At 67.3% G+C, this 115,343-nt stretch carries 96 protein-coding genes, 1 tRNA gene and 2 pseudogenes (2 of these 99 only partly in view); 45 read left to right on the plus strand and 54 right to left on the minus strand.

The features are described from left to right. Both ACQCVD_RS02580 and ACQCVD_RS02585 read right to left on the minus strand, forming a co-directional pair. On the minus strand, positions 1-445 hold the 5' portion of the coding sequence (locus ACQCVD_RS02580; protein WP_426822383.1) for a MerR family transcriptional regulator. It extends 344 nt beyond the left edge of the window; 445 of the gene's 789 nt are visible here — the first part of the coding sequence; it begins with the start codon at positions 443-445; its stop codon lies beyond the left edge, outside the window. 64 nt (positions 446-509) lie between these two features. After that, complete coding sequence (locus tag ACQCVD_RS02585) at positions 510-2,249, minus strand: pyruvate dehydrogenase (protein WP_426822139.1); 1,740 nt, start codon at positions 2,247-2,249, stop codon at positions 510-512. A 272-nt stretch (positions 2,250-2,521) separates the two neighbouring features. Between ACQCVD_RS02585 and ACQCVD_RS02590 the strand changes: the two genes are divergently transcribed. After that, the gene (locus ACQCVD_RS02590) at positions 2,522-3,874 is read left to right on the plus strand and encodes an MFS transporter (RefSeq protein WP_426822384.1); all 1,353 of its coding nucleotides are present in this window, start codon (positions 2,522-2,524) and stop codon (positions 3,872-3,874) included. A gap of 121 nt (positions 3,875-3,995) precedes the next feature. Here ACQCVD_RS02590 and ACQCVD_RS02595 read toward each other — a convergent pair whose 3' ends face one another. Together ACQCVD_RS02595 and ACQCVD_RS02600 are read right to left on the minus strand one after the other, a co-directional pair. Beyond that, a complete protein-coding gene (locus tag ACQCVD_RS02595) occupies positions 3,996-4,958 on the minus strand; it encodes a diaminopimelate dehydrogenase (protein WP_426822140.1) in 963 nt (320 codons plus the stop codon). Between the two features lie 365 nt (positions 4,959-5,323). Next, a tRNA-Thr gene (locus tag ACQCVD_RS02600) sits at positions 5,324-5,396 on the minus strand. A 357-nt stretch (positions 5,397-5,753) separates the two neighbouring features. Between ACQCVD_RS02600 and thrE the strand changes: the two genes are divergently transcribed. From thrE to otsB, 5 genes and pseudogenes are all read left to right on the plus strand, one after another. After that, positions 5,754-7,556, plus strand: a complete 1,803-nt coding sequence (gene thrE, locus ACQCVD_RS02605) for a threonine/serine exporter ThrE (RefSeq protein WP_426822141.1) — start codon at positions 5,754-5,756, stop codon at positions 7,554-7,556. Positions 7,557-7,634: 78 nt separating this feature from the next. After that, on the plus strand, positions 7,635-7,979 hold the full coding sequence (locus tag ACQCVD_RS02610) for a hypothetical protein (protein WP_426822142.1): 345 nt from the start codon (positions 7,635-7,637) through the stop codon (positions 7,977-7,979). 5 nt (positions 7,980-7,984) lie between these two features. Next, positions 7,985-9,463, plus strand: a complete 1,479-nt coding sequence (locus ACQCVD_RS02615; protein WP_426822143.1) for an alpha,alpha-trehalose-phosphate synthase (UDP-forming) — start codon at positions 7,985-7,987, stop codon at positions 9,461-9,463. Continuing rightward, on the plus strand, positions 9,460-9,978 hold the full coding sequence (locus ACQCVD_RS02620; RefSeq protein WP_426822144.1) for a hypothetical protein: 519 nt from the start codon (positions 9,460-9,462) through the stop codon (positions 9,976-9,978). The genes ACQCVD_RS02615 and ACQCVD_RS02620 overlap by 4 nt, the downstream gene beginning before the upstream one ends. 25 nt (positions 9,979-10,003) lie before the next feature. Next, positions 10,004-10,738, plus strand: a pseudogene (gene otsB / locus ACQCVD_RS02625) (trehalose-phosphatase); the annotation flags it as partial. Between the two features lie 637 nt (positions 10,739-11,375). Here the strand turns inward: otsB and ACQCVD_RS02630 are convergent. Beyond that, the gene (locus ACQCVD_RS02630; RefSeq protein WP_426822145.1) at positions 11,376-12,497 is read right to left on the minus strand and encodes a LacI family DNA-binding transcriptional regulator; all 1,122 of its coding nucleotides are present in this window, start codon (positions 12,495-12,497) and stop codon (positions 11,376-11,378) included. A gap of 139 nt (positions 12,498-12,636) precedes the next feature. Between ACQCVD_RS02630 and ACQCVD_RS02635 the strand changes: the two genes are divergently transcribed. The 6 genes from ACQCVD_RS02635 to ACQCVD_RS02660 are packed head-to-tail and all read left to right on the plus strand — an operon-like array spanning position 12,637 to position 17,947. Then, the gene (locus ACQCVD_RS02635) at positions 12,637-13,677 is read left to right on the plus strand and encodes a metal ABC transporter solute-binding protein, Zn/Mn family (protein WP_426822146.1); all 1,041 of its coding nucleotides are present in this window, start codon (positions 12,637-12,639) and stop codon (positions 13,675-13,677) included. Between the two features lie 47 nt (positions 13,678-13,724). Further along, complete coding sequence (locus ACQCVD_RS02640; protein ID WP_426822385.1) at positions 13,725-14,426, plus strand: metal ABC transporter ATP-binding protein; 702 nt, start codon at positions 13,725-13,727, stop codon at positions 14,424-14,426. Continuing rightward, a complete protein-coding gene (locus tag ACQCVD_RS02645) occupies positions 14,426-15,499 on the plus strand; it encodes a metal ABC transporter permease (protein ID WP_426822147.1) in 1,074 nt (357 codons plus the stop codon). The genes ACQCVD_RS02640 and ACQCVD_RS02645 overlap by 1 nt, the downstream gene beginning before the upstream one ends. 21 nt (positions 15,500-15,520) lie before the next feature. Continuing rightward, positions 15,521-16,366, plus strand: a complete 846-nt coding sequence (locus tag ACQCVD_RS02650; protein ID WP_426822148.1) for an alpha/beta hydrolase family esterase — start codon at positions 15,521-15,523, stop codon at positions 16,364-16,366. A gap of 10 nt (positions 16,367-16,376) precedes the next feature. Further along, complete coding sequence (locus ACQCVD_RS02655; RefSeq protein WP_426822149.1) at positions 16,377-16,781, plus strand: RidA family protein; 405 nt, start codon at positions 16,377-16,379, stop codon at positions 16,779-16,781. 5 nt (positions 16,782-16,786) lie between these two features. Next, on the plus strand, positions 16,787-17,947 hold the full coding sequence (locus ACQCVD_RS02660) for an SLC13 family permease (RefSeq protein WP_426822150.1): 1,161 nt from the start codon (positions 16,787-16,789) through the stop codon (positions 17,945-17,947). A 75-nt stretch (positions 17,948-18,022) separates the two neighbouring features. Here ACQCVD_RS02660 and rlmB read toward each other — a convergent pair whose 3' ends face one another. The 3 genes from rlmB to ACQCVD_RS02675 form a co-directional block, all read right to left on the minus strand. Further along, entirely contained in the window at positions 18,023-18,973 is a 951-nt protein-coding gene (gene rlmB, locus ACQCVD_RS02665; RefSeq protein ID WP_426822151.1) for a 23S rRNA (guanosine(2251)-2'-O)-methyltransferase RlmB, read from the minus strand. Between the two features lie 12 nt (positions 18,974-18,985). Then, positions 18,986-20,365 (minus strand): cysteine--tRNA ligase, encoded by a 1,380-nt coding sequence (gene cysS / locus ACQCVD_RS02670; RefSeq protein WP_426822152.1) that lies wholly within the window; start codon positions 20,363-20,365, stop codon positions 18,986-18,988. Positions 20,366-20,441: 76 nt separating this feature from the next. Continuing rightward, on the minus strand, positions 20,442-21,296 hold the full coding sequence (locus ACQCVD_RS02675; protein WP_426822153.1) for a sulfurtransferase: 855 nt from the start codon (positions 21,294-21,296) through the stop codon (positions 20,442-20,444). A 165-nt stretch (positions 21,297-21,461) separates the two neighbouring features. Between ACQCVD_RS02675 and ACQCVD_RS02680 the strand changes: the two genes are divergently transcribed. Further along, entirely contained in the window at positions 21,462-22,124 is a 663-nt protein-coding gene (locus ACQCVD_RS02680; RefSeq protein ID WP_426822154.1) for a DUF1707 SHOCT-like domain-containing protein, read from the plus strand. 31 nt (positions 22,125-22,155) lie between these two features. Here ACQCVD_RS02680 and ispF read toward each other — a convergent pair whose 3' ends face one another. From ispF to ACQCVD_RS02695, 3 genes are read right to left on the minus strand one after another with little or no spacing between them, the layout of a single operon-like run. Further along, positions 22,156-22,641 carry a 2-C-methyl-D-erythritol 2,4-cyclodiphosphate synthase gene (ispF, locus tag ACQCVD_RS02685; protein WP_426822155.1) on the minus strand — a complete coding sequence of 162 codons (486 nt, stop codon included), beginning with the start codon at positions 22,639-22,641 and terminating at the stop codon, positions 22,156-22,158. Next, the gene (ispD, locus tag ACQCVD_RS02690) at positions 22,634-23,392 is read right to left on the minus strand and encodes a 2-C-methyl-D-erythritol 4-phosphate cytidylyltransferase (RefSeq protein WP_426822156.1); all 759 of its coding nucleotides are present in this window, start codon (positions 23,390-23,392) and stop codon (positions 22,634-22,636) included. The genes ispF and ispD overlap by 8 nt, the downstream gene beginning before the upstream one ends. Positions 23,393-23,410: 18 nt before the next feature. Continuing rightward, positions 23,411-24,001 (minus strand): CarD family transcriptional regulator, encoded by a 591-nt coding sequence (locus ACQCVD_RS02695; protein ID WP_426822157.1) that lies wholly within the window; start codon positions 23,999-24,001, stop codon positions 23,411-23,413. A 344-nt stretch (positions 24,002-24,345) separates the two neighbouring features. Here ACQCVD_RS02695 and ACQCVD_RS02700 point away from each other — a divergent pair, with 344 nt between their 5' ends. From ACQCVD_RS02700 to disA, 3 genes are all read left to right on the plus strand, one after another. Beyond that, positions 24,346-24,951, plus strand: coding sequence for a hypothetical protein (locus ACQCVD_RS02700; protein WP_426822386.1), 606 nt, complete (start codon positions 24,346-24,348; stop codon positions 24,949-24,951). A gap of 130 nt (positions 24,952-25,081) precedes the next feature. Then, entirely contained in the window at positions 25,082-26,488 is a 1,407-nt protein-coding gene (gene radA / locus ACQCVD_RS02705; RefSeq protein ID WP_426822158.1) for a DNA repair protein RadA, read from the plus strand. Between the two features lie 6 nt (positions 26,489-26,494). Then, positions 26,495-27,559, plus strand: coding sequence for a DNA integrity scanning diadenylate cyclase DisA (gene disA, locus ACQCVD_RS02710; RefSeq protein WP_426822159.1), 1,065 nt, complete (start codon positions 26,495-26,497; stop codon positions 27,557-27,559). Between the two features lie 45 nt (positions 27,560-27,604). On the opposite strand, the gene ACQCVD_RS02715 is transcribed toward disA, so the two are convergent. Continuing rightward, positions 27,605-28,354 carry a hypothetical protein gene (locus tag ACQCVD_RS02715; RefSeq protein WP_426822160.1) on the minus strand — a complete coding sequence of 250 codons (750 nt, stop codon included), beginning with the start codon at positions 28,352-28,354 and terminating at the stop codon, positions 27,605-27,607. A gap of 153 nt (positions 28,355-28,507) precedes the next feature. After that, entirely contained in the window at positions 28,508-29,131 is a 624-nt protein-coding gene (locus ACQCVD_RS02720) for a carbonic anhydrase (RefSeq protein ID WP_426822161.1), read from the minus strand. Between the two features lie 67 nt (positions 29,132-29,198). Here ACQCVD_RS02720 and ACQCVD_RS02725 point away from each other — a divergent pair, with 67 nt between their 5' ends. Then, positions 29,199-30,080 (plus strand): A/G-specific adenine glycosylase, encoded by an 882-nt coding sequence (locus ACQCVD_RS02725; protein ID WP_426822162.1) that lies wholly within the window; start codon positions 29,199-29,201, stop codon positions 30,078-30,080. A gap of 34 nt (positions 30,081-30,114) precedes the next feature. Here ACQCVD_RS02725 and ACQCVD_RS02730 read toward each other — a convergent pair whose 3' ends face one another. Together ACQCVD_RS02730 and ACQCVD_RS02735 are read right to left on the minus strand one after the other, a co-directional pair. Continuing rightward, positions 30,115-30,285 (minus strand): DUF4236 domain-containing protein, encoded by a 171-nt coding sequence (locus ACQCVD_RS02730; protein ID WP_426822163.1) that lies wholly within the window; start codon positions 30,283-30,285, stop codon positions 30,115-30,117. Between the two features lie 216 nt (positions 30,286-30,501). Next, positions 30,502-33,294, minus strand: a complete 2,793-nt coding sequence (locus ACQCVD_RS02735) for an ATP-dependent Clp protease ATP-binding subunit (RefSeq protein ID WP_426822164.1) — start codon at positions 33,292-33,294, stop codon at positions 30,502-30,504. Between the two features lie 1,165 nt (positions 33,295-34,459). On the opposite strand from ACQCVD_RS02735, the gene cspB reads away from it, so the two are divergent. Next, a complete protein-coding gene (gene cspB / locus ACQCVD_RS02740; protein ID WP_426822165.1) occupies positions 34,460-35,896 on the plus strand; it encodes an S-layer protein PS2 in 1,437 nt (478 codons plus the stop codon). A gap of 366 nt (positions 35,897-36,262) precedes the next feature. Here cspB and ACQCVD_RS02745 read toward each other — a convergent pair whose 3' ends face one another. After that, positions 36,263-36,535 carry a helix-turn-helix transcriptional regulator gene (locus ACQCVD_RS02745; RefSeq protein ID WP_426822166.1) on the minus strand — a complete coding sequence of 91 codons (273 nt, stop codon included), beginning with the start codon at positions 36,533-36,535 and terminating at the stop codon, positions 36,263-36,265. 363 nt (positions 36,536-36,898) lie between these two features. Between ACQCVD_RS02745 and ACQCVD_RS02750 the strand changes: the two genes are divergently transcribed. The 3 genes from ACQCVD_RS02750 to ACQCVD_RS02760 all read left to right on the plus strand — a co-directional run bounded on the left by ACQCVD_RS02750 (position 36,899) and on the right by ACQCVD_RS02760 (position 40,542). Then, positions 36,899-38,332 carry a GuaB1 family IMP dehydrogenase-related protein gene (locus tag ACQCVD_RS02750; RefSeq protein ID WP_426822167.1) on the plus strand — a complete coding sequence of 478 codons (1,434 nt, stop codon included), beginning with the start codon at positions 36,899-36,901 and terminating at the stop codon, positions 38,330-38,332. A 312-nt stretch (positions 38,333-38,644) separates the two neighbouring features. Further along, entirely contained in the window at positions 38,645-40,105 is a 1,461-nt protein-coding gene (locus tag ACQCVD_RS02755) for an alkaline phosphatase (RefSeq protein WP_426822168.1), read from the plus strand. Positions 40,106-40,191: 86 nt separating this feature from the next. Next, on the plus strand, positions 40,192-40,542 hold the full coding sequence (locus tag ACQCVD_RS02760; protein ID WP_426822169.1) for a hypothetical protein: 351 nt from the start codon (positions 40,192-40,194) through the stop codon (positions 40,540-40,542). Here ACQCVD_RS02760 and ACQCVD_RS02765 read toward each other — a convergent pair. Continuing rightward, positions 40,527-41,630: a VanZ family protein gene (locus ACQCVD_RS02765; RefSeq protein WP_426822170.1), complete on the minus strand. Its 1,104-nt coding sequence runs from the start codon at positions 41,628-41,630 to the stop codon at positions 40,527-40,529. The two genes, ACQCVD_RS02760 and ACQCVD_RS02765, sit on opposite strands and share 16 nt — an antisense overlap. A 70-nt stretch (positions 41,631-41,700) precedes the next feature. Here ACQCVD_RS02765 and ACQCVD_RS02770 point away from each other — a divergent pair, with 70 nt between their 5' ends. After that, positions 41,701-43,455 carry a hypothetical protein gene (locus ACQCVD_RS02770; protein ID WP_426822171.1) on the plus strand — a complete coding sequence of 585 codons (1,755 nt, stop codon included), beginning with the start codon at positions 41,701-41,703 and terminating at the stop codon, positions 43,453-43,455. A gap of 151 nt (positions 43,456-43,606) precedes the next feature. After that, positions 43,607-44,248: a hypothetical protein gene (locus ACQCVD_RS02775; protein ID WP_426822172.1), complete on the plus strand. Its 642-nt coding sequence runs from the start codon at positions 43,607-43,609 to the stop codon at positions 44,246-44,248. 142 nt (positions 44,249-44,390) lie between these two features. Here the strand turns inward: ACQCVD_RS02775 and ACQCVD_RS02780 are convergent, their stop codons facing one another. Together ACQCVD_RS02780 and lysS are read right to left on the minus strand one after the other, a co-directional pair. Continuing rightward, complete coding sequence (locus ACQCVD_RS02780) at positions 44,391-45,068, minus strand: LppP/LprE family lipoprotein (protein ID WP_426822173.1); 678 nt, start codon at positions 45,066-45,068, stop codon at positions 44,391-44,393. Positions 45,069-45,232: 164 nt separating this feature from the next. Next, positions 45,233-46,813, minus strand: coding sequence for a lysine--tRNA ligase (gene lysS / locus ACQCVD_RS02785; protein WP_426822174.1), 1,581 nt, complete (start codon positions 46,811-46,813; stop codon positions 45,233-45,235). Between the two features lie 630 nt (positions 46,814-47,443). Here lysS and ACQCVD_RS02790 point away from each other — a divergent pair. The 3 genes and pseudogenes from ACQCVD_RS02790 to ACQCVD_RS02800 all read left to right on the plus strand — a co-directional run. Continuing rightward, positions 47,444-48,145, plus strand: a pseudogene (locus ACQCVD_RS02790) (SPFH domain-containing protein); the annotation flags it as partial. A 5-nt stretch (positions 48,146-48,150) separates the two neighbouring features. Continuing rightward, a complete protein-coding gene (locus tag ACQCVD_RS02795) occupies positions 48,151-48,411 on the plus strand; it encodes an Arc family DNA-binding protein (protein ID WP_426822175.1) in 261 nt (86 codons plus the stop codon). Positions 48,412-48,421: 10 nt separating this feature from the next. Continuing rightward, on the plus strand, positions 48,422-49,006 hold the full coding sequence (locus tag ACQCVD_RS02800; RefSeq protein WP_426822176.1) for an HD domain-containing protein: 585 nt from the start codon (positions 48,422-48,424) through the stop codon (positions 49,004-49,006). 10 nt (positions 49,007-49,016) lie between these two features. On the opposite strand, the gene ACQCVD_RS02805 is transcribed toward ACQCVD_RS02800, so the two are convergent. Continuing rightward, positions 49,017-50,195 carry a globin domain-containing protein gene (locus tag ACQCVD_RS02805; protein WP_426822177.1) on the minus strand — a complete coding sequence of 393 codons (1,179 nt, stop codon included), beginning with the start codon at positions 50,193-50,195 and terminating at the stop codon, positions 49,017-49,019. A 325-nt stretch (positions 50,196-50,520) separates the two neighbouring features. Here ACQCVD_RS02805 and ACQCVD_RS02810 point away from each other — a divergent pair, with 325 nt between their 5' ends. From ACQCVD_RS02810 to ACQCVD_RS02855, 10 genes are all read left to right on the plus strand, one after another. After that, entirely contained in the window at positions 50,521-52,623 is a 2,103-nt protein-coding gene (locus ACQCVD_RS02810) for a PhoX family protein (RefSeq protein WP_426822178.1), read from the plus strand. Between the two features lie 309 nt (positions 52,624-52,932). Then, positions 52,933-53,361, plus strand: a complete 429-nt coding sequence (locus tag ACQCVD_RS02815) for a VOC family protein (RefSeq protein ID WP_426822179.1) — start codon at positions 52,933-52,935, stop codon at positions 53,359-53,361. A 147-nt stretch (positions 53,362-53,508) separates the two neighbouring features. Continuing rightward, positions 53,509-53,814, plus strand: a complete 306-nt coding sequence (locus ACQCVD_RS02820; RefSeq protein WP_426822180.1) for a hypothetical protein — start codon at positions 53,509-53,511, stop codon at positions 53,812-53,814. A gap of 216 nt (positions 53,815-54,030) precedes the next feature. Continuing rightward, positions 54,031-55,911, plus strand: coding sequence for a BCCT family transporter (locus ACQCVD_RS02825; protein WP_426822181.1), 1,881 nt, complete (start codon positions 54,031-54,033; stop codon positions 55,909-55,911). A gap of 190 nt (positions 55,912-56,101) precedes the next feature. Further along, a complete protein-coding gene (locus ACQCVD_RS02830) occupies positions 56,102-56,551 on the plus strand; it encodes a transporter substrate-binding domain-containing protein (RefSeq protein WP_426822387.1) in 450 nt (149 codons plus the stop codon). Beyond that, positions 56,552-57,544: a cation diffusion facilitator family transporter gene (locus ACQCVD_RS02835; RefSeq protein WP_426822183.1), complete on the plus strand. Its 993-nt coding sequence runs from the start codon at positions 56,552-56,554 to the stop codon at positions 57,542-57,544. A 53-nt stretch (positions 57,545-57,597) separates the two neighbouring features. Beyond that, positions 57,598-58,359, plus strand: coding sequence for a PIG-L deacetylase family protein (locus ACQCVD_RS02840; protein ID WP_426822184.1), 762 nt, complete (start codon positions 57,598-57,600; stop codon positions 58,357-58,359). A gap of 209 nt (positions 58,360-58,568) precedes the next feature. Continuing rightward, on the plus strand, positions 58,569-60,332 hold the full coding sequence (locus tag ACQCVD_RS02845) for a carbon starvation CstA family protein (RefSeq protein ID WP_426822185.1): 1,764 nt from the start codon (positions 58,569-58,571) through the stop codon (positions 60,330-60,332). Next, positions 60,333-60,596: a cory-CC-star protein gene (locus ACQCVD_RS02850; RefSeq protein ID WP_426822186.1), complete on the plus strand. Its 264-nt coding sequence runs from the start codon at positions 60,333-60,335 to the stop codon at positions 60,594-60,596. Continuing rightward, positions 60,587-61,555 carry an ArsA family ATPase gene (locus tag ACQCVD_RS02855; RefSeq protein ID WP_426822187.1) on the plus strand — a complete coding sequence of 323 codons (969 nt, stop codon included), beginning with the start codon at positions 60,587-60,589 and terminating at the stop codon, positions 61,553-61,555. Before ACQCVD_RS02850 ends, ACQCVD_RS02855 begins: the two co-directional genes overlap by 10 nt. On the opposite strand, the gene ACQCVD_RS02860 is transcribed toward ACQCVD_RS02855, so the two are convergent. From ACQCVD_RS02860 to dacB, 13 genes are all read right to left on the minus strand, one after another. Further along, positions 61,556-62,485: a DUF559 domain-containing protein gene (locus ACQCVD_RS02860; RefSeq protein WP_426822188.1), complete on the minus strand. Its 930-nt coding sequence runs from the start codon at positions 62,483-62,485 to the stop codon at positions 61,556-61,558. It abuts the gene before it with no gap. Positions 62,486-62,814: 329 nt separating this feature from the next. Continuing rightward, positions 62,815-63,630, minus strand: coding sequence for a pantoate--beta-alanine ligase (locus tag ACQCVD_RS02865; protein WP_426822189.1), 816 nt, complete (start codon positions 63,628-63,630; stop codon positions 62,815-62,817). Beyond that, positions 63,627-64,325, minus strand: a complete 699-nt coding sequence (locus ACQCVD_RS02870; RefSeq protein WP_426822190.1) for a hypothetical protein — start codon at positions 64,323-64,325, stop codon at positions 63,627-63,629. Before ACQCVD_RS02870 ends, ACQCVD_RS02865 begins: the two co-directional genes overlap by 4 nt. Continuing rightward, positions 64,322-65,359, minus strand: a complete 1,038-nt coding sequence (locus tag ACQCVD_RS02875; RefSeq protein WP_426822191.1) for a DUF6779 domain-containing protein — start codon at positions 65,357-65,359, stop codon at positions 64,322-64,324. The genes ACQCVD_RS02870 and ACQCVD_RS02875 overlap by 4 nt, the downstream gene beginning before the upstream one ends. 10 nt (positions 65,360-65,369) lie before the next feature. Further along, positions 65,370-65,837, minus strand: a complete 468-nt coding sequence (locus ACQCVD_RS02880) for a DUF3180 domain-containing protein (protein WP_426822192.1) — start codon at positions 65,835-65,837, stop codon at positions 65,370-65,372. Continuing rightward, a complete protein-coding gene (gene folK / locus ACQCVD_RS02885) occupies positions 65,834-66,337 on the minus strand; it encodes a 2-amino-4-hydroxy-6-hydroxymethyldihydropteridine diphosphokinase (RefSeq protein WP_426822193.1) in 504 nt (167 codons plus the stop codon). The genes ACQCVD_RS02880 and folK overlap by 4 nt, the downstream gene beginning before the upstream one ends. Beyond that, positions 66,337-66,720, minus strand: a complete 384-nt coding sequence (folB, locus tag ACQCVD_RS02890; protein WP_426822194.1) for a dihydroneopterin aldolase — start codon at positions 66,718-66,720, stop codon at positions 66,337-66,339. Before folB ends, folK begins: the two co-directional genes overlap by 1 nt. After that, positions 66,713-67,576 carry a dihydropteroate synthase gene (gene folP / locus ACQCVD_RS02895; protein WP_426822195.1) on the minus strand — a complete coding sequence of 288 codons (864 nt, stop codon included), beginning with the start codon at positions 67,574-67,576 and terminating at the stop codon, positions 66,713-66,715. Before folP ends, folB begins: the two co-directional genes overlap by 8 nt. Positions 67,577-67,579: 3 nt before the next feature. Further along, positions 67,580-68,194 (minus strand): GTP cyclohydrolase I FolE, encoded by a 615-nt coding sequence (gene folE, locus ACQCVD_RS02900; RefSeq protein WP_426822196.1) that lies wholly within the window; start codon positions 68,192-68,194, stop codon positions 67,580-67,582. Beyond that, positions 68,191-70,773, minus strand: a complete 2,583-nt coding sequence (gene ftsH, locus ACQCVD_RS02905; RefSeq protein WP_426822197.1) for an ATP-dependent zinc metalloprotease FtsH — start codon at positions 70,771-70,773, stop codon at positions 68,191-68,193. Before ftsH ends, folE begins: the two co-directional genes overlap by 4 nt. A 201-nt stretch (positions 70,774-70,974) precedes the next feature. After that, positions 70,975-71,562 (minus strand): hypoxanthine phosphoribosyltransferase, encoded by a 588-nt coding sequence (hpt, locus tag ACQCVD_RS02910; RefSeq protein WP_426822198.1) that lies wholly within the window; start codon positions 71,560-71,562, stop codon positions 70,975-70,977. Positions 71,563-71,642: 80 nt separating this feature from the next. After that, positions 71,643-72,581, minus strand: coding sequence for a tRNA lysidine(34) synthetase TilS (tilS, locus tag ACQCVD_RS02915; protein ID WP_426822199.1), 939 nt, complete (start codon positions 72,579-72,581; stop codon positions 71,643-71,645). Beyond that, positions 72,581-73,855, minus strand: a complete 1,275-nt coding sequence (gene dacB, locus ACQCVD_RS02920) for a D-alanyl-D-alanine carboxypeptidase/D-alanyl-D-alanine endopeptidase (protein WP_426822200.1) — start codon at positions 73,853-73,855, stop codon at positions 72,581-72,583. Before dacB ends, tilS begins: the two co-directional genes overlap by 1 nt. Positions 73,856-73,933: 78 nt before the next feature. Here dacB and ACQCVD_RS02925 point away from each other — a divergent pair, with 78 nt between their 5' ends. Then, entirely contained in the window at positions 73,934-74,410 is a 477-nt protein-coding gene (locus ACQCVD_RS02925; protein ID WP_426822201.1) for an inorganic diphosphatase, read from the plus strand. A 142-nt stretch (positions 74,411-74,552) separates the two neighbouring features. Here ACQCVD_RS02925 and ACQCVD_RS02930 read toward each other — a convergent pair whose 3' ends face one another. The 7 genes from ACQCVD_RS02930 to ACQCVD_RS02960 form a co-directional block, all read right to left on the minus strand. Continuing rightward, complete coding sequence (locus ACQCVD_RS02930; RefSeq protein WP_426822202.1) at positions 74,553-76,133, minus strand: polyamine aminopropyltransferase; 1,581 nt, start codon at positions 76,131-76,133, stop codon at positions 74,553-74,555. Continuing rightward, on the minus strand, positions 76,121-76,546 hold the full coding sequence (locus ACQCVD_RS02935; RefSeq protein WP_426822203.1) for a DUF350 domain-containing protein: 426 nt from the start codon (positions 76,544-76,546) through the stop codon (positions 76,121-76,123). The genes ACQCVD_RS02930 and ACQCVD_RS02935 overlap by 13 nt, the downstream gene beginning before the upstream one ends. Before the next feature lie 21 nt (positions 76,547-76,567). Then, a complete protein-coding gene (locus tag ACQCVD_RS02940) occupies positions 76,568-76,981 on the minus strand; it encodes a DUF4247 domain-containing protein (RefSeq protein ID WP_426822204.1) in 414 nt (137 codons plus the stop codon). Continuing rightward, a complete protein-coding gene (locus ACQCVD_RS02945; RefSeq protein ID WP_426822205.1) occupies positions 76,978-77,469 on the minus strand; it encodes a DUF2617 family protein in 492 nt (163 codons plus the stop codon). The genes ACQCVD_RS02940 and ACQCVD_RS02945 overlap by 4 nt, the downstream gene beginning before the upstream one ends. Next, on the minus strand, positions 77,470-78,087 hold the full coding sequence (locus ACQCVD_RS02950; protein WP_426822206.1) for a DUF4178 domain-containing protein: 618 nt from the start codon (positions 78,085-78,087) through the stop codon (positions 77,470-77,472). It abuts the gene before it with no gap. Positions 78,088-78,192: 105 nt separating this feature from the next. Further along, positions 78,193-78,948 (minus strand): DUF4178 domain-containing protein, encoded by a 756-nt coding sequence (locus tag ACQCVD_RS02955; RefSeq protein ID WP_426822207.1) that lies wholly within the window; start codon positions 78,946-78,948, stop codon positions 78,193-78,195. A 201-nt stretch (positions 78,949-79,149) separates the two neighbouring features. Continuing rightward, complete coding sequence (locus tag ACQCVD_RS02960) at positions 79,150-79,521, minus strand: hypothetical protein (protein ID WP_426822208.1); 372 nt, start codon at positions 79,519-79,521, stop codon at positions 79,150-79,152. Positions 79,522-79,615: 94 nt separating this feature from the next. Between ACQCVD_RS02960 and ACQCVD_RS02965 the strand changes: the two genes are divergently transcribed. The 3 genes from ACQCVD_RS02965 (at position 79,616) to ACQCVD_RS02975 (ending at position 84,419) form a co-directional block, all read left to right on the plus strand. After that, positions 79,616-79,906 carry a rhodanese-like domain-containing protein gene (locus ACQCVD_RS02965; protein WP_426822209.1) on the plus strand — a complete coding sequence of 97 codons (291 nt, stop codon included), beginning with the start codon at positions 79,616-79,618 and terminating at the stop codon, positions 79,904-79,906. A 162-nt stretch (positions 79,907-80,068) separates the two neighbouring features. Further along, the gene (locus tag ACQCVD_RS02970) at positions 80,069-80,515 is read left to right on the plus strand and encodes a MarR family winged helix-turn-helix transcriptional regulator (RefSeq protein WP_426822210.1); all 447 of its coding nucleotides are present in this window, start codon (positions 80,069-80,071) and stop codon (positions 80,513-80,515) included. Between the two features lie 7 nt (positions 80,516-80,522). Further along, complete coding sequence (locus tag ACQCVD_RS02975) at positions 80,523-84,419, plus strand: Pls/PosA family non-ribosomal peptide synthetase (RefSeq protein ID WP_426822211.1); 3,897 nt, start codon at positions 80,523-80,525, stop codon at positions 84,417-84,419. 12 nt (positions 84,420-84,431) lie between these two features. Here ACQCVD_RS02975 and ACQCVD_RS02980 read toward each other — a convergent pair whose 3' ends face one another. Together ACQCVD_RS02980 and ACQCVD_RS02985 are read right to left on the minus strand one after the other, a co-directional pair. Continuing rightward, complete coding sequence (locus tag ACQCVD_RS02980) at positions 84,432-85,367, minus strand: LLM class flavin-dependent oxidoreductase (protein WP_426822212.1); 936 nt, start codon at positions 85,365-85,367, stop codon at positions 84,432-84,434. A gap of 694 nt (positions 85,368-86,061) precedes the next feature. Further along, on the minus strand, positions 86,062-86,949 hold the full coding sequence (locus tag ACQCVD_RS02985) for an SGNH/GDSL hydrolase family protein (protein ID WP_426822213.1): 888 nt from the start codon (positions 86,947-86,949) through the stop codon (positions 86,062-86,064). A 287-nt stretch (positions 86,950-87,236) separates the two neighbouring features. Between ACQCVD_RS02985 and ACQCVD_RS02990 the strand changes: the two genes are divergently transcribed. Continuing rightward, positions 87,237-88,475 (plus strand): hypothetical protein, encoded by a 1,239-nt coding sequence (locus ACQCVD_RS02990; RefSeq protein ID WP_426822215.1) that lies wholly within the window; start codon positions 87,237-87,239, stop codon positions 88,473-88,475. 81 nt (positions 88,476-88,556) lie between these two features. Here the strand turns inward: ACQCVD_RS02990 and ppk2 are convergent, their stop codons facing one another. From ppk2 to ACQCVD_RS03050, 12 genes are all read right to left on the minus strand, one after another. Further along, the gene (gene ppk2, locus ACQCVD_RS02995; protein ID WP_426822216.1) at positions 88,557-89,456 is read right to left on the minus strand and encodes a polyphosphate kinase 2; all 900 of its coding nucleotides are present in this window, start codon (positions 89,454-89,456) and stop codon (positions 88,557-88,559) included. 346 nt (positions 89,457-89,802) lie between these two features. Then, positions 89,803-90,099, minus strand: a complete 297-nt coding sequence (locus ACQCVD_RS03000) for a hypothetical protein (RefSeq protein WP_426822217.1) — start codon at positions 90,097-90,099, stop codon at positions 89,803-89,805. Positions 90,100-90,840: 741 nt separating this feature from the next. Continuing rightward, positions 90,841-92,481, minus strand: a complete 1,641-nt coding sequence (gene groL / locus ACQCVD_RS03005) for a chaperonin GroEL (protein WP_426822218.1) — start codon at positions 92,479-92,481, stop codon at positions 90,841-90,843. A 254-nt stretch (positions 92,482-92,735) separates the two neighbouring features. Then, entirely contained in the window at positions 92,736-93,035 is a 300-nt protein-coding gene (locus ACQCVD_RS03010) for a hypothetical protein (RefSeq protein ID WP_426822219.1), read from the minus strand. Positions 93,036-93,078: 43 nt separating this feature from the next. After that, positions 93,079-94,191 carry a TRAFAC clade GTPase domain-containing protein gene (locus tag ACQCVD_RS03015; RefSeq protein ID WP_426822220.1) on the minus strand — a complete coding sequence of 371 codons (1,113 nt, stop codon included), beginning with the start codon at positions 94,189-94,191 and terminating at the stop codon, positions 93,079-93,081. 1 nt (position 94,192) lies between these two features. Beyond that, positions 94,193-95,140: a hypothetical protein gene (locus ACQCVD_RS03020; protein ID WP_426822221.1), complete on the minus strand. Its 948-nt coding sequence runs from the start codon at positions 95,138-95,140 to the stop codon at positions 94,193-94,195. Next, positions 95,137-97,083, minus strand: coding sequence for a hypothetical protein (locus tag ACQCVD_RS03025; protein ID WP_426822222.1), 1,947 nt, complete (start codon positions 97,081-97,083; stop codon positions 95,137-95,139). Before ACQCVD_RS03025 ends, ACQCVD_RS03020 begins: the two co-directional genes overlap by 4 nt. After that, positions 97,080-99,473: a hypothetical protein gene (locus ACQCVD_RS03030; RefSeq protein WP_426822223.1), complete on the minus strand. Its 2,394-nt coding sequence runs from the start codon at positions 99,471-99,473 to the stop codon at positions 97,080-97,082. The genes ACQCVD_RS03025 and ACQCVD_RS03030 overlap by 4 nt, the downstream gene beginning before the upstream one ends. Beyond that, positions 99,474-102,275, minus strand: a complete 2,802-nt coding sequence (locus tag ACQCVD_RS03035; protein WP_426822224.1) for a hypothetical protein — start codon at positions 102,273-102,275, stop codon at positions 99,474-99,476. Continuing rightward, positions 102,275-105,880 (minus strand): tubulin-like doman-containing protein, encoded by a 3,606-nt coding sequence (locus ACQCVD_RS03040; RefSeq protein ID WP_426822225.1) that lies wholly within the window; start codon positions 105,878-105,880, stop codon positions 102,275-102,277. Before ACQCVD_RS03040 ends, ACQCVD_RS03035 begins: the two co-directional genes overlap by 1 nt. A gap of 95 nt (positions 105,881-105,975) precedes the next feature. After that, on the minus strand, positions 105,976-108,717 hold the full coding sequence (locus ACQCVD_RS03045; RefSeq protein ID WP_426822226.1) for a vWA domain-containing protein: 2,742 nt from the start codon (positions 108,715-108,717) through the stop codon (positions 105,976-105,978). A gap of 5 nt (positions 108,718-108,722) precedes the next feature. Then, positions 108,723-109,220 carry a hypothetical protein gene (locus ACQCVD_RS03050; RefSeq protein WP_426822227.1) on the minus strand — a complete coding sequence of 166 codons (498 nt, stop codon included), beginning with the start codon at positions 109,218-109,220 and terminating at the stop codon, positions 108,723-108,725. Positions 109,221-109,433: 213 nt separating this feature from the next. Between ACQCVD_RS03050 and ACQCVD_RS03055 the strand changes: the two genes are divergently transcribed. From ACQCVD_RS03055 to ACQCVD_RS03070, 4 genes are all read left to right on the plus strand, one after another. Then, entirely contained in the window at positions 109,434-110,816 is a 1,383-nt protein-coding gene (locus ACQCVD_RS03055) for a dipeptidase (RefSeq protein WP_426822228.1), read from the plus strand. A gap of 196 nt (positions 110,817-111,012) precedes the next feature. Next, entirely contained in the window at positions 111,013-111,549 is a 537-nt protein-coding gene (locus tag ACQCVD_RS03060) for an acetyl-CoA acetyltransferase (protein WP_426822229.1), read from the plus strand. Between the two features lie 386 nt (positions 111,550-111,935). Beyond that, complete coding sequence (locus ACQCVD_RS03065) at positions 111,936-114,971, plus strand: Na+/H+ antiporter subunit A (protein ID WP_426822230.1); 3,036 nt, start codon at positions 111,936-111,938, stop codon at positions 114,969-114,971. Between the two features lies 1 nt (position 114,972). Further along, on the plus strand, positions 114,973-115,343 hold the 5' portion of the coding sequence (locus tag ACQCVD_RS03070) for a Na(+)/H(+) antiporter subunit C (RefSeq protein WP_426822231.1). Its footprint extends 121 nt past the window's final position; 371 of the gene's 492 nt are visible here — the first part of the coding sequence; the start codon lies at positions 114,973-114,975; the stop codon falls past the right edge of the window.

Here is a 115,343-nt window from a genome sequence, read left to right on the forward strand (position 1 = left end):
GGGTGTCGCCCCAGCGCTGCTCTGCCTCTTCCTGGTAGCCGGGCAGGTCCTGGCCGAACAGCTCGACCTTTTCCGCCATGCTCATCTCGTCGCTCATCTCGTCCTCCTGTGCAAGCAACTCATCCACTGCCCGGACCATCCGGTGCAGATGACCGATCTTGTCCACCAGCAGCTCCCGCTGCCGCCGCAGGTGCTCGCCGGCTGCGGCCGGGGCAGCCAGCAGCTCCGCGATCTCCTTCAGCGGCACCCCGGCCGAGCGGTACACCAGGATCTGCAGGGCGCGTTCGACGTCGGCACCGGTGTAGAGGCGGTAATCGCCCCAGGTCCGGTAGCCGGGTTGCAGCAGCCCGATCTGGTCCCAGTGCCGCAGCGTCCGGGTGGTCACGCCGAGTAGTTCGGCGGCCTCCCCGATCGTGCGGTCGGGTTCGGTGCGGCGGTGGTTCATCTGCTCGATCACAGTGCTGAGTCTGAGCCATGACGCAGCGTCAAGGTCAATAGCTTCCGGGTAATTAGGGCTTCGGGATATTGCGCAGGTTGGACCGGGCCATGTCCAGCATCTTGCCCACGCCGCCGCCGAAGACGGTGCGGGCGGCCGCGGTGGAGAATCCCATCAGCTGGTCCCAGGTGATGCTCGGGGGAATGGACAGGGCGTTCGGGTCGGTGACGATGTCGATGAGCACCGGGCCGGATTCGTTCAGCGCCTTCTGCAGGTCCTTGCGCAGCCGTTTCGGGTCAGTGATGCGCACCGTCTTGATGCCGGCGCCGCGGGCGATCTCGGAGAAGTCCACCTCATCGTGGTCCGTCTGGAACTCCGGGATGCCCTCCACCAGCATCTCCAGCTTGACCATGCCCAGGGAGCTGTTGTTGAACACCACCATCTTCACCGGCAGCTCGTGCAGCTTGGCGGTGAGCAGCTCGCCCAGCAGCATGCTCAGGCCGCCGTCACCGCACATGGCGACGACCTGCCGGTCCCGGTCCGCGGCCTGCGCGCCGAGGGCATGGGGCAGGGCGTTGGCCATGCTGCCGTGCCGGAACGAGCCGATGAAGTCCCGCTTGCCGGAGATGTTGTTGATGTAGCGGGCGTGCCAGACGTTGCACATGCCGGTGTCCATCGTGAACACGGCGTCCTCATCGGCCAGGTCATCCAGGATGTCCGCGGCGAACTCCGGGTGGATCGGCGTGTGCTTCTCCACGTTCTTGGTGTACACGTCCACCACCCCGGACAGCTTGCGCTCGTGCTCGCGCAGCATCTTGTCCAGGAAGGAGCGGTCCTTCTTCTCCGCCACGTGCGGCAGGATGTTCTGGATCGTGGCGGCGACATCGCCCGTGACGGGGTGGCTGATGGTGGTGCGTCGGCCGATGTGGGCACCGTTGATGTCCACCTGTGCCACGTTCTCGCTCGGCAGGAAGTCGGTGTAGGGGAAGTCGGTGCCCAGCAGGATCAGCAGGTCCGCGTCCAGGGTCGCGTCATGGCAGGCGCCGTAGCCGAGCAGGCCGGACATGCCGACGTCGAAGGGGTTGTCGTGCTGGATGTACTGCTTGCCGCCCAGCGCGTGCCCGATCGGGGACTTGATCTTCTCCGCGAGGGCCAGGACCTCCTCCCGGGCGTTCTGCACCCCGACGCCGCAGAAGAGGGTGACGGTCTCGGCGTCGTTGATCGCCTGGACCAGAGCGGCGGCCTCCGCCGCATCCGGGAAGACGATCTGCTTGCCCGTCGAGATCGTCGAGTTCACGAACTTCCCGTCGGAGGCCTCCTCCTGGGCGATGTCACCCGGGATCACCGCCACGGAGACGCCGTTGCCGGCCATGGTGGACTGGATGGCGTGGTGGATCACGCGGTCACCCTGCTGGGCGGAGTTGACCATCTCGCAGTAGCCGGAGGCCTCCTTGAACAGGATCTCCGGGTGCGTCTCCTGGAAGAACTGTGAGCCGATCTGCAGGGAGGGGATGTGGCTGGCGATGGCGAGCACCTTCGCGCCATTGCGGTGCGCATCATAGAGTCCCTGAATCAGGTGGGTGTTGCCGGGTCCACAGGACGCCGCGCACACCGCCAGCTGGCCGGTGACAAGCGATTCGGCGCCGGCGGCGAAGGCTGCGGCCTCCTCGTTGTGCACGTGCACCCACTCGATCTCGGAGCGGCGCACCGCGTCCACGACCGGGTTCAGGCTGTCACCCACCAGGCCGTAAATCCGCTTCACCCCCTGCCGTTCCAGGGTCGCAACGAGCTGTTCCGCAAAATTCTGGGCCATGATGATTTCTCCTCGGTAGGGGGTTCTCGGAGCACAATATGACTGCCACCTCGATTGTCCTCGTGTCCGGCGGATCCCGCCACAGTCCCCGACAGCCCGGGTCGCGTGCCGACGCCGCGGTCCCTGCGCCCCCGGTGGGGTGCGGCGTCGGTGAGCCGGGCGGAACGGTTCCCCGGACAGCGCGGCACGGGTGTCTTAAGGTCAACGGCATGACTGCTCCGATCTCCCGCCCCGGTGCCGCCGGGGACCCGGCGTCCCCTCCCGATCAGGCGATGCGCACCGACCGCGGCACGGTGTTCTCCTGGGGGCTGTGGGACTGGGGTTCCGCGGCGCTCAACGCGGTGCTGATCACCTTCATCTTCTCCGTCTACCTCACTGATTCCGTGGGGCAGAACATCGAGGGGACGGTGCAGGTCCTGGGAATGACGTTCGCCGGATCGCCCGCGCAGTGGTACGGCTGGGCGATGGGAGCGGCGGGCGTGTGCGTGGCGGTGCTCGCCCCGGTCATGGGGCAGCGTTCGGACATCCGCGGCACCCGGCGCCGGTCCGTCGGTGTCTGGACCATGACCACCGTGGTGCTGATGGCGGTGCTGGTGTTCATCCGCGACGACGACGCCGCCTACTTCTGGTTCGGCATCGCGGTCCTGGCGATCGCCTCGGTGACCTTCGAGTTCGCCGAGGTCAACTACTTCGCCATGCTCAAGCAGATCTCCACGCGGGACAATGTGGGCAAGGTCTCCGGTTTCGGCTGGTCGATGGGCTATGTCGGCGGCATCGTCCTGCTGCTGGTCTGTTATTTCGGGTTCGTCGCCGGTGCCGGTGACAACCGCGGCCTGCTGGGCATTCCCGCGGAAGGCGGACTGAACATCCGGCTGGTGGCGATGTTCGCCGCAGCGTGGTTCTTCGTCTTCGCCCTGCCGGTGCTCTTCCGCGTCCCGGAGATCACCCCGACGGGTGAGAGACAGCTCGGCTTCTTCGCGTCCTACCGCAAGCTCTTCCGCGACCTGGGCGAGCTCTGGCGGGCCGACCGCCACGCGGTGTACTTCCTGGTCTCCTCCGCGGTCTTCCGCGACGGCCTGGCGGGGGTGTTCACCTTCGGTGCAATCCTGGCGGTGTCCGTCTACGGGCTCTCCCCCGCCGACGTGCTGCTCTTCGGCGTGGCCGCCAACGTGGTCAGCGCGATCGGCGCCGTGCTCGGCGGCTGGCTGGATGACCGCACCGGACCGAAGCCGGTGATCCTGGCCTCCCTCAGCCTGATGATCGTGGCCGCGGCCGTGCTCTTCTTCGTCGAGGGGCCCGCCATGTTCTGGATCTTCGGCCTGATGCTCTGTGTGTTCGTCGGTCCCGCCCAGTCCGCCTCCCGCTCCTATCTCAGCCGGCTGGCGCCCGCGGGCCGCGACGGCCAGATGTTCGGTCTCTACGCCACGACGGGACGTTCCGTCAGCTGGCTGACCCCGCTGGTCTTCGGCTGGTTCGTCGCCCAGTTCGGCGATGACCGCGCCGGCATCATCGGCATCGGTGTGGTGCTGCTCGTCGGCGCGCTCCTCCTGCTCGGCGTGCGCAGGCCGACGGGCCCGCAGGCGTTGCTTGTCGACGCCGCGGGGAACGGGGCCGTGACCAGGTGACCCCGGTGCGGTGGGCCCCGGCGGTCCGGATTTCTCCCGGTCGCGGGGAATGACGGCGGCCCCCCGGCCATCAGGGTTGGCCGGGGTGCCGGTGTGATTCTCCGCGGAGAGTAATGGGCGTTTAGACGTCCCGCGCGATCAGCTCGTCCAGCGGGGTGGGCGAGATCAGGTAGGGGGCGACCTCCAGCACGGTGAAGGCACCGGTCTGGCCGGCCTCCTTCAGCCGGTGCGCGGCGCGGCCGTAGGCGACCTGGACGGCGGCGGTGAAGTCCGGGTTGCGGTCCAGCTTCAGGATGTACTCGATGGTGTGGTGGAAGCCGCCGGTGTCGCCGGTGGTGACCACGTGGCCGCCGTGCGGCATACCGGCGTGCTCCCGGTCGAAGGTCTCCTCGTCGATGAAGTGGACCTCGGTCTCGTAGCCGACGAAGTAGTCCGGCATGGTGCGGATGTCGTTCTCGATGCGCTCGTGGTCGGCCTCGTCCGCGACGATCCAGCACTGCCGGACGTGGGCCTGCTTGCCGCTGAGGTCACCGGCCTCACCCTTGCGTGCCTGATCCAGGGCGTCCTCGGAGGGCAGGGTGTACTGCACGCCCTTCTTGACGCCGTCGACGCGGCGCACCGCGTCGGAGTGGCCCTGCGACAGACCCGGGCCCCAGAAGCTGTGCTGCTGCGCATTCGGCAGCACGGCCTCGGCCAGGGTGCGGTTCAGGGAGAACATGCCCGGATCCCAGCCGGTGGAGACCAGCGCCACGGTGCCGGCCTCCTTCGCGGCCTCGTCCATGACCTGGCGGTGGCGGGGGACGTCACGGTGGTTGTCGTAGGTGTCCACGGTGTTGGCGAACTTCGCGTACTGCGGGGCCAGCTCCGGGATGTCGGTGGCGCTGCCCAGGCAGAGGTAGAGCACGTCCACACGGTCGGCGTAGTCACCGATCTCATCGACCGGGAAAACCGGGGTGTCGGTGTCCAGCTCGGAGCGGCGGGAGAAGATGCCCACCAGGTCGATGTCGGGCTGCAGGCCGATCAGCTTCTCCACGGACTTGCCGAGGTTGCCGTAGCCGACGATGGCGGCGCGGATATTGCTCATGAGTGGTTGCTCCTACTTCGTTGAACTGAGCTCTGGTTGCCTAGCCCGAGATTACCCATCCCCGTTCCCGCTCCGGGAGTGGAAGCAGCGAACAGGTGTCCCGGCTGCAGATACCGCCCCTCCCGGGCGCTCCGGGTGGAGGGGATTCCCGTCCGGAAACGTGCCCGGTGACTACCCTTTTTTGGTCACGCGACAGGTAAAGGCGGGTGGGCGCAGGTTTTCCCGGCAGGGGTGCTGTTCGGGGGTGGCCGCCCAGCACGCCGGCGGAGCCCCCCGCCAGTGGCCGGCACCTCGCACCCCCTCACTCGGATCCACGACAGTCCCGGGAACAGAAAAATCCCCGGTTCCGGGAACCGGGGATACGGAGCTGGAGACGAGACTTGAACTCGCAACCTACGGTTTACAAGACCGTTGCGCTACCAATTGCGCCACTCCAGCACGGTCCCGGGATAGTCGGGTACCGTTGCAAGATGTTACCCGAGTACGTGAATGATCCGTCAAACCACCTGCGGCCAGGCGGCAGCCGCGGCGTTTCCCCGTCACCCCTCCCCTGCCCGGGGAAGCGGCGAACCCGCAGCGCACGGCGTCGATAAGCGGGGGCGGCACACCCGCCCACCACCGCCGGCTGCGAACACCGGCCGGGAGCATTAAAGTACCCTCCCGTCGTTGCTGTTCCGGCCGGGTTTTCGTCAGGGCCCCGTGTCGCGCGAGCGACGGAACCGCCAGCGGTTTCCCCTTGGTGCCCACGCCACCACCTCATGCCGATATCCACCTTCGTCCAGAAAGCCCGTCGAAGTGACCACGTTCCTCAGCCGTCTCGGAGCGAAGATCGTCCGGGGGCACGGCCGCCTGTCCACGGTCGATGCCGCCAAGGCCGCTCCCCCGCCCTCCCCACTGGCCCCGGTCGATCTGACCGATCCCGCGCAGGTGACCGCGGCGCTGGAGTTGGCTGCCCGGATCGGTGAGATCCTGTTGTCCTCCGGCACGTCCAACAGTGACACAAAGACACAGATCCACGCGGTGACCTCCGCCTATGGTCTGCACTACACGCACGTGGACATCACGTTGAACACCATCACGCTGCACACGGCGATCGGAGAGCAACGACGCACCCCGGTCAACGTGTTCCGGGTGGTGCGCAACATGACCACCGATTTCTCCAGGCTCAGCGAGGTCGACCGTCTGATCCGTTCGATCCAGGCCGGTGCCACCCCGCCGGAGGTCGCGGAGAAGATCCTCGATCAGGTGGCCTCCACGCCGGCGTCCTACGGGCTCGCCACCTCGATCCTCGGTTGGGGGATCATGGGTGGCGCCATTTCCATCATGCTCGGCGGTGGCTGGCTGGTCGGTCTCACCTCGTTCCTGACCTCCGTGCTGATCATGGGGGTCAACGCGGTGCTCTCACGCTACCGGCTGCCGATGTTCTTCCAGAACGTCTTCGGTGGTTTCATCGCCACCATCCCGGCCGCCGTCAGCTTTGAGGTGGCGGCCCAGCAGGGGGTGGCCATCTCCCCCAGCCAGATCATCGCCTCCGGCATCATCGTGCTGCTCGCGGGGTTGACCCTGGTGCAGTCCCTGCAGGACGGGATCACCGGCGCCCCGGTCACCGCCAGCGCCAGGTTCTTCCAGACCCTGCTGTACACGGGGGCAATCGTCGCGGGCGTCGCCATCGGCATCCAGGTCTCGGGGGCGCTCGGCATCTCCCTGCCGCCGATGTCGACCCTGGCCGCCCCGAATGCGCAGACCGTCGCCGCACAGGTGATCTGCGGCGGGGTGGCTTCGGCGGGCTTCGCCATCGCGTGTTACGCCGAGTGGTCGTCGGTCTGGCTCTCCGGGGTCACCGGGCTGGCGGGGGCGTTCTTCTACCACCTGGTGTTCCTCCCGTTCGGGGTGGGCGCGGTGTTCTCCGCGGCGCTGGCCGCGGGGGTGATCGGCCTGGCCGGTGGCCTGCTGGCCCGTCGTTTCCTGATTCCGCCGCTGATCACCGGTATCGCGGGCATCACCCCGATGCTGCCCGGCCTCTCGGTCTACCGCAGTATGTACGCCGCCCTGAACGAGCAGATGCTGGTCGGTTTCACGAACATGGCGGTGGCGCTGGCCACCGCCTGTGCACTGGCCGCCGGCGTGGTGCTCGGTGAGTGGATCGCCCGACGCATCCGCCGTCCGCGCCGGTTCAACCCCTACCGGGCCTTCCGCGCCGCGGGCCGAGTCTCCTTCCAGCGCCTGGCGCGGGCCGCCGCCCAGACGCGGCGACGCTCGCGGCGGGCCAGGTCCCTGCAACCGGGCACGCTGGGCGGGGTGAGCACCTCGGCCGCCGTGGACAACTACACCCCGGCCGACGGTGTCGGCCCGGTGCCGGAGACCGACTACCGCTCCGGGGACAGCTTCCGTTCCAGCAGCGGCTATCCCCCGGCGGAGTTCTACCCCTCCTTCGAGTCCGTTCCGGCGGGCCGGACCGCCCGGACGGACAACCCGGAGACAGCTGGGCCGGGAGCGGCCGGCGCGGATGCGGAGGATTTCCCGGCGGCCCCCTACCCGTCCGGGGAGGGCTCCACAACCGGAGGTCCGCAGTCACCGGACGCTGATCCGGGCCGATAGCGTAAGATGGAGTGCCCAGACTCTGTTGTGAGTAGCCTGTTGCACCCGTAGAGATTCGTTGAGATTCCAGGAGGATCCTTGCCGCCCAAGGTCACCGAAAACCGTCCGTCGCCCGAGGCCCTGCATGCCGTGGAGGAACAGACGGCCGCCGACGCCCGCCGCATCGTCGCCACCTACGCCAAGGATTTCATGGACGGCGTGACGCTGATGTGCATGCTCGGCGTGGAGCCGGAGGGGCTGGTCTACAAGAAGGTCGCCGCCGAGCACGAGGACACGGCGGAGCCGAAGAAGGCGACCAAGCGCACGCGGAAGTCGACGAAGAAGACCACCAAGAAGACCACCGCGAAAAAGACCACGAAGAAGACGACCAAGAAGACCACCGCCAAGAAGGCGCCGGCAAAGAAGACCACCAAGAAGAGCTGAGGCCTGTGAGCGGCACGAACAACTTCGTGGTAGTCGCCAACCGACTGCCCGTGGACCTGACCACCCGACCGGACGGCACGGAGGAGTGGACCCCCTCGCCCGGCGGCCTGGTGGCCGCGCTGTGGCCGGTGCTCCAGGAGCACCAGGGCTGCTGGGTGGGTTGGCCCGGTGTCTCTGACATCGCCCCGGCCTCCTTCCGCACCTCAGAGGGGGTGCTGCTCCACCCGGTCAAACTGACCCAGGCTGATTTTGAGGGCTTCTACGAGGGGTTCTCCAATGCCACGCTGTGGCCGCTCTACCATGACCTGATCGTCCAGCCGACCTATGACAGCGACTGGTGGGAGGTCTACCGCGAGGTCAACCTCAAGTTCGCGGACGAGGTCGCCGAGGTCGCCGCCGAGGGCGCGACCGTGTGGGTGCAGGACTACCAGCTGCAGCTGCTGCCGGGCATTCTCCGCCAGCTGCGCCCGGACCTGAAGATCGGGTTCTTCCTGCACATCCCCTTCCCCGGTGCGGACCTGTACCGGCAGCTGCCATGGCGCGAGGAGATCGTGCGCGGGCTGCTCGGTGCTGATGTCCTCGGTTTCCACCTGCCCAGCTACGTGTCCAACTTCCTGGAGCTGACGCGCCAGGTCAGTGGCGAGACCGGTTCGCACACCGGCCAGCCGGATGAACTGCTGGTCGAGGGGGAGGCGAAGATACGGGAGATCGGTGCGACCGTGACCACGGCGGACGGCCGGAAGGTCGGCGTGGCCGCGTTCCCGATCTCCATCGACCTGAACGCCATGCAGCCCCCGGCGGACGAGGACGTCGCGCAGCTGCGCGGTGTCCTCGGCAACCCGGAGACGGTGCTGCTCGGCGTGGACCGCCTGGACTACACCAAGGGCATTCTGCAGCGGCTGCTGACCTTCGAGGAACTGCTGGAGTCCGGAGCGCTGGATCCGGCCAAGGTGGTGCTCATGCAGGTGGCCACACCGTCGCGGGAGCGCATCGAGCAGTACCGGGTGGCCCGTTCCCAGGTCGAGGAGGCCGTGGGCCGGATCAACGGACGTTTCGCCCAGATGGGCCGGCCGGTGGTGCACTATCTGCACCGCTCGATCCCCAAGAACGAGTTGCGCACCCTCTACGCCGCCGCCGACGTCATGCTGGTCACCGCCTTCAAGGACGGCATGAACCTGGTGGCCAAGGAGTACGTGGCGCTGCACGGCGACGGCTCCGGTTCGCTCGTGCTCAGCGAGTTCGCCGGCGCCGCCGTCGAGTTGGAGCAGGCCTACCTGTGCAACCCGCACGACCTGGAATCCATCAAGCGCGCCGTGGTCACCGCGGTCGATGCCCTGGAGCACTACCCCGACTCCGCCCGGGAACGGATGCTCGCCATGCACGACCAAGTCCGGGAGCACGACGTCCACCTGTGGGCCAGCAGCTTCGAGTCCTCCACCGCCTCCTTCTCCGGACAGGAGACCGCCGGGGAGTCCCCGCGGTGAGCCCACGGACCCTGGGGCGGGTGGGCGGCGCCCTGCTCGCCGTGACCGCCGCCGCCCCGATCCTGACCGCGTGCGGCGGGCCGGATCCCCAGTCACAGATCACGGGCACCAGCTGGCAGATCACCGAACTCTACCTGGAACCGGGAACCCCCAGTACCCTGCCGGATCTGGTGGCGGGCCGGGCGTCGCTGATCTTCGGCGAACACTCCGTGGCCGGTTCCACCGGTTGCGCCCCGATCCAGGGGCAGGTCACCTTCACCGCGGACGGTGAGGTTTCCGCCGCGCGGGACGCCGACCGGGTGAGCTTCGACCGCACCGAGATCGAGGTTCCCGCCGATGGCTGTGTCGGGCAGGCGATGTTCACCCACGAGCGGATCTCCGGGCTCCTGACCGGAGAATTCGAGATCGCCCGGCTCTCCGACTATGAGTTGGCGCTGACCCAGGTCTCGGACGAGATCGACCCTCCGGCGATCCACCTGTCCTCTGACCGGGTGCCGGAGCAGCCGGAGGACTAGAGTCCGCCCCGGTAGGTTGGGGGACATGACTGTCTCCCTCCTCGACCTAGCCACCACCCGCCATCTGCTGGTGGTCTCCGATTTCGACGGCACCCTGGCCGGCATGAGCCCCGACCCCTATGACGTCCCGGTGGATGCCGAGGCCCTGGCGGCACTGACCCGGCTGTCGGGCCTGCCCGACACCACCGTCGCGGTACTGTCCGGCCGCCACCTCGCCGGCCTGGCGCAGGTGTGCCGGCTGGCTCCCCCGGTGGTCACCGCCGGGTCCCACGGTGCGGAAACCAGTGAACAGGGCGTGACCCTGACCGCGGAACAGGAGGCGGCGCTGACCGGCGTCGAGAAGCAGCTGCGGGCCCTCACGGCCGCGTATCCACCGGCTTATGTGGAGGTCAAGCCGCTGCAGCGCGTGGCACACGTGGCCCCACTCGCGGAAACCGACCCCGTGTCCGCGGAGCGGGTGCTGGCAGCCGCCGCGGCCATCTCGCATCCTGGGGCGAGCATGAAGCCGGGCAAGAACATCGTGGAGTTCTCCGTCTCCACCGTCACCAAGGGTGATTGGATCGCCGCGGAGACGAAGCGCCGGGGTGCCAGTGCGACGGTGTTCCTCGGCGACGACACCACCGACGAGGACGGTTTCCGCGCCCTCCGCGACGGTGACCTGGGCGTCAAGGTCGGTAACGGCGAGACGGCCGCGGGGCACCGGGTGGCGGACCGGGCCGGGGTGGCCGCGCTGCTGGGCCGGCTGGCCGACGCCCGCGCCCGCCACGTCGGCCTCCCCCGCGAGCTGCCCGCCAAGTTCCGCGCCATCGCCACCGGCATGAGTGCGGAGGTTCTGCGCGTGCGGGACTGGGACGCGCAAACGCCCTGTGAGCAGTGGGTGGCCCGGGACATCATCTCCCACCTGTGCGACTGGTACCCACGCAACCTGCGGCTGGCCGGCATCGACCTCGGGCTGACGCAGGACGCGGCGAGCGAGCCGGGCGCCGCCTGGCAGGAACTGGTCACCGCCGTGGACTCGCTGCTGGCGGATCCGGAGCGCTCGGCGACGACCTTCGCCGACGGCCCCGACAGCGGCAGCACGGTGGCTGCAGCCACCAACGGTTTCTTCCTGCCCGACGTGTTCATGCACACCTGGGATCTGGCACGCTCCCAGGGACACGACATCGAGCTGGACGCCGACTACGCCCGCCGCAACCTCAGCGGACTGGAGTCACTCGGCGAGGCGCTGCGCGACGGCGGACAGTTCGGGGCTCCATGGCCGACCCCGTCCGGCGCTTCCGCGGGGCTGCGCCTGATGGCCTACGTCGGGCGGGACCCGGGGTTCGGGCTCTGAATTCCGTGGGGCGGTAGCCGGTGCCGGCCAAGCCCCGCACTGCACCGGCCCGGGGACTCCCCTCTCAGGTTCCCGGCGGCGGGGCCACCGTCTCACCCTCGTGGAAGTGCGTGGGCAGGATCGTGCGTGGGGCGGTAGCCGCTGCCGGCCGGTCATTGATGTGGTCGTCAACCAGTTCCAGCAGCAGGCGTCCCGCGGCCGCCCCCTTGGCCTTGTTCGGCTGGACCACGGTGGACAACCCCTGTGCGAGGGCGACGTGCACGCCATCGAATCCGGTGACGGACAGGTCCGCGGGAACGCTCAGGCCCCGGCCGCGGGCGTAGTCGAGCACCCCGAAGGCCATGGAGTCCGTGGTGCACAGTACGGCGGTGAGATCAGGGTGCCGGCTGAGCAGTTCCCGGGCGGCTTCGATGCTGTTCACGCGGTCATTGATGTGGCGGGTGACCACCGGAATCCCATCGGGATCCAGGCCCGCTTCCCCGAAGACCGCCAGCGCCCCCAGGACGCGGGAGCGCTGGACGTGCAGGGAGGCGTCGCGGATATTGTCGTGGCTGACGTGGCCATCCGCACGCACGCGGTGCATGCGGATGGAGAGGATGCCGATGCGGCGGTGGCCCACCGCCACCAGGGCGCGGGCGGCGGGCTGGATGGCGGCGTAGTCGTCGATCCCCACGAAGGGCAGCTCAGTGATGTCGGCGGGCTGGTCACAGATGACCACCGGCAGCCGCCGGCCCCGCACGGCCGCCAGGTGCGGATCGCCCTCCGCCACGGAGTAGACCACGAAGCCGTCCACCGGGGTCTGGTTGACCTGCCGCAGGGCGTCGCGCTCCTCGTCGCCCGGGCTCGCGCCGGGACCGGCCGGGATCAGGGTGAGGGCGGTGCCGGAGCCGGACGACGCCTCCGCCATGCCAGCCAGGAAATCCACGGAGGCCAGGTCCTCGAAGGCGTAGGAGAGGTGTTCGGTCAGCAGTACGCCGAGCGAGCCCACCCGGCGCGTGCGTAGGCTGCGGGCGGTCGGGTTCGGCCCCGGATACCCCATGCGGTCCGCGGCGACCAGGATCTTCTCCCGCAGCGCGGCGGAAAGCTGTTCGGGACGGTTATAGGCATTGGACACCGTGGTCCGGGAAACGCCGAGTTCCGCGGCTACTGACGCGAGCGTGCCCCGATGTTGTCGACGTTTGACCATGTCCCAAACCTAGCAGTCGCCCGGGATGACCAGCCGGAAGGCCACGGTGGGCACAGTTGTGCCGGGCGGTTCGGACATTTTCAATACGTTCCCAGTTGACAATTCTTTTCAATAAGGGTTTTCTGGTCACATGACATCCATGACCCGAAAGCCCGTTCTCGCCCTGCTAGCCACGGGGTCCCTTCTGCTCACCACCGCGTGCGGCACCGGCACCGCCGGGGAGGACACCGATGGCGACGACACGATCTCCATCGTCGCCTCCACCGCGATCTGGGCCGACGTGGCGGAAGCCGTGGTGGACAGCGAACGGGTCGAGGTGCAAGCCGTCGTGGAGGGCAATGACGCTGACCCGCACAGCTTCGAACCCGCCGCCGCGGACATGGCCCGCGCCGCCGAGGCCGACATCATCGTGGTGGGCGGCGGCGGTTATGACGCCTGGCTCTACGACAGCCAGGACGAGTCCAAGATCATCCACGCCCTGCCGCTGACCGCCCACGACCACTCCCACGACGAGGAGGGCGCCCACGATCACGGCGAGGAGGGCCACAGCCATGACCACGACCACAGCGAAGAGGGGGAGCACGACCACGGTGCCGAGGGACTGAGCGGCCTCGAGTCCAACGAGCACATCTGGTACGACACCTCGGCGGTCACCCAGGTGGCCGAGGACATCGCGGACCGGGTGGCCGAGCTGGACCCGGAGGCCACCGCGGACACCGCGGCCTTCACCGAGGATCTCGCCGGTCTCCACGAGCGGATCCACGACCTTCCCGCGGTCCGGGTGGCGCAGACCGAGCCGATCGCGGACTACATCCTGTCCCACTCCGACATCTCCGAGGTGACCCCGGAGGGCTACCGCGCCTCCTCCCTCAGCCATTCCGAGCCCACCGCCGCGGATCTCGCGCAGTTCCTCGAGCTGATCGAAGCCGGGGACCTGGATCTGCTGGTCTACAACCCGCAGACCAGCACGGACCTGACCGACCGGATCCGCACCGCCGCGACGGACGCCGGGATCCCGGTCGTGGAGATCTTCGAGACCCCGCAGCAGGGCGAGAACTACCTGGACTTCTTCCACGGCGCCGTCGACCGCCTGGAGGCCGCCGCCAACGAAACCGACACCGGATCCGCCGGCGACGCCGCAGCAGCCGGTGCGGAAACCAGCGTCGAGCAGGCGGGTTAGGGAACACTCGCAGGCGAGAATCACCATGAAATTCTATGATTGACAGAATGCTGGTTACCTTCCACGACGCCGCGGTGGATCCCCTCTGGTCGGGCCTGGACCTTCAGGTCGAGGCCGGCGAGTTCATCGCGGTGCTCGGCCCCAACGGCGTCGGCAAGTCCACCCTGCTGGGCACCATCCTGGGCACCCGGCAGCTGACCGAGGGATCCGTCGACGTTCCGGCCCGCGTCGGATTCATCCCGCAGCAGCGGATGTTCCCCCAGGACCTGCCGCTGCGGGCCCGCGACCTGGTCAGCCTCTCGCTGGCGCACGGCGCCGTCCGGCGTCGTTCCCCGAAACGCCGGGAGGTCGATGAGCTCCTGGAGCAGGTCGGGGCCACCGGTCTAGCAGAGCGCCGCGTGGGTCGGTTGTCCGGCGGCCAGCAGCAGTTGATCCGGCAGGCGCAGGCGCTGGCCAATGATCCGCAGCTGCTCCTGGCCGATGAGCCGTTGCTCAGTCTCGACCTGGCCCGCCAGCAGGCGGCGGTGGCGATGCTGGATCAGCGCCGCCGCGAGCACGGCACCGCCGTCCTGTTTGTCACCCACGGCATCAATCCGGTGATGTCCGTCGTGGACCGCGTGCTCTACCTGGCACCCAATGGCCACGTGCTGGGCCCCGTGTCCGAGGTCATGCGTTCCGAGACCCTGTCCGAGCTCTATGACACCCGTGTCGACGTCGTCGAGGTCGACGGCAGAATGATTGTGATCTGATGGATTTCGCCACCTTCCTCACCGACACCCAGTACCTGCTGAGTGTGGATTTCGTGCAGCAGTCGCTGCTCGCCGCCGCCATCCTGGGCGTGCTCTCCGGGGTGATGACCCCGCTGATCGTACTGCGGCAGATGTCCTTCTCCGTGCACGCCACCTCCGAACTGGCGCTGATGGGCGGGGCCGCCGCCCTGCTCTTCGGTCTGAACATCGGCTTCGGCGCGGTGGTCGGCGCCATTGTCGCGGCCATCGTGCTCGCCGTGCTGGGGCTGCGGCAGCAGCAGGACAGCTCCATCGGCGTGGTCATGAGCTTCGGACTGGGCCTGTCGGTGCTGTTCATCCACCTCTACCCGGGCAACTCCTCCACCGCCTTCTCCCTGCTGACGGGCCAGATCGTGGCGGTGTCCTCGGCCTCGACCTGGCTGCTGGCCATCGTCGCGGTGATCGTGATCGCGGTGGTGGTCCTGTACTGGCGGCCGATGCTCTTCGCCAGCGCGGATCCGGTGATGGCGCAGGCCAGCGGGGTACCGGTGCGCTGGATCTCCCTCGGCTTCGCGGTGCTGGTGGGGCTGACCGCCGCCCAGTCCGTCCAGATCGTCGGCGCGCTGCTGGTGATGGCGCTGCTGATCACCCCGGGAGCTGCGGCGGTGCAGATCACCTCCTCACCGCTCAAGGCGGTCCTGTGGTCCGTGGTCTTCGCGGAGGTCGCCGCCGTGGGCGGTGTGATCATCTCCCTGGCCCCGGGGCTGCCGGTCTCGGTGTTCGTGACCACCATCAGTTTCATCATCTACCTGGTCTGCCGGATGATCGGCTGGGCCAGCGGCCGGCGGGCCACCCGTGATGAGGATGCGGTGCGGCGCCGCGGGGCCCGCGGTGCGCTGTCCCCGGGCGGTGCACTGTCCCCGGGCGGGACTGCCGCGCCGGGTGGGACTGCGGCGCCGGTCAGCGGCCCGGCGGCGGAACTCGCCGCGGAGCCAGCCGGGAAACGGCAGCGCACGGAGGCCGGGGACCAGGAGAACCCCGCTGAACACCACCATCAGGCGGAAGAACCGGTGCGGCCCCCGGAGCGCTACTGACACCGATTAGACTCACGCTCCGTGAGTTCTTCCGTGGCCAAAAAGACCCTGCGTTATCAGGGACGCGAGCGCAGTTACACCGTCGTCTCCCCCGCCGATCCGGCAGGCGCGCCCGTACTGCTGTACTTCCACGGCTCGAAGCAGTCCGCGGCGGTGTCCCGGCGCTTCACCGCCGGCACCTTTGACGCCCTGGCTGAGAACCAGGGGGTGATCGTAGTGTACCCGGAGGGCGTGCAGCGCCACTTCAACGACTCCCGCGCGGAGATGCCGGAGACCGCCCGCACGCTGGGCATCGACGACGTCGGCTTCACCCGTCGCCTGATCGACCAGCTGGTCACCGACTACCGCGCGGACCGCGGGCGCGTCCACGCCGTCGGCTACTCCAATGGCGGCCAGATGGTCATCCGTCTGCTGCACGACGCCCCGGAGCTGCTCGCCGGCGCCGCCACCATCGCCGCGCCCGTCCCGGTCGACGACAACCTCATCGACCGTTCGCGCCGCGCGGAGGTGTTCCCGCGGCCCGTGCTGCTCATGCACGGCACCGGCGATCCGATTGTCCCCTACCGCGGCGGCGTCGCCGGCACCCCGACCACGGGAGTGCGCGGCAAGGTCCGGTCCGCACCGGACTCCGCGGAGTACTTCGCCCGCCGCAACGGGATCCACTCCGCCCCGGAGACGCGGGTGTACGCCCCCGGTGTGGAGGTGGCCACCTGGTCCGCGCCGCACCGTCAGCCGGTGCAGCTGTGGACCCTGGCGGGGGTGGGCCATGTGGTCCCGGCCCCGAAGGAGCTGCCCGCCGGCCTGGGTGCCACCACCACAGGGGTGGTGGCGGCAGAGGTCATCGCCGAGTTCCTCGGCCTCGGCTAACCTCGGCGCCATGTCGAAGAAGATCCAGTCCATCATGCCCGCCGCCCTGCCGAAGGGGCCGGCCGAGAAGACCGTCTACTCCTACGGGGTCCGTGCGGGGGACACCCTGCACATCTCCGGCCTGGTCGCCTTCAACGCTGACGCGGAGATCGTCGGCGAGGGAGACATCGCTGCCCAGACCGAGCAGGTGTTCCAGAACCTCAAGGCCGTGGTGGAGGAGGCCGGCGGCACCCTGGCGGACATCGTGTCCACCACCACCTACCTGGTCGACGTCGCCGACGCCCCCGTGGTCAACGCCGGACGCGCGAAGTACTTCACCGGCGACGTCCTGCCCACCCACACCGTGCTGGGCGTGGCCGCGCTGGCCCGCCCGCAGTTCCTGCTGGAGATCGCCGCCGTGGCCCACCTGGGCTGACCGCCGTGCGCCTGTCCCCGTTCCAGGCGGCGCTCCTGCTGGCCGCGGTCGCCGCCTTCGGCTATCTGCTGGTGGCGGCCCCCGGCGACGCCGCGGACCTGGCGCTGCGACTGGCCCCGGTCATGGCGTTCGTCGCGCTGATCTCCGTGGTGGTCAACCTCGCCGCGCCGGTGGGGGCCTTCCGGGCGGTGATCGCGGCTGTCGGCCCGCGGACCGGGCATCCCTGGCGCACGTGGCTGACCGTGGCGGTGCTCAGCCTGGTGGCCACGACCTTTCTCTCCCTGGACACCACCGCGATCCTGTTGACCCCGGTGGCGGTGGCGCTGGCCAAGCGAGACGGACTGCCCGCCGTCGGCCTGGGGCTGACGGTGGTGTGGGTGGCCAATATCGGTTCCCTGCTGCTGCCGGTGTCCAACCTGACCAACCTCCTGGCGGTGGCGTCCCCGCACTTTGCCGGCATTCTGGACTTCCTGTCCCACTCCGCGGTCCCCGCGGTGACGGCGACCGCGGTGGTGCTGCTGGCCGCCGGGCTGCGTTTCCGCTCCGGTCAGGGTGGCGCGGCACAGGAGGGAGTGGCTCTCGACCGTCCGGTGCCGGGACCACTGCTGCGGCTCTCGCTGGTGGTGCTGGGCGTGATGCTCCCCCTGCTGGCCAGCCCCGTCCCCTACTGGCTCACCGCCGGGGTGGGCGCGGCGGTCATGCTCACCGCATGTGCGCTGCGCGCCCCGCGGCACATCGGCCTGGGACTGGTGCCGTGGTCGTCGATCCTGTTGGCGGTCAGCGTCTCCGCCGTGGCGGCCGCCCTCCACACCGGCGGGGTGACCAGTTTTCTCACCGGTGCCTTCAGCGGCTGGGAGCAGTCCCTGCCCGGGCTGCTGGGCATCGCCTTCGCGGGGGCGGGGCTGTCGAATGTCATCAACAACATCCCCGCCTTCCTCGCGCTGGAGACCGCCGTGGACGGCCCCGTGGGCATGCTGGCGTTGCTGATCGGCACGAACGCCGGGCCGCTGATCACGCCCTGGGCGTCGCTGGCCGCCCTGCTGTGGTGGGATCAGCTCCGGCGGAACGGGATCCACGCCCGGTGGTCCGCTTTTGTGCTCCCCGGTCTGGTGCTGGCCCCGGTCGCGGTGGCGGTGCCGACGGTGGCGCTGTGGCTGACGAGCTGACGCCGCGTCCGGAACCGCCGACGCCCCGGGGAGCCGTGCGGCATGGCTCCCCGGGGCGTCGTCAGACGGGCAGGGTCAGCCCTGCGCGCGGCGCTGGCGCGCGAACTCGGAGAGCACCACGGAGGCCGCGACGGAGGCGTTGAGCGACTCCACCCAGTCCGTGGTCGGGATGGACATGAGGTAGTCGCAGTTCTCCTTGACCAGGCGGGAAATTCCCTTGCCCTCGGAGCCCAGGACGATGGCCACCGGCTCGGTGCCACCCCGGTAGGTGTCCAGGCTGACGTCGCCGCCACCGTCCAGGCCGATGACCTGGTAGCCGTTCTCCTGGAACTCCTTGACGGTGCGGGTCAGGTTGGTGGCCTTGGCCACGGGCAGCCGGGCGGCGGTGCCGGCGGAGGTGCGCCAGGCCACCGCGGTGACCGAGGCGGAACGACGCTCCGGGATGACCACGCCGTGGCCGCCGAAGCCGGCCACCGAGCGGATCACGGCACCCAGGTTGCGGGGATCGGTGATGTTGTCGAGGATCACGACCATGCCCGGTTCGCCGCTGCCCTTGACATCGGAGATCAGGGTGTGGACGTCGGTGTACTCGAAGGGCGGTATGAGCAGGCCGATGCCCTGGTGCATGCCGTTGCCGGTCATCCGATCCAGTTCGACGCGCGGAACCTCCACGATGGGGAGGCTGCGCGAGCTGGCCATGCCGAGGGCCTGGGACAGCCGCTCATCCTTGCCGGTGCCCTCGGCCAGGTACAGCGTCACGGCCGGCACCCGTGCCTGCAGGCACTCGATCACCGGGTTGCGGCCCACGACCAGCTCGTTGGTGTCGTCACGGCGGTCGTGCCGGCCGCTGGCCTTGCGCTCCTGTGTCCGCTTGCGTTTGTGGGCGGCGTGGTACGGGCGGTCCTCCGCCTTCGGGGTCGGTCCCTTGCCACGCAGACCGCGGCGGGCCTGCCCGCCGGAGCCCTTCACGGCCCCCTTCTTGTTGGACGTGCGGACAGCGCCGCGACGCCGGTCATTTCCTGCCATGTGTCATTTCCTCTAGTTCTGCAGCGACCACTGGGGGCCGTCGGCGGTGTCGGTGACGATGATGCCCGCGGCCTTGAGCCGGTCACGGACCTCGTCTGCGGTGGCCCAGTCCTTCTCGGCCCGGGCGGTGGTACGTCTTTCGAGTTCAGCCTGGACCAGGACATCGAGCGCTGTGAGAGCGGCGTCGTCGCCGGCGCCACCACGCTCCGCCCAGGTCGCGGACTGCGGGTCCACCCCCAGGATGCCGGTCATGGCCCGCACCTGGCCAGCCAGGTGACGTGCCTTGGCCGCGTCACCGGAGCTGAGAGCCGAGTTTCCGGCGCGCACCGCATTGTGGATCTCGGCCAGTGCCTTGGGTACGCCCAGGTCCTCGTCCATCGCCTCCTCGAAGGCGGTGGTCCACTCCCCCGCCTCGACGTCCCCGACGCGGTCGAGGAAATCCTCGATGCGGCGGTAACCGGCGGCGGCTTCCTTGAGGGCCTCCTCGGAGTACTCCAGCATGGAACGGTAGTGAGCCGAACCCAAATAGTAGCGCAGCTCCACCGGGCGGACGATTTCCAGGAGTCTCGGAACGCTGAGCACATTGCCCAGGGACTTCGACATCTTCTCCCCGGACATGGTCACCCAGCCGTTGTGCATCCAGTAGTTGGCGAACTCGTCACCCGCGGCATGCGCCTGTGCCCGCTCATTCTCGTGGTGCGGGAACTTCAGGTCCATGCCACCGCAGTGGATGTCGAAATTGGCCCCCAGGTACTTGGTGGCCATGGCGGAGCACTCGATGTGCCAGCCGGGCCGGCCGTCGCCCCACGGGGTGGGCCAGCTCGGCTCGCCCGACTTGGCGGCCTTCCACATCGTGAAGTCCCGCGGATCCTTCTTGCCGGTGCCCGCGGACTCGCCCTGGTCCAGCTCGTCGAGCTTCTGGCCGGAGAGCTGCCCGTAGTCCTCGAGGGTCCCCGGTTGGCAGTAGACGTTGCCGTCGGCTGCGTAGCCGTGGCCGTTGTCGATGATGCGCTGGATGTACTGGACCATCTCGGTGACGTGGCCGGTGGCCCGGGGCTCCACGCTCGGCGGGCGCACGCCCAGCTGATCATAGGCCCAGGTGAAGGCGCGCTCATGCGTGGCGGCCCACTCCCACCAGGGACGGTCATGCTCCGCGGACTTGGTGAGGATCTTGTCATCGATGTCCGTGACATTGCGCACGAAGGCCACGTCCAACCCCTTGGCCTCCAGCCAGTTGCGCAGGATCTCGAAGGCGACGCCGGAACGGACATGGCCGATGTGCGGGGCCGACTGCACGGTCGCACCACACAGATACACCGAGGCGTGTCCCGGACGGACGGGGACGAACTCACGGAGCGATCTGGTGCCGGTGTCAAAGATGCGTAAAGTCACAGCCACCAGTGTAGATCAGGCCCCGGACAAACTTCACCGCCCCGCACCCCGGGGCGCTGCACGACGTCCCGGCCGCTCAGCCGCGACCGGTCTCGACCGGGGCCGCCGGGTCGGCCGACCACTGTGACCAGGAGCCGGGGAACAGGGCGATGTCCCGGTCGATGGAATAGGCCGCGGCGATGACCACGCAGGCGGTGACACCGGAACCGCAGTAGGCGCCGGCCCGGGTGTCCGGGGTGGCACCGGCCCGGTCGAAGATCTCCGACAGCTGTTCGGCGGGCCGGAAGAACCCGTCGTCATCCAGCAGACTCACCCCGGCCAGGCTGGCCGCACCCGGGATGTGGCCGGGCTTTTCCCCCTCGGGGTTGTCCTCCCCCGCGTAGCGGGCGGGGTCACGGGCGTCGAGCAGCACGCCGGCGCGGGCGATGTTGGCGGCCTGGTTGGCGTCGAGCACCGGGCGCAGGGCGGACAGGTAGAGATCCGGGACATCGACGGGGCGGTCCAGGAGGGAGTCCTCCGGGGTGGTGGTCTCGACCTCGCCGCCGGCGGCGACCCAGGCGGAGTAGCCGCCGTCCAGGATGCGGACGTCCTCCATGCCGGAGGCGGTGAGCACCCACCAGGCGCGCGCCGAGCCGGAACGGTTCCAGTCGTCGTAGACCACGACCTCGTCGGAGTTGCCCACGCCGAGCCGTTGCAGGAGTTCGTCGACCGTTTCCGGACTGGGTAAGGGATGTCTGCCCAGGCCCTGTTTGGCGGTGTCGGACAGTTCTTCGTCCAGGCTGACGTAGACCGCGCCCGGGATGTGACCGGCCTCGTAGTCCTCCCGCCCCTCCGGCTTATCCAGTCGCCAGCGGATGTCCAGGATCTTGGGCGGGGTGTCCGAGTTCAGCTGGTCCTGCAGTTCCTGCGGGGAGATGAGGTTATTCGGCATTGTCGATCACGTACTTTCCATCAGCTTTCAGTTGTTTCCCGGTGGCTGCCCCGGGAGATCACACCACCCATTGTGGAGGAACGTGCAGTACCGTGCACTCCGGGAGTGCCGGGATCCGCGCGAATACCCGACGCGGCTTCCCTGTCACCACGTAAACTGCAGGTCATGAGCGAGGATGTCGAGCCCGGGATCCGGGCCAGTGATGATGACCGTCGCCGGGTGGTCGCGGCGCTGAGCGAGGCGTTTTCCCGCGGCCAGCTCGATTACGCGGAACTGGACGAACGGACCGCTCGGGTCTGGGCGACCACCCACCGGGCGGAGCTGCTCACTCCGCTCCAGGATCTGATGCCGGATCCCGCGGGCGTTCTGTCCGGCCCACCGCAGGCTCCGGCGGATGTTCCGGTGCCACGGGCAGGCGCGGACACCGCGCGCCAGCAGGTCACCGGGGAGCCGGGCGGCCAGTCCTTCAGTTTCTCCCTGCTCGGGGTCTCCCAGAAGCGCGGGCAGTGGCTCAGCGCCCGCACCCACGCCTCCCTGGCCCTGCTCGGTGCCACGACACTCGATCTGCGCCGGGCGCGGCTGTCCTCCCACGAGACCACTGTCTGGGCCTTCGGGGTGCTCGGTGCCGTGGAGCTACTGGTGCCGGAGGACGTGATCGTGCACGGGGACGGGATCGGGGTGCTGGGTGCCTTCGAGGTGACCAGGGACGGTCAGGTCTCGGTGAACCAGCAGGATCTGCCCGCCGACGCCCCGGTGATCCGGGTGCGGGGTCTGGGGCTGCTGGGGGCGATCACGGTGCGCCGGGTGCCCCGCGGCTCCCCGGAGTAGCGGGGCGGGAGGTGTTCCGGTGACGGTGGTTTCAGTTCCGCTGCCACACGACCGCGGTGCCCACGGCGGCGCGGCCTTCCCCGCGGCCGGTGAACCCCATGTGGTCGGTGGTCGTCGCGGAGACGGAGACCGGTGCCCCGACAAGCTCGCCCAGCACCTGCTCGGCCTCCTGCCGGCGGGGTGCGAACTTCGGGGTCTGTCCGATCAGCTGGGCGGCGGCGTTACCGATCACGAAGCCCTCGTCCGCCAGCTTCGCCCGGCACTCCCGCAAGAGCTGCGCCCCGGAGACGCCGTCATACTCCTTCCTGCCCACCCCGACGAACGAGCCGAGGTCGCCGAGCCCCGCGGCGGAGAGCAGGGCGTCGACCAGGACATGGGCGACCACGTCGCCGTCGGAGTGTCCCTCGCAGCCATCGACGTCCTCGAAGAGCAGGCCGGCGAGCCAGCAGGGCTTGCCCGCCTCGATCTGGTGGGCGTCGGTGGCGATGCCGACGCGGGGGATGATCAGGTCAGTCACTGGGTACCTCGAAAATGGTCGGTTCGGCCTCGTCGGTGATGGTCGTGGCCAGCATCAGGTCAATCGGGGTGGTCACCTTGAAGGCCATCGGGTCACCCTGCACGCAGGTGACCTCCGCCCCGGCCCACTCCATGAGGCTGGCGTCGTCGGTGGCTGTGAACCCGGGCTCCTCGGCGCTGAAGTAGGCCTGGTTGGCGCGGCGCAGTACCGCCAGATCGAAGCCCTGCGGGGTCTGCACCGCGCGCAGGTCGGCCCGGGCCGGGGTGGCGACGACCCGGCCCTCCGCCACCCGTTTGATCGTGTCGGTCACCGGTAGCACCGGGATCACGGCCGCCGCGCCGCCGAGGACGGCGCCGGCGACCCGGGCGATCATGCCGGGCGGGGTCAGGGCGCGGGCGGAATCGTGGATGAGCACCACGGCGTCGTCGTACCCGATGGCCTGCAGGCCCGCCCACACGGAATCGACGCGCTCTCCCCCGCCGTGCACGAAACGGACCGGCACCTCGCCGTTGTCCAGCAGCCCCCGGCTGCGGAGCAGTTTCTCGGCAAAGTCGGCCATGTCGGCGCTGACCAGCACGATGATCTCGTCGACCACCTCGGCGGTGATCATCGCCTGGACGGAGCGTTCCAGCAGACTACGGCCGCGCAGTTCGACGAAGGCCTTCGGCAACTCGGCCCCCAGGCGGGTACCGCGGCCGGCGGCGGCCACCAGTGCGATGACCCGCCGGGAATCGGAAGGCAGGGAAGCCATGGACGTTACCGCGGAGGTTTAGACTTCGTCTTCGTCGTCGAAGCTCAGGTCATCGAGGTCGATGTCCGAGTCATCCGGTTCGATCTTCTTGTCCGGATCATCCGAGGTGCCGGCGCGGTGGCGCTCGATGGTCGCGTCCACCTGGCCCAGGAAGTCATCCGCCTTCTTGTCATCCACCGTCTCCGCCAGGGCCAGCTCGCCCACCAGGATCTGGCGGGCCTTGCCCAGCATGCGCTTCTCGCCGGCGGACAGACCGCGGTCCTGATCGCGCCGCCACAGGTCCCGCACGACCTCGGAGACCTTGTTCACGTCGCCGGAGGCCAGCCGCTCCTGGTTCGCCTTGTAACGGCGGGACCAGTTGCCGGCCTCCTCCACGTCCTCCTCGCGCAGCACACCGAAGACCTTCTGCAGGCCCTCTTCACCGACGACGTCTCGGACGCCGACCAGCTCGGCGTTCTTCGACGGCACGCGGACCACAAGATCGGACTGCAGGATCTGGAGCACCAGGAACTCCAGCTGCTCCTCGCCCATCTGCCGCTGCTCGATGCCCTCAATGACTGCGGCGCCGTGATGCGGATAGACGACCGTGTCCCCGACCTTGAATTCCATTCCCACTCCTTGGGTCACCCTCGAATGTCACGCTAACTTTCAGATTCTACCATGTCCGCCACCAGCCGTTTCAGGCGACCGCGCCAGCGGAGCCCGGCACAACCCCCGCCCCGTCCGGGGTGCCGACGCGACGCGGTCACCCGCCCCGCCGTCGCACGCTGCCCCTGACAGCCCGACTGTGCTCGTCCATCCCGGCCGCTGCCCCTGACAGCGGAGTTTCCGGAATTCCCACCAGAAATCCGGCCGCGCCGGATGAGACTTCCCCCCCACGTTCAGCAGTGAACTGTGTAATTGCGCCTTAAAGATACTAAGCTAAGCCGATAACACCTGTGTTTACCTTACTGATGGAGGACGAATCCGTGATGTCCCTGAAGTCGGCCGCCCGCCGCGGCGGCATTGCCTCGCTCGCTGCACTTTCTGCCCTGGCGCTGGCATCCTGCTCGTCAGGCCAGATCACCCAGACCTCTTCGAAGGTTTCAGCGGTCGACGGTGCCTCAGCCGACTCTGAGGACGGCGCAGTCGCAGTCCGCGACGTTTATGTCGTCATGGATGAACAGGGCGACGCCGCCCTGAAGTTCACCGCCGTCAACCAGGACGCGTCGATGACCGACCACACCCTGGAAAGCGTCGAGGTGGACGGCCAGGAGCTCCAGTCCGACGCCCTGCCGGCCACCCTGCAGACCAACTGCTCACTGGTCGTCGATTCCCAGTCGGGACTGGACACCATCCCGCAGTTCGACGAAGGTTGCATCACCTACGGCACCTCCTCCCTGGAGAACGAGGACTACGCCTTCGGCGGCAACCTGCCGGTCACGTTCACCTTCGACAACGGCACCGTAGAGGTCATCGCCACCGTCTCCGAATACCACCAGGAGGCCGGCGAGCTGCACCGTGGGGACCTCACCGACTCCGAGAGCGACAACGAGCCGTCGCTCGGCGAGGGCCACTAGTACCCCGGCTGTTCCTCCAGCGCTCACGAGCCCGGGCGGGTTGTTCCCGCCCGGGCTTTCGCCTGCCGCATGCCGGTGTTGAAGCCCCTGCTCAGCGGTCATGTCCACCCCACTGGCTACGATCTAGGCCATGGCGAAAAAGGCACGCAGCATCCACACCTGTACCGAATGCGGTTACTCCAGCCCGAAGTGGCTGGGCCGCTGCCCCGACTGCGGGGCCTGGGGCTCCATGGTGGAATCCGCTGCGGTCCCCACCGGTGGCCCGGCCCCCGGCATCGGCGCCGGGGCCACCGCCACCCACAAGGGTCTGACTCCCACCTCACCGGCGGTGCCCATCACTCGGATCGACGCTGCCGCCTCCAGCTCCAAAACTACCGGCATCGGGGAACTGGACCGCGTGCTGGGCCGCGGCATCGTCCCCGGCTCAGTGGTGCTGATGGCGGGAGAACCGGGCGTGGGTAAATCCACCCTGCTGCTGGAGGTGGCCAACCGCTGGGCCGCGCAGCAGGAGGACGGCAGGAACCGAACGGCGCTCTATGTCACCGCCGAGGAGTCCGCCGGGCAGGTGCGCGTCCGCGCCGAACGCACCGGGGCACTGCGGGACACCCTCTACCTGGCGGCCGAGTCCAACCTGGACGTGGTCTTCGGCCACGTCGAGCAGCTCAAGCCCTCCCTGCTCATCGTGGACTCGGTGCAGACCATGCAGGCCGCCGGCGTGGAGGGCGTGGCCGGCGGCGTGGCCCAGTCCCGGGCCGTCACCGCCGCTCTGACCACCCTGGCCAAGACCACCGGCATCCCCATCCTGCTGGTCGGGCACGTGACCAAGGACGGCAACGTCGCCGGTCCGCGGGTGCTGGAGCACCTGGTGGATGTGGTGCTCAACTTCGAGGGTGACCGGCACTCCAGTCTCCGCATGTTGCGCGGGATCAAGAACCGTTTCGGCGCGACCGATGAGGTCGGCTGCTTCGAGCAGCAGTCGGACGGCATCCGGGAGGTGCCCGATCCTTCCGGGCTCTTCCTCTCGCAGCACGGCCGCACCCCGGACGGTTCCGCCGTGACCGTGGCCATGGACGGCGTGCGCCCCATCCTCGCAGAGGTGCAGTCCCTGGTGGTGGAGACCGAGGCCAAGACACCACGGCGCGTGGTCACCGGGCTGGACGGCAACCGCGTGCCGATGGTCCTGGCGGTACTGACCAAACGCACCCGCATCAAGACCCAGCGCCATGAGGTCTACGTGGCCACCGTCGGCGGGGTGCGCATCAACGAGCCCGCCACGGACCTGGCCGTGGCGCTGGCCACCGCCAGCACGTTCCGGACCAAGCCCCTGCCGGACAAAACCATCGTGATCGGTGAAATCGGGTTGTCCGGGGAGATCCGGCGGGTGCCCAACCTGGAACGCCGGCTCCAGGAGGCCGCCCGGCTGGGCTACCACCGGGCAATCGTGCCTGCCGGGGAGAGGCTGCAGGTGGGTAAGTTGCACATTCATCAGGTGCACACGGTGGACGAGGCCCTGGCGGTGGTCGAGGAACTAAGCTGATAGCTCATGACCGAGAACACGCCACCGCGTATCACCCTGCCCGAGACCCTGAAACTGCTGGCGCCCGGCACCCCACTGCGGGACGGCCTGGACCGCATCGTCCGGGGACGCACGGGCGCGCTCATCGTCATCGGTGATGACGAGCTGGTGGCGGCCATCTGTGACGGCGGTTTCGAATTTGACGTCCCCATGCTGCCCACCAAACTGCGGGAGCTGTCCAAGATGGACGGCGCGGTGATCCTGTCCTCGGACGGCAGCCGGATCCACCGGGCGAACGTGCAGCTGATGCCGGACGCCGGCTACCACACCGATGAGTCGGGCACCCGGCACCGTTCGGCGGAGCGGACCGCCCTGATGACGGGGCATCCGGTGATCGCGGTCAGTCAGTCGATGAACATCATCACCGTCTACGTGGACAGCCAGCGGCACGTGCTGCAGGAACCTGCGGAGATCCTCAACCGGGCCAACCAGGCGATCGCCACCCTGGAGCGTTATCGCGAACGGCTGGACCAGGTCAATGACCGGCTCTTCGACGCCGAACTCCACAACTACGCCACGGTGGCGGACGTGGTCACGGTCCTGCAGCGTGAGATTATGCTGCTCGAGGTCAGCCGCAGCATCGACCGGGACGTGCTGGAACTGGGGGTGGACGGCAAACAGCTGTCCATCCAGCTGGCGGAACTGCGGGGTGACTCCGACCGGGAACTGGATCTGCTGATCCGGGACTACCTGGTCGCCCCCGGGCTGCCCTCCGACGAGGACGTGTCCGCGGTGTTCGCCCAGATCGCCGCGCTCAGCGAGGCGGAACTGCTGAAGAGTACCAACCTGTCCCAGATCCTGCGGCTGCCAACCACGGAGGAGTCCCTGACGCAGGGGATCCAGCCGCGTGGCTACCGCGTCCTCGCCCGGGTGCCGCGGGTGCAGGTCTTTCTCATGGACAAGATCATCTCCGCACTCGGCGGAGTCCGCGAACTCCTGGCCGCCGGCGAGGAGGAACTGGCGGACGTCGATAACGTCGGCGCGTTATGGGCCCGCCACATCCACGAGGGACTCGCCCGGTTGCGCAGCTGAGAAGGCTCCGAGTGGGGCGGACGGGGGCCCGGCCGACGGAAGCCGTTAGCCCAGGTTGAAGGTGTGGGAGTTGGAGGCATTACCGCCGATTACGCCGTGCACGAAGTAGGCTCCGGCGGGAACCGACTGTCGGTTGCTGCAGGTGTCCGGGCTGGAGGTAGTGCGCGACCACACGGCCTGGAAGTTTCGTTCGCTGCCGGCCTCGAAGGTCTCGTCCCCGTCCCCGACCGGCGCGTTGCAGTCCACATCCGACCAGACCCGCTGGTTGGTGGCCAGGTCGTAGACCTCGAAGCGCATGACGTTCTCGCTCAGGTCGACCTCGCAGTCCACGGCCGTGGGGTTTTCCACCGTCAGGTAGAAGGTCGGTTCCGCGGAGGAGCCGTAGTTGGGACGGTCACTGTCCACCCGGACCTGCAGATCCGACAAAGCACAGCTCTGCTTCGCCCCCTCAGTGCTGGAGGTGGTGGACTCCGTGGGATCCGCAGACTCGGTGGCAGTGGTGGTCTCGGTGGACTCCTTCGCCTCGGTGGACTCCTTCGCCTCGGTGGTCTCGGTCGTCTCCGTGGCCGACGTGCTTTCTTCCGCAGCGGATTCGGTCTCCTCCGTCGAGGTCTGGGTGTCCGCGGCCTGCGTGCTCTGGGTATCGGGTTCGGTTTCGTCCTCCCCATTGCCGCCCGCCAGGGCCACCAGCCCCCAAATCAGCAAGACGACCACCACGATGATGACCACGAGGGCCGCGATCCGGCGGCGGACGTAGATCTCTTCTGGCAGTCGATTATTGTTCGGCGTTCCCACACTTCCCGAGTTTATTCAGAAGACGCGGCGGCGGTGCCACAACGGGGGCGTGTCTTCCGTCGACTTTCCCCGCCCGTGGCTCGGTGACGCCGATTCAGGGGGCATCAGCTCCGGCGCGTTGCGCCCCCGGGAGCTGATGGAACCCCGGTCGGACTACTCGACGCGCCGGGTGGTCACCGTCTCAGTGCAGGTGTCGGAGAGCCGGTAGCGCAGTCCGACGATGCCCACGTCGCCGGAGGCCATTCGGGCCTGCATGACCGGGGAACGGTCGATGACCTGGTCCACCGTCTCCACGACATGCTCACGCTCGAAATCCGCGATGTCGGTCTTGCCCTTGGACTTGGCGACCAGGATGGACGGGCTGACCTTCTCCACCATCACCCGCTGCAGACCACCGGGGATTTCCCCGCCGGCGAGCGCCTCCGCGGTGGCCTTGACCGCACCACAGGATTCATGCCCCATCACGACCACCAGCGGCACCTGCAGGGTCTCAATGGCGAACTCCAGGGAGCTGAGCACCGCCAGGTCCAGGATCTCCCCGGCCGTGCGGACCACGAAGAGATCGCCCAGACCGACGTCGAAGATCATCTCCACCGGAACCCGGGAGTCCGAGCAGGACAGCACCAGAGCGCGGGGGGATTGTCCCGTCCGCAGCTCATAGCGACGGGAGGAGTCCTGGTTGGGGTGCATCGTCTGGTAGTTGACGAATCGCTGGTTACCCTCCTGGAGTGCGTTCCACACTGCCTGGGGCGTTCTTTCCACATCTCGCATCGGCATAGCAGTTATTCTTCCACCGCACCCGGTCGCATGGTTGATTGGCCCACCAAATTAGACTGAATCAGACATGAACAGTACTCTGCAGCGCCGTCTGACCTCCTGGTACGATGCCAACGCCCGTGAGCTCGCGTGGCGGGAACCGGGCACCTCTGCGTGGGGTGTGCTCCTCAGCGAGGTGATGAGCCAACAGACCCCGGTGGCCCGGGTGGAACCGATCTGGCGGGAGTGGATCAGCCGGTGGCCCACCCCGGCTGACTTCGCCGTGGCCTCCCGGGACGAGGTGCTGCGGGCCTGGGGCAAGCTCGGCTACCCGCGCCGGGCACTGCGGCTGCACGAATGCGCCCAGGTGATCGTGGCGCAGCACGGCGGGCGCGTGCCTTCCGACGTCCCAGAGCTGCTGGCCCTGCCCGGTATCGGCGACTACACGGCCCGGGCGGTGGCCTGCTTCCACTTCGGCCAGAATGTCCCGGTGGTGGACACCAATGTGCGTCGGGTCTATCACCGGCTGATCGACGCCCGTTTCCTGCCGGGCAACGCCTCGAAGAAGGAGCTGGGACTGGTGGCGGACCTGTTGCCGCAGGACGGCTCCGGTCCGAAGTTCTCGGTGGCCATGATGGAGCTGGGTGCGCTGGTGTGCACCGCGACCCGTCCGACGTGCGAGGTCTGCCCGGTGCGTGACCTGTGCGCCTGGCAGCAGGCCGGTTGCCCGGCACCGAGCGAGGAGGAAAAGGCGGCGGCGAAACGGCGGGTGCAGAAGTTCGCCGGCACCGACCGGCAGGTGCGGGGCCTCATCATGGACGTCCTACGCAAGGCGGAGCACCCGGTGCCCCAGTCCGCCATCGACGTGGTGTGGCCCGACGCCCCGCAGCGTTCGCGGGCCCTGTATTCCCTGCTGGAGGACGGCCTGGCGGAACAGGACGAGGCGGGGCTTTTTCACCTGCCCCGCTAGCTGGGACCTTCCCGGGCTGCTACTTCCCCAGCTGCTACTTCCAGCGGCCGCGGTAGTTCAGTCCGCCGGGCAGGTTCACCCAGAATCCACCCCGGCTGTTGAGCGTGACCGGGCCGATCTTCGTCGAGCCGGAGGCACCCGAGCCGGAGAAATTCAGCCAGCTGTTCTTGCCGATCTTCTTGCGCTTCCGGAAAAAGATGCTCATGCGGCGGTCTCCTCAGGTGGTGACGGGACGAGTGGGTATCAGTACCTGACAATGGTGCCTGATCCTACCGGTACCCGCCGCCGGACCGGCTCACCGGGCTGCTGCTCCAGCTTCCGGGGCTGTGGCTGTGCACCGTCCGGGGCAGACATGACGGCAGGGCGGCCGCTGGTGATTCCAGCGACCGCCCTGTCAGTTGATCAGCGACTGCTTGAAGGACTACTCCTTCTGCGGCTGACCGCCCGGGGTGGGACCGTCGGTGTCGTTGTCACCGCCGGGGCCTTCCGTGCCGTAGTTGCCGTAGTGCGGCTCGTTGTTGGAGCTGACCCGCCGGCCCTCATCAATGATGCGGTCCAGATCCTCGTCGGTGACGCGGTCGGTTTCCGGCACGTCATCGTCGGAGGCGGAGTCGACCTCCTTGACTGCCTCCGCTGCTTCGACGGACATCTCGGAGAACTCGCCGTCCGGCAGCGGCTTCGGACGCGGGGAGAAGGTGAACTTCGCGCTGTCCGTCTCCTTGGACTCGCCGTCCCAGCCCTCGACGTCGACGGAGACGATCTCGCCGGCCCCCAGCTCGCCGTAGAGCATCTTCTCCGACAGCTGGTCCTCGATCTCGCGCTGGATGGTGCGGCGCAGCGGACGGGCACCGAGCACCGGGTCGAAGCCGCGCTGTGCCAGCAGGTTCTTCGCCTTGTCGGTCAGCTCGATTTCCATGTCCTTCTGAGCCAGCGCGTTCTGGACGCGGCTGATCAGCAGCTCCACCATCTCGACGATCTGATCCTGGGTGAGCTGGTGGAAGACCACGATCTCGTCGATACGGTTGAGGAACTCCGGACGGAAGTGCTTCTTCAGCTCATCGTTGACCTTGTTCTTCATCCGCTCGTACTGCGCATCGGAATCGGTCTCGTTGGAGCCGGAGAAGCCGAGGCCGACGGCCTTGGAGATGTCCGAGGTACCCAGGTTCGAGGTGAAGATCAGGACGGTGTTCTTGAAGTCGACCACCCGTCCCTGGCCATCGGTGAGACGACCTTCTTCCAGCACCTGCAGGAGGGTGTTGTAGATCTCCTTGTGCGCCTTCTCGATCTCGTCGAAGAGGACCACGGAGAAGGGCTTGCGGCGGACCTTCTCGGTCAGCTGGCCGCCCTCCTCGTAGCCGACGTATCCGGGAGGAGCACCGAAGAGCCGCGACGCGGTGAAGCGATCGTGGAACTCACCCATGTCGATCTGGATCAGGGCATCGTCCTCGCCGAACAGGAACTGTGCCAGTGCCTTCGACAGCTCGGTCTTACCGACGCCGGACGGGCCGGCGAAGATGAAGGAACCGGAGGGACGCTTCGGGTCCTTCAGGCCGGCGCGGGTACGACGGATCGCCCGGGAGACGGCCTTGACGGCCTCGTCCTGACCGATGATGCGCTTGTGGAGCTCTTCTTCCATGCGCAGCAGGCGGGAGGACTCTTCCTCGGTCAGCTTGAAGGTCGGGATGCCGGTCCAGGCGCCGAGCACCTCAGCGATCTGCTCCTCGCCGACCTCGGCGATGTCCTCAAGGTCACCGGAGCGCCACTGCTTCTCCTTCTCCGAGCGCTCCTCGCCGAGCTTGCGCTCCTTGTCGCGCAGGCCGGCGGCCTTCTCGAAGTCCTGGGCGTCAATCGCCGCTTCCTTCTCGCGGCGGACGTCGGCGATACGCTCGTCGACCTCGCGCAGCCCGTCCGGGGCGGTCATGCGCTTGATGCGCATGCGGGCTCCGGCCTCATCGAGGAGGTCCACGGCCTTGTCCGGCAGGAAACGGTCGTTGATGTAACGGTCCGCCAGGTTGGCTGCGGCAGCCAACGCGCCGTCGGTGATCGAGACACGGTGGTGTGCCTCGTAGCGGTCACGCAGGCCCTTGAGGATCTCGATGGATTCCTCCACCGAAGGCTCCGGCACCTGGACCGGCTGGAAACGACGCTCGAGGGCGGCGTCCTTCTCGATGTGCTTGCGGTACTCGTCGAGCGTGGTGGCACCGATGGTCTGCAGCTCACCACGGGCCAGCTTCGGCTTGAGCAGGCTGGCGGCGTCGATCGCACCCTCCGCGGCACCTGCACCCACCAGGGTGTGGATCTCGTCGATGAACAGGATGATATCACCGCGCTGGTTGATCTCCTTGAGGACCTTCTTCAGTCGCTCCTCGAAGTCACCGCGGTAACGGGAACCGGCGACCAGGGAACCCAGGTCGAGGGAGTAGACCTGCTTGTCCTTCAGGGTCTCCGGCACCTTACCGTTGACGATGTCCAGGGCGAGGCCCTCGACCACGGCGGTCTTACCGACGCCGGGCTCACCGATGAGCACCGGGTTGTTCTTGGTACGGCGCGAGAGCACCTGCATGATGCGCTCGATCTCCTTGGCACGGCCGACCACCGGATCAAGCTTGCCGTCCTTGGCGGCCTGGGTGAGGTTCTGACCGAACTGGTCCAGCACCAGTGAGTTGGAGCGGTCGCCGGACTGTCCACCACGACCCCCTCCGGTACCTCCCGGGGAGGAACCCGCCCCCACGGGACCGGAGCCCTGCTGGCCGCTCGAGTCGTCGTTCTGGCCTCCCTCGTAACCGGAGAGCAGCTGGATAACCTGCTGGCGGACCCGCGGCAGATCAGCGCCCAGCTTGACCAGCACCTGCGCAGCCACGCCCTCGCCCTCGCGGATCAGGCCGAGCAGCAGGAATTCGGTGCCGATGTATTTGTGGCCCATCTGCAGTCCCTCACGCAGGGAAAGCTCCAGGACCTTCTTGGCACGCGGGGTAAAGGGGATGTGGCCGGTGTGGGGCTGGGACCCCTGACCGATAATCTCCTCCACCTCCTGGCGCACGGCGTCCAGGGAGATCCCCATGGATTCCAGCGCCTTAGCGGCAACGCCCTCACCCTCATGGATCAGGCCCAGGAGGATGTGTTCGGTGCCGATGTAGTTGTGGTTAAGCATCCGCGCCTCTTCCTGGGCGAGGACGATGACGCGTCGTGCGCGGTCGGTGAATCTCTCGAACATCTTTTACCCCTAACCTTCACGGCATATTCAGTGTCACCTACCTTAACGCCCGGGGTCGACAATTCCTTGCACCCTTGATTCCCGACAGCCCGGAAAGCACTGAAATTTCCAATAAGAGTCCAGGTAAAAGGCAACTTTTCGAGGTGTACGCCGGTAGCGAACACCGGTCAATTACGGAGAAATTGCACCTTCAGTCACCTCGGGAAATGTCGTCATCCCGGTACCGGTGGGCCACCCTCCGGGCGACGATCGGACCTGCAATTGCAGTGGGCCTTCGCGCATGCAGCTCCCGCCCCGGGTTCAGGCGCCCCCTACGGCACGCAGTGCCTTGAGCCGAAGCAGGCCCCTTCGCCCCTCTCCCAGCCCCGTCAATTGGTGGGCCATCACCACAGATCTGATGAGACCCACCAGGCAACACTCGGGAACAGGCACAGAAACTACCTTCCCGCCCCTCAACGCACGCCCCAAAGTTTAGGGGCTCTCTTCCTTATATATTAGGCCCAGTTTCGGGCTCGACACTTGAATCAGACTGCGAATAGGGCCATCGCCTCACCTCGCCTGCCCCACCACCGACCTCGACACACCTGGAGGACGAACGCCCGGAGTGGCCATCGCATCCGGGATTAGCCCGAAAGGATGACAAACGACCGTAATGAGGTCCTGAAATCGCGCATAATTGGCGATTTACGAGTTAATGTAGCCCGTTCAAGTTACATAAGTAAATATTAAGTTAACGGGACTTCCATCTTTGAAAACACATCAACAACCTGGCGCCTTCACCCGGTGGGATGACGTTTTTCTGAGAAGGTAATAATTTACCCCCTCAATTGGTCACCCGTTCGGATTTACTTGGAGACGATTGAAAGTGCGCCGCCAGCAGCATCTATACAGCCCTCTCTCCCGGTAATCGCAGGTGAATACCGCTTTTCCGTTACGTCAGCGTTACTCATCGAGACTTTAAGTAACCCAAAGGTATGACTAGTGGAAGGCGAAAATTAGCCGCCGATTCCCTAAGGTTATTTTCAGCGACTGAGTCGCCAGGCATTGCGAAAAACGATTTCCGGAGTAATTCCCGAGATTTTCGCGGTGGACTTTCCATGCTGGCCCACAGGCTCGGCCTAGGGTCTTCCAACCCATAAAGATCGAATTCAGGAGTAAAACCCTCATGTTCAAGAACCGCGTTCGTACCGCCGCTCTCGCCGGCGCCATCGCAGTTGCCACCGGCGTCTCCGGCCTGGCTGTCCCCGCATACGCTCAGGAAGGCTTCGCCGTCGTTGACGGTACCGCCGCAACCGCAGTTGCTCCGGCCAACGTCACCGAAACTGAGCTGCAGGAACTGACTGACGCCACTGCTGACTACCTCGAAGGCTTCCAGGAGGGCGGCAGCCTCCAGGCACTCGTCGACACGTACATCGACCTCGGCGCCGACGGCTACGATCCGTCTGAGGAAGAGGCGCGCAATGCCTTCGACGGTGCCAAGGCCAATGCCTCCGCACAGCTCGCCACCTCCGTTGAGAATGTCAACAAGGCACGCGCTTCCGTCGGATTCGCCGTGGATCAGGACGAGCAGGCTGACGCCGACTGGGAAATCTTGGTTGAAGCCCTGAACGCTGCAGCTACCGAGCTCAACCCGCTGATCGACGCTGTTAACGAAGCCAAGACCATCGAGGACGCACCGTTCACCGAGCTGCCGAACCTGGCTTCCAACTTGGAGCGCGAGGATGACATCGTCGAGGCCTACCGTGCTCTGCAGACCCTGCAGGACACCGTTGACGAGCAGTTCGAGACCGCTGGTGACTGGAACATCGACGAGACCGATGGCCAGTTCATCAACCGCGATCACATGCTCGCCCTGGAAACCCTGAAGGACGCCGTCGACGGCCAGGTTGAGACCGTCGAGGATGCTTACGACACCGCCGTGGCTTCCAACCGCGAGGCTCAGAAGACTGACGTCCTGGTTCGCCAGCTCTTCCTGGAGCGCGCAACCGCTCAGCGCGATTCCCTGCGCATTGTCGAGGGTATCTTCCAGTCTGCAGCCCGCTACGTCGAGCTGACCGTCAACGATGTCCTCACCGACGATAACGGTGTTCTTTCCACCGAGTACCGTGAGGTCCAGGGCAACCTGTGGACCGGCCTCGGCGATAACCTGGAGTGGCTCCAGCTGGCCGATGACGCCACCGCCGAGTACTTCCTGGCATGGGGGACCGACGAGAGCAACCCGGAGGAAGGCGACGACTACGCTGCCGAGAAGCTGCGCCTCGCCACCGAAACCTACGGGAAGATCTTCGAAAACGGTGCCACCTGGCGCGAAGCTCTGAACCGCGTCCAGCTCATTGATGCCAATCTGGAGGCTGAGAAGGCTCAGCTCGAGGCAGACCGTGAGGCCGCCCGCGAGGCAGCCGAGCGCGAGCAGGCTATCGCTGATGCCCTGGAGGAGCTCGCTAAGGGTAGCGGCAGCGAGGAGCCGGGCGACATCGAGGAGCCGGGCATGTCCTCCGGTTCCTCCGAGAAGGGCGGCCTGATCGGCCTGGTCGCTGCCATCGGCGGCGTCGTGGCCCTGATCGCTGCAGCGTTCCCCTTCATCAGCAACTTCATGCGCTAAATGGTTCCTCTGATCTAGAGGGCCAGCCAGACATGGAAAGTCGCTGAAGGCGACGAGCCCCTTCTGCCGAAAGAACTCGGCAGAAGGGGCTCTTTCCACTTTTACGCTGACGTCTCCGTTCATTCCGGTAATTGGTAGCTAATTAATAGTAGTTAAGAAACTGAATCCATATATCTAATACGTGGGCCGAAATCTACTCGCCTACGCAATATAAGGGCCACCAATTTTGGGGGCAGATAAACATGAACAAGCGGGTTGTCCCGCAATGAGGGATACAAAAACCCGATCATGTTCCATCACGGAAATCTCCGTGGCACATGATCGGGATCTTCAACTTATGGTCGCCCGCGCGACCGCCGGGGCCCCTCAGGCCTGCCCTGGCGTATAGAGACCATCCTGGATGAGACGGATCATCAGATCAGACTTGGTGCTGGCAGGCCTGCCGACGCTCATGTACTTTCCGCGCACTCGAGCGATGTGGGTTCGGATCGTATCCTCAGATACTCCAAGGATCGTGGCCGCCTGCCGCTTGGAGATGCACGCAAACCAGGTCACTACGACCTCGAGCTCCCGCTTGCTCAGTCGCGGAGCGAACAACCCCGTGTTTTTCGTGGACAAAGTAACCTCCGTATCACCCAACGATATCGCACCTAAGAATACTATACTTTCCTTTTAGAATAGGCTTAGTGTTGCTCAGGGTACGCCTCGATTTTACCCCCGTTCTTCCCTAATGAATGAATGCGGGCAAACCTGGAAATCACACCGCATTTGCAGCGGTAAGCAAACATTCATCATCCCAATCAATAGGGCAGGGACATTGCGTTGTCGTCCCTCCGCGTCACAGGCATCACCACTGCCTTTCCAGCACACCTGCTTTCCGCGCCTCCCCCATCGAACTATGGGCCCAGGAGTCGAAGAAGTTCGCTCTCGGCGCCATGCTGAGCGGTACTCTCGGCTTAGAGAGCCAGAGACTGAACCCGACGCGAAAGATCTGAAACGACAATGCGTTTTCTCAATGATTCCGTCCCCCCGTATGAGCTCACCTACGCTGATGTGTTCATGGTTCCCAACCGTTCTGAGGTTGGCTCCCGCATGGCGGTGGATCTGGGCACCCTCGACGGCACCGGCACCACCATCCCACTGGTCGTGGCCAACATGACCGCGGTGACGGGGCGTCGCATGGCAGAGACCATCGCCCGCCGTGGCGGTCTGGGGATCCTCCCACAGGATGTACCGGCGGAGGTCGCCGCAGCGACCATCACCGAGGTGAAGGCTGCGGACCTGGTCTTCGACACCCCGATCACCATCAAGCCCCACCACACGGTCGGCTACGCCCGCAACCTGCTGCACAAGCGCGCTCACGGCGCGGCAATCGTGGTCGACGAGAATAAACCGGTCGGGCTCATCACGGACAAGGACCTCCGCGACGCGGACAACTTCACCCAGGTCGGCGCATTGATGAGTACGAATCTGCTCACCCTGCCGGAGGACATCGCTCCCCGGGAGGCGTTCAAGCAGCTGGAGGAAGCCAGCCGCAAGCTGGCGCCGGTCGTCGACAAGCAGTTCCAGCTGCGCGGCATCCTCACCCGGGCAGCGGCGCTGCGCGCCACGCTGTATGAACCGGCAGCCGATGACAGCAAGCGGCTCCGGGTGGGCGCGGCGATCGGCATCAACGGCGATGTCGCGGGACGGGCCCGGACATTGCTCGACGCCGGGGCTGACGTGCTGGTGGTCGACACCGCCCACGGGCACCAGACCGGAATGACTCGGGCTCTACATAAGATCCGGGAGCTGGACGTGCAGGTACCCATCGTGGCGGGCAATGTCGTCACCGCGCAGGGCGTGCGTGATCTGGTGTCCGCCGGCGCGGACATCGTGAAGGTGGGCGTGGGTCCTGGGGCCATGTGCACCACCCGGATGCAGACGGGCGTGGGTAGACCGCAGTTCTCCGCGGTCCTCGAGTGTGCTGCAGCCGCGAAGGAGGTGGGCGCGCACGTGTGGGCGGACGGCGGGGTTCGTGACCCCCGCGACGTAGCCCTGGCACTGGCGGCTGGAGCGTCCAACGTGATGGTCGGCTCCTGGTTCGCCGGGACGTTCGAGTCTCCGGGGGATCTGCACATTGACGCGGACGGCGGAATGTACAAGGAGTCCTTCGGCATGGCCTCGCGGCGGGCGGTGGAGAGCCGGAATTCCGGGATTGATTCCTTCGAGTTGGCCCGGCGCGCGATGTTCGAGGAGGGTATCTCCACCGCCAAGATCTATCTGGATCCCCAGCACGGGGGTGTTGAGGACCTGGTGGACAAGATCATCTCCGGCGTACGTTCCGCTTTCACGTACGCCGGCGCTGACTCGATCCCCGACTACCAGGACAGGGCCCTGGTGGGAGTGCAGTCCACGGAGGGTTACGCGGAGGGCAAGCCCCGCGCCTCCCGGTAGCCTCTGGCCACCGGCGAAAGGACAAGGAAGCGGCAGCGCACTGATTGCACTGCCGCTTCCTTGTGTTATTCCAGAGGCAGTCTGCGAGAGTCGGGACCATGGGCGTTCCCGAGCCCCGAGGCGGGATCGCCCAGTACGCCCGTCCGTTACGCGGCAACTATGAGAATTTACTTTGAAGTTTTCATTATTCATTCACCTGCAATTTTGGGTTAACACATCATCGGTAGCGTTCAGAACGTCTGGTCGGGCATGTCTGACTCATGCCTCCCGGACTCCTGTCATTTCGATCCAGTACCACTCAAAAGGATGTACATGTCTGTCAACCGTCGCTTCTTCCGGAGCGCCCTGACCGTTGCCGTGAGCTCCATCGCCATCACCGGCCTGTTGATCCCGGCCGCCGGCGCCCAGGCCTTCGGCTCCTCGGGCTCCTCGCTCAGCTCCTCTCTGCCGGGTTCCAGTGCCCCGGGAACGGAGAACGGCAACGAGGCCCCTGAGAACACCGACGGACCGGAGAACATCATCTACCTGGTCGGTGACGGCATGGGCTACAACCACGTCTCCGCAACCAATCTGTATGAGTCCGGCCAGACCCGCTACCAGGTCGAGGGTGAGGCCGGCTCCGACCTTGCTGAAGCCCCGGGCGAGGCCGTGCAGGTCTTTGAGGGCGATGCGTGGAATCAGCTGGGCATGACCACTTTCCAGGAGGGAAACTCCTATGAGCCGGACCGGGCATGGGCCGACCATGATTACGTGATGGAGGACTTCACCGATTCCGCGGCCTCCGGTACCGCGATGGCCACCGGTTCGAAGACCGACAACGGCAGCATCGGCGTGGATTCCGCCGACACCGAACTGGAGAACACCTCCCAGCGCGCCAAGGACGAGGACAAGGCAGCGGGCGTGGTCTCCAGCGTGCCCTTCAGCCACGCCACCCCGGCAGCCTGGGCCGCCCACAACACGGACCGCAATGACTACCACGCCATCACCGAGGAAATGATCACCGGTGATCTGGATGTCATCATGGGTGCGGGCCACCCCTTCTTCAACTCGGACAATGAGCCGGTCACCGAGGCTAACGAGGGCTACATGACCGCCGACCAGTACGAGCGTCTGGTAAATGGTGAGACCGACTTCGAGCTCGTCGAGGACAACGCCGACTTCGAGGCCCTGGCCAATGGCGACGTCGAGGAAGACACCGACTACTTCGGCCTGGCGCAGGTCAGCTCCACCCTGCAGCACGACCGCTCCGGCCAGGACACCGCGCCGTACCAGACCCCGCAGAACGACGTCGTCGATCTGGCCACCATGACCGAGGGCGCGCTGAACGTCCTGGGTCAGGATGATGACGGCTTCCACCTCATGGTCGAGGGCGGTGCGATTGACTGGGCCGGCCACGCCAATGACATTGCCCGCGACATCGAGGAGGTCCAGGCCTTCAACGCCGCCGTGGAGACCGTCGTCGACTGGGTCGAGACCAATTCCTCCTGGGAGGAGACTCTGGTCATCGTCACCGCCGACCACGAGACCGGCTACCTGATGGGCGAGGACGAGGAGCCGGATTTCAAGGCCCTAACCGGTGAGGCGGGCGAGGTTCCGGCCCACAGCTGGTACTCCGGCAACCACACCAACCAGGTCGTGCCCTTCTTCTTCCGCGGTGCCGGCAGCGAGGACATCGTCAACGCCACCACCGGCACTGATCCGGTCCGCGGCGACTTCATCGACAACACCACCGTCGCTGACCTGACGATCAACGAGTGGTGGACCCGCGACTAGCCACCTCCTGATCCCGCCCCGGTGCGGCCTGCCGATACTGTCAACGGCAGGTCGCACCGGGCTTTGTAATTCCCCAGCGTTGCGCCGTGGGCCGTCGCGAAGCGGACGACCGAATCACTCTCACGGACGTCGGCACGGATAATGTCGCGTATCTGGCACTCCGGATCGGCGCACACTATCTGGTATGGACTGCCCGCACCGAGATGTACTTCGACGACGACCTGCACCTGACCACGGGTGGCGAGTTACCGGCGCTGGCCGTTCCGGAGGGCGCCAGCGCACAGGTGCTTGCCGCCGCCGATGGACAGGTCACGGTGTTGCTTCGGTCCCTCGGCTATGGCGGACTCCGCCCGCTCGCGGTCTCCCGGCTCATCGATGGCACCTGGGACACCACCTCGCTCGCGGAGGCCCCGACCGAGCTCTACTCCACCGACTGAACCTTCTCCTCCGGCTCCACCGGCTGGTTCATCTCCCGGCTGTCACTCAGCCGTTGCCCGGAGAGCAGCCCCGGCAGGCCGCGGCCATGGGCGGTGAAGATCCAGACGGCCAGGCTCAGCAGGGTGAAGAGACTCGCGATCCCGTCCCAGCCGAGCAGCTGCAGCAGGGCGTAGCCGCCGATGCCGGCGATAAAGCGCAGCGGGCGAGCGACAAGCCTGGGCACGGGGCCACCGTGGTAGCGCAGCTCCACGGCGAAGTCGCCCGGAGTGCGGCCGGTCGCCAGCACGATGACCAGGTAGAGGGCGAAGACCACCGCAGTGGTGATCTGGGTGGCGATGTCCGTGTCCAGCGCCAGGTCGCGTTCATCCAGCACAAAGATCATCACCAGACGGATCAGCCCGGCGAGCACGAACGTGACCAGGGTGTAGGTCAGCAGGTCACAGATCATCGCGATCAGGCGACGGGTCCGGGTGACCGGCTGCGGTCGGGCGGCCACCTCCTCCGGCACACGGCGGCTGCGCGCCCCCGGAATCATCAGCGCCAGGATCGAGCCGAGCAGCGCCCCCAGGGTGTTGACCAGAAGGTCGTCCACGTCGAAGACGCGGTAGGCGCAGGAGTACAGCCCCCACACACCGGTCAACTGGGTGACCTCCACGAACAGCGAAGTAGCCAGCCCGGTGAGCGTGGCGATCACCACCCCGCGGTTGGCCAGCACACGGAGGAAGAAGCCGAGTGGCAGGAACAGCACGACGTTGAGCACGAGCTGGAGGATCGCGACGTCGGAAAGCAGTCCGAGGTTGATGCCCTGGTTCCGGTCGATGGCCGCGGTGATGTCCTGGCGCATCTGCAGCAGCTGCAGGTTGGTGCCGGCGCACTGGAACTCACCCGGGGTGGGCAGCGGCAGGAGGGTGAAGGTCCAGATCGCCCAGAAGTAGACCAGGGCCGCGGCCCACAGCAGCGTGCGGCCGAGCTCGAGGCGACCGCGCCTGCGGTAGCTCAGCGCCACGAACGGTACGAAGAGGAGGACGCCCGCGAGGAATCCGATACCAAGGGCGATGCCGGCGAGGAAGAGCTGATTCTCTAACACCCCACGTATTGTGCCAGCCGTTTCCCGGCTCGGGAGAGGGGTCCCACCAACCGCATTACACTCGGCGGACATGACCGCTGCTCCGCCCCGGGATTTCTCGGCACTCCTGCAACTGCTGCGCCGCGGTACTGATACCCCAGTCACCCTCGACCTCACCCGGACGGGCCGGGCCCGCGGTTATGTTGTCGGCATACTCAGCGACATCGATCCGGAAGGGCTGCGCATCTCCCGCCACGGCGTGGATCTGCTCGTCCAGCGCGATGGGCGCGATGTGATGCGCCGTACCGGGGCCGGCATGTGGCACTTCGACGATTCCGGCCGCCCGGTCTTCCGCCCGGTGCCCCGGATCGATCTGTTGGGACCGTTGGACTGGTTTGCCTGTGCCAACCTCAACCTGGCCGCATTGGCCGGACTGGAGCTGGCGGACGTCACCACGGACATGGTGGCTGGCCGCCGGGTCCTGGTCCTTCCTCTCCCCGACGTCACCCTGCGTATCGACGCCGAGCACGGTACCGTCCTCGGCCTCACTGCGGAAGGCATCGCGGTGAGGGCCACCAGGGTGCGCTTCCCGACGACACTCCCCTCACCCGCCTGGGAGGGAGCTGTCCGGGAGCCGGAGCCCACCGCCGTCCCTGACGACGCCCCGGCGCGCCCCACCGTGCACTTGCCGCCGGCGCCCGAGGGCCGCCGGGAGCTGCGGATCCTGTGCGATGCGCTCTACTTCGAGGGCAACCTTCCGGACTGGCGACCCGGGGACTCCGTCCGGCTGGAGTTGTCCTTCCTCCTGAGGAAGGCATCCCTGCCGGGATTGCGTACCGTACGACGCGGTCGGCTCTATCCTTTCGACACGGAATCCCGCAAATGGCAGTACGCCTTCCGTGCCGAGGGCTGGGCAGCTCACGTGCATTCCCCGGAGCCCTGCTTTCCCGAGCAGGAGTTGGCAGGCTATTTCGCCGCCCGGAGCAGCTACGGCTTCGGTTTCCCGGAGAGCACCGATGTTCGTATCACCCACGTGCACCGCGCTGGCCGGGACCTGGTCATCGACACCACTCTGGACAGTGCCCTCCCCCCTGCCCTGCCGGAATACGGCGACGGCATCGCCGACTCCGACGGGCAGACCCTCTGGGTCACCGATCGGGGCCGACCGCGGGTGCGCGGCTACCGGGTGGACACCGGCAGGCACACCCACACCATCGACGTCCCCACCTACGCACCTCTGCAGCTGGACGGTGGTGCCACGGTCTCCACCGGGAACCGCTCCTGGCGGCTGCCCTTACTCGAGGAGATCCCGCCCCGCACCGGGAATGAGGTGGATGTCGGCGATGACTGGCTGCTCCACCGGCATCTCTTCGAGGACCTGTACGTGCTCCGCCGGAAGGGGAACAGAGATCAGGCCGTGGCACTCACCGGAGCCGGGTCCCTCACCGAGGTGAACCTGGGCGGCGAGGCCATCAACGACGGCTACCGGCTGGCTGACCAGATCATCGTCCGTGGCTTCCAGACCGAAGTGGTGCTGGATCGGCAACTGAACATCACCGCGGTGCGACGCCAGGGGCGGGTACAGGGGAAGGCGCTGGGACCTTATGCGGTATTTTCCGATGAGTACGCGGAGGAGGACCCCGGCGAGCTGGTCTTCCGCGGCATGGATACCGGCGCGGTGGTGGCCCGCTACGCGGATACGGCGGACACGGTGGCGCAGGCCGTCTTCGCCGGACCGGATCGGATCGTGGTGGCGGAGTGGTTGCCCCACACCAGGCGGATCAGCCGTGTGGCGGTCTGGAGTCCCGGCACCGGCTGGCGGGTAAATGAGCTGGGACGTGGCTGACCGGGACAGGAAAATGCATTGGGACCCCATACTTTCTGGGACCACGAACGGGGTGAGGAAATGGACTGGACGGCTCCCAAATTCAGCGGAGCCTGCAGGTCCGCGGTAACGTGACACCATTATCCTGCCCCACCCGGAGAAAGGCCCCACCATGAAAAGTCTCCACACCCGCATCATCACCGCCGCAGTCCTGGCATCTTCCCTGCTCCTGGGTGCCTGCTCCAGCGGTGAGGGCGAGGAGGCCGACTCCACCACGGAAACCTCCTCCTCCACCGTGACCTCCGCCGAGGAGTCCAGCTCCGAGGAGACGACCACCGAGGAGACCTCGGAGGAAGAGGAATCGGAGTCCGACGCCCAGGCGACGGAAGACGACGCCGCGGAGCCGGACGCGGAGGGTGATCAGGCCGAGGACCCCGCGCAGGCCCCGGCTCCGGCAGCCCGGGCGAATGAGAACGGGGCACCGGCCCCGCAGCAGGGCCAGGAACAGGACGCTGCCGCCCAGCAGCAGGCGCAGGGTCAGCAGGAGGCACCCCAGAACCAGGGCCCGGCAGACCGGCAGTCCGTGATCAACGGCATGAATGGCGTAGCCGCCGCGTCTGGCGAAGATCTCAGCGCCTTCCCGCAGGAAGCCCTGGATATGGTGTACGGCTGCATGGCCGACTCCCTGATCGGACAGGGTGCGAACGATCTGACCCACTCGATCGCCAACCAGCAGGACCGTGCCCTGACGGCGGAGGAGTCCGGCATGCTGCAGACTGCGACCCAGACCTGCTACAGCCAGCTGGTGGGCTAGCTCGGCTACCAAGTTGGAATCCGGCGCACGGACAACAGGCGGAACCCGGGACCCGGGTTCCGCCTGCTGCGTTGTGGAGGATCAGGGCAGAAGGTGTCCTGAGTGACCGCCACTCCGAAAGAATTGTTCCCCTCAAGCGCAGTCACCGCCCGGAGGGCGGAACATCACCCGTCATGACCACCTTGTCCCGGGCGTCATCCCAGCGGAATTGGGCGGTGGTCCGGCCGGAGGCCGCCGCGTTACTCTCGCCTTCTTGGGGCCAGCGCCAGGTGACCTGGATGCTGGCGTCATCCAGGCGTTGGACGTCCGGGCTGAAGCCATAGGCCTCGCTGGTGGCGGTGCCCAGATACTGCCCCTGGTGGAACAGCATGATCTGGTAGGGCGAGGAGCTGGTGCCACCCTCGATCGGGAGCACGATCCAGGACAGCGGCTGGCAGGGGTCGTACCCATCCGTGGAGGCGTAGTTGGTGTCCCAGGGCCAGCCATTGTGGGTGGGCACCTGTCCGACCCAGCGTTGCACGGCCTGCTCTCCGGTCAGGTCGGTGCATTCGGTGCTGTCCGCCGGGGCCGATTCACTGTTCTGTGTCATCCCGGGGTCCGCCGTCGTACTGGTCTCCTCCACGGGCGAAGCTGTGGTTCCCAGGGTGGGTGAGGGAGCCGGTGCCGCGGAAGGGTCGGAGTTCTCGGTGGGCGTGTCCACCACCGACGACGGCCCCGGGTCTTCCGGAGTGGTGTTCTCCGCACAACCCACGACCAGTGCCAGGGCGGCCACACCGGCGGCGGTCACCAGAGTTCTGCGGGGCAATCGGGGCACGCTCATGATCCTCCTCCGGAGTGGCTCAGCTGCTGACAGCAACTATGCCGTGTGAAACCGGTTTCCGGAAGAGAACCGGGCAGTATTTCCCCGAGTAACAATGCCGCGCCCCTGCTCAGGCTGAGCAGGGGCGCGGCGCCGCTGGTCCGGGGCGTCGTTGAGCGGCGGGCCTACTTCGCTTCCGGCTTGACCATCGGGAAGAGCACGGTCTCGCGGATGCCCAGGCCGGTCAGAGCCATGAGCAGGCGGTCAATGCCCATGCCGGTGCCGGCGGTCGGCGGCATGCCCTGCTCCATGGCGGCGAGGAAGTCCTCGTCGAGCACCATGGCCTCCTCGTCGCCGCCAGCGGCCAGGCGGGCCTGGTCCTCGAAGCGCTCGCGCTGGATGACCGGGTCAATCAGCTCGGAGTAGCCGGTGGCCAGTTCGAAGCCGCGGACGTAGAGGTCCCACTTCTCGGTCACGCGCGGCTTCTCGCGGTGGTCACGGGTCAGCGGGGAGGTCTCCACGGGGAAGTCCTTGACGAAGATCGGGCCCTCGAGCTGGTCCTCACAGAGCAGTTCCCAGATCTCCTCGACGAGCTTGCCGTGGCCCCAGCCGCCCTTCTCCGGGACCTCGAGGCCGATGACCTTCGCGATCTCCTTGAGCTCCTCGACGGTGGAGTCGATGGTGACCTCGGGCTGGCCGGGGTGCTTGCGCTGCAGGGCCTCGTTGAGTGAGGGGTACATCTCGATGACGGGCCACTCGCCGCCGAGGTCGTACCCCGTGCCGTCGGCGAGGGTCACCGTGGTGGAGCCGAAGACCTCCATGGCCACCGACTGGACCAGGTTCTTGATGGTCTGGGCGCCGTCGGCGTAGCTGCCCCACGCCTGGTAGGTCTCCAGCATGGCGAACTCGGGGCTGTGGGTGGAGTCCACGCCTTCGTTGCGGAAGTTGCGGTTGACCTCGAAGACGCGGTCGATGCCGCCGACCACGGCCCGCTTGAGGAAGAGTTCGGGGGCGATGCGCAGGTAGAGGTCGATGTCCAGAGCGTTGGAGTGGGTCTGGAAGGGACGGGCCGCGGCACCGCCGTGCAGGGTCTGGAGCATCGGGGTCTCGATCTCCACGAAGTCCTGGCTCTCGAGGTAGTGGCGCAGGGCGCGCATGACCTTGATGCGGGTCATGGCGTTCTTGCGGGCTTCCTCGCGCATGATCAGATCCGTGTAGCGGTGACGGACCCGGGTGTCCTCGGCCATCTCGGCGAAAGACACCGGCAGCGGGCGCAACGACTTGGCGGCCAGCTGCCAGCGGGTGGCCATGATCGACAGCTCACCACGACGCGAGGAGATGACCCGTCCGGTCACGGAGACGAAGTCCCCGAGATCCACGTCCGACTTCCAGGCCGCCAGAGCCTCCTCGCCGACCTCTGCCAGCGAGAGCATGGCCTGCACCTGGGTGCCGTCACCATCCTGGAGGGTGGCGAAGCACAGCTTGCCGGTGTTGCGCATGAAGATGACGCGGCCGGCGATGGAGTGCACGACCTCGGTCTCCTCACCGGAGGTGAGGTAGGTGACGCCCTGCTCATTACCGGGCTCCTCCCCCTCAGCCAGGATGCGGAACTGATCGCGCAGGTCAGCCAGGGAGATGGTGCGTTCGACGGTGACCGGGTAGGGCTCCACGCCACTGTCGATCAGGCGCTCCCGCTTCTCTCGGCGGATGCGCAGCTGCTCGGGAAGGTCATTGGTCTGGGCCTGGGAATCCTTAGCTTTCGTCACGCCTTCACAGAGTAGTCCATCGGTGCCGGGGGTCCGCAGTTCAGGCGGCAGGGTGGTGCCGGAGATCAGATCGGGGCCACCGGCGCAGCCACCATGGCACCGCGATTGCTGTCCGACGGTGGCTGTTCCGGCGGAAGGGCACGGGCTTTGCCACGGGACTGCCGGTCCCCGGTGCCCCAGTGGTTTGTCCGGCAGCACCCGGCGCAGCGCCCTACCGTTACAAATCTGATATCACTTTTATCGCTGTTCGCTGATAAACTGATATCAGATTAATTCACGGCCATGAAATGATCATCCATGAAAACTCCCCGATCACAGGAAGGCAGGGCCGCCAGCATGAGCGCCCCGAACCACCCCAACCCGAGCACCCCAGATAACTCCCCGGACAATCCCCCGGCCACCACGGAGGTCGCCGAACGGCCCGTCGGCCACGGCGGCGCCAAAGTCGAGGTCACCGAACGGCAGACCTGGACCGCCGGCGCCGGCCTGGCCGGCACGGCCCTGATCGTCATGATCCTGCTGATCTTCGCCGCCGCCGGAGCCATCATCCTGGCGGGCATGGAAATCGCCCATCCGGGCCTCATGATCCCGGTGGCGGTCATCGCCATCATCCTGTTCATCCTGCTGGCCACGATGATCAAGGTGATCAACCCCGGCCACACCCTGGTGGTGCAGTTCTTTGGCCGCTACCTGGGCACCAACCGCCGCACCGGACTTTCCCTGGTGCCGCCCCTGACCACCGCAAAGAAGGTCAGCGTCCGGGTGCGCAACTTCGAGACCGAGACCATCAAGGTCAACGACTCCAACGGGAATCCCGTCAACATCGGCGCGATCGTCGTCTGGCAGATCGCCGACACCGCCAAGGCCACCTTCTCAGTGGAGGACGTCGAGGAATTCATCACCTCCCAGGCGGAGTCCGCGCTGCGGCACGTGGCCACCACCCACCCCTATGACGGCGGTACCGCACACAACCCCTCGTTGTCCGGCTCCACTGAACTGGTCTCGAACGAGTTGGCCGAGGAAGTGGCCGCCCGGGTCAACATCGCCGGACTGGAGATCATCGAGGCCCGCATCGGCTCACTGTCCTACGCCCCGGAGATCGCACAGGCGATGCTGCAACGCCAGCAGGCCGGAGCCATTGTCGACGCCCGGGAGACCATCGTCGAAGGCGCCGTCAGCATGGTGGAGACAGCCCTGGACCAGCTGGAGGCCAAGGAGATCGTGGACCTGGACCCGGAACGGCGCGCCGCGATGGTGTCCAACCTGCTCGTGGTGCTGTGCTCGGACACCAATGCCCAGCCCATGATCAACACGGGTAGCCTCTACACCTAAAGACCATGGCCAGGAAGAATGTCGCCCTGCGCATCGACCCGAAGGTCCACGAGGCGATTGCACGGTGGGCAAATGATGAGACCCGCAGTATCAACGCACAGATCGAGGTGATGCTGCGGGACAGTCTGCGTCAGGCCGGCAGACTCCCCGGGGACGCGGGGGACCTGCCCCGGCGCGGACGGCCGCCGGTCCGGCGCGAGGACGATACCGGCAACGACACCGACGGGAAGTCCCGCGGCGTCGTCAAGCGTGACACCGACACCTAGGAGTTTCCCGATGGCACTGACCTGGACGCCGCGGATCGACCGCGCCCTGCAACAGGCGGCGCAGGCCCATGCGGGCCAGCGGCGCAAGAGCGGCGCAGCCCCGTACATCTCACATCCGGTGGCGGTGGCACTGCTGGTCTCGGAGTACACCGCTGACGAGGATGTGATCGTTGCAGCTCTGCTGCATGACGTCCTGGAGGATGTGCCGCCCGAGGTCTACGGGGCGCGGCAGATCGAGGCGGACTTCGGACCGCGGGTGCTGGAGCTGGTGCGCGGAGTGTCGGAGGACAAGACGGCCGGGTGGCCGCAGGCACCGTGGCTGGAGCGCAAAAAGGGGTACCTGGCCCGGCTCCGGGAGGTGCCGCGGGAGTGCGTGCTGATCTCCGTGGCGGATAAAACACACAACCTCCACTCCCTGTGCGCCGATCTGGAGCAGCAGGGGGCGGAGGTGTGGGACCACTTCAACGCCTCAGCCGAGCAGACGCTGTGGTTTCAGCGCGCGGTGGCGGAGGTGGTCCGGTTGCGGTTGGGTGAGCACCGCGCCACCAGTGACCTGGAGGTGGCGGTGGGGCGGCTGGCCGGGCTGGTGGCCTGATCCTGCCGGACTAGACCAGCCAGTCGTTGGGGCTGAACAGTTCGAAGTGAACGGCGACGGGGCTGGCGTCCCCATCCAGCGCGGCAAGCTGGCCGCGGATGTTCTGGAGGAAGAGGTTGCCGCCACAGAGGTAGACGTCCGCGCCGGCCGGGATCTCGGCGGCGATGTCGATGAGTTCACCGGCATCGCGGTAGCTGGTCCGGTAGGTGACGTTCGGCAGCTTCGTCACCAGTGTCTCGGTCTGCACGGCCTGGGCGTGGGAGTCCCGGTTCTCATCGGCGTGCAGCACAGTGACCCTGCGCTCGGAGGCGGTGTCCGCGAGGTAGGACAGCATGCCGACCATCGGGGTGGAGCCGATGCCGCTGGAGATCAGCACCACCGGGGCCTCGGGGTGCTCCGTCTCATCCAGCACCAGGTCACCGGCGGCGAGAGTGGCGTCGATGAGGTCACCGACCTCGACATTGTCCTGCAGGTGACCGGAGACCTCACCGTCGCGGTTGACCACGATGCGGTACTGGGTGGCGTCCCCGTCCACGATGGAGTACTGACGCAGCTGGCGGGCCCCGTCGGGCAGCTCCACGCCGACGGAGGTGTACTGGCCCGGTTTCGGTGCGGTGAAATCACCGGCGAGGACGTACTGCGTGACCGTCTCAGTCAGCTGCTCCTTGGCGATGACCTCCGCCTTGCGGAAGACGTCCCCCGGAGCGACGCCGCGCTCGTCGTAGAGGTCCTTCTCGGCCCCGATCAGCACGGCCGCCATGAGGTCGTAGACCTCGGTCCACGCCTCAGCGACGTCCGGGGTGACCACGTCTGCGCCGAGCACGTCCACGATCGCGGCGAAGAGGTTCTCGTAGACGATCTGGTACTGATCCTCGGTGATGCCGAGGGAGACGTGCTTGTGGGCGATGCGGCTGAGCAGATCGACCGGATCCGGGGCGTCCGGATCAATGAGCATGGAGGCGAAGGTGACCACGGAGGCGGCGAGCGCCTTCTGCTGCGCACCGGACTTCTGGTTACCGCGGTTGAAGGTGTTCGCGATCAGCTCGGGGTGAGCGGTGAACATCTTCTTGTAGAACAGCGGGGTGATCTCCTCGATCTTCGCCCCGATCGCGGAAATGGTGGCCTTGACGGTCTCCTCGTGCTCGGGGGTGAGCCGTGACCCGGTCTTGAGCATGGTCTCCACAGACATGTACGTGATCCTCCTGGCGCATTGAGCTACTGGCTTCCTGACTGCCAGTCCGACTGCCCCGGAAGGCCCCAACTGGCACTGCCCAGAACTTTACACGGCTTTATCCGTGTTAATTAAATCAAGGTCAGAGATTCTGATCACATTCCTGCGCCCATGTGGTGGGCAGCCCACCAGCGACCTCCGAAATAGCACATCTTCCGCCACCTCAACTGGGATTCAACCGAAGTTCATTCGGCGGTCACCACGATTCCGCCGGGAGGACACGCCCGAACCGTAACCTTCTCAGCCGAATCACCCAATCCTCTTAACTATTTTTGGAGTACCCGTGGCACTTAAGGGCCTCAGCCTGCTCAGCAACAAGTTCGCCTCTTCGCGCACCAAGATGACCTGCACCTACAAGTGCGGCAACGCCTGCTTCGGCGAGTGTGCGAACCAGACCTCAAACCCCTACTTCGGCGACCTGATGTCCCGCCGCTCCGCTCTGAAGGCGGGCAGCCTCACCGTCCTGACCGTCGGCACGGGTTCCGTCCTGGCCGCCTGCTCCTCGGGCGAGGCCAGCAGCCAGGCCTCCGGCTCCTCTTCCGGCTCCTCCTCCGGCCAGCCGGCCACCACCGACGGCCCCGCCTACGAAGGCATGCGGTTCACCCCCGTTGAGCCGAACACCGAAGACGCCGTCGTGATCCCCGAGGGCTACGAGCAGTCCGTGCTGATCGCCTGGGGCGACCCGGTGATTGAGGGCGCCCCCGAGTTCGACATCGACAACCAGACCCCCGAGGCCGCCGCGCAGCAGTTCGGCTTCAACAATGACTTCGCCGGCCTGGTCGAGCACCCGGAGGATGACAACCGCCTGGTTTACGTCTGCTCGCACGAGTACTCCACCGAACCGAACATGTTCAAGGGCTATGACGCGGAGAACCCCACCCGGGAGCAGTTCGAGATCGGTCTGGCCGCCCACGGTCTGACCGTGCTGGAGGTCTCCAAGGTCAACGGCACCGGTGAACTCAAGCGCGAGTTCGGCCCGCTGAACCGCCGCATCACCGGCACCACCGAGTTCCGCCTGGTCGGTCCCGCCGCCGGTTCCGACCTGGTCAAGACCGAGCAGGACCCGGACGGCGAGATCGTGCTGGGCACCCTGAACAACTGCGCCGGCGGCGTCACCCCCTGGGGGACGATCCTCTCTGGTGAGGAGAATGTGGACCAGTACTTCGGCAACACCGACCTACTTGAGGACGAACAGCTCAAGGAGCGCCACGCGCGCATGGGCATCTCCGGCGGGGAGAGCGACCGCAAGTGGGAGCGCTTCGATGACCGCTTCGACGTGGTCAAGACGCCGAACGAGCCGAACCGCTTCAACTACATCGTCGAGATCGACCCGCTGGATCCCGAATCCACCCCGGTCAAGCACACCGCCCTGGGCCGTTTCAAGCACGAGGCCGGCAACATCCACATCGCCGAGGACGGCACCGTGGTCTGCTACTCGGGTGATGACGAGCGTTTCGACTACCTGTACAAGTTCGTCTCCTCCCGGCAGATGGAAGAGGGCAACCTCGAGCACAACATGACCATCCTGGACGCGGGCACCCTCTACGTGGCCAAGTTCAACGGCAACTCCCCCGAGTCCGAGATCGACGGCTCCGGCGAGCTGCCGGAGGACGGCGCCTTCGACGGTGACGGTGAGTGGCTGCCACTGCTGACCGTCGAGGAGGACGGCTCCGCCGAATCCCACGTGGACGGCTTCTCCGCCGAGGAGGTCGCGGTGTTCACCCGGAGCGCCGCCGACGTGCTCGAGCCGACCAAGATGGACCGCCCGGAGGACGTCGAAGTCAACCCGGTCAACCAGAAAGTCTACGTCGCCCTGACCAACAACTCCTACCGCGGCGCGACCGGTGAGAACGCCGAGAAGTCCCAGGAGGGTCCGACCGAGGTCGCTCCGATCACGGAGAACAAGAACGGCCTGGTCATGGAGATCGAGGACGACCACGGCGGCACCTCCTTCACGTGGAACCTGCTGCTGGTCTGCGGTGACCCGAACGCCGCCTACTCCTACTTCGGCGGCTTCGACAAGGCGAAGGTCTCCCCGATCTCCTGCCCGGACAACCTGGCCTTCGACTCCCACGGCAACCTGTGGATCTCCACCGACGGCAACGCCCTGGACTCCAATGACGGCCTCTACGCCGTGGCTGTCGACGGCGATCGTCGCGGCGAGGTCAAGTGCTTCCTGACCGTCCCCGTCGGGGCCGAGACCTGTGGCCCGATCGTCAATGACGAGCGCGTCCTGGTCAATGTCCAGCACCCGGGCGAGGGCGACGACGCCAGCGCAGATAATCCGCAGACCCACTGGCCCGACGGCGGGAACGCCGTGCCCCGCCCGGCCGTAGCCCAGGTCTGGCCGAGCGGCGGCGGCAAGGTCGGCATGGAGAACGCCTAGCAGCACCAGCTCCCGCCGCGCCGGAGCCACAGCACCAGCACCCGCTGCCCCCTCCGCCCTGCCCCGGCAGGAAAAGTCGGAGACGGTGGGTGCTGCGGTCATACGGGGGCGGGGATACGGAAACCGGCTGACCGATGTTCCGGACACACCTCGGAAGGCGCTTCCTCAGGTGAGGACCCGGGGCTCCCCAGCTCTCCATTCTTGTGATTCAACCGAAACGCTACAGAAACCCGGCGTCCACTTCCCGCCACTATCCCCTGGGAGGACAGGTTGGCCATCCACGGCCGGCCGCCACACCGGAGGATTCCCATGAGTACATCCCTGGCCACCTACATCGCCCTGCCCGGCAGCACCAAGGAAGCGTTCACCCACTGGCACAAGGTTTTCGGCGGGGAGCTGAATCTGCTCACCTACGCTGACACCCCGATGGAGGGGATGCCCTTTGCGCCGGATCCGGCCGCCGTCGCGCACGTCACCCTCCACCTGCCCGGCGGCGTCCTCGCCGGCGGCGACACAATGCCCGGTGACGAGGACAGGTATCCCATCCGCGACACCGCCTATTCCCTGCTCTACACCGTGGACGACGCCGAGGAGGCCCACGAGTTCATCCGGAAGCTGGTGGATGGCGGCGGTTCGGTCAACATGCCCTTCGAGAAGGCCCCCTGGGGCGACTGGTACGGACAGATCTTCGACCGCTTCGGCGTGATGTGGGCGTTCTCCACCAATCAGACCACCTAGCCGACGCCGCGGGGTACCCGCCGCCCCTGCCGCGGTACCGTCTGGGCCGGTGCCACCGGTGCCGCCGCGAACGAGGTCTTCAACATCACCAACGGTGACCAGTTCCGCTGGTCCCAGCTGTGGCCGGTCTTCGCGGAACACTTCGGCATGGATTACGCCGCCCCGCAGCAGGTGTCGTTGGCGGAGACCATGCCCACCAGGCGCGACGTCTGGGAACAGCTGGTGGCGAAATACGATCTGGTGGAGACCCCCTTCGACGAGCTCGTCGGTTGGGGCGTGGGCGACTTCCTCTTCCACCAGGAGGCCGACAACATCACCTCCACCGTCAAGGTCCGGCAGGCCGGCTTCGCCGACGCCCTGGACACCGGGACCCGGTTGCCGCAGCTCTTCGGGGGCCTCATCGACAAGCGCATCCTGCCGCCCACCCTGCGTCCGGAGACCCATGGAATCTGATCCTCACGTGGAACTTTAGCGGATCGTTATATTAAGGATTTTCCCAGCAAGAGCACCCGGTATCTCTTCGGTTCTCTAATTCCGGTGAGACCTGCGGCACCCATGGCACCCTCATCCCCGGTATGTCTGGAGGGTGTATCCGTTGCCCACCATGCGGGTGAGGCGCCGGCGCCCCTGCCAACCGTCTCATCACATTGAAGCGGAGGAGCTTCCGCCATGTTTGATCGACTAGCTAAAGCGCTGAGGCTGAAGACCGACCCCGGAGTGTTCTTCGTCGCCATCGGCATCATGCTCGCCTTCGTGCTCATCACGATTTTCTTCGGCGACTGGGTCGGGGATGTCTTCGGCACCGCCTCCGATTGGCTCATGTCCAATCTGGGCTGGTTCTATATCCTCGGTGTCTCGGTCTTCCTGGTCTTCCTGATATTCATCGCCTGCACCCGGTTCGGCCATGCCCGTCTGGGCAGCGACGACGAAGAGCCGGAGTACCGGACACTGACCTGGTTCTCCATGCTCTTCGCCGCCGGCATCGGCTCGATCCTGATGTTCTGGGGCGTGGCCGAACCGATCTCCCACTTCGCCAACCCGCCGATGGGGGACGTGGCACCGGAGACCGCGGAAGCCGCCAACCAGGCCATCGCCTTCACCCACTACCACTTCGCGCTGCACACCTGGACCATCTTCGCGTTGCCTTCCCTGTGCTTCGCCTATTTCATCTACAAACGGAAGATGCCGCCGCGGGTCAGCTCCATCTTCTCCCCGCTGCTGGGATCCAAGGTCTACGGGCCGATCGGCAAGACCATCGACGTCGTCGCGCTCATCGGCACGGTCTTCGGTGTCGCCGTGTCCGTTGGCCTGGGCACCCTGCAGATCAATGCCGGGTTGTCCGAGCTCTTCGGGGTCGAGGTCTCCCCACTGGTCCAGCTGATCATCATCATCGTGATGACCTCGATCGCCTCGGTCTCGGTGGCCCTCGGTCTGGACCGCGGCATCAAGATCCTGTCGAACATCAACATCTACATGGCGATCGCCCTGCTCGTGTTCATCATCGCCGCCGGTCCGACCGTGCTGATCCTCAAGGGCACCATCGAGTCCGTGGGCACCTACCTGAGTTGGCTGCCGGACCTGGCGTTCTGGAACAACACGGTCCCGAACTCGCCGGACAACGCCGCCTGGCAGAACACCTGGACCGTGTTCTACTGGGCCTGGACGATCACCTGGTCGCCCTTCGTGGGCATCTTCATCGCCCGTATCAGCCGGGGCCGCACCATCCGTGAGTTCGTCGCCGGAGTGCTGGCGCTACCGGTCGCCTTCTCCCTGCTGTGGTTCGGTGCCTTCGGCACCGCTTCCTTCAACATCGAACAGAACGGTGCGGGCGGCCTGGTGGATCGCGTCGTCGACCAGGGCGACATCCCCGGCGCGCTGTTTGAGTTCCTCTCCAACTACCCCTTCGCCGGCTTCGTGTCCGGCGTGGCCATCCTGATCGTGATCATCTTCTTCACCACCTCGGTGGACTCCGCCGCCATGGTCACGGACATGATCGCCTCCGGTGAGGAACCCCGCTTCGCCCCGATCCACCAGAAGCTGACCTGGTCCGTGATGATGGGCGCGGTCGCCGCTGTGCTCCTCACTGTTACCGGCGAAGGTGGTCTGAGTGCGCTGCAGCAGGTGATCATCGTCATCGGCCTGCCCTTCTTCATCATGGGGTTCATCCAAATGTGGAGCCTCTGGGTGGCGCTCAACGCGGACATGGGACGCCCCACCCCCGTGGTCACCAGGCAGTGGAAACGTGCCTACACACCAGCAGACTGGGAGAAGAACGAAGGCGTGCCCTCCCCCGAGCCGATCGGCCCAGTCCACCACATTCCGGACGATTCCGTGGCGGACGGCAGCGGCTTCAACCCGGCCGTGGTCGGTGCCGTGCTCGAGGAGTACGACAAGAAGAACGGACCGGACTGGGGCGAGAAGGTCCGCTACATCGAAAGCTCAAGACCGGTGGTGCCGGGGGCCGGGGGCAGCACCGCGGGCATCCGACCAGGGAACGGAGCGGAGAACGCTGACCGCCTGGGCCGCGACGTCGATAAGCAATCCGAGTAGACACCACCCGAGCAATGGTCCTGCCTAGGCAGGGCCATTGCTCTCCCCAGGGAACAGATAAAGGTTCTGTGATCTAAAATAGGTAGCACACTCCCGTTCTGGGTCAGTGATCCCGGAAGTTCAAGCAGTTCCGGTTAGTTGACATTGCGAATGAGACCAGGAGATTGGCATGCCCCGGAGAATTCCCCTCATGGTGGCCGCACTGGCCGTCACCACCGCCACCACGCTGACGGGGTGCACATCCATCCCGGCTGATGCCGCGGGAACCCTGGACCGGGCGCGCGGCGGCACCCTCGTGGTCGGGGTTTCGGAGCATCACCCGTGGACCGACGTCTCCCCGGACCGCCGGTACTCCGGCTCCGAGGTGGAGCTGCTCGAGAGCTTCGCAGACAGCATCGACGCCGAGATCGAGTGGCACGCCGCTCCCGAGTCCGTCCTGGCCGGCCGGATCAAGAACGACCTGCTCGACGTCGTCATCGGTGGCCTGACCACCTCCACGCCGTGGACCACCCACATGGCCATCACCCGCTCCTACGCCCAGGTCGACGGCGAGAACATGGTCATGGGTGTGCGGATGGGCGAGAACGAGCTGATGGTGGCGCTCGAGCGGCACCTGGCACAGGAACACGGGGAGATATAGATGCTGACCAGAACTGAACCCGCCCTCGGCTCCGGTGTCGAACGACTGCCCGATGAGCAGCGCGAAACCCTGCGCAAGGCGGTCCGCCTGGAATGGATCACCATCGGCTGGATCATCCTCACGGTGATCCTGGTGGGCCTGGTCGCCGGCCAGTCCCAGGCAATGAAGAGCGCCTGGGCCGAGGACATGATCTCCCTGGTGCCGCCGATCGCCTTCCTGGTGGCCACCCGCATCATCAAGTCTCCTCCCAGCCGCAAGCACCCCTATGGCCCACACCGCGCGATCGCGGTGGCCCACCTGGTGGCCGGGGTCGCGCTGTTGGCGATGGGCCTGTTCCTGGTCTACGGCGCAGTATCAGCGCTGATCAACGTGGAAAAGCCGCCGATCGGTCTGCTGGTGCTGTTCGGCCAGGAGTTCTGGTCCGGTTGGCTGATGATCGCCGTCATGGTGATCACCTCCATCCCGATGGTCATCCTCGGCCGGATCAAGATCAAACTGGCCAAACCACTGCATGACAAGGTCCTCTACGCCGACGCCGACATGGCCAAGGCCGACTGGGGCACCGCCGTGGCCACGATCGTCGGTGTGCTCGGCATTGGTGTCGGCCTGTGGTGGGCGGACGCGATCGCGGCGCTGGTGATCTCCGCGTCCATCCTCAAGGACGGCGTGACCAATATCCGCGCCTCCATCTCCGGGCTCTCCGACGCCCGCGCCACCACCTACGACAACTCCGGGCCGCACCCACTGACGGACGAAGTCGAGGAACTGGCCCGCCGGATCGACTGGGTGGACCAGGCCCGCGCCCGCGTCCGCGACCAGGGGCACATCTTCCACACGGAGATGTTCGTGGTACCGGTCGAGGACTACATGCCCACCCCGGTGCAGCTCGATGAACTGACCGAACAGATCGCCGACCTGGACTGGAAACTCCAGGACGTGGTCATCGCCGTCGTCTCCGAGATTGATCCGCAGCAGGTGCCCGCGGAGCAGTGAGTTTCCTGGGATGCTGGTAGAGGGCCTGAAATCCCTGACATTGGAGACTCCCGATGACCATCCCGAAACTGAACTGGAAGAACTGGCGGCATGTCCTGGTGGTGGTCGCCCACCCGGATGACGCGGAATACGGCCTGTCCGCCGCCGTCCATGAGTGGACCCGTGCCGGGATCCAGGTGGATTACCTGCTGCTCACCCATGGCGAGGCCGGCATGCAGCGGGTGCCGGAGGAGGCGGCCGTCATCCGTGCGGCCGAGCAGCGGGCGGCCTGCGACGCCGTCGGCGTCACCGAGCTGGTGATGTTCAACTACCCCGACGGGCACCTGGAGGAATCCATCGGTCTGCGCCGTGACATCGCCCGTCAGGTCCGCCGCCTGCAGCCCGATGTGGTGATCACCGCCAACTACGACATGGAGGCTTACGGCTCGCTGAACCAGTCCGACCACCGGGTGGCTGGCGTGGCCGCGCTCGACGCCGCGTGTGATGCCTCGAACCGCTGGTCCCACCGTGAACTTCTCGACGTAGAGGGCTACGAGCCCCACAAGGCCGATCTGCTGCTGGTGGCCGGCGCGAGCGAGCCGACCCACGCGGTGACGGTGGATGCCGCCGCCGTCGACGCCGCCATCACCTCACTGCACTGCCACGAGGCCTACCTGGCGGACCTACCCGACCACCCCGAGCCGGAGGTCTTCCTCCCGGAGATTCTGCGCGCGGGCGGTGAGAGCGCCGGGGCAGAACACGGGGTGCCCTTCCGGGTCTTCGGCCTGGGGGCGGAACCGGAGATCGACGGACCTGTCTCCGGTTCGGCGCAGTAGCGGAAGGTGAGCAGTTCCGCCGGGCCGCTGAGCCGGCGGTACCTGAAAACCACGTGAGACAAGGGCCTGGATTCCGGTGACACCATTCACAAAATATGGGAGAATCTTCCTTAACCGTGAGCCACAGCACAGGTGGACCCACGTGTGGTTGTCCGTCCCGGCCGCGGCCCGCTGTCCGGGGTTTGTAGTTCCTCCTGAAAGGATTCGGCGTGAACGCACTGGTACTCGTCGTCATCGGTGTCGCGATGATGCTGGCCGGGTATATCATCTACTCCAAAATCCTCGGCAAGAAGATCTTTCAGCTCAGTGACAGTTACAAAACCCCCGCCCACACGATGAAGGACGGGGTGGACTTCGTCCCCACCAACAAATACGTGCTGTGGGGCCACCACTTCACCTCCGTGGCGGGTGCCGCGCCGATCGTCGGCCCGGCTGTCGCGGTGATCTGGGGCTGGCTCCCCGCCTTCCTCTGGGTGACCATCGGCACCGTCTTCATTGCCGGCATGCACGATCTGGGTGCCCTCTGGGCCTCCCAGCGCCACAAGGGGCAGTCAATCGGTACGCTGTCCGGCCGCTACATCGGCCGCCGGGGGCGCAACCTCTTCCTGGTGGTCATCTTCCTGCTGCTGCTCATGGTGGTCGCCGCCTTCGCGGTGGTCATTTCCGGCCTCCTGGTGTCCACCCCGACCTCCGTCATCCCGACCTGGGGGGCGCTCGTGGTCGCCCTGATCGTCGGCCAGGCGATCTACCGTTGGCGTTGGAACCTGGCCGTGGTCTCCATCGTCGGAGTGGTCGCCCTGTACTCGTTGATCATCCTGGGTGACAACGTCCCGGTCGTCCTGCCTGATTCGGTCCTGGGGCTGAACCCGAACGCCGTGTGGATCCTACTGCTCTTCGTCTACGGCGGCATCGCCTCCCTGCTGCCGGTCTGGGTGCTGCTGCAGCCGCGGGACTACATCAACGGCCTGCAGCTCTTCGTGGGCCTGGGGGTCCTCTACGGCTCCTTCCTGCTGACCGCCCCGACACTCGTCGCCCCTGCCCTCAACGACGCCGTGCCGGAGGGCACCCCGCCGATGTTCCCGCTGCTCTTCGTCACCATCGCCTGTGGTGCGATCTCCGGATTCCACGGCATCGTCGCCTCGGGGACGTCCTCGAAGCAGTTGGACAAGGAGACCGACTCCCGCTTCGTCGGCTACTTCGGGGCCGTGGGCGAGGGACTGCTCGCCCTCGGTGCGATCATCGCCACCACCGCAGGTTTCCGTTCCCTCGCCGAGTGGGAGTCGATCTACACCGCCTTCAACGAGGGCGGCGTGGGTGCCTTCGTCCAGGGCGGCGGCAACCTGATGAACGAGGGCCTGGGCATTCCGGCCTCGCTGTCCGCCACGATTCTGGCCACCATGGCGGTGTTGTTCGCCGCCACCACCATGGACACCGGGGTCCGCCTCCAGCGTCTGGTGGTCCAGGAGATCGGCGAGATCATGGGATTCCGGCCGAAGGCCCTGCTCGCCACCGTCGTCGTGGTCGTCCTCGGCCTGGCACTGACCTTCTCCGCCGGTGCCGACGGCTCCGGTGGCATGCTGATCTGGCCGCTGTTCGGCACCACCAACCAGCTGATGGCCGCGCTCACCCTGGCGATCCTCTGCGTGATCCTGGCGCACCTGCGCCGTCCCTACTGGCCCATCCTCATCCCCCTGGTCTTCGTCATGGTGATGAGCCTGTGGGCGGCGATCATCCAGCTGCAGACCTTCTTCGACGACGGCAACTGGCTGCTGCTGGTCATTGACGTCATCATCCTCATCGCCGCGGTCTGGGTCACCGTGGAGGCCATCGGTGCCCTCAACCGTGCCCGCAAGGAGCCCAAGGTGGTCTGGACCGACGAGGACGTCGACGCCCCGTTGCCTGCGGGTGCCCCGGCAGGCGTGGAAGAGGATCCGTTGACCGCCTCCGCTCCAGCCTCCCGTGAGGCGGACTAGATGTCGCTCTGGGAGAAGCTGCGCCAGGTCAACGACACGTTGACCGAGTACTACGCGGCCCCCTACCGTGCCGCCTTCGTGAAGGCCCGGCAGCAGGAGGACGACCTGTTCATGCTGCTGGTCCTCTCGGAGGCCCTCGGCGTGCCCAATCCCGCCAGCTACTACACCCTTGAACTCCTGCCCATCGTCTACGAGGACTTCCACGACTGGCACCGCCGGATGGGCATGGAGCACTCTCCCCTGGACAACATCTCATGCTGCTAGAACATCTCCGCGGCCAGCGCACGCTCTTCTTCGGTGGCAAAGGCGGCGTGGGCAAGACCACGCTCGCCGCCGCCACCGCCACGGCGCTCGCCGCCGAATCCCGCCGCGTGCTACTGGTGTCCACCGACCCGGCTCACAACCTGGGACACATCTGGGACCGGACCATCGGCGACCGGGAGGTGGAGGTGCTGCCCGGACTGCACGTGCTGGAGATCGATCCGGCCGCCCAGACCCGGCGCCACCTCGCCCGGGTGGAGGGCACCATGCGGGCGATGATGCCCGAGCACCTCCACGGGGAAGTCCACAGGCATCTGCAGTTGGCCGAGCAGTCCCCCGGTACCCACGAGGCGGCACTGCTGGAACGGATCGCGGAAATCGTTGCTACTGCTGTCGGCCGCTTCGACCACGTGGTGTTCGACACCGCCCCCTCGGGCCACACCAGTCGCCTGATGGACCTGCCGGAGATCATGTCCGCCTGGACCGACGGTCTACTGGACCGCCGTGCCCGGTCGGAGAAGTTCAGTTCGGTGATCCGGGGTCTGGGGCCGACCGGCCGCGACACGATGGTGGCGGAGGATCCGGTGGACCGCCGGAACCGTAAGCTGCGCTCGATTCTGCTGGAACGGCGGGAGAAGTTTGAACGGTTGCGGGCGGAGTTATCGGATCCGGGTGCCTGCCGGTTCTTCATCGTGCTCACCGCCGAGCGCATGCCGGTGCTGGAGACGCTGGAATTCCACCGCGGGCTCACGGAGTCCGGCGTCACGGTGGGGGCCTGCGTGGTCAACCGCATGTCCCCGCTGGATCAGGGGACATTCCTGGCCGAGCGCGCCGCGATGGAGGCGGGGTTTGTGGCCCAGCTGCTCGAGGGACTTCCGGGCACCCCGGTGGTTCAGCTGCCACTGCTGTCCGGTGACGTCACCGGCGAGGCGGCGCTGCGGGAGTTTGCGGCGATGTTGTGATTATCCGTTGCGACGGGACCGACTTCCCTTACACAACGTCTGGCGGACGAGAACGAGGAACGGGACGGTGGCGTCCGCCAGGGGAAACAGGTCCTGTGGGTTGATGCGCAGCACCATATAACCCTGGTTCTGGAGTGCCTTCTCCCGGTCGCGTTCCGCCAGCACCGTCTGCTCGAGGGGACCGTAGGTTTCCCCGTCGTATTTCACCCGTCCGTCGATCTCAATCACCAACCACCCGTTGACCAGCAGATCCACCCGATAGACGCGACGGGTGTGCGGATCGACGATCTGCGCCTGCACCTCAATTGTCTTGATTTCCTCCATCTGGGTCAGCAGCAGATAGCGGGCATGAGACTCCGGGACGCTGTCTGAATTGGTGACCGAGAGCCGGAGCGCCTGGTGAACCCCGGCCAGCCCGTGGAACCTCCGGAACCCCCGCAGTATCGTCTCCGCCCGTTTCTTGCTCAGCTCCGGATGCTTGCGGAAGATGGAGTCGAAGCACACGACTCCGTGTAATTCACCGTGATAGCGCGTGATGTCGGCGGCGGTGCGCAACAGCGTGGTCACCCGAATGCCGTGCTCAGTGTGAACGTGGTGCCCAGGCAACAGGCTGGCGAACACCCTGGTTCCCTTCATCCACTTGGCCCGCCCCGACGGCTTCCCTGTTCCCGGCAGAGTCAGCTCCACCACATCGGCGTGCCCGAGGACACTAAGACCGTGCAATCTGGCTGCCGCCATCCCCGACACCACGGCACTCCTGGTCCCCAGCCCGACCGCCGCCGCCTTCGCCTCGCATTTCTCCCAGGGCTTGAGCTCAGCGAAACACCGCTGCTCCATCACCATCGTCTTCGTGAGCCGTATGAGTTCGCCCCGGTCCAGCCGCCGCCAGAATTTCTCATCCCGCTGTGACACCCGCCGCGTATCAATCAATCCGAAATGCTTCCCCCAGTCGCGCATGTACTGATTGTCAGCGACTGCCCGGGAGCTCACCACGTCTGTCTTCTCGGCCGCCCCGAAACTGTGGATTACCCGACTTATCCCCAGCCCCGGGAGCGGCCGGGTTGCAAAGACGAGTTTCCCACTAAGGTTCACCGGATCTGCCCCGCCCACTCCAAATTGGTCGGACCAGGAATGCCGGGTGCGGGTCTTACCCGGTATTTTGGCTCAATGAATCAGCCGAATCCGGTGTTCCTCAGCCGGTATCTCCTACCCGGTACTGCTTGCCCGAACCTGTTGGCTGCCCAGCAGCCAACCAGAACCTACTCCTGCTCCCCCAGGTTCCGGAAGCCGATGCCCACCGGCACACCCACATTGTCCAGCAGCCGTACTCCCCCGATGGTCGCGGCCACCAGCAGCCGGGCGTCACCCTCGGTGGGCGCGTCACGCAGATCCAGACTGCGCAGCTCCAGGTACTCCACCTCGACACCGGCGGCCGAGAGCACCGAGCGGGCCACCTCCAACACACGGTCAGCGCCATCTTCGGCGGCATAGGCACCGGCGGTCAGGGCGGCCGACAGCACCATGGCCTTTTCCCGGTCCTCTGCCGCGACCTCCGGGTTCCGCAGGGACATCGCCACGCCGTCGGTGGTCCGGACGGTGGGCACACCGTGCAGCTTCACCGAAAGATGAAGATCAGTGATCGCGTGCTGCACGGCGATCAGCAGCTCGTAGTCCTTCTCCCCCAGCACCAGATCGCTCGGCCCCACCAGGTTGGTGAGGGTCAGCAGCCGGGTCAGCTCCACCGACAGCTGGCCGGCGGGTTCCAGACCGTGGTCCGCCGCGTGGACCACGGTGCGCATCCCCTTCGGCCACAGCGATTCCGGCGAGTAGCGGAACACCGCGTCCACCTCCTCCGTCTGAAGCATCTCGGCATTCACCCCCTCGTGGAGGGCCACCACCACGATCCCGCCCCGAATCTGCCTGGCGGCCCGGACAGCGGCGAGGTGACCGGCGTGGATCCCGGCCCCCAGCGGTACCAACACCACGGGTCGACCGGTCTTGCGAAAGGCACGCGTCAGCGTTGCGATGCCGGCCGGATCGGTGAAGTCGGTCGCCTGACCGGGCGTGAACGTCATGATTTCTCCTCCTGGATGGCCCACAGCTCGATATCCTGCAGGCCCTGTAATTCTGCGGTACGGCGGGCGAGCTCCCGGTAGGCGCGGGAGCGCCCGGGGTCGGGAATCGAGCGTTGTTCCCGCATCACCCCGCCGACGGATGGCAGGGCACGCCCGTGGCTCAACTCGCCGCTGATCGCCAGGGCGTGGTCCTCGTTGCCGAGCACCTCAGAGAGCAGGGTGAATGCGTCCATCCGTACGGTCTCCAGGAAACTGGTATAGGTCATCGCGGCGGCCAGTCTCGCACGCTGGGTCTCGTTGATCAGCAGGGCCTGCCCGCCCAGTTCGCCGACCAATAACTCCACGACCGTTTCACCGAGTTCATCCGCCGCGCCGATGGCCCAGAGTTTGTCATTCAGTGGGTGGGCGGCCAGCACCAGTGCCCCCGAAGTCTCCAAGGGGTCGAAGAGCTGGACGCCGTGGCCGATGCTGGTGTGCAGGAACATCTGGCCGCGGCGGGCGCCCGGAGCGAGCTCCTCGATCAGGTCCGGCAGCTCCTCATCCTGAACGGAGAGCACCACGAGCTCGAAGTCGCGCGCCTCGTCGGAGGAATTGAGCCAGGACACCTCGTGCCCCACGCTCGAGAGCAGCAGGCCGAGGTCTACTTCATCATCCTCATCCGCCAGCACCCCGACCCGGAGCCGCGGGCCTCTCACTCCTGGTCTTTCCGGAAGCTGGCCATCAGGTCTGCCACGGACACAGAGTCCTTGCGCTCATCGCGGCGACGGCGGCCCCGACGCTGTTCCGCCAGTTCCTCCTCGGTGAGCTCGGCGGACGAAGCGGCCGCGGACGCTGGATCTGCCTTCGCCGGTTCCTTCTTCGCCTGCTCGGGCACCGCCGGTTCCTCTGCCGCCTTCCCGGTGGTCTTCCCGGGAGTCGCGCTCGGGGTGGCGTCAGCGACATGGCGGGAGCCTGTCTCATCCCACTTCACGGAGGTGAAGGAACCGGTGTTGAAGACGCGCGTCCTGGCGTTCTGGTCGGCGGTACCGCCATCCGCCGCAGCCTTCGCGATCTCCGGAGCAGCCGGAGAAGCCGTCGCCTCTTCCGCGTCCTGCTCCGCGCCGTCATTGTCCACCAGGGACGGCACGTCATCATCCTCATCCACCAGCGGCTCACGCCGCATCGGCTCCTTCGGGGTCTGTCCCAGCAGCCCACTCACCGCAGCCGTGGAAGGAGCACCCTTGACGTGGGGACTCTGCCCGGTGTTGCCAGCCTCCGCCTCCAGTTCCATGATGCGGCGGGCCTGGGCGCGCAGGGCGGCGGGCTCATAACCGAGGTCACGGCCGGACATCGCCTCCAGGTTGGCGCGCAGTTCGGCCAGTTCCTCCTGGATCTTGACCAGGGTCTCGGCCTCCTCGGAGCGTTCCTTCTCCTGCTGCTCACGGGCCAGCTTCTCGATCTCCGCGGTGCGCTCCGCTGCCGCCTTCGCGGTGGTGGCTTCGTGGAGCTCTCGTTCATGCACCAGCTGTTCCTGGCTCTGTTCCGCCTGCCGACGGTAGCGGAAGACGAGGAAGAAGCCGATGATCGCGGCCCAGAGGGCGGCCAGCAGTGCCAGCTTCAGAGCGCTGTTACTGTCGGTGATCAGCATGATCACGCTGGCGATCAGCGCCAGCGCCACCAGGGCGATCAGCAGGACCTGTCCCCGGTCGATCGCCCCCGACTGCGACTCTTCGGAATTCTCGGCACTCATACGGAACAGTCTACCCAGCGGGCGCGCCATCTGTGGGAGGCGGGACGTGGCAGTTTCGCTCCAGGTAGACCCCGGCCGCGGACATCGCCACTCCGCCGAGGGCCGCGGCGACCACGCCGGGCAGGTCATTGGCGGCTGCGGTCAGTACCCCGGACTGGGGGATGACGTAGGTGGCCATCCCGACATAGCCGCCGCCGACGATCGCCCCGGTCCACGCCGACGCCTTGCCGATGATGAGGAACTGCGCGGCCGTCATGGGGTTGAGCTGGCTGCGGTCCTGCCCGATGCGGCCGTCATCCAGCCGGTTTCGCACCTGCTTGGCCAGGAACCAGCAGATGACGGCCATGCCCCAGAGCGTCACCGACACCAGCACCGGTACCGACGGCAGGATCCCGTAGAACCCCCAGGTCAGGATGGCGGCGACCAGGGCGACGAATACACCGGACCCCACGAGCTCGGGAATGGACGTCAGTTTCATGCGGCCGGCCCGAAGTCTTCGAGGCGGCGCACCTCCGCCACCTCCCCGTGGTCCAGTCCGGCCACCAGGTCGGAGACGGTATGGCCGTGCAGCACAGCCCCCGGGTCGGCCTCCAACCAGGGCACCAGCACGAAGGCACGCTGGTGGGCGAAGGGATGCGGCAGGGTCAGCACGGGGTCATCGGACAGGAGTTCCGTGCCGTCCGCGGCCAGCACCTGCACCACGTCCACGTCCAGGGTGCGCGGCCCCCACTTGCGTACCCGAACGCGTTCGGCGGCCTCCTCCAGGCGCTGCCCGCGGCGCAGCAGCTCCAGCGGGGTCTGGTCCACGTCCACGAGCAGCACGGCGTTCAGGAATTCGTCCTGGTCGGTAACCCCCCAGGGCGGGGTGGCATAGATGCCGGAGACCGCCACGGTGGAATCCGCGAACTCCTGCCGCACGGTGTCCAGCAGGGACCGGCGATCATCCAGGTTGGAACCGATCGACAGCACGGCACGCATCAGTTCCTCCCGCGGGTGGTCTTGCGCGAGCGCCGGGCCACCACCGAGACGTCGGCGAACTGCAGCGGGATGGGGGCCTGCGGCTTGTGGATGGTCACCTCGGCGGCGAAGAGCACCGGGAACTTCTCCATCGCGGCCTCGGCGATCTCCGTGGCCACGGTTTCGATCAGGTCCCGGGGCTCACCGGTGACGATGCCGTGGGCCAACTCGGCCAGTTCGGCGTAGTTCACCGTCTGGGTCAGGTCATCCTCGGCGGCCGCTCCGGCGAAGTCCAGCCAGCAGGTGACGTCCACGATGAAGCGTTGCCCGTCGCGTTTCTCCTCCGGGAACACCCCGTGGTGGCCGCGGCACTCCAGTCCGGTCAATTCGATGCGGTCAGCCACGGTAGCCCCCGGCGGTGTTCCACAGGGCGGCAACGTCCACGGCGTCCCGGGACACGGCGACGTCGTGGACGCGCACGCCCCAGGCCCCCATCTGCGCGGAAATCGCGGTGACGGCGGCGGTGGCCGGGTCGGCGTCGGTGGGTACCACGGTGGTGTCCGCCGGCAGCCGGTCCCGGCGCACCGCCCCGAGGAAACGCTTGCGGGAGGCGCCGACCAGCAGCGGGAACTCGTTGTCCAGCAGCGCGGGCAGGGCGTGGAGCAGGGACCAGTTGTCGGCGCGGGACTTGGCGAAGCCGAGGCCCGGATCCAGCACGATGTTGCCGCGGTCCACGCCTGCGGCCAGGGCCCGGTCCACCAGGTCGGTCAGGGTGTCACGGACGTCCGCGACCACCCCGCCGTCATGTTCGGCCCGGCCGGCGGCGTCACCGAAGCGGACGGTCTTCCAGTGCATCAGGCACACCGGGAGGTCCGCGTCCGCCATCACGGCGAACATGTCCGGATCGGCCAGCCCGCCGGAGACGTCGTTGATCATGGCCACGCCGGCTTCCGCGGCGGCTGCGGCCACGGAGGCGCGCATGGTGTCCACGGAGGTGGGGATCCCGGCGTCGGCCAGCGCACGGATGACCGGGGTGACGCGGTCGCGCTCGACGTCCGGGTCCACGCGGGTGGCCCCGGGGCGGGTGGACTCGCCGCCGACGTCGATCATGTCCGCCCCGGCGGCGACGAGCTCATGAGCGTGCGCGATCGCGGCGTCGAAATCCAGCCACCGCCCGCCGTCGGAGAAGGAGTCCTCGGTGACGTTGACGATGCCCATGACCAGACAACGGTCCGGGACGGTCAGATCGGAGACCCGCATGAACTACGCCCCCCGGATCAGGCTGAGGACCTCGGCGCGGGAGGAGTGGCTCGTCTTGAAGCCGCCGCGCACCGCGGAGGTCGTGGTCACGGCGCCGGGCTTGCGGATGCCGCGCATGGCCATGCACAGGTGCTCACACTCGATGACGACGATCGCGGAGTGCGCGCCGAGGCTGTCCATCAGCGCGTCCGCGACCTGGGAGGTCAGCCGCTCCTGCACCTGGGGGCGCTTGGCGTACATGTCGGCCAGCCGGGCGAGCTTCGACAGGCCGGTCACCCGGCCGTCCGAACCGGGGATGTAGCCGATGTGGGCCACGCCGTAGAAGGGCACCAGATGGTGCTCGCAGGTGGAGTAGATCGGGATGTCGCGGACCAGGACCAGTTCCTGGTGGTCCTCGCTGAAGGATTTCGCCAGCACCTGCGTCGGGTCCTTGCCCAGCCCGGAGAAGATCTCCTCGTAGTTGCGCGCCACCCGGGCCGGGGTCTCCAGCAGGCCCTCGCGGTCGGGATCCTCGCCGACGGCGATCAGCAGTTCCCGGACCGCAGCCTCGGCCCGTTCCCGGTCAAAACCGACCGGGCCGTCGACGACCTCCGGCTCATACTCGAAACTCTCGGTCACTTCTCGTCCTCCGTCTCCGTTACCTCTGACGCATCGCGCTGCGGGCTCTCCTCATCGCGCTCCCGGGTGCCCCGCCCGGTGCCCTGACGCTCAGCCTCGGGCTGCTCGTGCTCCGGCAGGCGGAAACCGATCATCTCCGTCTTCGCCTCCGAGGGAGAGGCCGCTCCCGTGCCGCCGGCCTGCGGCCAGCCGCCGGTCACGGTGGCGTCGTCACCGTAGGCCGCCATGCCCGGGTGCCGGCCGGTCTGCTGGACCGGGGTGGAGCCGCGCGCCTCCGGCTGCTCCGTCGCCGGGGCCGCGTAGGGGTTGCGCGGGGTGTCCTGCTCCCCCGGCTCCTCCAGGCCGCCGTCATTCCGGTCATCGGCGCCGGTGTTCACCGCTGCGCCATCCTGCGCTGCCTGGTTCTGCGCGGCGTTGTCCCGGCGCGGCCAGCCCGGTACCTGCCACCCGACCGGCGGCTGGGAGCCGCCGTAACGCGGGGTCGAGCCCTCCTCCGGGGCTGCGTGGCGGCCGCGGTAGGCGTTGCTCGCCGGTCCCTGCGCGGGGGCGACCGGGGTCATACCCTCCTGCTCGGCGGCCAGCTGTGCCTGCCGCTTGGCGCGGGCGGCCTGGGAGGCCTCCAGGATGGAGAAGCGCTTCGGCGGTTCCTCCCCGCGTTCGATGGCCAGCTCCACCGGTGTCTTGACCGGTTCGCGGTCCGCCATGACGGGGAAGCGGGAGTCCTCATCCGGGAAGACGTCCCCGGATTCGTGCGGGACGATGTCAGTGAACAGGGCTTCCAGGTCCGGGCGGCGCAGCGTCTCCTTCTCCAGGAGCTTCTCCGCCAGCCGGTCCAGGTGGTCGCGGTATTCGCGCAGCAGTGCGTAGGCCTTCTCGTGGGCCTTGTCGATCAGGTAGTGGACCTGCTGGTCGATCTTCTCGGCCACGGCCGGTGAGTAGTCCAGCGAGCCGCCGCCCCCGTATCCGGCGAAGGGATCCCCCTGCTCCTGGCCGAACTTCACGGTGCCGACCACCGGGGACATGCCGTACTCGGTGACCATGGCCCGGGCGATCTTGGTGGCCTGCTCGATGTCGGCGGACGCCCCGGTGGTGGGCTCGCCGAAGACCAGTTCCTCCGCGGCGCGGCCACCCATGGCGAACACCAGCCGGGCGAAGAGCTCGTCCCGGTTGTACATGCCCTTGTCATCTTCCTGGGCGGTCATGGCGTGCCCGCCGGTGCGGCCGCGGGCGAGGATGGTGACCTTGTAGACGCGCTCGATGTCCCGCTGCGCCCACGCGGCCAGGGTGTGGCCGCCCTCGTGGTAGGCCGTGACCTTCTTCTCCTTCTCGGAGATGATCTTCGACGAGCGGCGCGGGCCGCCGATCACACGGTCGGTGGCCTCCTCCAGGGCGTCGGCGGTGATCACGTTGCCGCCGATGCGGGCGGTCAGCAGCGCGGCCTCATTGAGCACGTTGGCCAGGTCCGCGCCGGACATGCCGGCGGTGCGCTTGGCGAGTGCCTTGACGTCGTTCTCATCGGCGAAGGGCTTGCCCTTGGCGTGGACCTCGAGAATCTTCTCGCGGCCCTTCAGGTCCGGGTTGGTCACCGGGATCTGACGGTCGAACCGGCCCGGGCGCAGCAGCGCCGGATCCAGGATGTCCGGCCGGTTGGTGGCGGCCATCAGGATCACACCCTCGCGGTCGCCGAAGCCGTCCATCTCCACCAGCAGCTGGTTCAGGGTCTGCTCCCGCTCATCGTGGCCACCGCCGGTGCCGGAGCCACGCTGCCGGCCCACGGCGTCGATCTCGTCCACGAAGATGATGCAGGGGCTGTTCTCCTTGGCCTGCTTGAACAGGTCACGCACCCGCGACGCGCCCACGCCGACGAACATCTCCACGAAGTCCGAGCCGGAGATCGAGTAGAAGGGCACCCCGGCCTCGCCGGCCACGGCACGCGCCAGCAGGGTCTTACCGGTGCCCGGCGGGCCGTAGAGCAGCACGCCGCGCGGGATCTTGGCGCCGAGCTCCTGGTAGCGGGTCGGATCCTCCAGGAAGTCCTTGATCTCGTGGAGTTCGTCCACCGCCTCATCCGCACCCGCGACATCGGCGAAGGTGTTGGTCGGCATGTCCTTGGTCAGTTCCTTGGCCTTGTTGCCGCCCATGCCGAACATGCCGCCCGACTGCATCCGGGTCAGGAAGAAGATCAGCACGCCGAAGATGATCAGCATCGGGAGCATGAAGGAGAGGATGGACATCAGGAAGCTGTCCTGTGTCACATTGGTTTCATAGCTCTCGGTGTCACTGGCCTGCACGGCGTCGAAGATCTGTGGTGCGGTGCGTGCCGGGTACTGGGTGATGACCTCCTCGACACCCTCCTGCTCCTCGACGGTGACCGGTTCCTTCAGCGTCAGCCGCAGCTGCTGCTCCCGGTCGTCGATCTGGGCTTCCGCGACGTTGTTGTCCTGCAGCTGGGTCAACGCCACCGAGGTGTCGACACGTTGGAAACCACGGGTGTCGTCGGTGAGCAGCGTGAACACGAAGATCACGACCAGGGCGACGGCCGCGATCACGCCGTATTTCAAAAGGTTCTTGTTTTTCATGGATGAAGCCGGGGGATCTGGGTCGCTCGGCCTGGGCCTTTCTGGTTACGGAGTCGACGCCGGGGTGGCTGGACCGGTGGGGCCGCGGCCGGCCGGCGGACGGGGGAGATTCGCAGTGCTTACCTGCTGTTCAACGTTTCTCCGGACGGAATCGTTCCCGCCCCGGTGCCACGGCACCCGTAGTTTCTGGAACCCGCCGGGCTACTTGTTGGAGTAGACGTCCGGGTGCAGGGTGCCCACATAGGGCAGGTCACGGTAGCGCTCGGAGTAGTCCAGGCCGTAGCCGATCACGAACTCGTTGGGGATCTCGAAGCCGACGTCGAAGAGATCGACCTGGGCGGTCTGCACCTCGGGCTTGCGCAGCAGGGTGATGACCTCGAGCGACTTCGGGTGGCGGTTGCGCAGGTTCTTCAGCAGCCAGGACAGGGTCAGGCCGGAATCGATGATGTCCTCGACGATCATCACGTGCCGGTCCTGGATGTCGCGGTCCAGGTCCTTGAGGATGCGCACCACGCCGGAGGAGTTGGTGGAATTGCCGTAGGAGGACACCGCCATGAACTCGACCTGGCTGGGAATACCCAGTTCCCGGGCGAAATCGGTGATGAAGAACACCGCGCCCTTGAGCACACCGATCAGCAGGAGGTCCTCCTCGCTGTCGCCGTAGGTCTCGGAGACCTTGGCGGCCATCTCCCGGATCCGCTCCTTCAGCTGCTCCTCACTGACGAGGACCGCCTCCACGTCGTTGCCGTACTTGTTTTCCGGGACATTGAAGTCCTTCTTGTCGTGCATCTGGGGGCTCCCTCTCCTTCAAGGACCTTAAGGACAAAGCTCAAGCGCAATACTACTGCCACCTTAGCCACCGCCCGAAGTCACTCCGAACCTACCTCCAGCCGGGCGCCCACCCGGCGCACCACCAGTCGCGCCGCCGCGTTTCCGCCCACCGCCACCGGCCCCTGCCCGTGCCAGTCCGTCAGCAGTGCGTCCACCCGCGCCAGGGTTCCGGCGTTGACGGCACCGCCGTGGTGGTGCAGGAAGGCCGCGATACGGCGGCGTCGCAGCGCGTCCGGTTCCCCGGCGCACTCCTCCCCCAGTTCAGCCTGCTCCCCGACGATCGCGTCCAGGGCCGCCGCGTCCTCCGCGGCCACCTGTGCCGCCCGCGCCAGGGGACCCGTGACGTCACGGTCGAAGACCTCGGTCAACAACGGGATCACCCGCTGCCGCACCCCCACCCGGGCGAAGGCCTCATCGGTGTTCTGCGGGTCCTGCCAGGGTTGCAGACCCAGTTCCGCGCATGCGGCGGCGGTGGCGGCCCGGGACTGCGGCAGCAGCGGGCGGTGCACCTGGCCGGTGACGGGCAGCATGCCGGCGGCGGTGCCCCGGGCGGCCCGCAGGAGCAGGGTTTCCGCCTGGTCATCGGCGGTGTGGCCCACCCAGATGGACCGGTCGGCCGCCGCCTCGTGCAGCGCGGCGTAGCGGGCCCGGCGCGCATTCGCCTCCATGGACCCGTGCTGATCGACATGCACGGCCACCACCTCGGCGGTGGCCCCTAGGCGGCAGGCGGTGGCGGCGGCCTGCCCGGCGACGGTGTCTGAACCGGGCTGGAGCTGATGATCCACGCAGACGGCGTGCACGCCCACCCCCTCGGCGAGCGCGGCGGCCGTCAGTGCCAGGGAGTCCGCCCCGCCGGACAGACCGACCACCACGGCAGCCGCGGGGTAGCGGTGCAGGTGGGACCGGACCGCCCGGCGCAGCTGATGGAAGTACGGCGGGTCCTTGGGCAGCTCCACATCACCGAGGAACCGGGGCATCAGCTGGTCCGGATGGCGGAGGCGAAGGTGTCCAGGGCCACGCGCTGCCCCAGGATCGGGGCATCGTTGCTGAGCAGGGCGAAGGTGTAGACGCGGCCGCTTTCGGCGGTGACCACGCCGGCGAGGGCGGAGGTGTCGGTCAGCGTGCCGGTCTTGGCGCGCACCCAGCCGCGGCCGGCGAGGTCGCCGTAGCGGTCCACCAGCGTGCCGGTGCCGCCGCCGACAGGCAGGGTGCGGAGGACGTCCGTCAACGGGGAGCCGGTCGCGGCGTCGTGCAACAGGGCTTCGAGCAGCTCGGGGGTGATGCGGTTGTCCGGGGAGAGCCCGGAGTTGTCGTGGAGCTGTGTGGCGGAGGTGTCGAAACCGTGCTCGGACAGGACCGCGAGGGTGGCCTCGGTGGCGCCGGCGAAGTCCCGGGTTCTGCCGCGTTCGGCCGCGAGCTCCCGGCCGATGGCCTCGGCCATGACGTTGTCGGAGTGGATCATCGTCTCGATGACCCGGTCGATCAGGGTCGGCGATTCGGTGGTGGCGAGTACCTCGGCATCCGCGGGGGCGGTGCCGGTGTCATGGTCCGCCCCCAGTTCCGCCGCCAGCGCAGCGGCGACGTCGAGGGCCGGGGTGTGGCTGCGGGGGATGTCGCCCCCGGTCGCCCCGATGCGGCCCTGGTGGATCATGGCCGGTTCCATGGGGGCGACGTAGCCGCCGTCGACGTTGCCGTCGTCCCAGCTGTCCAGGTAGGTCGAGCCGGTCCAGGCGGAGGTGTCGATGAGCACCGTGTCCGCCTGGCCGATCTGCTCCGCCAGTTCCGTGATCCGCTCCGGGGTCAACCACACGTCCCCGGCCGCCTTCACCACCACCGTGCCCGGCTGCTCGCCGGCCACGACCTCGGTGGTCAGGCGTTTCGCGTGGTCCAGCTCCAGCAGGGCCGCCGAGGAGGTCAGCAGCTTGGTGGCCGAGGCCGGCCGCAGCGCCTGGCCCGGGTTCTGGGACCAGACGACCTCGCCGGTCTCGGCGTCGGTGACCTGCCCGCCGAAGGTGCCCAGCGCCGGGGTCGCGGCCAGCTCGGTGAGCGTGGCGTGCAGCCCGGCGTTGTCCACGTCCGCGGGATCCGCGTGCGCCGGGACCAGGTTCGGGTCGGGCGCCGCCAGCGAGAGTGCCGGGGCATGTTCGAGATCGCCGTAGCGTTCATTCGCCACGACGCCGACCGTGGCCACACCCGCCACCGCCAGACCGGCGATGACCGCCGAGCTGATCCACCACACCTTCTTAAGCATCGGTAACAGCGTAGCGCCTCAAGGCCGGGGGTTAAGATGGTGACTGCCAAAATCCGCCTGAGCAGAATCGGAGCATCCATGAGCATCGAAGTGACCATCGAGATCCCCAAGGGTTCGCGCAACAAGTACGAGGTCGATCACGAGACCGGCAAGATCTACCTCGACCGCTACCTGTTCACCGCGATGTCCTACCCGTCCGACTACGGCTTCATCGACCACACCCTGGGTGAGGACGGCGACCCGCTGGATGCGATGGTCCTCCTGCCCGAGCCGGTCTTCCCCGGCGTGATCGTCAAGTCCCGCATCATCGGCGTGTTCAAGATGACCGATGAGGCCGGCGGCGACGACAAGCTGCTGTGCGTCCTCGACGACCCGCGCTACGACGAGTTCCAGGACATCGACGACGTCGATGACTTCGTCAAGAAGGAGATCGAGCACTTCTTCGTCCACTACAAGGACCTGGAGCCGAACAAGTACGTCGAGGGTTCCGGCTGGGCCGGCAAGGCCGAGGCCGAGAAGATCTACCAGGAGTCCGTGGAGCGCTACGGCAAGTAGTCTGCTGATCCGACGCTGACCAGCCCCGCGGGTGCGGGGTGGTAGTGAGCCGGTGTTTCGCCTGCAGAGGCGAAGCGCCGGCTCTTTTCTTCCTCCTACCGCGGCAGGTGGCGGCAGCGCTGCCCGGTTACCCGGTGCGCCGCTACTCCCCCGCCTGCCGGTAACCGCGCCGCAGATCCTCGACCACCCGCGGATGATCCAGCGTGGACGGGGCGAGCTCGCGCGGCTGGTTGTCCATGCCGAACACCCCGGCGGCGGCCAGGACCTCGTCATTGAGGTACTCCAGCGGTGGGGCGTCGTCCCTGATTCCCAACTCCGTTCCGGTGGGCCCGCAGAGCTGGAAGCCCCAGTCCCCGAAGGTGGGCACATGCACGTGGTAGGGAATCACCCGGTCGCAGCCGGCGGCCGTGAGGGTCGAGCTGATGCGCCAGAACACGTCCGGGGTGGTGTAGGCGCTGGAGGACTGCACCACCATCCGGCCGCCCTCATTCAGTCGGGCGCGGGCCAGGGTATAGAACTCCTGTGAGTAGAGCCGGGCCATCTGGTCATTGTTCGGGTCGGGCAGGTCCACGATGATGGCGTCGTAGCGGTTGCCCTCCGCGCCGCCGCCGCGCAGCCAGGTGAAGGCGTCATCGGCGATCACCTCCACCCGGGGATCCTGCATTGCCCCTCCGTTGTCCTCGAGCAGCACGGTATTGGCCACCTCGATGACCTCGGGATCCAGTTCCACCTGGGTGATCCTCATGTCCGGGAACTGGAGCAGCTCGCGGGCGGCCAGGCCGTCGCCGCCCCCGATGATGAGCACGTCCCTGGCTTCCCCGTGCAGCACTGGGTAGACCAGCGATTCGGTGTAGCGGTGTTCATCGCGGGTGGAGTACTGCAGGCCGCCGTTGAGGAACAGGCGGCGGTCATCACCGCGTTGGGTCACCACGATGTCCTGGTAGTCGGACTGCCCGGCGTAGATGACCGGATCGGAGTAGAGCTGCTGTCGGGCGGTGGCCACGATGCCGTCGGAACGGATGAGCAGCACGGCCAGCAGGAAGATCGCCACCAGCAGAGCTGTGACCGACACGGCGAACTGGCGGACCGGCAGCAGGTGCCGCAGCAGCACACAGCCGACGAAGAGGGCGGCCAGCAGGTTAATCATGCCGGCGGCCGCGGCCCCGCGCATCATGCCGAGCCAGGGCAACAGGAGGAAGGGCCAGGCCAGCCCGCCGATCAGGGCGCCCAGATAGTCGGCGGCGTTCAGTGTGGCCAGCAGGGATCCGGTGGTCCGGGCGTCGGCGACCCGGCCCTGCTGGATCATCGTCATCAGCAGCGGCAGTTCCGCTCCGACGAGGATGCCGATCAGGGCGGTGGCCAGCACGAGCACCCAGATGGACTGGCCGATCGTGGCGAAGGTCAGGTAGAGGATGATGGCGGAGGTGCCGCCGATCAGTCCCAGCAGAGTCTCCACGGCCAGGAAGGTCTGGGCCGGCCAGCGCAGAAAGGGCTTGGCGCACAGGGCCCCCAAGCCGAGAGCAGCCACATAGCCGGCCACGATCAGGGAAGTCTCCACGATGCCGCCGCCGTTGAGGCTGGTGGACAGGGAGACCAGCGCCAGTTCATAGACCAGGCCGGAGGCTGCGCAGACCGCCACAGACACCAGCAGCAGCCACCGCCAGAGTCGGCCCAGCTGCACCGGGCGCACCGCCGGACCGGTTCCGGTAGCTAGGTCAGACATGCAGCGTTAACTGCCCCCACCACGACCAGCAGCACGGCGGCCACCACGGCCCCGGAGCGCAGCTTCGGGTCCTCCACCAGGTCCCGGAAACGACCCGGGGTCAGTGCCTCCAGCAACAGCATCACGACCACCTGGATCACGATGCCGAGCACACCGAACACCGCCGTCTCGATCAGGCCCTCCACCAGGACGTCGGAGGAGTTGATGACGGCGGTGACCACGATGATGCCGATGGCGATCTGCTGGGCCGAGGTGATCACCGCGGCGTTGGGCAGGTGGTGGATGAAGACCAGCTCGTGGAGCTTTCCCGGGGTGATCAGGTCGAGGATGACGAAGCCGACGACCAGAATGACCGCGGCGAGAACGAAATATGCGAGGGTGCCCGTGACACCGGTGACCAGGTAGTCGGTCATTGTTTTCTCCTTAGTGGGTTTCTACTTCACGCCGCCGCCGGAACCGGACGACCCGCCACTGGAACCGCTGGGGGCGGGGGGAGCGAAACCACCGCCGAGCCAGATGAACGTGCCGCTGTTGACCCGGTCGAGGTCTTCCATGGTGATCCGGCAGTCCGGGGTACCCTCGCCGGAGACGATGATCACGTTGTTGCCGAACCGCAGGTACTCATCGCCGGTGTTGGGGTCCGTGGCCCGGGCGGTCGGGTTACGCATGCCGGCGATGTCATCGGCCACGCCGGTCTCCCCGGCGCAGGAGTAGCTGCCGTTCGCCCCTTCCCACCGCGATGAGATCCGTTCCCCGATGGAGTTGTGGGCGATCAGGGCACCGAAGAAACAGATGATCGCGAGGATCAGGGCGATGATGCCGATGGTGCGGGCTCGTTTCGCGCTCATGGTCGGTAGGTGCTCCTTGTACTCACGATCGTCAGTTCCCCGGGGTAGAGGTGATGGGTCCACCACTGCCAGTGGTCAGTCACCCACTTCCCACGCAGGGCCGTCAGGTGGTGCGGGCCGGTGCCCGGGAACTCCACGATCAACCAGTCTGACCCACCGGCGGCAATGGCTTCGGCGCGGATGGAGAACGCCGCCGGTTCCAGCACATCCACCGAGGTGGCCAGCGAATATCCGGGCTGGTCCACCCGGGCCGGCAACGGGTGCCGGGCCCCGGTGGCCGTGCAGGAGATCTCCTCCCGGAACCGGCCGGTCGGGGCCTCCACGGTGACCACGTGGGAGCCCCCGATCACGGCGAGGTGCAGCACAGACGAACCGTCCGGGGCGTCGATGAGCAGGTCCGCGAGGATGTCCGGGAGGGGCCCGTTCCAGGCGACCCCGAGGCCGGCGGCGCGGACGTCCTTGATCGCGATGTCGAGCTGGCGCAGCATCTAGTTCCCCGGGGCGGGGTAGACCGTGATCTCGCCGGGCAGGATCTTCCAGCCGAGGGAGGCCTCGGTGGGGCCGTCCTCGCCGTAGACCTCCAGGCCGAGCAGGCGGTTGCCGCCGGTCTCGGCCATGTCCCAGTACTTGTAGCGGCCCCGCTCCCCGAGCCCGGTGGTGCCCTCCGTGGTGTACTCACCGACGCCACTCTCCACCTTGCGGTAACGCGTGCCCTCCACGGTCAGCTCCTGGGCCGGCTCCAGGTCCAGGTCCTTGCGCGACAGCCACCAGCCGAGGTTGAGCTGGCCCTCGTCATACTCCACGGACAGCCACTCTGCGCCCTTGCCGCCCTCGAGCAGGTACTCGTGCCAGGTGTACTGCCCCTGACGCAGGCGGATGGCACCGCGGATCACGTAGTCGATGCCGCCGTAGCTGATGATCGCACCCGGCCCGAGCTTGCTGGGGCTGAAGTTCGCGGAGCCGTCTGACTCCTGGAACATGTCCCGGCGGGTCGACGGCTGTTCGCCGATCCCGTCCTCATCGCGCTTGCGGACCGAGATGATCAGGAACACGACCGCCACGATCACCAGGATCACGGCGAGTACCAGCCAAACGGAGCTGCTCATGATTGTCTTGTCTTCCTCTTATCGGTGGGGTTACGGCGGTCAGCATACCGGGCGGGCTGGACACGCACATCGGGGGATTCCCGGAGCCTGGGGCGGATGCCGCGGTCAGCCGCGCGGCTCCGGCGGATGCACCTCGATGTCCTCATGGGAGATGAAGTGACCGGTGGACGCTCCCGGGGTGGCGTCCTCGCCCCAGGTCTCGAAGCGCAGGAGCTGCCGGCTGCCCTCGGTGGCAAAATCCACGAAGCGGTATTCCCCCTGCGTGACCGCGCCGGTCAGCCCGGAGACGGCGAACACCCCGTCGCCTTCGGTCAGCCGGTGGTATTCCCTGCCGTCCACCGGGATCTGCTCCACGGTGTCGTCGCTTCCGAGCTCGGCCCGGTTCGTCCACCAGCCGAGGCGGATGTGGCCGTCGATGTTCTCCACGCTGAGCCAGTGCGGGGAATCCCCACCCTGCAGGAGGTGTTCGTACCAGATCTCCTCCTCGAATTTCAGCGCCCCGGTGCCGGCGATGAGGTAGGTTTGCCCGTCCTTGGAGATCCGGGAACCGGCGGCGAGAACCGCCGGGCCGAACCGGTCCGCCCCCGTCACCCCGTCGAACGCGAAGTTGAGTGCCGGCTCCGCCCCGTCGTCCTCGGTCGGCGCATCGGCCGGGGAGCGTTCCGGCCCCTCCCCGGACACCCTGGCCTCGTGGGGATCGTGGACCTCGAGGGCCTCGTGGGCCTCAGCCTCCTCGAGATCATCCCCGGGAGAGACCGGTTCGACCGCTCCGCGCGACTCATCCCTCCTCCGTCCCATCAGCAACGCCAGTCCGGCGAGGATGATCAGCACGGCCAGGATCACCCAGATCCAGATGCCCATACGCGAAAACTCCCTTTGTGTTCTCGGGGGAAAGTCCCGACCAGACTACCTGGTCACCGGACGACGCCGAATCCCGTCAAAAGTTCCGCGTCTTCCGGCGTCTCCCCCGTGCGCCTTCCGGCCACCGCGCCGCGGAGCAGGGCGAGGGACGACGCGGTGCCCCGGCGCCCCCGGTGCCGGTCGATGGCCCCTGCCCAGTTCCTACCGCAGCACCGCCAGCGCCACGCCGGCGATCACGCCCACCACCAGCAACCAGACCGTGGCCGCCAGGGCCACCACCACCCAGTCCGGAGCACCGAGGAGCACCCAGGTGAACAGCACCGGGGAGCTCACCGCCCCGGTCAGCAGCAGCCAGCGCGGGAGCCGGTCCGCGGGAGCCCGCAGCGCCACCCCGGCCAGACAGAGCACCGCCACGGGCATGCAGAGCGCGCTCAGGGTGAGCATGATGACACCGAGCTCCATGAGCGGGCCGAACTGGAGAAAGCCCGCACCGGCGGCGAAGGTGAGGACGGTGACCAGCAGCAGCCGCCAGGTCAACGAACGGGTCAACGCGCGACGATCGGCCAGTTCCACCGGTTTTCCCTCCACATCCAGCAGCTGCCCAGCGCAGTCAATTACGCTTGGACGACAGACCGAAAGACTACTGCACCAAGGAGCATGAACAGACATGAGAAACGTCCGAGTCACCGAAGTTCCGGCCGACGTCCAGCTGATCGACGTCCGCGAAAACGACGAATGGGCGGCAGGGCACGCCAGGGGCGCCGTCCATATCCCGATGAGCGAGTTCACCTCGCGGCTGGATGAGGTGGACACCACCCGCGAGGTCTATGTCATCTGCAAGGCCGGCGGCCGTTCGATGCAGGTGGGCCAGTACCTGGAGCAGGCCCAGGGCGCGAACGTGATCAACGTCGAGGGCGGCACGGACGCCTGGGTCGCGGCGGGACTGCCCACCGACTAGACCCCAGACTTCCCCGGCGGGGCGGTCTGCTGAGACAAGGCCCGGGGCCGCCGCCCCTGCTCCAGGGGTCTACCCCGTCACCCGGGAAACAATTACCCGCGGAAATAGTTGGCCACAGCCCATCATTTTACAGAGCTATGGTGGGTGGAATAGCATGATGCCATGCCATCCCACCACGATCTCCCCACTGCGCTCCTGGAATCACCGTCCTTCCAGTTGGAGCGCCTGCGCCGTCGCACCCGCGACGAGGCCGAGCACGCCCTGAACGCGGAGAACACCTCCCTGCGTGAGTACTGGGTGCTGACCTGCCTCGTGCACCGTGACGCCGCCAGCCAGTCCGCCCTCTCGGAACTGCTGGTCATCGACGCCTCGGACATGGTGCGGTTGATCGACGCCCTGGAAGAACACGGTTGGGCCGCCCGGGAGCGGGACCCGAAGGACCGCCGCCGCCAGATCGTGACCCCGACCAAGAAGGGCCGCAACGCCCAGGAGAAGCTGGCCGAGGTGGTCACCGCCGCCGAGGACCGGGCCCTGGACGAGTCCACCTCCAAGCAGCTCAAGCACCTGCGCAAGCTCGCCGCCGCCATCATCGCCGCCGAGGAGGACTGAGCGCGCCGTGTCGCTGAGCAAGGTGCCGGCGCAGTATCTCTGCGCCCGCGACGCACCGGAGAAACGCACCCTCTATGAGGTGCTGGCCACCACGGCCGCCACCCACCCGGAGGCCGCCGCCATCGACGACGGCGAGGTCATCACCTACGCCGAGCTGATGGATGCGGTCCACGAGCTGGCCGCCGAACTCCACGCCAACGGGGTGCGCCGCGGCGACCGCATCGGCGTGCGCATGGCCTCCGGCACGCGGGACCTCTATATCGCGATCCTGGCCACCATCGCCGCCGGCGCCGCCTACGTACCGGTCGACGCCGATGACCCGGACGAGCGCGCGGACATGGTCTTCGGAGAGGCTGCCATCAACGGTGTGTTCACCGACGAGGGCTTCCGCATGCTGCGCCCGACCGCCGGCGGTGACACCCGCCGCCCGCGCCTGGATGACGCCGCCTGGATCATCTTCACCTCCGGTTCCACCGGTAAGCCGAAGGGCGTGGCCGTCAGCCACCGTTCGGCGGCCGCGTTCGTCGACGCCGAGGCCCGGCTGTTCCTGGTCGACTCCCCCGGTGGCCCGTTGGGCCCGGACGACCGCGTGCTGGCCGGCCTCTCCGTGGCCTTCGACGCCTCCTGCGAGGAGATGTGGCTGGCCTGGGGACATGGCGCCTGCCTGGTGCCGGCCCCGCGTTCGCTCGTGCGCTCCGGCATGGACCTGGGTCCCTGGCTGATCCGCCGCGACATCACCGTCGTGTCCACCGTGCCCACGCTGGCCGGCCTCTGGCCCGCCGAGGCCCTGGACCATGTGCGCCTGCTCATCGTGGGCGGCGAGGCCTGTTCCCAGGAGCTGGTGGAACGGTTGGCCACCGCCGACCGCGAGATGTGGAACACCTACGGCCCGACCGAGGCCACCGTCGTAGCCTCCGCCCAGCAGCTCCACCCGGGCCAGCCGGTGGGCATCGGGCTGCCGTTGGCCGGCTGGGACCTCGTCGTCGTAGACCCCGAGGGCAACCCCGTGGGTGTCGGCGAGACCGGCGAGCTCGTGATCGGCGGCGTCGGCCTGGCCCGCTACCTGGATCCGGCCAAGGACAAGGAGAAGTACGCTCCCCTGCCATCCGTCGGATGGGCGCGCGCCTACCGCTCCGGCGACCACGTCCGTCTGGAGGAGGACGGCCTCTACTTCGTCGGCCGCGTGGACGACCAGGTCAAGATCGGCGGCCGCCGCATCGAGCTCGGCGAGGTCGACGCGAACGTCGCCGCCCTGCCCAACGTGCGTTCCTCCGCCGTGATCGTCCAGACCACCGGGGCGGACCAGAAGGTCCTGGTCGCCTACGTCTCCCTCGAGGACGAGGCGGCCGACTTCGACCACGACGGCGCCGCCGAGCGCCTGGCCGAGACCATGCCCGCCGCTCTGGTCCCCCGCGTGTGCGTCCTGGACGATCTGCCGGTGACCACCTCCGGCAAGGTGGACAAGAAGGCCCTGCCCTGGCCACTGCCCGGTGTCACCGTGGAGGCCGAGGGGCTGACGGAGACCGAGTCCTGGCTGGCCAATATCTGGGTCGACGTCCTGGGGGTGTCCGTCCCGGACGCCGACGCCGACTTCTTCTCCCTGGGCGGCTCCTCACTGGCCGCGGCCACCCTGGTCGGCCGCGTGCGTGAGAAGGTGGCCACCGTCGCCGTCCGCGACCTCTACGATCACCCCCGTCTCGGTTCCTTCGCGGAGACCGTGGAGGGCATCGCCGCCCGATCCGGGGTTTCGCTTGACGACGCCCCGCCCGCACCACCGCGCCAGGTCTCCCCGGTCGGCGTCGGCACGCGCCTGCTGCAGGCGCTGATCCAACTGCCGATCATGACCCTGCGGGCCGGTTCCTGGGTGGCGTGGCTGGCACTGATCAACAATGTCGCGGCGGAGCTCGGCGCCGACTGGGCCGTCGCCCTGCCGTGGTGGGCGGTGATCGCCATGGTCGTGGTCCTGGCCACACCGTTCGGCCGCCTGCCGATCGGTGGCTGGGGGGCCCGCCTCATCACCGCGGGCATCACCCCCGGCAGTTACCCGCGGGGCGGGGGTGTCCACCTGCGCATCTGGGCCGCCGAGCGGCTCTCCGACGCATCCGGAGCCCGCGACATCGCCGGGGCGACCTGGGTGAACTACTACTCCCGCTCGCTCGGCGTGAAGGTCGGCCGCGGCGTCGACCTGCACTCCCTGCCGCCGGTGACCGGCCTGCTGACCCTGGGCAAGCACAGCTCCATCGAACCCGAGGTTGACCTGTCCGGTTATTGGATCGACGGCGACATCCTGCGGGTCGGCGAGATCAAGATCGGTGCCAACGCCCGCGTCGGCGCCCGGTCCACCCTCCTGCCCGGCACCGTCATCGGTGCGGACGCCCACATCGAGGCCGGTTCCACCGTCACCGGGGACAAGCCCGTCAAGGCCAACGCCCGTTGGTCGGGCAGCCCCGCCGTCAAGGTCGGCCGTTCCAAGCACCGTTTCCCGGACTACCATCCGGCCAAGCGCAGCCACTGGGTGCCCATCTACGGTCTGACCTCGATCCTGCTGTCCCTGCTGCCACTGGTCGCCCTCGGCGTCGGCGTGGCCGCGGTGATCGCGCTGCTGCAGCTGACCGGCGGGAATGCCTTCGTGGGGGCCCTGCTCTTCGCTCCGCTCGGTGGCCTCGCGGCGTTCGCCACCTACCTGGTCCTGACCTGGCTGGGGGTACGCCTCCTGGGCATCGGACTGAGCCCGGGCGTCACCCCGGTGCGCTCGCGCAGGGGTTGGCAGCTGTGGGCCACGGAACGGCTCATGGACGCCGCGCGCGACCACCTCTTCCCGATCTACGCCTCTCAGCTGACCCCGGCCTGGCTGCGCAGCCTGGGAGCCCGGATCGGCCGCGACGTGGAGATCTCCACCGCCGTGATGGTCCCGAAGCTCTCCGAGATCCGCGACGGCGCCTTCCTGGCCGATGACACCATGCTCGGCGGCTATGAACTCGGTGGCGGCTGGATGCTGGCCGGCCAGTCCCGGGTGGGCAAGCGCTCCTTCGTCGGCAACTCCGGCATCACCGGGCCGGGCCGCAAGCTGGCGAAGAACTCGCTGGTGGCGGTGCTCTCCTCCACCCCGAAGAAGACGAAGTCCAACGCCAACTGGTGGGGTTCCCCGCCCGAGCGCATGCGGCGGGTCACGGTGGAGGCCGACGGCGGCGATTCGTTGACCTACAACCCGGGTTTCGGCGTCAAGCTCGCCCGCGGTTACGTGGAGACCCTGCGCATGCTGGCCCCGATGGTCTCGGCGATGCTGCTGGCCCTGTCGCTCAGTCTCATGCAGCTGCTGTTGCGCGAGTTCGGCGGCCTGACCGGTCTGGGCGTGGCCTGGCTGCTCAGTGGCGTGATCCTCATGGCGGTGGGCGTCCTCGCGCTACTGATCACCGTGATGGTCAAGTGGCTCTGCGTGGGCAGACACAAGCCCGCCGACCACCCGCTGTGGTCCTGGTTCGTGTGGCTCAACGAGCTGCAGGACGCCTTCGTCGAGGTCGTCGCCGCGCCGTGGTTCCTCACCCCGAACCTGGGAACGGGCCAGATCAACACCGCCCTGCGGCTGCTCGGCGTGAAGATCGGCCGGGGCGCCTGGATCGAGTCCTACTGGTTCCCCGAGACCGACCTGATCCACATCGGCCGGGGCGCGACCGTGGGGCCGGGCACCGTGGTGCAGACCCACCTGTTCCAGGACCGCGTGATGAGCCTGGACACCGTCACGCTCGGCGAGGGCGCCACACTCGCCGCGCACTCGGTCGCGTTGCCCGCGGCATCGCTCGGCGGGGCCGCCACCGTCGGGCCGGGATCCCTGGTCATGCGGGGCGATCAGGTTCCGGGCAACACCCGCTGGCAGGGTAACCCGATCGAGCCCTGGAAGAAGTAGCTTCGAGGCCGGCTACCGCCCCAGTTCCCAGGCGGCGGCGAAGAGCTCCATCGACTCCAGCGCCTGATCCGGGGTGGCGCCCTCGAAGTTGATGAGCAGCTCATCGGCCCGGGCGTGGACGGCGAAGTCCGCCACGTAGGCGGCCGCCTGTTCCCCGGTCCCCTGCCCGGTGAAGTGCAGTGTCTTCGCGGCGCGGCGCCCCTGGCGTTTCGCCCGCTTGGCGAAGACCTGCTCGTATTTCTCCGCTGCCGCCGTCCCGGTGGCGGCGGCCACGACGTTGACCCCGGCGAACACGTGGGGTGCCGCGAGTTCCGCCGAGGGCTGGAAGTGCTCGCGGTAGAAGGTCACCGCCGACTCCAGGTGATCCGGTGCGAACTGGGAGGCGTACGCGTACGGCAGGCCCAGCTGTGCCGCCAGCGAGGCCCCGTACATCGAGGAACCCAGGATGTAGATCGGCACGTTCGTGCCCGCCCCGGGGAACGCCTGCACGCCCGGGATCCGCGAGGTTCCCCTGAGGTAGTGGTACAGCTCGACGACGTCCTCCGGGAAGCGCTCGGCGGCGTCGAAGGGGCGTCGCAACGCGCGCCCCGCCGTCTGCGCGTCCGTGCCCGGCGCACGGCCGAGCCCCAGGTCGATTCGGCCCGGGTACATCTCCGCAAGCGTGCCGAACTGCTCCGCGACGGAGTACGGCGCATGGTTGGGCAGCATCACGCCACCGGCCCCGAGCCGGATCGAGTTTGTCTGCGCACCGATGTGCGCAATCAGCAGCGCGGGGACGGAGGAGGCGCGGGTCTCCGAGTTGTGGTGCTCCGCGTACCAGATGCGCGAGAATCCCAGTTCTTCGGCGCGCTGGGCCAGCCGGGTGGACGAGGCGATGGCCTCATGCGCACTCTGCCCGGGGTAGATGGTGGCGAAATCGATGACTGAGAGCGGAAGGTTACGGGACACGGTGGAGTCTTTCTGCTCGGAACTTTTCCCCCACGTTAACGATCAGCGGCCATGGAGTGCGCAGCTGCGCAGCCGTGGCGCTGGTTGGGGCGGTCCTCCTCGTCCCGGCACCGGAACGGCGTGCGCGGGATTTGTGCGCAGCTGCGCAGCCGGATTTGTCATTCTGCTGGTTGGCGGCGTTCCAACCGCTGCCTGTCACATCTGCTCCCGGCGTGCACAGAGGTCCGTGCGCAGGGATTAGTGCGCAGGGATTTTGTGCGCAGCTGCGCACAGAGATTTGTGATTCAACTGCTGGGCGATGCCGAAACCGACTACCACTACTGGCTTCTCCGGCATGAGCAGGAGGCCGTGCGCAGAACCTGTGCGCAGCTGCGCAGCTGGATTTGTCATTCCGCTGGTTGGCGGCGTTCCAACCGCTGCCTGTCACATCTGCTCCCGGCGTGCACAGGGGTCCGTGCGCAGGGATTAGTGCGCAGGGATTTTGTGCGCAGGGATTTTGTGCGCAGCTGCGCACAGAGATTTGTGATTCAACTGCTGGGCGATGCCGAAACCGACTACCAGTACAGGCTTCTCCGGCATGAGCAGGAGGCCGTGCGCAGAACCTGTGCGCAGCTGCGCACTCAGGAAAGAATCGCCCGGTTACCTGCCAGCATTCACGCTGGCAGGTAACCGGGCGATGTCCGCCGGAAGCTGTTTAGATCCGGGACTGCACGATGTCAGCGACGCCGCGGTCACCGATCGCGGTCGGGTGCACCGGCATGCGGATGCCATCGCCCGCCCCCGGGATGTCGATGATCGAACGCACCCACTGATTGTCGGGAGCGGCACAGCTGCCCGTGCCTGGCTGGTCGGTGTTCACGTATTCATAGCCGAGGTGCTGGTGGGAAGCTGCCAGACCGTTGATCTTGTCGATGTAGTGCTCGAAGGGGGTCGGTACCGCCAACGGCAGGTTGCCCGGACCGCTGCTGGAATTCATGCCACCGCTGAGGTTCAGCAGGCAGATCGCACCCTGCCCGTTGCCGACTTCCGGGTAGCCGACGACCATGACCCGGGCGTTGGGGGCGATTTCGTGGATGCGGTCAACCACCGGGCCCATGCGGTCAGTCCAGGACTGCGGGGTCACGTAGTTCGCGCCGTCGAGGAACCCGAAGTCACGGCCGCCCGGAGCGGCGGGGTTCCACCCCTCCGCAGCGCCAGCGGTGATGGTCACCAGCTGGGTGGCTGGACCGATCTCGCCACGAGCGTGGGCGGTATTCATGTTGTGGATGATGCCGGGGCCGGCAGCGCCGGTCAGGGTCGTGCCGTTGCAGGCCAGGTTGACGTAGTTGCCGCCGTAGGCTTCCGCCCCGATGAGGTCCGGGTAGGCGTCGGAACGCTGGACGCAGTCGCCGGCGATCAGCCCCTGCAGCTGCTCCGGGATGTCCGGGTTGGCGGGGAAGGAATCCCCCATCGCCACATAGGCGCGGCCGGTCTGGGCATGTGCCTCCGGGGCAAACGGGGTAGCAAGTACGCCAGCCAGCATGAGCGCCGCCGCGGCACCCGCCGCGATCATCCTGCCTTTGATTTTCCGGGAAGTGGACACGCGCGTTCCTTTCGTGAGGGCACAAGAATTCTTCGGAGAGGCACCTTAACAGCGGCTATGCTCCGATGTCTGTCTACGATTGTTTTTCTTATCCAAATCGTATCATTAATCACATAAGTCACACTGGTAACAGAAAAATCAGACGATCAGGGAACCTGGGGCGTATCCACCGTCGTGTTTCTTTCCTGCATCTTTACTGGGGCTGTGCCGCGAGTAAGATCAGGCGCGTGCCCAGAGCTCTCATCCGCGTCGTCCCGGTCTTTTCATGGGTAACCAGCAGAATCCTGTTGCTTCTTTTCGCTCTCCGGCAGGAGGAGTCCCTGGGAGACGTCAAGTACTACGCCGCCGGCCTACGCGATGAGGCCGCCGGCCAACGCGCCCTGATCGAGTATCCGGATGTCTCCGTATGGCCCCTGCGGCTGATCGGGGAACTCACCGCCGACGAGCGCTCCTTCGTCATCGGCTTCGCCGGCTTCTGCCTGCTTCTCGACGCCGCGTTCTGCTGGTGGCTCGTCCGCCAGCGCGCCTGGGTAGCCTACGGGTTCTGGTTGTCCTTCGGCCTCCTGCTCGGCCCGATATTTGTCACCCGGCTAGATCTCCTCCCGGGGCTGCTCGTGGCCACCGCGGCTATTTGGATCAGCCGGAACCAGCGGCTAGCCGCTGCCCTCCTGGGTGTCGCCACGGCCGTGAAACTCTGGCCGCTCGCCCTGGCCACCGGGCTCGTCGGCCACTGGCGCTCCCGCGGCACCTGGCGGCGACTGGCCTGGTGGGGCGGTTCCCTTGTGGTGCTGGCGCTGATCACGGCAGCAACTTCCGGCTGGTGGCGGGTGATCTCACCGCTGCAGTACCAGACCGACCGTGGCCTGCAGTCAGAGACCGTGCTGGCCACCCCCTTCGTCTGGCTGGCCCGGTTCCACAGTCACTGGAACATCGAGTACGCGGACTCCCAGAGCTTCGAGGTGTTCGGCACCGGAGTCGTCGCCGCCCTGCTGGTGACCACCGGGCTGACCCTGCTGGTCGCCGCGTTCGGACTCTGGGAGACCGCCCGGTGTTTCCTGGTCACCGGCGAACCGGCCCCCGCCACGGCCCGCGCCTACTGGCTGGTCCTGGCACTGCTGATCGTGGTCACCGCCAAGGTATTCTCGCCGCAGTATCTGATGTGGGTCGCTCCCCTGGTGGCCGTGATGCTCGCTCTCGACGTTCCCCGCGGCACCCACCGCGGAGATGCCCGTGCGCAGCTGCGCAACCATTGGCAGCTTCCCTCGATCGGCGTGCTGCTCCTCCTGAGCGCCGCCTTGAGCACCTACGTTTTTCCGCTCGCCTTCGATGACTTCATCGCCGACCGGCCCGCCCTCGGCCCGGTGGCGGCCCTGACGGTGCGAAACATACTGATGCTCGCCACCACGGTCATCGCCGTGCAGTGGTACCGGAGTGCCAGGGCGGCGGATCTGCTGGTCGGACCAGCCGACGGCTCCCCTACCGGTGAATCGGTCCGGCTGTCCGGAGAACCGGTTGGCCGCCGGTAACCACCCCGGAACGGCCAGGGCCCTGCACACCAGTCACGGGGTGCAGGGCCTTCTGCTGACCATGGGAGACGTCTGAGTTTTCTAGTCCCCGATCTGATCGATGCCGCGCATCACGATCTTCGGGTCCGGTTTACCGACCACCTCGTGGTCCTTCTCGGTGTACTCGAACTTATTGAGGATATAGCGCATGGCGTTGATGCGGGCCCGCTTCTTGTCATTCGACTTGATGGTGACCCACGGGGACTCATCCGTGTCGGTGTAGCGGAACTGCTCTTCCTTGGCCCGGGTGTAGTCATCCCACTTGTCCAGGGACGCCAGGTCCATCGGCGAGAGCTTCCACTGGCGCACCGGATCCACCTGCCGGATGGCGAACCGGGTCCGCTGCTCCTTACGGGTGACGGAGAACCAGAACTTGGTCAGGGAGATCCCAGAGCCGAGCAGCATGTTCTCCAGCATGGGGACCTCACGCAGGAATTCCGCGTGCTGGGATTCGGTGCAGAAGCCCATCACACGCTCCACGCCGGAGCGGTTGTACCAGGAGCGGTCGAAGAAGACGATCTCACCAGCGGACGGAAAATGCTCGATATAGCGCTGAAAGTACCACGAGGTGGATTCCCGCGGGCTCGGCTTCTCCAGCGCGACCGTGCGGGCGCCACGAGGGTTCAGGTGCTCGTTGAAGCGCTTGATGGTGCCCCCCTTACCGGCCGCGTCCCGCCCCTCGAAGAGAATGATGTGGCGCTGACCGGTTTCCTTGGTCCAGTTCTGGAACTTCAGGAGTTCAATCTGCAGGGCGCGCTTGATGTGGTCATACTCCTCGCGCGACATCCGTTCATCGTACGGATAGTTCTCCCGCCACGTCTCGATCGAAGATCCGTCCGGACGAAGCAGTACCGGATCATCTTCATCGGTGTCGTCGACGACGTAGCCCTCAGTCTGTGCGAGATCGATGATGGGAAGTTCATCGTCATTGTGGTCAGCCATGCCGACAATTCTACTTAACCCCACGAAATTGGCTCGGCGAAACTACCCGAGTTCACCCAGCAGATTCCCTGGGCGGACCCCGGGGCAGCAGAAAAGACGAAAACTCCGGCCGGAGCCGGAGTTTTCACACCTCTTACTGAGCAGTGCTCAGCTGAAGGGATTCTGCTTAGGCGAGGCTGAGCAGGGTGAAGATACCGCTGATGATGTCGACCACCGGGGCCACAACATCGATCAGAAGACCACCGACGGAAGAAAGTTCGGCCATGATTTACTCCTTGGAAGAAATTGAAAGGAAAGGGAAGGATGCAGCGCCCGGGTATTCAGAGGACCGGGCGAAGCGGGAAGACTACTGTGCGTCCTCAGCCTCATCGTTGGAGGAACCGTCGATGGAGGAGCCGGCCTCAGCGTCGGCGTTGTCGTTGGAGGAGCCCTCGAAGGAGGAGCCGGCCTCAACATCGGTGTCGCCGGTCTCAGTGCCGTCAGCCGGAGCGTCATCGAAGTAGGAGGACAGGTTGTTCAGGGTGCCGCCGTCAGTGTTGCCCTCGGCACCGAAGAGCTCCTGGATGCCGTCGAAGATGTCCTCGATGGCGCCGAAGAAGGTGGCGAAAGTGTCGAACTGCTCAGAGATGAAGTCGAGGTTCATAGAAATACTCCTTGAGAGGAACCAGCAAATGCCGGTGAACGTCCAGGTTGCTGACACCCCTCAGGGCGTCACGCGCTTCATTCTGTCACATTTCGGTATCGCGTCAAGCGCTTCTGGGCAACAACTGTGAGCACTCTGAGCTGCCGGTTCGGTCACTCTGAATTAACCTTTCCGTCACTCAACAACAGGAAAGGGTGCCCTGACTGGGGATTTTTCAGCGGCTTTCATTAATGAGAAATGAAAGGTTCGGTAACGTCGTAACGAATTCCGCCAGCTTCCGATAACAGCGCCAGCCGGTGATACCATCGCCCAGTTTCTACCCCCATCCAGGGGAGAATCCATCCCACAGCCCCGCAGATGCAGACCCACCCAGCAAACCATAACCCGAAAAGGTGACACCTAAAGGGGTGCCCGAATAGCGCCACTGCACCCCCTGCCAGGCTCAATCCGGACAACGGCAAAAAGCCGCGGCACGGCCGTCACCTTCCGTGCTGAGCCGTCAAGCGCAACCGGGCCAGCTCCCATTTACTGAGGGGACCACTGCAACCGTAATAGCTTTCTGAGAAAAACTATCACACTGGTTACCATAAGTCTTACCTTTCGGGCATAAACCCCGACATTCCCCCAACCCGCCCGGGCCCCGGTAGAAGCGAAAACACCGCCGCCCAGGCTCTGAAGTGGAGCCTGGGCGGCGGTGCCGGGAGATGTCCGACAGCCCGCTCAGCGGGCGCGGGAGCGGGCTTAGAAGCCGCCCATGCCGCCCATCTCATCGGCGCCCGGCATAGCGGCGCCAGCCGGCTGCGGCTTGTCGGCGACGACAGCCTCAGTGGTCAGGAACAGCGCCGCGATAGAGGCGGCGTTCTGCAGCGCAGAGCGGGTGACCTTGACCGGATCGTTGATGCCGGCGGCCATCAGGTCCTCGTACTCGCCGGTGGCGGCGTTGAGGCCCTCCCCCTCCGGCAGGCCGGAGACCTTGTCGGCAACCACGCCCGGCTCGAGGCCGGCGTTGTAGGCGATCTGCTTCAGCGGCGCGGACAGGGCCTCGCGGACGATCTTGACGCCGGTGGCCTGGTCACCGGTCAGCTCCAGGGAGTCCAGGGCCTTGGCGGCCTGCAGCAGGGCGACGCCACCGCCGGCGACGATGCCCTCCTCCACAGCAGCCTTGGCGTTACGGACGGCGTCCTCGATGCGGTGCTTGCGCTCCTTGAGCTCGACCTCGGTGGCCGCGCCGACCTTGAGCACTGCGACGCCGCCGGCCAGCTTGGCCAGGCGCTCCTGCAGCTTCTCGCGGTCGTAGTCGGAATCGGAGTTCTCGATCTCGGCCCGGATCTGCTTGACCCGGCCCTCGATCTGCTCGGAGGTGCCGGAGCCCTGGACGATGGTGGTCTCGTCCTTGGTCACGACGACCTTGCGGGCCTGGCCCAGCAGCGGCAGGTCGGCGGTCTCCAGGGACAGGCCGACCTCCTCGGAGATGACCTGGCCACCGGTGAGGATGGCCATGTCCTGCAGCTGTGCCTTGCGGCGGTCCCCGAAGCCCGGTGCCTTGACGGCCACGGACTTGAAGGTGCCGCGGATCTTGTTGACCACGAGGGTGGACAGGGCCTCGCCCTCGACGTCCTCGGCGACGATCAGCAGCGGCTTGCCGGACTGCATGACCTTCTCCAGCAGCGGGAGCAGATCCTTGATGTTGGAGATCTTGGCGGAGACGAAGAGGATGTAGGGATCCTCCAGCACGGCCTCCTGGCGCTCCATGTCGGTGGCGAAGTAGGCGGAGATGTAGCCCTTGTCGAAGCGCATGCCCTCGGTGACCTCGAGGTCGACGCCGAAGGTGTTGGACTCCTCGACGGTGATGACCGAGTCCTTGTTGGCCTTGCCGTTGCCCACGGCGTACATGGCCTTGGCGATCTGGGCGCCGATGGCCGGGTCCGCGGCGGAGATGCCGGCGGTGGCGGCGATCTGCTCCTCGGTCTCGACCTCCTTGGCGGCGGCGAACAGCTGCTCGGTCACAGCCTTGACGGCTGCCTCGATGCCGCGCTTGATGCCCATCGGGTTGGAGCCGGCCGCGACGTTGCGCAGGCCCTCCTTGACCAGGGACTGGGCGAGCACGGTCGCCGTGGTGGTGCCGTCGCCGGCGACGTCGTCGGTCTTCTTGGCGACCTCCTTGACCAGCTCAGCGCCGATCTTTTCGTAGGGGTCCTCCAGCTCGATCTCACGCGCGATGGAGACGCCGTCGTTGGTGATGGTCGGGGCGCCCCAGGACTTCTCCAGGACGACGTTACGGCCCTTGGGGCCCAGGGTGACCTTGACAGCGTCGGCCAGGGTGTTCAGACCCTTCTCCAGGCCGCGACGTGCCTCTTCATCGAAGGCAATCATCTTTGCCATGTGTTGTGCTCCTTGATTTAAGTGTTGCGAGAGACGACACTCACGTCTGAGCTTCAAGCAGGCGCCCGCGACGGCACGGTCGGTGAGTGTGAACCAACCTCACCCGCTCGGTTTCCGTGGTTTTCATCTGGCACTCAAATACTTCAAGTGCCAGCCTCCGTTTTAGCACTCGAACACCCCGAGTGCAAGATTTCCGGACTTTCCGGTGCTCACCAACCTGCCCCTCCCCGCACGATCGCAGCCACCGGGTTTGCCTAGGTCACGAACACATCCGTGGACCACAGCCACACCATGAGCGCCACGATCACCAGGATCGCGGCCAGGGCGGTGGCGGCGGCGAGCAGGATCTTGCCGCGCCGTTCCCGGTTGGCGCGGCGGCGCTGGACGTCGCGCTCCTCGCCCTCCTCAACGACGTCGGCCGCGCTGCCGTGCGCGGCCGCGAGATGCTGGCTGACCGCCGGTCCGCCTCGTTGCGGGGCCGGGCCGCCGGGCAGGGTGAACTCGGGCTTGGCGAACCCGCCCTGGGGGCCGGGACGCGGATCAGGGTTGGTCATGGCGAAACTCATCCTCTCGGTGCGGGGTGAACGGGGCGGACACTCACACCAGCGCCGGGCCGGTGGCGGTGCCGTTGAACAGCCCGACTTCCGCGAACGTCTGGCGCAGCGGGTCCATGCACCGGAAGGGTGCGATGCCGATGCGGCTGATCCGGTCGCCCTCGGGTGGAGCGCCCAGCGCAGAGACCGCGTAGCAGTGGTAGGGGTAGCTGTCGGTGCCGAACAGCGGCACGGCCAGCTGGTTCAGCAGTTGGGTGGCATCCAGGCACTTGAGCAGGGACTGGACCTCCAGGTGCAGCAGATAGCTGCTCTCGGTGTCGAAGGGCTGTCCCAGCAGGGTGCTCTCACGGCGGAAGGTCGCGCCGTAGTTGCTCATCACCCGCTGCCAGTTCACGGCATTGGCACCGGCATAGTAGTAGTGGTTCTGGTTGACCTCGGCCAACTGCTGCATGGTGTCGAACTTCGACAGACACAACGCGATCGGTGGCCGGGCCTCCGTGCCCAGTACTCGCAGCACGTTCTGCAGCACCGCGGTGGGATCATCGTCCCCGACCTCGTGGGTGGGCACTGAACCGGCCAGCAGCTGTCGGATCCGGGGTACCGCCATCGGGTCGAAGAGGAAGATGATGCGGTCGGCGTAGCGGAAGAAGTCCAGCTCATCCTGGCGTTCCTCGAAGTTCTCCTCCTTCAGGTCCTCACCCGCCACGTCCCGGAAGACCACGAAGATCTTCTGCAGGTCGCCGTCCCGGTTGTGCATCCCGACGTCGAAGATCAGCGGCCGGTTCTGGTGGGCGTCGGTGGACGACGCCGGCGGGGTCGGCGGCAGCAGGCCCATGCGTTCGAACAGCGGCTTCTCGTATTTCTCGCTGTAGGTGCGGCGGGTGTGCTCATCGGCGTGGCGGAAGGTGCCGTGATTGGCGATGACCAGCTTCTTCAGCAGTTTGATGATCACCGCGATGTAGAGGCTCTTGCCAGAGGACCGTGCCCCGGCCATGGCGAAGGTGACGGTGCCGGAACCCTGCCAACCCTCCGGCAGCGGGTAGTCCTCCTGGTCCTGGGCGGGCAGGAAAGGAGAAACGCTGGCCTGCGGGTCCATGACCCGGAAGGTGTAGGGGCAGCGGGTCGGCAGCTTCCCGGAAAAATCAGGCGTGGTCATGTCAGTTCTCTCCCCTGGTCAACGTGTCGAACATGATTCTGGACGGCACCGCGAGGGCCGCCGCATCCTGGTCGCGCACGGCCGCGATCAGGTGCTGGTCAAAGATGGTGTGGCTCAGCCTGGAGGGGGCCACCGGTTCGCGGGCGGTGAGCAGATGGACCGCCCCACCGTGCCGCATCACCTCCGCTGGCATGTCATCGGAGACGACCACCAGCGCATCCGCCGGATCCAGGCGGGCAAAATCCATGCTCCAGCCCACCTCCCGGCGCGGGAACTCCCGTGAGCTCAGCTGCCGGACGTCCTCCACCCCGTCGAGCCGCTGCATGGGGATCGCGCTGCTGCTGGTGGCCAGCCGCAGCACCCGGTCCCCCGAGGCCGTCGCCAGCACCCCGGCGGCGAAGGCGCAGATCGCGTCGAAGGCCTCCGGTGAGGTGCTCGCCTGCATGGAGGCGGAGACGTCGAGCAGCACCGTGACGTCGCGGCGCCGACCCTCGGGCAGGCTGTCGCGGTCGATCGAGCTGCGCAACGCGGAGCGCACCCCGGCAGAGCCGGCGTCGAGGATGCTGTCGCTGTTGGCCTCCGCCGCGATGAACCGCACCGTGCCCGCCCGGGGCAGCACCGCGGCCACGGGGAAGGAGCGCAGCCCGCCGACCTCGAAGGTGGGCAGTTCCACGTGGTGGGCGGTGCCCCCGGCGCTGTCGTAGTCAAGGGCGACGAAGAGTTTCGTGCCGGTCGGGAACTGGGTGTGGCCGTAGCCCGGCAGAACGGTGATCTCGGTGTCGTGCTCCGGGTTGCGGATGGCCACCCGGTTCGCCCGGCGGTGCGACTCCATGCCGGGGGTCTCCACCTCGAAGTCGAGGTCCCCGGTCAACCCGATGGTCAGCCGACCGGTGAAACCGGCGCCGGCGATGTCGTGGTACTGCCCGGAGGTCAGTCGGATGACGTTCATTGCTGGGGGTCCTTTCGCCTGTCCTCTAACTCTGCCAGGATGCCCCTGGCCACGGCGAGGAAGATCTCGGTGACATCGCGTTCGAAGGGCAGGTCCGCACGCCGCTGGTGCCCGGCCAGCTGCGACCGGACCTGGCTGCGGGCCGCGGTGTCGGGGAAGGTGCGGTCATAGTCCCGGCGGACGATGTTGCGGCCGAAGGAGACGTAGTGCTCCCGGTCGTCGCTGCCGTGCTCCAGCGCCCGGCGCACCGCCCGTACGGCCAGGTCGGTCAGCTGGCCGGTCAGTTCCGTCTCCCGGGCCCGGTCGCCGGTGAGCACCGGCTCCGCCTGGCTGCGCAGCACCACGGTGTAGTACACGCGCAGCAGATCCAGCGCGTAGTTCTGGGTGCTGTGCTCGAGGACCTCCTCAGCCAGCAGACGGTGCAGCTTCTGCCCCGCCCGGTCCTGTCCCAGCCAGGCCTGGATGGCCGCCGTGCTGTTGGCCTGGCGCAGCTGGCGCAGCGTCCGTTCGGCGTCGGCGCGGCTGCGCTGCTGGGAGATCCGGTCCTGCTCCGCCAGTTCCAGCAGGGTCTGCAGCTGGGGATGGGCTCCGGCCGGCAGATCGGTGCTGCGCCAGTCCGCCAGCGCCGGGAAGCGGCTGAACCGGTCCCGGAAGGCGGTGTGACGGATCTGGCTGCGCTGCAGCAGCCGGGTGTGCAGGAGAAAGTCCAGGTAGGCGATCAGTTCCGCCGGGCTGGCCGTTGCCAGCCGGGGCAGCGTGCCCAGGGCGGCGTCGACCAGCTGGCGGTACTCCGCATCCGGCAGCTGGTTTTCCCGGAGCACCGGCCACTTCCCGCCGGCGGCCGCAAGCTGGGGATGGTCGATGACCCGGCGCAGGACGTCCAGGTCCTGGCCGACGGCCGGACCGCGGCGGTGCTCTCCACTCAGCTGCTGTTCGGCGAGCTCGGACCCGTCTGCCGGCACCAGCCGGGGATGAGTCTGCACCAGCCGGGCCAGACCGTCACCGGGGCGCGGAAGCTGGTCTCCAGCGCCGCCGGGTTCGCAGTCGGCGAGCAGGTCCACCAGCATCCGCGGGGAGTGCCCGGCACCGTACACGGCGACGGTCAGCTGCGCCCAGGTACCGGCCGGACTGTCCGCCCACGTGGTCTCGTCGGCCGGGTCAATGACGGCGCAGTCCGTCCGGCGGGCCACCGCCGCCCGGTCCCGGACGGGCACCACCGTCACGGGATAGCTGCCCGGGGCAGGCGCCATGTGCGGCATGGTGGCCGCCCGGTCGAAGGTGGAAAAGCGCAGCAGGCGGCGGGCCTCGCCGGGAGTGAGTGTGGCCGACAGGGCCTGGAGCCAATAACAGGCCTCATTCGTGTTGTCGAGGATCAGCACCGCCAGCTGTTCGCCGCGCTGCAGCACGTCCTGCAGCCGGTACAGGGCCCGGCGGCGGTCCCCCAGCATGTCACGCACCATCATCCAGGCCACGTCCAGGTCCGCGAGCGGACCCGGCGCGGGTTCGGCCAGGTCCGTATCCAGCTGCACCGCGTTGACCGAGGCCGCCCGGAACGGGGTCAGCAGGTCCGGGGAGCGGTAGAGGTTGATCGGGTAGCCCGCGGCCAGGGGCCCGGCCGGGTCATGATCGACCACGGCGTGGGTGAACACGTTGCCGGGCCGACCGGTGGCATCCTTGCCGGCCGGCACGGACTGCAGGAACAGACCACGGTCCGGCAGTGGGACGTACTCGAAGCGGCGTGGCAGGGCGTCGATCTCCGCGGCGCCGATGAAGTCGTCGAAGGTGGCGGTGGGTGCCAGGCTGGTGGGTGCGTACTCGCCCACCAGCTGCTGATCGGCCTGGTCCGCACCCGTCGAGGGGCCGGCGTGCCAGCCGCCGCGGCCGTCGATGTTGCGGAAGGAGGCGTAGGTGACGTGTGCCCACCGCTTCGCCGTTCCCGTCACTCCAACTCCTGTCCGTCACCGGTGGCACCGGTCCCCGGGTTCAGCAGCCGGATCCAGTTGTCCAGTTCCAGCAGCGCCGGGTTCGGGTCGATCAGCGCGATCTCCGGCTGTCCCGGCCGGTGCTGCTCCCGGGTGAACAGGCGCAGGTAGCTGTTCGCGGGGGCCGTGAGCACCGCCGGATCCAGCTCCCACTGCTCGACCACCGGCAGCTGCCGGCCCCCGAGCACGCTGGCGTTGACTCCGGGACCGAAGGCGGGGTCCGCCGGAGCGTGACCGCTCCACTTGCGGGTGCGCACCTCCGCGCCGTCCTCCGGCTCCAGGGGCAACCGGCCGGTCTGCAGCCGCAGCGTGAAGTGGTGGTGCCCGTTGCTCTCCCACTCACTGAAGATGGACAGCATGATCCGTCCCTGGTGCTCGTCCAGCTGATAATGCAGCCGCCGCAGGCCGTCATAGTGCAGGATGACCGGGGTGCCCCAGATCTGCCGGCCCTCGTAGACCCGGGAAGGGAACAGGGCGATGTCCCCGGCCGCGCGCAGCCGGATCCGCATGCCGCCCTCCTCCTCATAGGCCTGCCGGTAGATCGACGCGATGTTCGAGCCGGGTCCTTCCGCCGTAGGGCGCAACTGGTGGCCACTGCCCGGATCCCCGAACACGGCGGTGATCTCGTGGGCCTCCTGCGGCCAGCCGAAGGTCACCAGCTGGTTGTTCACCCGCTCGTGCAGACGGGCGTTGCTGATCTCGCCCACCCGGACCCGGGAGTGCGCCCGCCCGACCCGGGCCTGGGCACCGACCACGGAGACCGGGGTGATGAACACCGAGTACCAGTCCTCCGGCCACTCCACCTGGCAGGAGTTCTCCCCCTGCCGGAGGTCATTGGCCCAGTCCCGACGGGACAACCCGAAGCTCTCCAGCTGGTTCTCCTCGATCACCCGGTCCTCCAGCCCGTCGACCGGGGCCTGCTGCGTGCGGTAGATCCGCACCTCCCCGGAGCTCGGCTGCTCCCAGCTGACGTCGAAGCGGGTGTCGAAGCCGTCGGAGCGTTCCCCGACCGTGATCGGCACGGCGATGATCTCGGCCGGGACATGCACCTCGAATTCCTGGGAGGGCCGGGAGGCGACCTGCTGGCCGTGGATGCGCACGAAACGCTGCGCGACGAACTTGTACGTCACCCCGCGGTAGGTCGGGGTGAAGCGGAAGCCCTGCAGGTTCTGCTCACTGGTGGCGATCTCATTCTGGCGCCGCATGGTGCGCCGCTCGGTGGCGGGCACGGCGTAGACGGCCACGCGGTGCGTGTGCTTCTCCGGCGCCCACTGCCCCTTGATCACGGAACCGGCCACGGACAGGTCGATGTTCTCGATGGGCCGGATGAAGAACTGCTCGCCCACCAGCTGCGGTTCCCCGCGCAGCGCCGCGGTTTCCGAGGTGCCCTCGTGCATCCACACCTGGTACATCCGCAGCGCGGTGGTCATCTCGTCATCGTCCACCCAGCGGGTGCCCACGGTCACCGCCCGCGGCTCGCCCTCCTCCGGGTCCTGTTCGAACTCGACCTCGTCACTGACCACGCGGTACAGCCGGACGACGCCGGCCGCCGCAGCCGGGACCTGCCACTGCAGCTCCAGCCCACCGGTGCTGGTCGGTTGGACACGGAATTCCGCTCCGGGGAGGGGGGCGGCGTCGGCGAAGGGGTCCAGGCGCCGGAATTCATGGCTCTCGAAGTCCCGGAGATCATGGTCGATCTCATCGGTGGCGTGCCGCGCCCGACGTCGTCGGCCGCCCTGCACGGGGGCCGTCTCAACCGGGATGTCCGCGGGTTCCGACGCCGCGGTGTCCGGCTCAGCGGTGTCCGGCGCCGTCGGCTCCGATTCCGAGGGCTCCGGCTCCGTGGGTTCCGGTTCCGTGGGTTCCGACGCCATGGGTTCCGGTTCGGGGACGGGGGTAGGGGCAGGCGCGGTGTCGGCGGGTGGTTCGACTGTCGGCTCAGCCGCCGGTACGGTGGCCGGCTCATCCTCCCACGCCTCCGCCCGCGCCGCCGGGGCCCGGACCGGGATCTCGGTGTCCGTGGGGGAAACGACGTCCTCGAACTCGGCGTAGTGGTGCCCGGCGGCGGCCGGTTGTGACGGTGACGTACCCAGATCCGGTTGATAGAGCGACTCGTCCCGCGGGTTGGCGATGGCGGCCTCGTTGCCGATCATCACGAAGGCCCGCACGCGCTTGAGCGCCGAGGCCCACACCAGCAGGGCCGGGAAACGGCCCCCCGGATCCAGTTCCGTGTGGTCCTGGGCCGCGGCGATCAACTCCTGATCGGTGGGTAAGGCATCGACCGAGTGGATGGTGCGGGCGACGTCGCGCCAGGTGCGGAAGGCACCCAGCACCTGTAATTCAGAGGTCACTTAGAACTCCCCCATTCCGGGCAGCTGGTGTTTCGGCTGCGGGGCCGGCTGCACCCAGTCGGATTGCGGCTGCGCATCCTCGGTGACCGGCATGTTGCTGATGGTTTCGGCGCTCAAGGGCGCGCGCTGCGCGCCGCGGAAGGCCACGTCCTTCTGGGTGGCGGACTCGCCGACCTGAACCAGGACCTCGCTGACGCCGATCGCGTCGAAGGTGTTGGGGTGGCGGGCGTGGCTGCAGAATTCAGGAGCGAGCTCAAGCACGCCGTCGACCCGCCCCAGTTCGGTGGCGATCTCGCCGTTGAAGGAACCAACGGCGACCGAGTGCGCCAGCGGCAGGCGGTGCGGCGCGCTGAAGCGCTCCCCGCCGCGGTAGGTCATGAGTGGGCTGAGCACCCCGGCATCGTCGCGCCGGGCGTAACCACCCAGGTGGCGGGTGATCTCCGCCCACTCCCCGCGGCTGCGGTCCCGGGAGCGGAAATCCGGGCTGCTGACGTAGTCGGCGAAACGGGCGAGCGCTCCGCCGGTGCCGCTGCCGCCGGTGCCGAACACCTGGTTCGGGTCGGTGGTGCTGCCGGTGCGGGCGGAGTACTCCGCCGCCGCCTCGTTGACGGCGCCGAAGACGTAGGTGTCCAGCCATCCCGCGCGGTAGAGGTCCCGGCGGAACCGCTGCGCCAGCTCGTCGACCACCACATCATCGGGGTTGGCCTCAGCGAAGACCACGGAGTCCGGCATGGTGTTCGTCGGGATCGTGGCGTCCACCCGCTCCTGACTGACGGTACCGAAGGGACGCTCCAGCAACGTGCCGATGATCTGGGAGACGGAGAGGAACTGCTGGTAGCCGACCTCCAGGCGGGTGATGGCGCGGCGGGCCTGGCGCTGGTTCTCCTCGGCCGCGCTCAGGCGGTCCACGATGGTGCGGCGCCGGTGCCGCAGGCGGATCTGCTGGACCGTCTCGAACACGACCTGCAGAACCCACATCGCCAGCCAGATGCCGAACCAGGTGCCGAAGAACCAGGCCCTGGTCTCCCCCGGGGCGTCGTTGAGATGCTGGATCCAGCGATCGGGACCGGCGGGGCTGTCTCCGCCGCGGAGGTGGAAGACGCTCCACAGGACCAGGAAGACCGCGAGCGACCAGAACGCGACCCAGCCGAGCCAGCGGAAGACCCCGGCCCAGACCGTCGAGGCCCCGGCGCGCGGCTCACGCGCGCGTAGTCGGGTGATCTCATCGCTCAGGCTCGAGTCCCGTTGCCGCTGCTCCTCCAGGCGGTGGTGCAGACCGCGGGCGACGTGGTGCGCGAAACTGCCGGAGTGGTGCTCCCGCCACTGTTTGAAATCGCCGAGCACCCGGCCGATGTCGCGCTGCTGGTCCTGGGCCTGCCGGGACAGCCGCTGCTCATAGTCGACCGCGCCCCGCAGGTCATAGGGGGCCACTTCCGCCCCGCCGGCCAGCGCCTTGACCTCCACCGGCAGCTCCGCACCGAAGTTGGTGCCGGGGCCCGGGATGACGTCCTCCGCGCTGCGGGCGACCTGGACGCGTCCGGGGGACGCCGAACTGACCACTCCGGGCAGGCGGGTCTCCGAGGTCTGCTCCCCCACCATGCGGGGATAAGCGTCCAGCAGGCTCATCGCGGTGTTGGCGTAGGAGGACCACACCTGCTGTAGTTCAGCGGCCGCCTGCTCGGCGTAGGAGTGCCGGCCCGCCCGGCCGAACGGGGAGTCCGCCGCTCCGGAATCGTCCCGGTCGGCTACGCCACCGACCCGGGTCCGCGAGCCGGTTTCCCCGTAGAGCGCGGACTGGACGGTGTCGTCGACGAAGTCCCCCGACCCCGCCCGCAGGCTCCGCCAGAAGCGTTTCGGGGTGCCCACCATGTTCTTCGCCCACGTGCCGAAGAATTCTCCCAGGGCACTGCGCGAGGTGGTCCGCTCGGTCTTCTCCGAGTAGGCCGTGGCGGTCTCCCCCAGCAGCCGGGCGTTGAATTCCCCGAGCAGTTCCTCGGCCGCGTCGGCGGCGAAGCTCCCCGGGTGTTCGGTGTAGTCGGCGGTGACGTTCTGACCCGGGCGGTCCAGCCGCGGCAGCGGGTTGCGGGTGGTGTCCAGGATCCGCTCCTTGAGCCGGGCCTGCACCCCCTGGCCGTCGACGCGCCGGTAGAAGGCGCGCACCAGCCGGAAACTGGAGCCGCTGGTGGAGGACAACCCTGCCACGGGTGCCGACGTGCTGCCCTCCCAGATCCCGAAGAGGCTGGCGATGCCCGCCACGCAGTGCAGCGTGAACCGGTTGTCCACCTGATCGAAGTGGTAGGGCACGGTCGCCGACTCCGGGCCGGGGCTGTCTTCCGGGGCGAGCATCAGGTTGACGTAGCCGCTCAGGACCGGCAGATCCCCGTCCAGCGGGGCACCCACGGCGGTGATGATGAGGTTCGTCCGGTGGGTGTTTCGGAAGGATCCCACAGCGTCCACCGCTTCGGTGAGGGTGGCCAGTTCCGCGTGCCCGATCTGGCTGTCCGGCCCGCCCACGATGTTGAGGACGCCGAGGTTGAGCTGATCCGCTCCGGAGCGGGCGATCAGGACGTTGAAGGGCTCCCGGGTGATCTCCGGGTGCCCGTCCGCGGACACCCTCAGGTGGGTCACCGGGGCCGAGGAGGAGCGGAAGGAATCGGCGTCCACCCACACCAGGTCCCGGATCAGACCGGTGGCGGTGAAGTCCTCCAGGGTCTGACGGATCCCCTGCGACAACCGGCCACGGCCGAGGAAGACGGTCAGCGTGTCATCCAGCCCGGTGGGCTGCGCTGCTGGCGAGGACATCAGAATTCACCGGCCCCCGGCAGCGAGGAGGAGCCCGGGGAGCTGGGGCCGGGGTGGAAACCGGAGGTGGGCATGCCGGTGGGTGCGGCCTGGGGCGGCCCGAGCTTCAGACACTCGTCGAGGATCTCGGCGAGGCGGCTGGTGGCCTCCACCACGTCTTCGGCGATGTCCGCGAAGACCGGCACCTGGGCGGCCAGCTGGCGGTCGGTGATGTCGGCGTAGGGCCGTTCGGCGGTGGTGAACAACTTGCCTGCCCCCAGCTTGGAGCTGGGCACGTAGGCCTGGGCGATCTGGTTCTGCCGTTCCAGGAAGGCCTTGGCCTCCGCCGCCCGCTGCTCCGGGGTGGCCTCCGGACCGGTGCCGGGGATCATGTGGACCTCACCGGACTGGCGGTGGCCGTCGTAGAGCCACTCGTGCAGCAGCCGCTGCCCGCGGGTGGTGCGGCCGGGCAGGGAGGGGCTCGGCTCGGCGTCCCAGAGCTGGCGCAGCAGAATATAGGGTTTGACGGACTCGAACAGCGGGTGCTGCCCGGCCCGGGCCCACGCCAGCGACGCCGATTCCAGCAGGTTGGGCAACCAGTCCAGCGTGGCCCGGAACCGGGAGACCGGGGTGAGCATCGGGGTGTCGAAGTTGATCCAACGTTCCGCAGACTCATCGAAGATCTGCACCGGGGTCATGTCCCCGGTATCCAGGGTGCCGGGGAAGAACACCGTGCCAATCAGCCGGCCGATGTACCAGCCCTTGACCATGGCGCGGCGTTCGACGTCGGTCATCGGCAGCGCGGCCGACAGCGGCCGGGTGCGGCGGCCGTGCCAGAACTCCGCGCGGGTGCCGGTGGTCTGCCGCCACTGCTTCTCGATGGGCGGCAGCAGCGAATCGAACACGATCGGCGCGTAGTTCGGGTAGGAGCCGAAGACGTCGATGGAACGCTCCTCCCCCTGGTTGACCAGGGCGTTACCGAGCGGCTGGGTCTGGTCCGCCGGGCGGTGGTTGGGATAGTCGCGCACCGCCTGCTCCAGCATGCCGCCCAGTTCATCACCGCCGAAGGGAATGCGGGAGAAGTTGAAGTTGTAGCGCACCTCATCGCCGTAGAGGGCGCGCACCAGCTGCGGGTTGATCTGGGCCAGCGGCAGGGCGTAGGTCATGGCCTCGCTGAACTTGCTGAGCACCTGCTGCCGACGCTCGCGGCGCTCATGGTCCGACAGTCCTGCCGCGGTGACGAATTCACGCAGCGAGCTGGAGATGAACTGCTGGAAGGAAAAGCCCGGGCGCCGGATGTACTGCCGGGCGCGCTCCAACACGTCCTCGGTGCTGATGTGGAACCCGAAACGGGCCGGCCGCGGGTCACGGGTGGTGCCGCTTTCGGGATCGCGGGCCAGGTCACGGGGCACCCAGACCTCCAACAGGCTGAGCAGGTCCCGCGGCGCGCTCTCGGCGCCGGAGAGGGACTCCCACTCGCCGCTGATCACCCGCTGCGAGGATTCCCGCAGAGCGGACTTGTAGTCGAAGTCCTGGTCCTCCTGGGTGCGCGCGGACTGGATGATGTCGGAGACGAACTGGTCGACGAAGGTGTCCACCTCGGTGAGGAAGACCTCGTTCGCGGCCTGGCTGAAGCGCTTGGGCACCTCGTGCTGGGACTCATCCGGCCACAGGGCCGGCACATCGGTCTTGAGCTGGGCGACGCCGAGGTTGGCGTCGTTGGTCAGCTGGCTGAACTTCTCCAGATCCTCGTGCTGGACCTGCATGGTCCGCTCCAGCGGGGCGATGAAGTTGCGCAGGAAGTCCTCCAGTGCCGCGGCCATCCGCTGGGCGATGAAACTGACCGCGCGGGTCCGGATCTGGTGGCCACTGTCGTTGACGATGCTGCGGACCCACTGGGAGGAATCGTCGATTCTTCCCTTGGAGCCCTCGAGGTCGCCACGGATGGCGTCGGTGAGGCCGACCCCCTGCGCCGGCTGCCCGGCGGCGTAAGCACCGAGCTGGCGGATCGTGGTGACCTCGAGGTCGCTGCGGAGCTTGCCGAGCAGGGCGGTGCCGTAGGGCACGCCGTACTTGGCGATCTCCTCACGCAACAGTTCCAGCAGGCGTCCCTGGATGCCATCAGGCCCGGCCCAGGCGTTGACCCCCTTGTAGAGGTCGCTCTTGGCGTCGGCGTCGATCTGGCGGCTGCACTCCCGGAGCGCGGCGGTGACCTCCAGCGACCAGTCACTGCCCTTCTTACCCTGGGCCTGCGGAACCTGGTCCTGGATCAGCTGTTGCATGTGCCGGGTCCAGGTTTCGATGACCTCGGCGAAGCTGTCGTAGATCCATTTGTCGAAGTCCTGGTGCGGCGGCAGGAAGTCGATGGTGCGGCTCGCGATGCTGCCGGCGTGCTGCTCCAGACGACGCCGGATCTGCACGTCCCCCGGAGATTCGTCGGTGGGGTCGTAGTGGCCGTGGAGCAGACGTTCGACCGCGCTCCGGGCCAGTCGCTGGGCGGCGTACTCAGCGTAGCGGTCGCGTCCCATGGACAGCTGCGCGTAGCCGTAGGTGCCCCAGGGCACGTTCTTGGACTCCTGGGCGCCCCACGCGTATTTGCTCTGGTCGGCGCCGGCGCCGCCCTTGTTTCCGAGGGTGAAGGCCCGGAAGTTTTCCAGGGAGACCTCATCCGACATCAGCGCGGCCAGGCCACGACCGAGTGCCCGGTAGACGGTGTTGGGCTTGCCGTCGCCCAGCAACGCACCGTTCTCGCCGGAACGCACGCCGACGGGGAAGATGCGTCCCACCGGAATGGAGTCATCACCCACGGGCACGCCGAGGGCGTTGAACAGGCGGCGGTCCTCCTCGGTGGCGGAACCCAGCTGCGCGGCGGCCAGTTCGGCGAACATGGCCAGCGCGTTGGGGTTGGCGCCGGCGACGGCATCCGCCGAGAGCTGGGAGAAGATGTCCGGGGTCACCATGAACAGCGAGTTCAGGGAAACCGCGTTGCCCTCCAACCCGGTGAGCAGGCGACAGATGTCGATCGCCATGGAGGCACCGGCACCGCCGGCCATCGAGGAGACGACGAAGACCAGGGGCTGTTCCTTGGCACTGTCACCGCTGTAGACGGTACGACCGTAGAGCGCGGAGCGCAGGTCAGCGAGTTCACGCTCGGTGTCACCGCTGTAGAGCACGTCCCAGGACTTGCGCAGCTCCTGCTGGATCTCCTGGAGCTTACTCAGGATCAGCATGCGTCCGATCGAGCGGTACTGGCCGGCACCGGCCGAGATGGGGGTGGTCTCCGAGGCTGGGTTGGCCAGCGCCCAGCTGGAGATCGTGCCGAGTTCCCGGCGGGTGGCCAACTGGTTGGAGACCGCCGTGTCGACGGTCAGGTAGCGGTCCGCGGAGCCGCAGGAGATGTAGCGGCCACCGGCCTCCGGCACGTTGGCCAGGTTGGGGCCGGGCCGTTCCGGCACGGTGGGCACGTCCACGGAGACGAACTGCCAGGCACGTGGCAGTTCCACATCCTTGGGGCTGTCATAGCGATCCGGGAGTCGTTCCGCCAGCGTGGTCTTCAGCTGGTCCATCATGTACGCCAGAGTCTTGGCTCCGGATCCGCCGCAACCTACGACGAGGACTTTGTGCATGGTGTTTTCCTTTAACTATTCGCTGAAACGTGTACTGCGCTGATCGTGTGGACCGAAGCCGTTGCCCGGGGTCCGGCTCTGCTTAACCACCCAGGCTAAGTGTTCGAGCCGAAGCCGCCACCGGAACTACCACCGGAACCGAAACCGCCACCGGAACTACCACCGGAACCGAAACCGCCACCAGAGCTACCACCGGAACCGAAACCGCCACCAGAGCTACCACCGGAACCGAAACCGCCACCAGAGCTGCCGCCCGAACCGAAACCCGGGGTCGGGGGTTGTGGATCCTGCCGTCTGGTGGTGTCTGCCCCGGTGTCCGGGGCGGCGGCACGTCCGAACTTCCGGCCACCAGCCGCTGAATCCTGGTTCTCCAGCTGATCAGCCAGCTCGCGGGCCAGGTCGGGGGCGGTGTTCAGGATGTCGGCGTTCAGCTCCGCCAGGTGGGCCGGGTCCACGGGTATCCGTGGAATGACCACCAGATCCATCTCAGCCGGATCGGTGTTGCGGGCGGTCAGGAACCAGGATCCCTGCACGGCCAGGGGCAGCTTGGCCCTTTCCTTGAGCTGCCCGTCCTTCGCGATCGACGGGCCTTGTTCCGCCACCGCGACCGGGGAGGCGAAGGGCCAGAAGTAGAAGCTCTTGACCCGGACGGAGTAGCCGTTGACGTTGATGCGGCGGTCATTGTGCCGCACCTGGTTGCGGGAGATCTCCTGTGGATCCAGTTCCGGTCGCGGCTGGCCGCGGTAGGTCAGCACTCCGCCGGTGAGTTCCACCGGGAGGGCGATCGCACCCATGGACTCCCTCGGGAACTTCGCCGTCACGTACCGGATCAGGTACAGCAGGCCGAGGGGAATCAGGATGGCCAGCAGAATCGCACCGAGAGCGGCGAGCAGGAAGGTCGTCGTGTTGACCGGTACCGCCAGGGTGCCCTCGGCGGGCACGTCCACGGCGGTCTCGTTCGCTCCCTCGGGGTTGGCGATGTGCACCGGGAGGGAGCCGTGGACCAATCCGTCGCGCAGTTCGTCGACGGTCAGCTCGACCGGCAGGGTGCCGGCTTCATCGCTGTCCAGTTCGAGCGCGTTGCCGGGGCTGTCGAAGGTGCTGGTGGCGGTGATCGCCGAGACGCCTTCCGGCAGGTTCTCGGTCGCCAACTGGCTGCCTGCGGGCAGCCAGACCCGGCCGGGGCCGGTGACCGGGACGTCGACCGTGACGGTCTCCTCCTCCGCACGGAAGGTGACGGCACCGGGCAGCTGCGGCATGTCCCGCTGCGTCAGCGTCAGCCGGGTGGCGTTGCGGATCGGGCTGAGCTGGGTGCCCGGGGCGTCGTCGGTGGCCTGGGTGGTGATGAGGGTCTGGGCTTCGAGGGTACCGATGGCGGGCAACTCACCGATCATGTCGAGCGGGACCTCTGCCTGCCCGGAGGAGATGTCGATGCCCTCCCCCACCGGGTGCTGCTCACCGGTGTCTGCGTCGGTGAAGCCCAGGTCCAGGCTGGCCTGTCCCTCCAGCGCGCGGGGATTGCCGTCGCGGTCCACGAGCTGGACGGTCAGGGGCTCGTCATCGCGCAGGTTCAGCCCACCGCTGCCTTCGGTGGCGCCACCGCGGAACTGGACCTGCAGATCCGGCTGGATTTCCACGGAGTTGAACACGCGGCCGTCGGCGGCGGCGGGGTCATAGTCCTCGAACTGCAGGGACCACACACCGGACCAGTCGCCGCCCTCCTGCAGAACCAGCTCACCATCGGCCTTCTGCACCGGATCGGAATCCGCCGCCCAGCTGACCTCGGCCGAGTTCAGGGAGTCGGAACCGCTGTCCGTCAGATCCACGCTCTGGCCGTCCGGCCCGGTCAGGACCAGGTGGGCGTTCGGACCCAGATCATCCTTGGCGATGGCGGTGAAGCGCACGGAGTCCACGGAGTTGTCCAGGGTGAAGGTGAAGGGATCGGCGGCCCGGGTCTCCCCGGTCGCCTCGCCGCCGGTGGCCAGAGCCTCCCGGAACGCGGCGAAGAGACCACCGACATTATCGGCTGTGAAGAAGGCGCCGCGGGGCGGTGCCACCCCACAGTCCTGTCCACCACCGCCGCCGCCTTCCGTCATGCCCTGGAGCAGGGAGAAGTCCGAGGGGTTGCGCGGGGCGGACAGCCCGATGCCGATGTTGGTGATGCCGGCGTTGCGCAGCCGGTCGGTGCCGCCGCCGGGGGCACACAACGCCTGCTCGGCCACTTCGGCGCCTTCTGCAGCGGTCAGGGCGCCGTCGGTGAAGGTGAGCAGCATGCGACAGGGATCGGCCGAGCCGGACTGGGAGAAGTCACGGTAGGCCCCGTCGAGGGCCGCGGAATAGTTGGTGTACTGCTCGGAGGTGCGGTCCGCGAAGGCGGCGATCTGTTCGTGCAGGTCGCCCACCGTATCGTCAGAGAGGGTCTCCCAGTCACCGTAGTTGTCCGGATCCGTGGCCCCGGACTTGTACTCCTGCCCGAATCCGGCGATCCGGACCCGGGTGTCGATCCCCTCGTCCTGCTGCTTGGCCAGGAGTTCGTCGACGAAGCTCTGGGCGGCGGGGACGCGGTGGTGCTCGGCGTCGGCCCCGGGGGCGTCGGGGTTGACGCGGCCGTCCCGGACCTCGTGGATCAGGCTCTCCGTCTCATCGATCATGACGATGACGTCGAGCGCCCCCTTGTCGGCGATGCAGGCGCCGGTGTCCGCCAATCCGGGGTTGCCGGTGGCCGCGGGTGCCTCGGCTCCCGGGGCCGGCTGCGCCAGCACCGCCGGAACGGCGAACAATGCACCCAGCAGGGCGGTGCCGCCCACGGCGGCCAGGCGGCGGACGGTTGCGGTCATGTTCCTCATAGCTTTCCCACCCACAGGGCGAAGTCGATCGCGGACCAGACCACACCGATGATGAGCCCGGCGGCGGTGATCGCGAACAGGAGTTTCTTCCAGCCGATCTCCGTGTAGAACCCGGCACCCCGGCGCTTATTGTCGGTGATGAAGTACCAGCTCAGCGCGGTCACCCCGAGCACCCCCGCCAGCCCCCACGCCACAGCTGCCAGTGCGGCGAACAGCCCCTCGGTGGCGGTGGCGGGGCCGAAGGTGAGCCAGGCGTTGATGATGATCGCCACCACCGCCAGCACCAGACTGGGGATCAGACAGTGCACCGGGGCGGAGGTCGTCCGGCGCGCCCCGGAACCACCGGCCGGCGACGGCACCCCGAAACCGGCGGGTGACGCGCCCGGTCCACCGGCCGGCCGCTGGCTCGGGCTGGCGAAACCACCGTCGGGCGACCCGTACGAACCTCCGGAATTGGGAGAAAAACCGTGGGACATCAGCTGCTCCGGAATCACATCGAGGACGTTATTTAAATGATCAACTGTGCAAATAGTAGTGAATGGCGGCGGAGGAATGGGAGACGAGGCACTGTCCCACCTCCCTTCCGCCACCGCAGATCAGTGCTTCCACCGTCCCAGGCTAATCCCCCGGGTGGACATTCCGGTCCGCACGCCTGCTGAACCCGGACAAGATTTCCGCTCCCCTACGGCGCACTACACTCGAAAACCATGACAGTTTCGATTCCCCTGCCCAACGCCGACCAGATCCGTTCCCACGTCGCCAACCAGCGCGAACAGATCTTCACCAACCTCAGTGAGCTGGTCTCCTTCAACTCCGTGCACGGTGAGCCCACGCTCGCCGACCAGGCCGCCGGCGCCGCTGACTGGGTGGCTGATGCCCTGGAGACCGTGGGCCTCAAGGTCCAGCAGATCACCACCACGGACGGCTCCACGACGGTGCTGGGCACCCGAACCGGTGCCCCGGGCTCCCCCACCGTTCTGCTGTACTCCCACTACGACGTGGTACCCGCGGGTGAGCGCGTCAACTGGATCTCCGACCCCTTCACACTGACCGAACGCGACGGCCGCTGGTACGGCCGCGGCGCGGCGGACTGCAAGGGCAACCTGGCGATGCACCTGGCGGCCCTGCGCGCAGTCAACGACGCCGGGGCCCAGCCCGACCTGAACATCACGGTGCTGGTGGAGGGCTCTGAGGAACGCGGTGGCGAGGGCCTGGACCGCCTGATCCAGGAGCGCCCCGAGCTCTTCGCCGCCGACGCCATCCTCATCGCCGACACCGGCAACGCGGCCGTCGGTACGCCCACGCTGACCACCACCCTGCGGGGCGGTGCCCAAGCCACCGTCACCGTGGACACCCTGCGCACTCCGGTCCACTCCGGCATGTTCGGCGGGGCTGCACCGGATGCCGCCGCCGCTCTGATCCGGCTGCTGGACTCGCTGCGTGACGAGCACGGCCGCACCGTCATCGACGGCGTGGACACCAGCGCACGCTGGGACGGCGAGCCCTACGACGCCGCGACCTTCCGCTCTGACGCCGGTGTCCTCGACGGCGTGGAGCTGGTCGGCGACGCCACCGACTCCCCGGCCGACTTCGTGTGGGCCCGGCCGGCGGTCACCGTCACGGGTTTCACCTCCACCCCGGTGGCCGAGGCCGTCAACGCTGTGCCCGCTACCGCCAGCGCCAAACTGAACCTGCGTGTGGCTCCCGGCATGTCCGCCGCAGAAACCGCAGCGAAGCTGGCCGCCCACCTGAAGGCGCACACCCCATGGGGCGCGAGGGTCGAGGTCACGATCGATGACGTCAACGAAGCGTTCCGGGCGGACCTCACCAACCCGGCCCTCGCCCTGCTGGGTGGTGCCCTGGCCACCGCCTACGGCACCAGTGAGTTCACCACCGTCGGCTCCGGTGGGTCCATCCCGCTGTGCACCGCCCTGCAGGAGGCGCAGCCGAGCGCCGAGATCGCCCTGTTCGGGGTGGAGGAACCCCAGACCACGATCCACTCGCCCAATGAGTCAGTGGACCCCTCGGAGATCATCCACATCGCCACCGCGGAGGCGTTGTTCCTGCTCAACTACGGTGCACAGAACTAGGACTTGCCTTTTTCTGTGATCTGACTTACGTTGGTGGCGTGATTCAGAACATTTCTCTTCAGCGAGTAGCGAAGGCTACGTACCCCAGCACGGGCTAAGGACTGACCCCCGTGCATGGGGTAGTAGTCGTTAGCAACCCAGGCTCCTGAAGAGTCGGTCCGCTCCCTTATTTCCGTTTCCCGGAAGGACCGGCACAATGTTCCCCTCCACTTCTCTGCCCACCGTCGAGCACACCACCCGTACTGGTCAGCTCCGGCGGCAGCCCACCCAGACCCCCGGCACCGATCCGCTCCAGCTCCGCTTCGGTGGCACACACCGTCTCCCCCGCGGTCTACGCGAGGAGGCCGCGGGCATGGACTGGAACCTGTTCACCGCCACCTATGCGCCCCAGGCGGAGGTCCGGCTGCACAACCTGAACTCGGAGCGGCTGCGGGGCGGGCTGTTCCGCTACACCGCGGACCGGGTCCGCACCTCCAAGACCGACCAGCCGCGCATCACCACGCGGGAGATCATCTCAACCGGCCCAGCCTCGGCCTGCACCGGTCTGCTGGCAGAGGTCGGCCGCCACGTCGAGATTCTGAGCTTCCACCAGCTGGAGATCTTCGAGGCGACCGTCACCTTCCTGCATGTCACCGACTCCCGCCGCAGCCGCTGGGCCGTCGGATTCGGCCCGAACCGCGATATTTCCGTCGCCGCCGCCCTCAGCTCCGCCGGGCAGCGCATCCACGGTTGAGCCCCGCCGATCCCCCCACAGCTCACCAGGAAAAAATGACCCGGCCCCTCCCCGCCACTCCGGAACCGGGCCCTCTTCGGCGGCGGGTGCACCTACCGGCGCCCCGCCGGGGATTCCCAGTTCGCATTCATGTTCAGTTGCATAAACATTCATCCGACACGCTCGTGAGAGCCGCATATATTACTGCCCTGAAAAACTTCCGCTACCACCCGACACGCCCGGCGGGTAGGCTTTGAGGTGTTGGCCGCGCCGGTTTCGACGCCGCCTTAATGGGTGTTTCTCAGTAAGAAGTTCTCCTTGCTGCTGGGGGGCAGCACGCACGTTGGCGACGAGGATCGGAGCGGCACTGTCCTGTCCACTCAATGTCAAAGGGGAGCTTCGGGCACGTGCTGATATTACTGATTGCGCTCGCCGTTGCCGCGGTGATCGCACCTGTTCTCCTCCGCCTTCTGGGCCGTTCCGCGTTCGGGCTGCTGGCGCTGGTTCCGGCCGCGGGATTTGTGTGGGTGCTGTCGTTGTTCGTCGACGGCACCTTCGATGATGGCGGAGCTCTATATTTCGATCTCGCCTGGATGTCCCCGGTCCACCTGGACCTGACATTCCGGCTGGATCCACTGGCCGGGCTCTTCAGTCTGATCATCCTGGGTGTGGGTGCGCTGGTCCTGATCTACTGTTGGGGCTACTTCGACTCCAACCCCCGTCGGCTGGCCTACTTCGGTGCCCAGATGGTCGCCTTCGCGGGTGCCATGTTCGGCCTGGTCATCTCCGACAACTTCCTGTTGATGTACGTCTTCTGGGAGATCACCTCGGTCCTGTCCTTCCTGCTGGTCGGTTACTACGGCGAGCGCGCCTCCTCCCGCCGCTCCGCGGGCCAGGCGCTGATGGTGACCACCCTGGGCGGCCTGGCGATGCTGGTGGGCATCATTCTACTCGGACGTCAGACCGGTATCTGGAACTTCTCGGACCTCCCGGAGTATGCCGATCTCGCGGCGACACCGTACCTGACCGCCACGATCATCCTGATCCTGGCCGGTGCGCTGTCGAAGTCCGCGATCGCACCGGCACACTTCTGGCTGCCCGGAGCGATGGCCGCCCCGACCCCGGTTTCGGCGTACCTGCACTCGGCCGCCATGGTCAAGGCCGGCATCTACCTGGTCGCCCGTCTGGCACCCGACTTCAACGTGATCTCCAGCTGGTACCTCGTGGTGATCCCGCTGGGTTTGTTCACCATGATCATGGCCGGCTGGATGGCGCTGCGGCAGAAGGACCTGAAGCTGATCCTGGCCTACGGCACCGTCTCCCAGCTCGGTTTCATCATGTCCATCATCTCCGTGGGGTCCCGGGAGGCGATGCTGGCCGGCCTGGCGCTGACCTTCGCACACTCGCTGTTCAAGGCCACCCTGTTCATGATCGTCGGCGCGATCGACCACACCTCCGGCACCCGTGACATCCGGGAGTTGTCGGGACTGGGGAAGAAGCAACCCCTCATCACCGGGCTCGCGATCGTCGCCGCAGCCTCGATGGCGGGTATCCCACCCCTCCTCGGTTTCGTGGCCAAGGAGACCGTCCTGGACGCTACCCTGCACGAGGGGTTGCTGGTGGGTATGCCGCGGAACCTGATGCTGGTGGGCATGGTCGTCGGTTCCATCCTGACCATGGCCTACAGCCTGTTCTTCCTCTACGGGGCGTTCGCCACGAAGAGGGCCAACCATCCCTCGGGTGGGGGCACCTCCCGGGCCGTGGTGGAGATGCACCCCATCGGCCCGAAGCTGTGGATCTCCCCGGCCCTCCTCACCGCCCTGACGATCCTGCTGGGACTGGCCCCCGGCCTGCTCTCCACCTTCCTGGAGGCCCACCTGGACGCGGTACTGCCGCTGGCGCCGGGTGAACCGGAGACCCACCTGGCCCTGTGGCACGGCTTCACCCTTCCGCTGCTGCTCTCCGGGGTCATCATCGTCGGCGGTGCGCTCCTGTTCTGGCAGCGCGAGCGGTTGGCCCGCTTCAATTTCCAGGAACCTGCCCTGGGCAACGCCGATTCCACCTACGACTGGATCCTGGATCAGCTGCGCCGCATCTCGCTGCGCCTGACCGCCTCCACCCAGCGTGGTTCACTCACGATCAACCTGGGCATCATCTTCGCGGTGCTGATCATCCTGCCGCTGACGGCCCTGATCCTGGGCGAACGCAACGACGTGCGCATGGAACTGTGGGACACGCCCTGGCAGGCCGTGATCGCCGTGGTGATCATCCTGATGTCGATCGCCGCCACCCAGTCCAACAACCGGCTGTCCGGGGTCATCATGGTCGGGGTGACAGGCTACTCCCTCGCCGTCATCTTCGCGCTGCAGGGTGCCCCGGACCTGGCGCTGACCCAGACCCTGGTGGAGACCATCGTGATGGTGGTGTTCATGTTGGTGCTGCGCAAGCTGCCGACGGAGACCGAGTGGCGGGGTACCCCGAAGGGCAACCGGTTCCGCGCCTGGCTGGCCATCGCCGTCGGCGCGTCGGTGACCATCGTCATGATGTTCGCCATCAACGCCCGTTCAGAGGATCCGATCTCGCAGTACATGCCGGACCTGGCCTATGAGATCGGCCATGGTGCGAACACGGTGAATGTGCTGCTGGTCGACCTGCGTGCCTTCGACACCTTCGGGGAGATCTCCGTGCTGGTCATCGCCGCCACCGGCGTGGCCTCGCTGATCTACCGCACCCGCTCGTTCAGCCGCGCCTCCCGGCGCCCCACCCTCCGGGTCACGGGCCGCCGCTGGCTGGCGGCCCGGGTGGACACCGAGAAGGCACAGAACCGTTCCCTGATGGTCGACATCGCCACCCGCATCCTGTTCCCCTCGATGATGGTGGTCTCCCTGTACTTCTTCTTCGCCGGCCACAACGCCCCCGGCGGCGGTTTCGCCGGTGGCCTGGTCGCGGCTCTCGCCTTCACGCTGCGCTACCTCGCCGGCGGCCGCGACGAGCTGGAGGAGGCCCTGCCGGTGGATGCCGGCCGCATCCTCGGTACCGGCCTGCTCCTGGCCGCGGCCGCGGCAATCTGGCCGATGCTGCTGGGACGTCCGCCACTGAGCTCGCAGGTGTGGGACCTGGCACTGCCGCTGATCGGGGACGTGCACGTCCCTTCCGCCCTGCTCTTCGACGCCGGTGTCTACCTCATCGTCGTCGGCCTCATCATGCACATCCTGACCTCCCTGGGTGGCCAGCTCGACCAGGACGAGGAGATGCGCAAGCAGCGCGCCCGCGACCGGGCCCGTTCCATGGCCCGCGCCGTGGAACGCCGCCGTGCCCAGCAGAAGGCCACCGTCGGGGCGTCGGCAAGCACCCGGGCGGGGACACCGCCGGAAGCGGATCCGCCGGACGGGGCACCCACCGGCTCCGAACCAGAAACCCCGAGCAACGGAAAGGAGCACTGACATGGTCGCCAACCTCTTTCTGCTGCTCGCCGCCGGCGCGATGATCTCCGGTGGTGTCTACCTGATGCTGGACCGCGCGATGACCAAGATGCTGATGGGGATCATCCTGCTCGGCAACGGCGCCAACCTGATGATCCTGATGGCCGGTGGTTCCGCGGGTTCCCCGCCGATCCGGCACCGTGACTCCGAGGTCTACGGCGACCAGATCGCCGACCCGCTGGCGCAGGCCATGATCCTGACGGCCATCGTGATCTCCATGGCACTGACCGCGTTCATCCTCACCCTGGCCTACCGCCAGTACCGCTACCGCACCGCGGACGTGATCGAGGACGACACCGAGGACACCGCCATCGCGGCGCGGCCCTCCACGGC

This window comes from Corynebacterium halotolerans (assembly GCF_050107895.1).
Classification (GTDB): domain Bacteria; phylum Actinomycetota; class Actinomycetes; order Mycobacteriales; family Mycobacteriaceae; genus Corynebacterium; species Corynebacterium halotolerans_B.

Excerpts from the sequence above, each read along its gene's own strand:
- ftsH (WP_426822197.1), bottom strand. The coding sequence starts at position 70,773 with ATGAAAAACAAGAACCTTTTGAAATACGGCGTGATCGCGGCCGTCGCC.
- ACQCVD_RS02855 (WP_426822187.1), top strand. The coding sequence starts at position 60,587 with ATGCTGCTAGAACATCTCCGCGGCCAGCGCACGCTCTTCTTCGGTGGC.
- radA (WP_426822158.1), top strand. The coding sequence starts at position 25,082 with ATGGCGAAAAAGGCACGCAGCATCCACACCTGTACCGAATGCGGTTAC.
- ACQCVD_RS02635 (WP_426822146.1), top strand. The coding sequence starts at position 12,637 with ATGACCCGAAAGCCCGTTCTCGCCCTGCTAGCCACGGGGTCCCTTCTG.
- ACQCVD_RS02775 (WP_426822172.1), top strand. The coding sequence starts at position 43,607 with ATGAAAAGTCTCCACACCCGCATCATCACCGCCGCAGTCCTGGCATCT.
- dacB (WP_426822200.1), bottom strand. The coding sequence starts at position 73,855 with ATGCTTAAGAAGGTGTGGTGGATCAGCTCGGCGGTCATCGCCGGTCTG.
- groL (WP_426822218.1), bottom strand. The coding sequence starts at position 92,481 with ATGGCAAAGATGATTGCCTTCGATGAAGAGGCACGTCGCGGCCTGGAG.
- ispD (WP_426822156.1), bottom strand. The coding sequence starts at position 23,392 with ATGGCTTCCCTGCCTTCCGATTCCCGGCGGGTCATCGCACTGGTGGCC.
- folK (WP_426822193.1), bottom strand. The coding sequence starts at position 66,337 with ATGCGTGCCGTGCTGTCGATCGGTTCCAACCTGGATGATCGCCGGTCC.
- ACQCVD_RS03015 (WP_426822220.1), bottom strand. The coding sequence starts at position 94,191 with ATGACCACGCCTGATTTTTCCGGGAAGCTGCCGACCCGCTGCCCCTAC.
- rlmB (WP_426822151.1), bottom strand. The coding sequence starts at position 18,973 with ATGGCAGGAAATGACCGGCGTCGCGGCGCTGTCCGCACGTCCAACAAG.
- ACQCVD_RS02770 (WP_426822171.1), top strand. The coding sequence starts at position 41,701 with ATGACCGCTGCTCCGCCCCGGGATTTCTCGGCACTCCTGCAACTGCTG.
- ACQCVD_RS02730 (WP_426822163.1), bottom strand. The coding sequence starts at position 30,285 with ATGAGCATCTTTTTCCGGAAGCGCAAGAAGATCGGCAAGAACAGCTGG.
- ACQCVD_RS02755 (WP_426822168.1), top strand. The coding sequence starts at position 38,645 with ATGTCTGTCAACCGTCGCTTCTTCCGGAGCGCCCTGACCGTTGCCGTG.
- ACQCVD_RS03000 (WP_426822217.1), bottom strand. The coding sequence starts at position 90,099 with ATGAACCTCGACTTCATCTCTGAGCAGTTCGACACTTTCGCCACCTTC.
- ACQCVD_RS02630 (WP_426822145.1), bottom strand. The coding sequence starts at position 12,497 with ATGGTCAAACGTCGACAACATCGGGGCACGCTCGCGTCAGTAGCCGCG.
- ACQCVD_RS02965 (WP_426822209.1), top strand. The coding sequence starts at position 79,616 with ATGAGAAACGTCCGAGTCACCGAAGTTCCGGCCGACGTCCAGCTGATC.
- ACQCVD_RS02825 (WP_426822181.1), top strand. The coding sequence starts at position 54,031 with ATGTTTGATCGACTAGCTAAAGCGCTGAGGCTGAAGACCGACCCCGGA.
- ACQCVD_RS02930 (WP_426822202.1), bottom strand. The coding sequence starts at position 76,133 with ATGTCTGACCTAGCTACCGGAACCGGTCCGGCGGTGCGCCCGGTGCAG.
- ACQCVD_RS02955 (WP_426822207.1), bottom strand. The coding sequence starts at position 78,948 with ATGGGCATCTGGATCTGGGTGATCCTGGCCGTGCTGATCATCCTCGCC.
- ACQCVD_RS02800 (WP_426822176.1), top strand. The coding sequence starts at position 48,422 with ATGGCACTGACCTGGACGCCGCGGATCGACCGCGCCCTGCAACAGGCG.
- ACQCVD_RS02945 (WP_426822205.1), bottom strand. The coding sequence starts at position 77,469 with ATGCTGCGCCAGCTCGACATCGCGATCAAGGACGTCCGCGCCGCCGGC.
- ACQCVD_RS02735 (WP_426822164.1), bottom strand. The coding sequence starts at position 33,294 with ATGTTCGAGAGATTCACCGACCGCGCACGACGCGTCATCGTCCTCGCC.
- ACQCVD_RS03035 (WP_426822224.1), bottom strand. The coding sequence starts at position 102,275 with ATGTCCTCGCCAGCAGCGCAGCCCACCGGGCTGGATGACACGCTGACC.
- ACQCVD_RS03045 (WP_426822226.1), bottom strand. The coding sequence starts at position 108,717 with ATGACCGCAACCGTCCGCCGCCTGGCCGCCGTGGGCGGCACCGCCCTG.
- ACQCVD_RS02925 (WP_426822201.1), top strand. The coding sequence starts at position 73,934 with ATGAGCATCGAAGTGACCATCGAGATCCCCAAGGGTTCGCGCAACAAG.
- ACQCVD_RS02640 (WP_426822385.1), top strand. The coding sequence starts at position 13,725 with ATGCTGGTTACCTTCCACGACGCCGCGGTGGATCCCCTCTGGTCGGGC.
- ACQCVD_RS02875 (WP_426822191.1), bottom strand. The coding sequence starts at position 65,359 with ATGAGTGCCGAGAATTCCGAAGAGTCGCAGTCGGGGGCGATCGACCGG.
- disA (WP_426822159.1), top strand. The coding sequence starts at position 26,495 with ATGACCGAGAACACGCCACCGCGTATCACCCTGCCCGAGACCCTGAAA.
- ACQCVD_RS02840 (WP_426822184.1), top strand. The coding sequence starts at position 57,598 with ATGACCATCCCGAAACTGAACTGGAAGAACTGGCGGCATGTCCTGGTG.
- folP (WP_426822195.1), bottom strand. The coding sequence starts at position 67,576 with ATGCGGGTCTCCGATCTGACCGTCCCGGACCGTTGTCTGGTCATGGGC.
- ACQCVD_RS02795 (WP_426822175.1), top strand. The coding sequence starts at position 48,151 with ATGGCCAGGAAGAATGTCGCCCTGCGCATCGACCCGAAGGTCCACGAG.
- ACQCVD_RS02750 (WP_426822167.1), top strand. The coding sequence starts at position 36,899 with ATGCGTTTTCTCAATGATTCCGTCCCCCCGTATGAGCTCACCTACGCT.
- ACQCVD_RS02725 (WP_426822162.1), top strand. The coding sequence starts at position 29,199 with ATGAACAGTACTCTGCAGCGCCGTCTGACCTCCTGGTACGATGCCAAC.
- ACQCVD_RS02700 (WP_426822386.1), top strand. The coding sequence starts at position 24,346 with ATGGAGGACGAATCCGTGATGTCCCTGAAGTCGGCCGCCCGCCGCGGC.
- cspB (WP_426822165.1), top strand. The coding sequence starts at position 34,460 with ATGTTCAAGAACCGCGTTCGTACCGCCGCTCTCGCCGGCGCCATCGCA.
- ACQCVD_RS02675 (WP_426822153.1), bottom strand. The coding sequence starts at position 21,296 with ATGCCGAATAACCTCATCTCCCCGCAGGAACTGCAGGACCAGCTGAAC.
- ACQCVD_RS02590 (WP_426822384.1), top strand. The coding sequence starts at position 2,522 with ATGCGCACCGACCGCGGCACGGTGTTCTCCTGGGGGCTGTGGGACTGG.
- ACQCVD_RS02880 (WP_426822192.1), bottom strand. The coding sequence starts at position 65,837 with ATGAAACTGACGTCCATTCCCGAGCTCGTGGGGTCCGGTGTATTCGTC.
- ACQCVD_RS02830 (WP_426822387.1), top strand. The coding sequence starts at position 56,102 with ATGGTGGCCGCACTGGCCGTCACCACCGCCACCACGCTGACGGGGTGC.
- ACQCVD_RS02820 (WP_426822180.1), top strand. The coding sequence starts at position 53,509 with ATGGATTACGCCGCCCCGCAGCAGGTGTCGTTGGCGGAGACCATGCCC.
- ACQCVD_RS02680 (WP_426822154.1), top strand. The coding sequence starts at position 21,462 with ATGAGCGAGGATGTCGAGCCCGGGATCCGGGCCAGTGATGATGACCGT.
- ACQCVD_RS02585 (WP_426822139.1), bottom strand. The coding sequence starts at position 2,249 with ATGGCCCAGAATTTTGCGGAACAGCTCGTTGCGACCCTGGAACGGCAG.
- ACQCVD_RS02950 (WP_426822206.1), bottom strand. The coding sequence starts at position 78,087 with ATGAGCAGCTCCGTTTGGCTGGTACTCGCCGTGATCCTGGTGATCGTG.
- ACQCVD_RS02720 (WP_426822161.1), bottom strand. The coding sequence starts at position 29,131 with ATGCCGATGCGAGATGTGGAAAGAACGCCCCAGGCAGTGTGGAACGCA.
- ACQCVD_RS02940 (WP_426822204.1), bottom strand. The coding sequence starts at position 76,981 with ATGAGCGCGAAACGAGCCCGCACCATCGGCATCATCGCCCTGATCCTC.
- ACQCVD_RS03060 (WP_426822229.1), top strand. The coding sequence starts at position 111,013 with ATGTTCCCCTCCACTTCTCTGCCCACCGTCGAGCACACCACCCGTACT.
- ACQCVD_RS02780 (WP_426822173.1), bottom strand. The coding sequence starts at position 45,068 with ATGAGCGTGCCCCGATTGCCCCGCAGAACTCTGGTGACCGCCGCCGGT.
- ACQCVD_RS02835 (WP_426822183.1), top strand. The coding sequence starts at position 56,552 with ATGCTGACCAGAACTGAACCCGCCCTCGGCTCCGGTGTCGAACGACTG.
- ACQCVD_RS02805 (WP_426822177.1), bottom strand. The coding sequence starts at position 50,195 with ATGTCTGTGGAGACCATGCTCAAGACCGGGTCACGGCTCACCCCCGAG.
- ACQCVD_RS02645 (WP_426822147.1), top strand. The coding sequence starts at position 14,426 with ATGGATTTCGCCACCTTCCTCACCGACACCCAGTACCTGCTGAGTGTG.
- ACQCVD_RS03010 (WP_426822219.1), bottom strand. The coding sequence starts at position 93,035 with ATGACCAACCCTGATCCGCGTCCCGGCCCCCAGGGCGGGTTCGCCAAG.
- tilS (WP_426822199.1), bottom strand. The coding sequence starts at position 72,581 with ATGCCCCGGTTCCTCGGTGATGTGGAGCTGCCCAAGGACCCGCCGTAC.
- hpt (WP_426822198.1), bottom strand. The coding sequence starts at position 71,562 with ATGCACGACAAGAAGGACTTCAATGTCCCGGAAAACAAGTACGGCAAC.
- ACQCVD_RS03020 (WP_426822221.1), bottom strand. The coding sequence starts at position 95,140 with ATGAACGTCATCCGACTGACCTCCGGGCAGTACCACGACATCGCCGGC.
- ACQCVD_RS02935 (WP_426822203.1), bottom strand. The coding sequence starts at position 76,546 with ATGACCGACTACCTGGTCACCGGTGTCACGGGCACCCTCGCATATTTC.
- ACQCVD_RS03055 (WP_426822228.1), top strand. The coding sequence starts at position 109,434 with ATGACAGTTTCGATTCCCCTGCCCAACGCCGACCAGATCCGTTCCCAC.
- ACQCVD_RS02865 (WP_426822189.1), bottom strand. The coding sequence starts at position 63,630 with ATGACGTTCACGCCCGGTCAGGCGACCGACTTCACCGATCCGGCCGGC.
- ACQCVD_RS02695 (WP_426822157.1), bottom strand. The coding sequence starts at position 24,001 with ATGGAATTCAAGGTCGGGGACACGGTCGTCTATCCGCATCACGGCGCC.
- ppk2 (WP_426822216.1), bottom strand. The coding sequence starts at position 89,456 with ATGGCTGACCACAATGACGATGAACTTCCCATCATCGATCTCGCACAG.
- ACQCVD_RS02595 (WP_426822140.1), bottom strand. The coding sequence starts at position 4,958 with ATGAGCAATATCCGCGCCGCCATCGTCGGCTACGGCAACCTCGGCAAG.
- ACQCVD_RS03040 (WP_426822225.1), bottom strand. The coding sequence starts at position 105,880 with ATGCACAAAGTCCTCGTCGTAGGTTGCGGCGGATCCGGAGCCAAGACT.
- ACQCVD_RS02850 (WP_426822186.1), top strand. The coding sequence starts at position 60,333 with ATGTCGCTCTGGGAGAAGCTGCGCCAGGTCAACGACACGTTGACCGAG.
- ACQCVD_RS02815 (WP_426822179.1), top strand. The coding sequence starts at position 52,933 with ATGAGTACATCCCTGGCCACCTACATCGCCCTGCCCGGCAGCACCAAG.
- ACQCVD_RS02970 (WP_426822210.1), top strand. The coding sequence starts at position 80,069 with ATGCCATCCCACCACGATCTCCCCACTGCGCTCCTGGAATCACCGTCC.
- ACQCVD_RS02655 (WP_426822149.1), top strand. The coding sequence starts at position 16,377 with ATGTCGAAGAAGATCCAGTCCATCATGCCCGCCGCCCTGCCGAAGGGG.